Origin of the sequence: Xylocopilactobacillus apis (assembly GCF_033095965.1) — a bacterium.
GTDB classification, from domain to species: domain Bacteria; phylum Bacillota; class Bacilli; order Lactobacillales; family Lactobacillaceae; genus Xylocopilactobacillus; species Xylocopilactobacillus apis.
Genome location: NZ_AP026801.1, coordinates 2017672 through 2133014, shown reverse-complemented (window position 1 = coordinate 2133014; position 115343 = coordinate 2017672). Strand labels below are relative to the sequence as shown.

Sequence of the window (115343 nt, the reverse complement as noted above, 5' to 3'; positions counted from 1 at the left end):
TGCTTCGTAGGGCGTCTTGTTCTTATTGAGTTCAATTTTAAGCGAGTTGAACTCCTGGTCTGAGAGAGGTGTACCGTCCAATTTAGTGCGATTGTTGCGATTTAAAATGTCACGCCAGTGGTCGTACAATTTATCATCGGAGCAGCCGGAGAGGACTTCGTTGTATGTCCAGCCTTCGCTTTGGAGTTTGGTTAGGATCGCTTGTTCAAATTTTTCTTCTGCCATTTTTGGCCTTTCTAGGTGTTTTTAGTGGATGGTGCATGGATGTCAGCTGTAATTAGACAAACATTTTTTGGAGAAGTGCTTTTTTGAGTTCTTCAATTTTTTGGGATTTGTGTTCGCTCATGGCGATGAGCTCGTCGATTTTGGCGAATAGTTGGCCAATGCGAGTTTGTTCGGGGATAGAGGGGATGGAAATAATTTTATTTTCCATCTCAGCTTTTGTAACATGAATCATTGTTGAGCCATTTGTATTATTTAAAAGCTGGGATTTATCGGCTTCCAATATTTGTAATGTGAAATTTAGTTTGAGTTTTTCTGATAATTCTACTTTCCAAATATGGTAATGAAATATAACTTTTTTACCTTTCCAAATATGAGGACCAAAAGAGGCTGACCACGTATATAAAAGATCTCCATTATCAGCATAATTTTTTTCTGGTAATTCTAAATCAGAATAGTACCACTTTTCATTGGTATAAAAATTACCGACCCTTAGAACAGGATATTTTCCATTATCTAGTAGTTCATGTTGTTTATAAGCTCTACCGTTAATAAAGTTGACTACATCTCCCAAACGGTATTTATTCCACTCATCAATAAAACCTTCGAATCTAATGTCGGGGGTACTTTGCTTTTCACTAGGAAACATCTTCTGCAAAAGTGCTTTTTTAAGGGACTTTAGTTTTTCTGTCTTTTGTTTGGAGGTTGTGAGTAGGTTGTCAATGTTTGATAGGAAAGAACCGATTTTGGCTTGTTCAGAATCTTCAATAGACAAATATAGTTTTGTATCAAAAAAATCCAATGGAGATATATTGAGTAATCCATGGTTTCGTGCACCTTCAGTTGCGATTTTTGAAACTTCTCTATACCAACAATTAGAATCGTAATATGCAATTAGAAATTGAGATGAAATATTTGTGGCTTTGAAAACAATGTATAGCGTTGATAAAACACCTTTATTGTATTTATCCAATCGTTTTATAGTTCCCCAAGGGTATCCATGAGAGTAGCTTTTGTTATATGCAAATTCACCTTTTTTTATCAAAAAATATCCTGTTGTATCTTTGCTTGCAATTTGTTTATCGAAAAAAGTTTGTTGAGATATTAGGCCGTATTGAGCGGATATTGTTAAAGGCGGTAAAGGTTCATTATTTTTGTTTTTTCTAATAATTCTTTTTGCAACTTCTCCTAATTTCTTCTCAACCCACTCACCACTAAATCCCTCAAACCTAATTTCAGGAACATTTTTCTTGTTCGTCATTTGAGTACCTGCTTCAACAGATCAAGAGTTTCTTGAGCATCCGGGTTAGTACCGACGAGTTCTTCCATCATTTGATTGATTTCAGCGGTAAGTTTTGCTTCTTCTTTGTTAATCTCGCGCATATCGCTAAGAAGAGCCTTGGCATCGACGGGAACTTCCTCTTCAAAAGTGTCAACGTAACGAGGAATATTTAGATTATAGTCGTTGTCGATGATTTCTTGCATTGATGCTACATGCGCATATTTGTCGACATCTTGGCGCTCCAAAGCAGTGGTGATGATTTTGTCGATATCTTCTTGACGGAGCTTGTTGCTGTTTTTCTGCTTTTCAAAACCTTTCGAAGCATCAATAAATAATACGTCATCGGATTCACGATTTTTCTCCAAGACCATAATTATGGTCGGAATTCCCGTGTTGGTAAAAATCTTTTCAGGCAGTCCGATAATGGTTTTGATATGGCGTTCTTTTAATAGTAGTTCGCGAATTTTTCCTTCGGCAGCACCTCTAAATAGCACTCCGTGCGGCAAAACGATCGCCATCCGGCCGTTTTGCTTTAAATGATAGAGTCCATGCAGTAAAAACGCGTAGTCAGCTTTAGATTTGGGTGCAACACCAGCTCGAAAGCGAGGATCATCTTCGCGGCCAGTATTATCCCATTTTAGCGAATAGGGTGGATTTGCCATGACAGCGTCGAACATGCGGGGACTATCGATTCCATTGACAGATCCGTCCGGCCAATCGTCTTCTAGAGTGTCACCGTTTTTGATGTGGACGTTGTAGAAAGGCACGCCGTGCATCAAGAGGTTCATTCGGGCAAGGTTGAAAGTGGTGGTGATGACTTCTTGACCGTAATAGCTGACCTTACCGCTTTTAACGTAAGAAGCAGTTGTCAAAAGAAGAGATCCAGAACCTAGCGCTGGATCATAGAGTGAGTAGTCGTCTAGATTTTCGCGGCCTTCGGTCAAAATTCGAGCCATAATGTCAGAAACTTGGTGAGGCGTATAGAACTCGCCTGCCTTCGCACCCGAGTTGGCGGCAAACATTCCGATCAGATATTCGTATAGATCGCCAAGTACGTCAGTGGAGTCATCGTTTTCAATTTTGGAGATCATGTTGATCCAGTCCATCATGGTGGAGGTTCTTGTTGCCGCATTGCTTCCCAAACGACTTGAGGTGAGATCCATATCGTCAAAAATTCCACCGAAGACGCTTTTGGCATTTTCTGCGATGCTTTGGTTAAAGTGATTGATCGAATCTGAGACTTTCATGATGTTAAATTCACCGGTGTCGATCGCTTTTTGCCAATCTTCAAACATCTCGCCAGGTTTAATTGCGTAACCGAGCTCAGATTTCATTTCACTAGCAGCGCTTTCGGCATCGTCTGCCCAGACTTCAGTCCAGCTCTCATCAGCCCCCAGCATTCCATCAATCCATTTCTGCGCCTTTTCCGAAAGAAATTTGTAAAACATCACGCCAAAGACGTAATTTTTGTATTCGGAAGGTTCGATTTTTCCCCGCGTATCGTTGAGGGTTTGCCACACCGTCGCCTTATCTTTAGCACTTAAAGCCATATCCACACTCCAATTTTTGTTATGTATATAATGATATAACTTGGATGGAGGGTGCGTCTAGTAGTGTTATTAAAGAGTGTAAACGTCAATATATAACATTCAAAAAAACATTTTTTAAAAAATGACAGTATATATCAGTTAGGTAAGGCACATTCGACTATATATTTCTAACCAATACTACTATATATAGGTTACAGTCCTTGATTGAAAGCGAATTTTTAAGTATAATTTTATTGTTGCTAAAAAAATACATTCATTGTTGAGAATAAAGTTAATAAAAATTGATCTTAATTTGAATAACAAATTTATTTTTTAAACTAGATTATAAGAAAATTAATTATTTAGAATTGAGGCATATGGATCTATTATATTTATCTCGTGCGCAGCTGATATCAGATTTAATTGAAGCTGAAAAATTAATTTATAGAATAATAAACTTACCAAAGATGACGCAAAGTATATTATCTATATGTATCTTTCCGATTTTATCATTAATATGTGTTGGTGTTGATGATTTATTTAGTGAAAAAGATTTAAAACTTTCAAAAGATTTAGGATTAAATGATCAAATAGATTTTACCAAATTATTAGCGAAAAGTAGGTCAAGCCTGAAACTTTATACTGATAGTAAAGGTGGAAAAGCTATTAAAAAGGTAGAGAAACAACAAAAAAAATTCTATAAGGAATTACAAAAAGGTTATAGTGATTTACAAAAATCATATATATCATTGTTCGGTCAAGAAGATCTGGGAGTCTACTATTACAAAGGGCTTCCTTTAGCGAATACAAATCAAACGACTATTTATTTTGATGCTTTTGACAGTGAAATAAAAAAAGAAAATTCTATTGAGCGAGTAATTGAACAATTTAGCAAAAATCAATCTTACTATATTAATCTTGTTGTTAGAGAATTTGAAGACAGTCGAATAGAAAAGTTTGAATATGAGAAGTGCGAATCGAAAATATTAGATAGTGAAATTTCTAATCAAGACTTTTTTTTCTTGGATGAAGATAGAAGGAATATATTTACGAATTCAGATGATAAATTCTTTAGCTTATTTCTTTTTAATTTAAAATGTCAATTATCATTTTCATTAAATGTAATACCTTTAATAATCAGTGAGAATAGTTCTTTGAGATATAGATTAGAAATGTTAGTTTATTATCAAGCAATGAAAAAGCTGGAATTTATTGAGAAAGAAAATCCATTTATGGGTATAGAATTTGTTTCTGATTTGTTAGAAAAATTTGAGTGTATTTTTAGTAATAATAATTTGAGAAATAATATCTATCACTACAATCTCTCTAAAGATAACGATCAAATGGAAATAAAAGAAGATATTTTTATTTCTATGGTTGAATTTCAAACAGGGATAAAATTTAAGGACGTATTCGACTCCATAGAAAGAGATACGGCAAAACTAATTAAAATTCTAGAAAAAGAAACATGTTTGATTTGATAAAAGCTAATACAAGTAGATTTAAAATTAAAAATCTTAAAATTAAAATAAGAGGATAATTGATTGATAGTAAATGTTTTTTCTATAGGTGAAGTCGTTACAGAAGAGAACCTGGATGATATAGATAAACAAAATATAAATAAAATTTTTGAAAAAGTTTTTTCAAAAAAAAGCATAACCCATTTAAAAATTAATTGTTGTGCGAATGATACTTCTATCCTTAAAGACTATACCAAGGATCCGAATAATTTTGTGATGGTAGATTTCGCAAAGAAATTAGCAAAAGCTGAGCAAAAAAAAGATGGAACCAGGAACAAACAAATCTTAGAAGGAATCTTGCTTATCCAGAAAGAAAACAATCGTTTAACCTTGTTAAAACTGGAAAACCTGGAAATAATTGATAAGGAGCATCATTACGAAATGAGGACGACTTTTACAACCGAATCCAAGTATTATAAAGGATGTATTTTAGAAGATGATCTAAGTAACATAGTGATAATTGACAAAAATCAATCTATAGCAAAGTATTGGAGAGAAGATTTCTTAGATTTATCATTAAACAGAAATGATTACCAAAACTCTAAGGAATTAATTGAGCTACTAAATTGCGATGAATTATATGCTAAGGAAGTATCTCAACTTCCAAATTTCCAAAAAATAAAAGATGAAACTGAAGATTATATTTTTGATCATGAATCATTTGATAAAGTTGAATTAGCTAATCATTTAAGAAGAGATAATTTAATTGAAGAAATTGATTTAAGCAAAATTTATTCATATAAATTTGAACAAATTGACTCTGATTTTAGAATATCCAAAAAAGCGCTGAAAGAAAATTATAAAAAAACCATTGAAATATCTCCAGACACGCGCGTAACCACGAATAACTATAAAAAACTAATTAGAGAACAGGGTATAGAGTATAAAGATGGCAAACTACATCTTCGCATAAGTGGAGAATTTGTAAAAAAATTACCTAAAGAGTTGACAAATGGAAATTAAGGGAGCATTTGAAAATACAGCTTTTAAATTTGTCGGTAATGTTCCAGATATTTTGAGTAATTATGTTGAGGATGGGGAGTTATACAACACCCCCAGTTTATTGTTTTTAGAAGAACGTTACATAAATGAAACTGAGTTTTTTTCTCAAATAGTTGATAAATTTAAAATTAAAAAATTTGATAAAACGTTGCTCATCTTTAGAGACGAAAAAATAGTAGACGCAGGATGTTTTTCTAAAGAATTCAATATATATAGTGAGGTTATTTCTGAAAATAATATAAATGGCTTGAATAAAAAAGACTTATGTATATCAGTTAGTCACTTTTGCAAATATAAGATGAATGACAAAATTAGATTTGTACAGTCAATATATATAATGCTTTTTTTATCTAATGTTACAGAATATGATGATAATAATTTTGATTTTCAAGTAAAGTTGGATGATGAGTCGTATTTACAGCATATAGATTTTAAACAAGTTAAATCTTTTAATTTGCTTAATATTTACTCATGGATTGTTGATAGTAAAGAAAATGTACAGACTAGATTGGAAATAGTTCGAAAGCTTATTATAGAAAAACGATCGTTTAATTTAACTAAAGAAGATTTATACAAAGCAAAGTCTATTTTTAATAGAGTTATAAAAGAAAAGACTGATGATTATTTCAAACAAGTGAATATGTTGAAAGATGATTTTTTTAACTTTACTAAAAGTCAACGAGAAAGTTATCAATCGTTAAACTTAAAATTTATCGGTTGGAGTTCTTCCATTGCTCTTTTTATATATGGTGAAATTAAAGATAAACCTAGTGGCAATTTAATGAAAAAAATTCTTTTCTCAAAAACCGAAAAAAGTCTATTGTTTTTGCTTATTTTCTTTATTTCATTAATAGTTATTTGGATAATTTTTGTTAGGGAAATGAATGAACTCAAAGATGAGTACAAAAAAATAAAAATTTTTTATAACGATCATTTATTTTTTGAAGAAAATGATTTTTCTAATTATATGGAATATCCTAAGATTTCTAGATTATATATATGGTCGTTTATTGTATTGTTGGTTTTATTGATATCTAGGATAGTTTTGCCGTTCTTTATGTATTCATTTCTATAAATTATGTTAGATTAAAAGGCGGTTTTATTTGAAACAATTACTTGTTATTGGAAATGGGTTTGATTTACAGTGTGGATTAAAATCAAACTACAATGATTTTTTTAGTGAACGATTTAAAGAAGTATTTGATATTGATGATTTTAAAGATTGTAAAAGAGCAGCGTGTAAAATTACTAATTATATAGAAAAAAACGGTTTTATGTATGAAGGCTTAAATAAAAAAATAGATTACTTTCATGGCTATAAGCTTAAACGGAAAAAAGAAGGGATTGAAATAACTCGTTGGGATTGTTTCTTTTTGTTTTCGCAAGTTTTCTTAGAAGATACTAACAATCTTCAATGGCAAGGTGTAGAAAATATTATTTACAATGTTGTCTCAATTGCACTTGATCCTTCGTTTGAATCAAATCTAGAATTTAAACATAATTCGGAAAGTGATGATACCGAAAAAGAAAAATATTATAAGGCAATAAATTATCTATCTACTATTGGTGACAACTCTCCCGATACGATTGCAACTGAATTATTAAACGATCTCAATCAGTTTGAAGAAATATTTGCTGATTATATTGTTAAACAAGTTTTAAATAACCGTAATTTTCAGGATTTTTATCCAAATTTACTTTCACGGTTGATAAAAAATTTAGATCAAACAGAAGAAGAGAAACCCGTAAATGTTGATGTAATTTCATTTAATTATTCATTGACTCTCCCTTTCAAGGAAAAATTTAATAGAGATCATGGAGACAAAGTTCATATATTGAGCTGGAGCAACATTCATGGCGTAGCTTTTTTTAAAGATTCAGCTGCAGAGCAGGCTGTGTTGCAAAGTATATCCTACGTTAGTGGATTTCATCTCCCGGCTCCTATCTTTGGAATCGATAACCACGACATTTTATCTGACGGAAAACAAGATGATCCAAGAATTATATTTACCAAATCATTCAGATTGATTGATAACAACGTTAACATCATCAGAGATGATATGAGCTACGAAAATATCGATTTAATTACGATTTATGGGCATTCATTAGCGCGGGCAGACTATTCGTATTTTGAAACAATTTTTGACAATTGCGATATTTATTCTTCAAAAACAAAACTTGAATTCTATTATCACCCTGGGGATCATGCACAATTAGAAAAGAGAAAAGCTGTTCGAAAAGTTGTAAATTTATTAACGGACTATGGTAATACGCTCGATGGCAGACATGGAGAAAATATAGTTAATAAGATGATTTTAGAAAATCGATTACAAGTTATCGACAGTACTACTCTTTAGGAACAGAAATTTTAAAAGATTTATAAATCATCAGAAACTAAAAAACATTCTACGTTAGATGATTTTCTGCAACCGATCTAAATTAAAACTATAAACAAAAAAAGATAACCCCAGGCACATAGGAATGCTCAGTACGATTGTACCTACCCCTTTCTGGGACCCAGTGTTTATCCTTCACAAGTTATCTTATTAGGATACATTCTACCAGTTACACGGAAAGTTTCAAATTTAATAATGTATATTTTTTAAGATAATCCCAAATGGAGCCAGAGATGTTCGAAGTTAAGACAATAAAACGAGGTAATTCATTAGCATTATCTTTACCAAGTAGTGCGGGTTTTAAGCCAGGGCAGACATGGCTTTTGATTCCTAATGACGATGGAAATGGTTTTATTTTAGTTCCAAAACTTGAAAATTCTTATAAAGATGCTGAACCAATGTCTCTATATTCTGGAGAAGAGTGGACAGACATAGATTTTAAAAAGGTGGAATAGTTTTGTATCAACAAAAACAAGGTGATACGTCTAGATTAATTTTGATCCTTCAAAAGGTCGTGAAATTCAAAAAATGTATCCAGCTGTAGTAGTTAGCAGTAATGATTATAATAAAGCAACTGGTTTTGTTATGTTACACCAATTACGTCTAAAATTAGATCTAATCCCGTTTATGTTGATATTTTACGTCTCAAAAAACTAAAGGACAGGTAGTTACTACTCAAATTTATTCTCTTGACGTTAGTTCTTGCAGTAATCGTAGTATTGAATATATTGAAAAGTTACGACAAGATACATATTACAAAGTAGTTCAACTAATTCAAATGTCGTTTGATTTTGGGATTCAAAATTACTAAAAGTTCAGTAATACTACGGAAGTCCCAAAACGGGACTTCCGCTCGTAGCAAGGCCTCACCCTCTAAAACTAAAAAAGTGGTCAATCTCTCAAAGAGAAAATCGACCACTCCAAGTGCCCTCCGCAGAGGAACACCCCAATTCTGTAGCTATTTTAATGGACATAACTTATTAAAACAAGAGTTATTGTTAATTTGTTTGTGCATTTATTATCTTCAAAGAAACAGTAAGATTAAATAAATCTGATTTTGCCCAACAAAAAGTAGTATAGTTATTTTACAGATTATGAGAGGCAAAAATAAATGAGCAAACTGTGTGCAATTTGTAATACCGAAATTGGAATGATGACCAACAAAGTTCAGATCAATGGAATGTGGGTTTGCGAGTCCCATTTAAAGCAAGCGGGTTTCAAAAACGCGAACGATGCTTTGAAGAATATCGATCGATTTTCATTTGATGAATTACAAAGAGCTCTTTTAAGTAATGTCAATTTAAAAGAGGCGATTGAAGGGGATAAAAGTTCCCGGATGGACGAAATTAAGGCGCAGTTTGAAGCGGCTCAGGTTTCCGATTTGTTCGGAACTAAGAAGGAAGTAAAAGCTTTGCCTGACATTTTACAGTCAAACGAAGTTGTTAAATATGCGACGAGTGGAGTAATTGCAGGCGGAACGGTTTTAATGGTACTGACGGACAGCAGGATTCTATTTGTTGATAAAGGTCTAGTGTATGGATTTAAATCAACTGAAATTCCATTAAACATGGTTAATAGTGTTTCATATTCTACGGGTATGCTGCTTGGAAAAATCAGTATCACCAATGGTGCAATTACAACTAGTGTCGATGATGTCAGCAAATCTTCGGCTCCCATTATGGTTGATCGAATTAAGACCGAAATGGCTAAAGTACACCAACAAAGTCATGGTGCTGATAAAGATCTAGTCTCACAACTGAGAGAATTGAAATCTTTAGTAGACGAAGGGATTCTCACCGAGGAAGAATTCTCTGCGAAAAAGAAACAGATGTTAAATTTAAAATAGTCCATTGAAAAAGCGGTATTCCGTTCATTTCAATGGCTTTTTGATTGAATATAATATTAATTTTATAAGTTTGGGTCTAATCAGAGATTTTTTTTAATTTCTAAAAAGATGAATTTAACTGACGGGAGTTGATCTGAATCACAAATTTCTCTTAAAATCTCATCATTAACAGTTGCGACCCGAAATGCAGTCGAATCATTTTCAAAGAGGTTAAAACTTACAACATTAATTTGATAGATTGGGTAGAATTCGCCGTTTTCTTTTTGGGCACCATTATCTAAAATGTCTTTAACGGTCCTTATAAAATAGGTCGGGAGGTATCCTTCGTCTGGGATATTGTATTTAAAAATCGATTGAATCCTGATGAGGCATTTCTCCCCATTGTCGAGTTCGGCAATCGCCTGAATGTACTCATGTTTTAATGAAGGCTTGCTTTGATCGTAAGGATCTTCAAATTCAGCATTAACAACATTTAGGCCAGCCATGTCTTTTACAAATCCGGCAAAAATATTGGGATGTTCAGGGTTGGCAAAAACCTTTTTCATCATGTAGGGGTTGAGCATTGAATATTTTCGTTTAGTCATTTTTTAAAACTCCTTTTTATTTTTGGGAGCCTTTTTTAGCTCCTTATAATACATTACGCAAAAAAAAATTAAAATTTGATCATATCGGAGCTAAAAAATAATTTTAAAAATCAGGTTCTTCAAATGGCAATAGGGGAATCGCGGTCATCCATGTTAACTCATAACTATTTAAAAATGGAATCCTCCAAGTTTTATTAGATCGGTGAAAGAAATTTAGTTAAAGCCGAATCATGCTTTTTATTTAGGCCTCTTTTTGGGTTTCAAAAAATAAACGTCACTGGTTTGTTGCTTTTCAATTGCGCTTACTTCGGGTTTTATCCCGGACTAAAAGGTTTAAGATAAAGGGATGGCTGGACTTAATATAACCCCGATTTTTCTTTCGTGGTGGATAACCCGTGCTACTATTTTTATAAGCTTTGCGAATCAAGTCTTGTAGGACGGCATTGATCGCTGCTTTTTAATTTTCAATGAATAAACAGGATTAAAGGTTCTTCCTTAGAAGATTTCAATAATTTAGAATTTGCATTTATTCTTTTGTTTTTATATCTTGGTTGAAGATTTTGTCTAAAAACATTTATCTAGCAAAAGAAACAAAATTCCTACTTAATCTTCCTTTTTTGGTAATTGAAAAGTATTTTCTAATTTAAATTTCAATGATGGTTTGCTCATATCGATACACTCATCCCAATACTTAACGTGCATCTGGTCAATCGGATTTAAACTTTGTGCAACGTCGGGGCCAGTTTCCGTTTGATTGGAGTACCAACAGAGATAGAACTGTTTGTTAATGGTAATTGAAAAAATATGTTCTAGTTGCATATGTTCGGCGAATAAAGTTTGGTCGACCTCTGCTTGATGATTTTTCAAAAATTGCATCCATTCTTTGGCCTTTTCAATTTTAGAGGCATAGACAGGAAATCCTTCAAGTTCTACAATCATAATTATTTGCTCCTTTAGTTTAATGGTATAAAATTTGTTTCTTCTGCTTTAAAAACTCGTTTTTATTTTTGGGAGCCTTTTTTAGCCCCCTATAATAAGTTACGCCAAAAATTAAAATTTGATCACATCGGATCTAAAAAAATAATTTAAAAAAGAAGCTTCTTAAATTGACGAAAAACTATAATTATCCACGTTCCTTTATTTCATAATTTTATTTAAAAAATCGTTAAAGCCAGTATCGTTTTCCTCAGCCGCATCTTCCCAGTCTCTAGTGTCAGGCAATTTGCCGTTGTGTCACAAATTGAGAAACATTTGTTGGACTTTCGCTTCTTCAGCAAAGTCACCTAAGACTTGCAGGAGTCCACAGTTACTGGCTCATGGATCAGGAAAGGTGAGCGAATGGATGCTTCTTTCAATTAATTCGGTAGTGATTTGAGTGGACGGCCCAGGTGAGGGTAAAAGGAGTTTTCGTTTTAGTATTTTCCATTCTATCATTGTAAACATCTGAACACCGAAAAGCCGACTCAACGGTCAGCTTTTTAAATTATTTGTCTAATGACAAATGTAAAATTGTATATATTTTTTTATTAGTGTTTTGAGGTCGATTTTCAAAAAATGAGAAGGTTACGTATTTCCATTTATCTGGATTATAGATCGTTACTTGCCCAAGCAGATCATCATAGCTTTCAGACTTGAATTCAAATCCATTCAATGATGCAGCTTCTGTAATATCGTGATATTCTTCAAGAATATATTTGCTCTTAGGAAATGATTCGCTTAAATTAACCGTTTGAGTTACGCCAATTTCAATATTTTGCCAACCAAATGATCCGATGATGTTGTCGAAGAAGCCGTCAAAAATGAATTTAGTCATTCCCTCAGTCTGTTTCCAAACATATAGAGGTGAGTAGCTGTTTTCGAGATCTCCTGCAGATTTGTCATTTATTAAATATGCCTTGAAAAGCAGATCAGTAAATCCATCTGTCTTATTTCCATTGTTGCGGATGCGATTCCTGATAATTTCCATGTCGTAGTCAGCGGGTAATCCCACTTTATATTGCATTGCTTGCATTTGTTGTTCTCCTTTGTTTGGTATGAAGCTAGTATAGATTCGCGTGCACCTATAGCATAATCCTAGTTTGTGATATGCTTATCACTATTAATGATAAGGCAGGTCACAAATGAACTTTAACGATCTAATCGTCTTCAAGACTATTTATGAGAAAAAAACAATTAACAAAGCTGCAAAAGAATTGGGATATACCCAATCTAATTTAACTGCTCGGCTGCATGCCCTTGAAAATGAATGCAATACAAGCTTTTTTGTTCGCAGTTATAATGGCGTCTCGGCGACTGAAAATGGAGAGAAGTTTTACTCTTTTGTACGTCAAACCTTGTCCCAATTTGACGAATTAAAAAATTCTTTTTCCAAAAAAATACCAGAATTACTAACGTCAGAGCTTTTATTTAAGTGCCTCGTCGTTGATGACCAAGAATTCTCGATTGTTTCAACTAAAATTACCTGCAAAAAGACCAGCAAAATCGCCTCTGAATTAAATAAAAATCATTACGATTATGTTGTTACCTTCAACAAGTTAAATCGAAATGATTTTAAATTGGTTGCGACCGAAGACCTTCCTGTCAGTTTTCTTTCCAGAAAAGAAAACATTAATGACTTACCAGTCTTAATTAACAGCGATCATTTATGCCCACTTCGAAAACTCACGATTCAATTAATCGAGGACCCAGCACGCTTGGTCGAAATTGATTCTTTAGAGAACATCTCACAGTTAGTTTTAGATGGTCAAGCCACTGCTCTACTTCCATTGTATTTGACTAAAGATGGTTATCAAACAATTGATGATCGTTCGTTTAGCGTTAACTATTATCGGTACAAATATTGCACTTAATGCATTATACTACATTTTACTGACGAATTTCATTTAAAATGCAGTATAATACATTTTGAAGAAATATTCAGGAGAAAACAATGGCACAATTTGAAGTAATTGAGCGACCAGCACTTCTCAAACAGCTAATTGAATTTAAAGATCATGATTTAATCAAGATTATCACGGGTGTTCGTCGATCGGGTAAATCGGTTCTTTTAATGATGTATCGCGATTGGCTTATCAATCAAGGGATATCTGCTGATAACATCATTTATCTTAATTTTGAAGATTACGAGCTGCAGATGGTTCAAGATGAGGAGCAGTTAAGAGCGATTTTTGATCAAAAATTAAATGAACTTAAAGGTCGTTTTTACATTTTACTTGATGAAATTCAAAATGTAGCGGGTTGGCAGCGAGTAGTTAACGGCTTGCGGGTTAGCTTTGATTGCGATCTTACAATTACCGGATCAAACGCTCAAATGCTTTCAGGTGAGTTAGCGACTCTTTTGGCAGGTCGATATGTTGAAATTCCAATCTATCCTTTGTCGTTTAGTGAATTTTTAACCGCCAAAAAAATCAGCACAGATTCACGTCAAGTGGATCAAGCTTTTATTGAGTATGAAAAATATGGTGGATTTCCTGCAGTAGTAATTGCAAATGAGCAGGTTAAAGATCAAATTCTTAAAGGAATCTATGATACAGTTCTCCTTAATGACGTTTCGATGCGAGGAAATATTCGGGATCTGACCGTTTTAAGGGCGTTAACCGGATTTTTGAGTGATAATACCGGTCAGCTAATTCAACCAACACGAATTGCCAATACGATGAAATCAGAGGGGATTGATGTTAGTCCGCACACAATTACTCGTTATCTAACGTTGTTGGAAAATGCATTTTTGTTTTATCGATCGCGGCAATATGATCTGCGTGGGCGTGAGTATTTAAAAACAGCTGGTAAGTATTATGTTGTTGATCCTGGTTTAAGGCGCAATGCGGTAGATCGAAGACCGGGTAATTATTCGAATCAATTGGAAAATATCGTTTATGTGGAATTGTTGAGAAGAAAATATATCGTCGACGTTGGAAAATTTGATTCTAAAGAAATTGATTTTATTGCCCGCAAGTCTGATGAATTGATGTATGTTCAAGTAGCTTATGAATTGCCGGCGAATAAGCACGAAACAGACAATCTTCTAAAGATTAACGATAACTATCGAAAGATTGTGATTACTCAGCACTACTATGAATTTAAGGAAATCGATGGGATTCCGGTGATAAATGTTGTTGATTGGCTCACTAATGAAGATAAATAGGAAAATCAAAACTTCAAAACCACTTGAGCAAGTGATTCTGTCATTTAAATTGAGAGTGTGCAGAAGTGACGACTACGAGATATGTATATAAAAAATTAAAAAAGGGTAACTTGCGGTCAACACTTGCTAAAGAAACTATTTGGGTAGCCGTATGGGTTGTTAGATTTAAAAAATCAATTAAACTAGTATCTTTTTCATATAAAAAATATTCATTGTAGACAGTCTTATAAGCTTTTTGAGTTCTAAGGTCTTTGATGTTTTTAATAAAATTATCCTCTACTTTAGGCCAATCAATGACCTCACTGTACAGCTTGCTAAGTAATTTATTTTCAGTTTCTATGCCGATGTATTCGGCTATTTTTTTAATAATTAATTCAACAAATGTCCTTAGAGAAGAGACCAAAACATCATCAAATCGATTCATGCTTTTGATTGAATTAATATTTTTTTTGAAATTAATAATACTATGGTCGATTGATGCTGGTTCTGTTTCATTAAAAGGAATTATCCAATCATCACTAATGTTTTGAAGAGATTTATATTTAGAAATAATTTTCAATTGCGTATTAATTATTTTCTCTTTATTCGTTGTTTTATCAGTAATGGTAATACTAAAATTAATAGTTCCCGTTCTAGAAAACGTAACAGTATTGTTCTTAGTATTGACACAGACAGCGTTACTTGGTTCAAAAACTGGTCTTGAGGGCTTAATAGCATCATGACCTTTGGCATCTTTAAATTCAAACAACTCTTCAAATTTATATTCTTTTAGAACAATAATTTCTTTAACTAGCTGAGTGATCGTCGGATCGTCATTTTGGACAGTTTGTTTAATCGATTGTTTCGGATCATCTTCAAAAATACTGCTTTGCTGCCAAGGTGAATTATCATTTGATTCACTTTGGTTGTTAACATTTTTTTCACTGTCTAATATTTCACGAATTTGTTTCTGAGTGTTACTAGAGATGAATTTAGTAATCTCTTTAAGCATTGTGTAATTATAAGATTCAATAATTTGAGTTCGATCTGAATTGAATTTTATGATATCGGGTTCGTTTAGATAGAGTAAGATTTTTCCGATCTGTTGACGAAAAACATTTTTATTTTTTCCAGCAGCATTAACTTCTAAATTATAAAGATGTGAATTTTCAAATAGTGAATCATTAATATAAGTAAGGGGAGAGATTTTTCTTTTATCTTCAAAATAATAAATACTAGGTGCATCCTCTTTTTTAGTACCTTTGAGAGAATATACAGATAGATTAATAGCAAGAGTTAGCCCGGGAGTTTTTAAGAATTGTACAAATTCATCTGGAAGCCGAAGATCTTGTTCAATTCCTTGAACATTTAATTTCACGAAAGGGATAATTTCGTTATTTCTTTTAGATAAATATTGAATTGTGGCAATTTTTGCTTTTTGAAATTTTTGATTTTCGTTAGTATTATCTGCAGTTTTGATTCCATCAAGAAAGATGTTGATTTTAAAACCAGGATCATTAATAACATTGGATAATCTAGATGACTCGCCGTTTTTATTGAGTGCTTCTCTTAAATGATGAATCGAGTCGGAATCTAATCCCGTAATCTTAATTTCTGTACCTTTAAAATCATTACTAGGAGTGTGGTTAATTGGAACTTCAAATGATGAAACGTCTGACTGCTGTACTAGCTTTTTTAGATCAAGATTAAAATAATAAATAAAATTACTTCTTTGGGAATCGATCGTTTTAACGTTAATAAAAGAGCCAAATTTAAATACTGAAAAAAATCCAAGCCCTTTCTCGCCTGAAACGTATCTTCCATCAATTTTTGATCCGAAGATTTTTTCGCTATGGCTAATATTTAACAAAGTGTTGATGTCTTTTAAGGACATTCCAAGTCCATCATCTTTTATGATAATTTCATCATTGGACACTTTGATCGTAGAGGTATTAGCGCCAGCTTCGTATGCGTTTTTTATCAGCTCTATTAAAGCTAGTTGAGCCGTAGGGATGCTTTTCGATAATTCTTTTATTATTTGGCCTGCAACAAGGATTTTTGCCATCGCTATCTTCAACTCTTTCTGAAAACTAAAATATTTTCTTTATGCATTGACTTTACGGGTTTAGAATCATGAACTCTTGAAAGTTGAGACGGCATCTTCTTTGAGAAAATATTTCTCGTGTGTTGTTCAACTTCTTCAAGTCCGAGACTTTCAAACATTTCAACTGTAATTTTGTCTAAGGGTTGTCTAATGTCATCAACTTTGCGGTTCCCGACTGTATATAAAAGGACGCCTGAAGGTTTTAAAAGCCTTGCCAATTCCTTAGATATTAGCCAATAATCTGAAAAAAAGCGTCTTACTTTTCGCTGCTTTGAAACATTTATTGATGATAGAAAATCGTTTAATGCTTTAGAGGAATATTCGCTGTCACTGGCTGAATTTCCACCAAGACTTTTGGAATCAATTTTAGAAAAGTTCTCCAGCAAATTGTCGCTATCTTCAAGGTCACGCGGATCAATCCATTTTAGAAAAAGAATCGAGGCCTGTCCGTAAGTAACGGTTGTTGCATTTTCTCCATAAGGTGGGGAAGAGCAGATAATGTCAACTGATTCTGCGGGTAATTTAAAACATATTTTTTTTGCATCGCCAGAATAAATAGTACATTTGGGAAGGAATTCATTATTTAAATATTTTTGCTTTTTTGCTGCTAAGTTAAGAAAAGCTTCGGTTACGTTGTTTGAAATGCGTTCAATTTGAGGGGGTTCTTTTACATGAAGTTTAAAAGTAGATGTTCGGTCATTGCTGTGGGTATAGATGATATCTGACATGCAGATCCAGAGAAATTTTCTAACCCAGCGATCTTTTTCAGACGCTATAACATTTCTTACATGGCTTAGGGATTCAATTATATCTGGACGGAACCATTTTTCTATTTTTTCAAAGTTCCATAAAGGACGGGCGTACTCATCAGAATTTAATTTTTTAGTGATTCTTTTAATTACAGTTTTCCAAGAAATTTGTTGATAGTTATGGGTTTTAACTTGTGACAAAAGAACTGCATAGGGATTAATATCAATACCAATTGTTTGTAAACCGAGTTTTTGAGCCTCAATAAGGGCAGTGCCTGATCCCATAAATGGGTCCAGCATAATCTGTTCATCGTTTGTTTTCCATTTTTCTAACAGACGAAGTTGCATGGGAGCAACCATTGTTGCGGGGTAATGACCTAAGGTATGAACCCCTTCTTTTTTAATTCCTTTAAAATCCCATGAATAATCAATTGTAGGCGTGTTATTCAATTTATCCCTCTATTTATTGAACTTAATAGTAACTTTTTTGTATTAATACACTTTATCATAAAATAAATACTTTTAAGTGAGAAATAATGTTTTGGCCAATAAAAATGAATATTATTTATTTAAAAGCACAAAAAAGGGCTGGATATAAGCCGTAAAAAACTATTGAAGAGCGGTTAAAAAGTTAAATAGTTTTGATAATTCTAAATCTTGTAGATTAATAAAATTCAAATTGTTTTTGAAATTAACAATGTTCATTTTTTCAAATATATAATCAGGCAAAGTTAACGGATCAGACAACGTTAGCTTTTTCTTTTACCGTTAAACATAAGACCCATGTGGTTATACTTTAGAACGGTGTTCAATTTTTTTAAAAATTTTTGATAAATAGTTTGTTCTACTCAAAAATAAAAACGTTTTCTATACTAAAAATGAGGATGGGAGGTGAGAACTTGAAGGGCAAAATAAATCTATCTAATAAAGAGAGGAGGATTTTAATTCTTAACGATTTATTAACAGGGAAACATTTAAGCTACCAGCAATTATCTGATCAGTACTTCGTTTCGAGAAGCAGTATTGCTAACGATATCTCGTATATAAAAAATATCTTAGCTTCAGAGTGGTTACAGCTCAATTTTGATAATTCAGGAACTTACTTTACTGGAACTGAAATTGATGCTCAAAGAGTATTGAAAAGAATTCTGCTTACTGAAAGTTCAAAAAAAGGTAATAATCCCGTATTAGAAAATTTAATCAATTTGAACCTATTCTACAAAATCAGTGATGCAATTACTGCTGAATTGAAGAATAAACATATTATTATTCCTGAGAATAATTTAGAAGATATTATTGCAACAATTACGATTTTGATTCAACGCGGTTATGAGGGCAAACATGTAAAAAACGCGTTACATAACCAAATTGAAAATTTACTTTTTCAGTATGAAAAATATCCGATAGTTTTTGATTTATTGGAAACCCTTGAAAAAAAGAATTTTTATTCTTTTACAAAGAACGAGATCAATTATCTTTCATATGTAATTTTAGGAAATGGATTTAAATTTTTTATAAAAGATAATGTTATTCCCTCCTCAATAAAACTTCTAGTAAAAAAATTAATGAATCAAATTAGCGGTGATATTCAAATTGATTTTAGTAATGATCTAATATTAAAAAATGATTTATTAGTTCATATATATCAAATGATTTTACGGCTTCAGGGAGGGACAACTGTAGTTAATCCCCTCTTAAAAGATATTAAGAAACAATATTCTGCACTATATGGTGTAATTTGGTATAACTTGAATAATTTAGCTGCTGAAGAACACATTCATATTTCCGATGATGAAGTTGGTTTTGTAACAATTCATTTTCAAGCAGCAAAAGAAAGAATTCATAAATTAAATCGAATTTTATTTGTTTGTCCAAATGGGATTGGAATGAGTACATTTATTTCTGCTAAATTAAAACAAATTTTGCCTGAATCAGAAATAATTGAAGTGGTTTCAGCTAAAAATATTCCTTCAACAGATTTAAATAATGTCCAATTAATTATTACAACAGTCTCTTTACCAAAACTCAAAAACATTCCGGTAGTAAAAATATCTCCCATGATTACAAATAACGATATGCATAATGTTATTAATCAATATTTAAATATTTCTATAGATAAAAATAATGAATTTGAAGATCGAAACAAAGATCTAAGCAAAGCTTTAAAATTCTTAAACAAGAATGTTTATTTTAAATCTATTAACAATCAGGAGGAGAGCATTAACTTTTTATTAGATCAGTACAATTGGTCTAATTTTGAAGTAAAGAAAAACTATCAAAGCTCTGTATTTGAAAGAGAAGAAATGCAAACGACATATTTAGATAACGGGTTTGCGATCCCTCATGGAGATTCAAAATATTAGATAGAACAAGTATTTCCGTCTTAATACTAAAACATCCAGTTCAATGGGGAATGTATAAGGCAGACGTCATTATTATGCTAATGATTGCACAAAAAGATCGCCCTTCTATTGAACCCTTTATGAATTTTGTAATGCAGGGAATCGAACATAAGCAGTGGTTTATTTCTAAGATATCGGAGGAAATTAAATAAAGTATGGGTTCTGTTTTACCAAAAGAAAATATTCAAATTATTAATAATATCAGTGATTGGCAGTCAGCAATAAAAAAAGCAAGTGAACCATTATTAGATCAAGGTGCAATTACTGAACAATATGTAAAAAACATGATTGAAAGTGTATATAAAAATGGTCTTTATATGGTTTTGACTGATAAATTTGCTTTAATGCATGCTAAACCTGGAGAAGGTGTAATTAAACAGGCAATGAGTATGTTGGTCAGTGAGCAAGATATTGATTTAGCAGGAAAACCAGTAAAAATTTTTTTGGTTCTTGCTGCTAAGGCTAGTAATAGCCATATAAAAGCTTTACAAGAAATTGTAGATATTTTAATGGATAGTAGAAAATTTTCAATTATTTTGAGTGGAAATAGAGAGAAAATAATTTCTCTTTTTAATAAAAAGTTGGAGGATTAGTGATGAAATTACTTGCTGTTTGCGGATTCGGGGTAGGAAGTTCGATGGTATTGAAAATGACATTACAGAAAGTAGTTAAACAAATTGGGCTTGATGCAGAAATTGAGAATACAGATTTATCAACGGCTAAAGCAACACCGGCAGATGCTTATTTTACAAGCGAAGAATTGTATTCTGATTTGTCACATTCAGTTAAAGGACCGGTTTTTACTGTAAAAAAATATATGGATACAGAAGAAGTTAAAAATCAATTAGAAAAATTTTTAGCAGAAAAGGAGGTATAAATTGTGGATTTTATTACAAATTATATTTTAAAAAATCCGCCAGTTTTACTTGGTTTAATTGCCATGTTAGGCATGATCCTGCAGAAAAAATCTTTTTCTGATGTTGTTAAAGGAACTTTAACTGCTGCATTTGGGATGACAATTCTTACGGCTGGAGTCAATATGTTAACTGGAACGATCTCTCCAATTAACACTGCAATGCAAACTCATATGGGAATTAAGGTTGCAAAAGGATTGTCAGATGCGACTTTCACAGCTAATTATGGTGGTGCTGTAGGTTTAGCAATGTTTTTTGGTTTAATTATTCACCTTTTAATTGCTAGATTTACACCGGTTAAAACAATATTTTTAACAGGGCATATGCTTTGGTGGTTTCCATTTGTAATTGTTGCTGGCGGAGTCGAGGCTGGTTTGAAAGGTCCAATTTTAATTGGATTTAGTGCAATATTATCTGCCAGTTATTGGTCTTTTGCACCATGGGTTATGCGAAAATATGTATGGGCAGCTACAGAAGACGAATCGTTTTTAATAGGACATCCAACGGGAGTTTTATCACTACTATCTGGTTTTGTGGCTAAACATTTGGGTAATAAGAAACATTCAACTGAGGATATTAAAGTTCCAGAAGGATTATCATTTTTTAAGGAGATTTCAATAACAGGTGCATTAGTGATGTTTATTGTTAACTTAATGGTTGGTTTAATTGCTCCTGAATTAGTTCCAGCAGGAGGGAATCTATTCATGTTTTCTGTAACTGCAGGGTTAAACTTTGGTGCAGGTCTATTGATATTACTTTATGGGGTAAGATTATTAATTAATCAAATAGTTCCAGCGTTTCAAGGAATTTCCGAAAAGGTAGTGCCAGGAGCTAAGCCAGCTTTTGATGTTCCAATCTTATTTAATTATCGACCTAACGCGGTTATTATTGGATTTTTGGTTGCAATGATCACTTCAACAATATTGGTTATTATTGCTAATATGACGAATCTTTTTGGAGTTTTATTAGTTCCAATGGTTATCACTTCATTTTTTGAATGTGGAGGGGCTGCAGTTATTGGAGAAGGTCAAGGAGGTATGCGGGGAGCAATAATTGGAACTTCCGTTGCTTCTATTTTAATGATAGTTCTAGTTGGCTTTTCAGCAGCATTATTTAATCATACGATTCAAAGTTGGATTTTGGTATTTGGTGGTAATGATTTGTCCCTTTGGGGAATGATTAGTAGATTTCTTGGAAATTTGTTAGGAGGATTATGATGCTGGAATATATGGAACATATTAAAAATATTATGTCCAAAGTAAACGATCAGGAAAAAGATTCAATCAATAGGGCCGTTGATTTATTAACCAAAACCACCATTAATAAAAAATCTATATACGTTTTTGGTGCCAGCCATGCAGGGATCCTTGCACAAGAAATGTATTACCGTGCTGGAGGTTTGATGAATATCAATGCAATTTTTGGTCGTGAAGTTATGTTAGATCGAGAACCGATTACTTTTACGAGTAAGATGGAACGGTTGGAGGGGTATGGTAAAGAATTGGCTGCCGCGGAGCCTTTTACAAAAGACGATGTTTTAATTTTACATTCAGTGTCTGGTAGAAATCCGGTTATTATTGACTTGGCCATCTCTGCTAAAAAACAAGGGGTTAAAATTATATCATTAACTAATCTTTCATATTCGAAAAGTGTTTCTAGCAGACATTCAACAGGAAAAAGATTATTTGAGGTTTCAGATATTGTAATTGATAATCACGGGGATATAGGAGATGCAACTTGCAATATTCCCAATCTTAATCAAAAAGTTGGACCAACATCGACAGTTGTTGGAGCTGCTATTTTGAATTCAATTGTTGTAGAAGTATGTAAGGAATTAATAAAAAACGGAGTTGAATATCCACCCATTTTTTATTCTGCTAATCTTGACGGAGGGGATAAGAAAAATCAGGAACTATATGTTAAGTACAAAAATACCATCCATTATTCATATTAGAAAATAACCAGAAAAACCAAAAGCATCGCAAAAAAATATGCGATGTTTTATTTTGTCAAAAAATATTTAAAATTAATCATCAAAATACAGTCCAATACGCAACAAACTTTATAGAAGTGATGAAACAAAAGTCGAACTGAAAGCGCGTTCATTAAAACTAATTTGTAGTTATACTAAAATTAGGATGAGAGGTGAGCAAGTGGATGACATCTAAGCGTGAATTACAAATTGTGAGCGAAATCATTCGAAATCCAAAAGTAAAAAGTGGTGATTTACAGAAAAAATTATCTTTGAGTAAGAGACAGATTGATTATTCAATTAACAAAATCAATGAAGAATTACACGAATCTAATTTAAGTTTGATTCAAAGGAACAAAAACGGAACTTTTAATTTAGATCAAAAATCTTTGCAATATTTTGTTTCGCGAGAAAAATATGATAAAGATATCGTCTATAAGAGTAATGGTACTTATTCATATCACAATCAGAATGAACGAATTCCTTTATTGGTACTTTATATCCTAACATCGACTGAAATTTTGTCATTAGTCCATATTTATGATTATTTGAACGTTAGTCGTAATACAGCCATCAGTGATTTAAAAAAGGTAACATCTTTGCTTTCATCCTATAATTTACGCTTAGAATATACCAGATCTGATGGATACCAAATTAATGGTTCAGAATTACAAATTAGAATTTTGATTAATGATTTAGTAAAAAGGGTTTTACACTTTCCCAATGGACTTAATGAAATTGATCAGTTAGCTCAAATTTCGATTGAACCGATAATTCATTTTGTACACAAAGTAGAAAAGAAATTAAAAATAGTATATTCAGATAATGCGTTTAATTTTTTGGTACGTGATTTGCAGTTAATTATCAGTAGAAATTTCAGTAGAAGTTACGAGATTAATCCTTATTTTTTAGGTGATGTATCTGACACTAAAGAATATGAAATTATAAAAGATAATATTTATCCTAAGTGGTTAAAACAATCCGATGATTTAAGCTGGATTACCCTTATATTTTTATCTTCAAACATTTTACGAGGAATGAGCCAAGATACTAATGAACAATTAAAAACTGCAGTTAGCCAAATGGTCGACATATTTCAAGATCTTACTTATGTGAAAATTAGTGATCGTAAATCTTTTGAAGCAAGACTTTTCGCCCATATTAGACCAGCTTATTTTCGAATGAAATATGATTTATCACTTGGAAGCATTGGAATTGAACAAGTTGTAAGTGATGATCAAGAACATCGAGAACTGCTGGCAACAATGAAAAAAGTAATCGACCCTTTGGAATCATTAGTAGGGAGTCAAATTTCCCTTGATGAATTAGAGTTAATATCGTTTTATTTTGGATTTGAGTTTAGTAATCGAAAAAATTCTATTTTTAACAAAAAAAAGCGAGCAGCAGTAGTTTGTTCAAATGGTCAAATAGTTTCCAAGTTAATGTTAAACACACTATGCGAATTGTTTCCGGAAATAAATTTTATTTCTTCATCATCTGTCAGAGAGTTTGAAAACTTTCAACAGGATTATGATTTAGTTTTTACCACAATCCCTTTAAAAACAGAGATTAAACAATACGTAATTAACCCAATTATGGATAACGAAGAAAAATTAACCCTTAGGTCTAATGTTTTATGTGATATAGGAATTCATAAAATTGATACTACTTTGGGTAATTTACTTACAGCAGTTAAGCAGCATGCAGTAATAACTAATGAAAAAGATTTACGAAATAAAATGCGAAAATATCTTTTGGAATCTAGTGATAATGGGGATGTTGAATCGACATCTAAATTACCTGATTTAAGTCATTATTTAAAGCAAAGCAATGTAAAACTTACTAGTAAGTCTATCAATTGGAAGCAAGCAATTATTTTATCATCTCAATCATTAGTAGATGACGGAACGATTAGCGAAAATTATGTTTCTCAGATGATTGCACAAAATGACACTCCAATTGGTTATAGCTTTTTAGGTAAATCGATGGCAATACCTCACGCCTCTTTTGATGATGGTGTACACGCTGATGGTTTTGGCCTTTTAATTAGTAAAGAGTCAATTGCTTTTCCCGGGAATCATTTTGTTCATTTTATTGTTCCAATTGCTGTGTTTGATGAAACTAAACACCTAAAAGCAATTAATCAATTATCTAGAATTGCTGAAAATCCAACGTTACTTCAAAGATTGTTATATATGAATGATTCTAACTCAATTATTAAAACAATTTATTCAGAAATTAAAGGTAAAGAGTAGATAAATGAAAGTTAATGAATATCCACCGTTTACGGTGATTATGCGTAATTATTCGTTCGAGCAAGTCATTGCAATTGCTCAAGCGATAGAAGGATTTGAAAAATACTTTGCAATTGAAGTCACTTTAAATACAACCGGGGCAACTAAAATGATTCATGATTTAGTTGAGCAACATGGGACAGATTTAAAAGTGGGAGCAGGGACAGTTATCACATTAGATGATGCTAAAGAAGCTATTAAAAATGGAGCTCAATTTTTATTGGGCCCGAAAGAATTTACGTCCGACATTTTTTCATTAGCAAAGGAACATCATGTTGTAACAGTTCCAGCCGGTATGACGCCAACGGAAATAGTAAGACAAATAGGTCTTGGAGCTGATATTGTTAAAGTGTTTCCAGCGACTACCGTTAGGCCAGATTTTTTTAAAGCTGTTCAAGCACCTTTAGGAAAACTTAGATTGATGGCAGTTGGTGGTGTTTCAGCTTCTAATGCAAAAGATTTTTTAAATTCGGGCGCTGACTATTTAGGAATTGGATCTTCAATGTTTACTTCCAATGATCTCAATAGTTTAAATAAGATGGGGTTAAGAACGTCGCTGGAACAATATATTAAATTAATTCACTAGAAATGAGAAATTAAGAAAATTATGGATTTAATACTTGATCAAAGTTTATTTTTTGCAAAATTAGATTGTAGAGACTCAATAGAAACAATCAAGTTTCTGAGCAATGAGTTAACAAAAAATGGGTATGTAAAATCAGGTTACTCTGAAGCAATTGTTAAACGAGAAAGAGAATATCCTACTGGATTGCCTTCACGGGAACCTGGTGTTGCGATTCCTCATGCTGATTATCAATTAGTAAACAAAACAACGATTGCAGTTGCAACACTTAAAGAACCGGTAATGTTTTATAACATGGAAGCAGTTAAAAAAACTGTTCCTGTCCAAATTGTCATAATGATGGCAATCAAAGAACCACACGGACAAGTAGAAATGCTGCAGAAAATTGTTGGAATTATCCAGGATGATAACTTAAGAAATAAAATTTTTAAGGCAAGTAAATCAACAGAATTGTTGTCTTTAATTCAAGATGTAATAAATAAATAAAGGAGTTAACGATGAAAAGAATATTAGTGGCTTGTGGTAATGGGATCGCAACATCAACAGTTGTTGCAACAAAAATTAGAAATTACATGGAAGAAAAAGGAGAACAAGTCGAAACAACTCAGACTAAATTAATGGAAGTTCCCGGTAAAGTTCAAGATTATGATCTTTTAGTTACTACAGGTGAATTTGATGGACAAACTAATGGGGTCCCATACGTAAAGGGAATGCCTCTATTAACTGGGATTGGTGCTGATGAGACGCTCGAAGAAATTTATCGAGTCATCACTAATTAAATGTTTTTTATACGAGGAGAGTACTAATGAATTTTATAATGGATATTTTTAAATGGTTAATCGCCGCTGGTCCAACTGTTATGCTTCCCGTTATTATTACAGTTATCGGATTAATTTTTGGCTTAAATATTGGGCGAGGTTTTAAATCAGGTTTAACTTTAGGAATAGGTTTTGCTGGAATTAAATTGATTCTTGACTTTATGACAACTAATGTTGGACCCGCAGCCAAAGCAATGGTTGAACGAACAGGAGTTCATTTAACAGCACTAGACGTTGGATGGGGTTCAATTGCCGCAGTTACGTGGGCTTCCCCGATAATTGCAATCTTAATCTTTGCTATTTTGATTGTAAATATTGTTCTATTAGTTCTTAAGAGAACTAATACACTTGATGTGGATATTTGGAATTATCACCATATTGCTATAGTTGGAGTTATGGTTTATTTTGTCACTCACAATATGTGGCTTGGTTTAGGAGCTACTGTTGTAATGGCTGTTATAACATTCAAACTAGCCGATTGGTCTCAACCAGTTGTTGAGAAGTTTTTCAAGATTCCTGGCGTTTCTTTGCCAACAGTTTCGGCACTGTCTTCATTAGTAATTGCATGGCCGCTAAATTGGTTATTAAATAAGATTCCGCTTTTTAGAAAGTCAAAATTTTCAATTCGAGATGCCCAAAAATATTTAGGATTTTTTGGTGATTCAATGATTATGGGATTAATAATTGGAATGGCAATCGGTGCTTTAGCTGGTTATGATTTCGTTAAAATTCTTCAACTAGGTGTTAGTATGTCAGCCGTCTTAGTTTTAATTCCAAAGATGACTTCTCTATTTATGGAAGGTTTAATGCCAATTTCTGATGCTGCACAAAAATGGTCTCAGAAGAAATTTAAAGGTCGTAAATTATTTATCGGTCTTGATGCTGCAGTTGTTGTTGGTAATCAGGATGTAATTACAACTGCTTTAATTATCATTCCATTAACAATTGCAATGGCATTGGTATTACCAGGCAATAGTGTTTTGCCTTTCGCAGATTTAGCTGTTGTACCTTTTAGAGTTGCGATGGTTGTTGCATTAACAAATGGGAATTTACTTAAAAATATTATTATTGGTTTAGTCGTTACGGCCTCTCTTTTATGGTGTGGTACTGCAACAGCACCAGTTTTAACTGCAATCGCTAAATCAGTAGGCATTAAACTTGGGGCAAATTCGTTATTGATTTCATCATTTGCTGCTACATCAATGATTCAAAGCTTTATCGTTTACTTAGCATTTACTTGGAATCAGGTAATCTTAATTCCAGTCTTATTAATTGTCTTTGGTTTAATTTGGTATTACTTTGATGGAGTAAAGAAGATTAATGGATCAAGTTCAGAAGAAGTATCAGCGGAAGCTTAATATTCAAAAAGGAGTAATTAATAAAATTGAAGATTTCTAACATTACTATATATAAAGTAAAACCACGATGGATTTTTGTTAAAGTTTCTACTGATGAGGGGATCGATGGCTGGGGAGAAATGATTTCTGGTACAAAGACTGAAACAGTTGTCAGCGGTGCTAATGAAGTTGGAAAAAAACTTATTGGCAGAGATCCAAGAAATATTGAACAACTATGGCAAGAGATGCACCGTTCTTTCTTTAGAGGAGGACCTATTAATGGGACAATTATTTCGGGATTAGAAATGGCTTTATGGGATATTAAAGGTAAAGCATTGGGAGTACCTGTTTATCAATTGTTGGGTGGTCCAGCAAGAGATAGAATTCGCGTGTATTCATGGATCGGTGGAGATCGTCCTAGTGACGTAGCTGAGCAAGCTCAGAAAAGATTAGATCTAGGTTTTTCAGCAATAAAAATGAATGCAACTTCTGAATTACATTATATTGATTCTTATCAAAAGGTAGCTGAAGTGGTAGAGAGAGTAGATTCTATTCGTGAAGCAGTTGGTAATAATTTAGAGATTGGAATTGATTTTCATGGTCGAGTTCATCGTCCAATGGCAAAGGTATTAGCTAAAGCATTAGAACCTTATCATCCAATGTTTTTAGAAGAAGTTGTCTTACCTGAAAATTATGACTCTTTTGATGATATTGCTAGAGAAGTGGCAGTTCCTCTTGCAACAGGTGAAAGACTATATTCTCGTTGGGAATTTAAACAATTATTTACACAAGGTGCTGTTGATATAGTTCAGCCGGATGTTGCAATGTGTGGTGGTATTTTAGAGTCTCGTAAGATTGCAGCAATGGCGGAAGCATTTGATTTAGCTGTAGCACCCCATGCACCTTATGGTCCAGTTGCCTTAGCAGCAACTCTTCAGTTAGACGTTTGTACCCCGAATGTCTTTATCCAGGAACAAAGTTTAGGGATTCACTATAATCAAGGATTTGATCTTTTAGATTTTGTATCTAATAAAGAAATTTTTGATTATGAAGAAGGTTATGTTGAGATTCCAACTAAACCAGGTCTAGGTATTGAAATGGACGAAGATAAAATTAAAGAAGTTGCTCAACAAGGCCTAGTTTGGACAAATCCAAAATGGAAGAATTATGATGGAACGATTGCTGAATGGTGATAGTTAGGTGATCAGCACAATAATTGTAATTTCTTTAATTTTAGTTTTGCTGGTACTAGAATTTGAACAACAGAAAAAAATTAAAATTTATGCTCGTCAGAAGATTTCTAGAATTATTATAGCTGTTGTAATTGGAATGGCTCTAATTATTTTAATGTGGCCTAAAACTTTTGTGCAACAAGTAAATGTTATTTTAGTAGCTTTCCTTTTGATTGGTGTGTCATTTTTTAAAGAGGGGCTATCGGTTGATCGATTAATAACATTTTCATCGATCGGTTCTGGAAGCGAGTACAAGAGATTTAGTAAGGTTATTATTTATAAAAAGCCTAGTAAGAGTGGATTTATTAATGTAAGGTTTGAAAAGGGGGAGAATTCATATATAGATTTTGAATTCGTTACTTCTTTTGATGAAGTATACACATTTTTATCTAAACACTTTAAGGGATCTCTTAAAATAGTCTAAAAATCAAGGGTACAAAATTGGGTTAATGAGTTATAGTCATTAGTCTTTTTTTGATATGAGATTATTATAAAACAATACAATTAGTATTAAAAAAAGCTCAAGATTTATGAATGATAAATAAAAAAATCTAATAATGTTTTTGTCAGAAATATTAAAAATTTAGTAATTATCTAATTGATGCCGACAAAATATATAAAGTGTTTTTGTTGAACAAAACATGATGAGACTGATAGTTTCGTGATTACTCAGCACTACTATGAATTTAAGGAAATCGATGGGATTCCGGTGATAAATGTTGTTGATTGGCTCTTAAACAAAAATTAGTCACACTCCCTTATATTTATTAAGTCAAAAAAAAAGAAGCAACTAGCAGGTTGCCTCTTTTAGTTAAATACATCCAAAGCAGGAATTCAATCCATAATTTTAAAGGGTTTATTTTAATTCTACATTTATGATAACTAAAATAATTTCTGTACATTCGTTTTTATTAGGGGAGAAATTGAAAGATTGAAGAGAATTACGAATTAGTAATGAATTCCTGCTTTTTGATTATATATAATAGTAGATTTATATTTTTTAAACTCAGATTTTATTCCATTTTCTAAAACAACTAGAAGTGACGGCTTCATCTTGTTTCATAAGCGGAAATGTGTTGATCGTGGGGAGGGTTCAACGGGCTAATAAGTATGAAAATTATCTGGATTAAATAAAAATTAACTAACTATCTGAAATATGCTCCGTCAACCCATTGGTTTCCACTAAGGTTGTACATAGTTTTATTAGCTTTTTTAGCAATTTTGAAATATTTCCATGAAGTACCATGGTTTATTCTTTTGGTAAAAGTAGATCCATCCGGGTTCGTCCAAACATTAATCCCATATCCCGGTGTGTAGTAAACTCTACCCACACCTTTTTTGTCAGTAATCGTCCAGCTATCAGGAGTGCTAGGAGTACTTGGCACACTAGGGGTGGTTGGATTACTTGGAGTAGTTGGCTCGCTTGGGGTAGTAGGATTGGTTGGAGTAGTAGGAGTGGTTGGAGTAGTAGGATTACTTGGTGCATTTCCAATCATTTTATTATGGAGCTGGTTAATCTGTTCAGTAGTTTGACCAATTCCTACGAAATTCATGTTAAAGCGGATTGCAACACGGTTCATAGTTCCATAAACTGAGTTAATGGCAAGAGTTTGATCTGAGTCTGAACTTTGAACGATCATATATAAATCACGGTTTGCCAGATCATTATTAATTTGTAAATGATCAATAAATGTTTTAAGGTAACCAGACATGTTAGACCAATAAACAGGCGTCCCAATTACAATTACATCAGCATCCTTTAGTTGATCCCATACTTTGCTGAAATCACCGTCGCCTTGACCTACTTGGGGAATGTTATAACTAGCTAGATTTACTTGTTTATATGTTAAATTACCAAATAAATTTTTAGCTAAAGCAGAAGTATTTCCGTTTACGTTTTGACTTGCGTTAAGAAAAACTCGTCTGTCACTTGCATTAGTGTGGTGTGGTTCAGCAAATGTTTGAGGTGCAGCTGAAACAGTTCTGGCATTTGCCGCCCAGCTGCCAGAAATTCCAATTAAAATTCCTAGTACTAGAGTTAAAGTAATTAACTTTTTTTCATTTTATAATTCTCCTAAAGATTTTTTTCGTAAAATTCGATTAATTTGTCAGCTTCTTGATCGACATAAGGGTGCTTCCAATAAGTATCAATATGTTTTGCACCTTTGATTAAAAACAGTTCTTTGTTATCAGTTCCAGTGGCTTTATCATAAACTGCTTCTGTCATATAAAGAGTATCAGCCTGATCACCTGCCATCATTAATAAAGGCTGGTCAATTAAATCGGCGTGATCTTCAGCATCAAATTCAGCTAAATAAATTAAATTACTGACCGGATAACGGCCCGTTGAATTTGGGTGTTTATGAGTTACTTGATAGTAGTCATAACCATCACGATAAAGATCAAACGGTAGAGCAGCTAGCTCTTCGTCAGTCATTTTTGCCATTTCACCGGTATATTGAACATCGTTTCCTAATATTTCCTGGATTCTAGCATCAGCTGCTTGTCTAAGCCGTTCTTGTACTGAATCAAGCTGTGAATCTTTAAAGCCGTTGCGGCGAACTCTTCCAGAATTGAACATACTGATTGTTGCAACAGCTTTTAGTCGTTTATCGGTTTTTGCTGCTTCAATGGTATAACCACCTCCTCCGCAGATCCCTAAAGTACCGATTCGTTTAGGGTCAACGCCAGGGAATGTATCTAAAAAGTCAGCCATTGCTCTAATGTCTTCGATTCGATTACTAGGACGATCGGTATTACGAGGTAATCCGTCGCTAGCTCCTTGATAAGAAGCATCTGCAGCAATAGCAATATAGCCGTTTTCTGCCAACTTTTGAGCGAAAAGTCCGGCTACTTGTTCTTTAACTCCACCATTTGGGTGGGCAACGGTAACAGCTGGATATAATTTTTCTGATGATTCATCGTAATCTGCTGGAGTATAAACGTTTGCTGCAGCTTTTACTCCATTAGCAAGATAATTAACGGGATGAATGTTAACTTTACCGGGTTTGTTTTCAGTTATTGCATCTTCATAGACTAAACCAAATTTATTTGTGGTCATAGTTAAAAATCCTCCATTGCATCAACAAATTCCATTCTTGCAGAATTTGCAAATCTTTTAATAATGTTTGTAACAGGTTTAATCGTATCGCTTGGATCGCTTCCTTGAATTAACACTGAAATGCGTTTACCGCTTAAATCATCAAAATGAGAGTCTTGTGAAAGTCGTTCTAAAAGTGTCTTTAGGTAAGCACTCATATCATGCCAATAAACTGGCGTTCCAAGAACAATCCAGTCTGCTTTGTTTAGTTGTGAAAAAGCTTGTTCGAATTGATCGTCGGAATAATTTTGATTAAGTTGATAGATTTTGTAATCAACCAGATTCATCTGTTCGTAAGCTTTGCCTTGGAGGTATTTTTCTCCCATCCGGCTAGTATTACCAGATTTATTCTGACTGGCATTAACAAATATAATTTCTATTTTTATCACCCTCTTGTCTATTATTTTTCCTTCCAAAAAAATAATAAGCGCTAGAGTTTAGTCTAGCGCAAGGGATTATTTTAAATTTTTATTTATTTTTGCAGGAAATCAGTTCTTTGGCGAAATTACTTCGCTCTTCTTGACAGACATCTAGGGTTCCTTTTTTGATGACCTCCGTATAGTAGTTAATCTTCATATTAATTGTTTTGAGCGAGTTTTCTAAGTCTTTAATTTTTTCAGTAACTTTTTATTTTTGGTCAACAAACATTTGAAGTCGTTCATCGGCTGAGCTTATTCCATCATCGATTAAATTAAGATAGTTTTTGATATCTTTTAACGGCATATCAGTTTTTTTCAGACATTCAATAGTGTTTAAGGTGACTAAATCACGAGGTTCAAATTCTCTTACTCCGTTTTCGTCACGTTTAACAAATGATAGAACGCCAATCTTCTCATAATATCGTAAGGTATAGACACTGATTCCCATAGTTTCACTAACGTCTTTAATGTGGTATTTTGTCATTTCAGATCCTTTCTATTTACAAAAAATGTAAAAAAATTGACAAGCCATTTTTGTCGCTAAGCATAAGGGAAAAATATTAAATGATCAAATAATCATTAATCCTTTTTTAATATAAGGTTATTTTAAACAACACAAAAAAACCGAAGACTTATGCATCTTCGGTTTTTCGTTAAAATAGATTTTTGACAATGTAGTGATAAGTACGAGGAAAGTGACGGACAAAAGATACTACTGCGTGATCGCTAAAATGGGTATAATAGCGATATTTTGGTCTTGGATCAGTTGCAGCGTGATAGAACACATGAGCTACATCTTCAGCGGTTGCTTGTGTTAAATTGATGAATTTATCAAAAACTTTCTGAACTCTTTTTCCTATCGGACTATAAGGCGAGTCCTTTTGTAAATTATCAAATCCGTTTTGAAAAGCAATTGTCGACCACTGCGAACGAGTAGTTCCTGGCTGGATAACGATACTGCGAATGCCGAAACGCTCAGATTCACTATCTAGAACATCACTCCACTGATTAAGAGCGGCTTTTGAACTATAGTACCAACCGCCAAAAGGAGAATAGACATCGGCAGCGATCGAAGAAACGTTAATGATTCTGCCAGCGTGCTGACGTCGCATGATTGGCAGCACAAAGTGGGTAAGTTGAGCAAGACCGAATAAATTGACATCAAATTGACTTTGAGCTTTTTCGATCGACACATCTTCAATGGGTCCAAACTCGCCATATCCTGCATTATTGATTAAAACATCAATGCGCTGCTGCTCAGTTTTGGCGGTGTTAACGAATATCCGAGCTGATTCTTTATTAGTAACGTCAAGAGCCATCACATTAATTCCGAAATCTTCTAATTCTTGCATTCTTTCAACGCGGCGCGCACCCGCATAGACGATCCAGCCTTTTTTGGCAAAAAGTTTGGCAGCAGCTAAGCCCATCCCAGAAGATGCGCCAGTGATTAAAACGACTTTTTTAGTCATATTAATCACTCATTGAGAATTTGTTGATCATTTGGTTGCTGGCAGTAAAGATCAATTGATCTAACAGTTTGTGAGATTCGTCCATGACCTGATCAGCTATTTTTTGATTAGCCGAAGCCAAAAACTCTTGCAGATCATCTTGATGTTCGCTTGCTTTTTGATCAGTAGAATTGATCATCTGATGACCTAAGCCAACTGTTTTTTCTTGGTAATTAGCAATATCTTGGCTAGTTTCTTTAAAATGTGGATCAGCAATTACAGCCATAATCCGATTAATCCAGTAGAAATTCTCAGTCGTAGGTGTTTCAGTTGTATTTGCGAGACTTTCTGGTTGAGTTGTGACATTAGTGTAGAGAGGGATCATTGTATTAAACGGCATTGAACCAAATGAGAGCCACTGAATTGAACGATATTCTTCGTCGACATCCGGGCGAATCTGCAAAATACTCATCTCGTTGGTCCGGTTAATTCCAATTGGTCGAAATTCATGTTTTAAATCAGAAGCGCCAAAAGTGCCGTAAGGATCGTAAGCAGTGTCTTGGTAATGACTGCTTAAAACATACTTAATATCTTCAACGGTAATTTTACGAAATGGCTTATTGCAAAAAGGAATCGTATCACTCATTGGATATTGCTGCATACTTGGTGTTAAAAATCGCTGAATAAACCAAGCACGCGGTGTATTGTAATGATGATCTGAATCAGAGTGAGAGCCAAATGCTAAACGAGCATTTAACTGATCATCATGACCTAAATTTAAGTGATTTTCTTCAATCCATTCAGGCAAGTCCTTGCTATACATAAAGTTATCTGGATCATCAAATTTAATCACTTGAATGCCTAATTGGTTAGGAACTGTTGCATAAGCATCATCCGGCACACGTTGAGCGATCCAATGGTGACCGCCGACAGTTTCTAAGAACCAAACTTCATCAACGTCTGAAAATGCTATTCCATTATGTTCATAAGTACCGAATTCTTCTAAAAGTTTGCCAGTTCGTTCAACACCTTCGCGCGCAGAATGAATATAAGGTAGAACAATCGTTAAGAGGTCTTCTTCCCCAATTCCATCTTCAACCATTGGATCAGCACCAAGGACGCGCTCATTAGTTGTAATAGTCTCAGTTGCACTCATTGCAACATTATCTGAATTGACGCCTGCTTCACCCCAGATCCCTTCAATTTCTGGATCGGCATTAGGCACGGAAGTATAACGCATTGGATCGTCTGGCAGATCAATCTTAACTTTAGAATTTTTTGCAGTGTAGTGACGAGGCTGATCTTCGGGATTTACAACTACAAATTTTTTGTGAGTGTAACTGCCCGGTCCGCTGTCTTCAGTGCGGGCAATCATGGTTGATCCGTCATAACTAGCTTTTTTTCCGACTAAAATTGTTGTACAAGATGTATGTTGTTTCATAAAATCCTCCCTTAATTTCTTTTTCATTTTACTATATCGGTATTTACTTTGGTTTAAATTCAATAATATTATTAGGTTGTGGTTTTCTGATTTTACGACAAATTGTCATTTTAGCTTCTCGCTTTTCATCAGTGATTGCATGGTCATCAAAAATTTGATGCTTTTGAGCATAAAATAAAATTTCAATAATCGAGTCCATTGATTCATCGTCTGTTTTCATCAGATATTCAATGCCTCTTTTTTTACACTGTTCAAGAGCTTCGATTGAAGAAATATCACGCTCTATTTCATAGAAAATATCTTCATCAATTAAATTATAAAAACGATTTTTAACTACAATATAAAAGGCGGTGTAATCATTAAGAACTTTGACAATGTCTTTAGATAAAAATTGGATCACAACTTTATTTCTAGTCGTAATTTCTTTAGCATTAATTCTCAGCGTTTAAAATAAATTTCTCAAAAGCCTGGGCAATTCCGTCATGATCATTGTCAGAAGTCACATAAGTCGCATGTTCTTTTAAATCTGGGTTAGCATTTCCCATTGCGACTGCAGTTCCCGCAAATTTAAACATCGGCAGATCGTTTAACTCATCTCCGATTACCATTACTTCTTCAGGCGCTAAATTTAAGTAATCAGTTAGGTCTGATACGGCAGTTCCTTTGTTTGCATTAGGGTTGGCGATTTCTAAAAATGGTCTCATTGATCTAACGATATAATAACCGTTTGAAAATTCTTTTCTTAAATCAACTTCGACTTGGTCCAAGAGATCAGGAACACCCGTCATGACAACTTTAACTAAAGTAAAGTTAATTGGCAGATCTTTCTCGTCTAGAATTACAATTCCGTCTTTATTCTCATCTGCTTGAGTTATGGTGTACCAATTGATTTGATGGTTGGTTGTATAAAGCATACTTTGGTCATCAAGTGCATTGTAGTTGACGTGATGGTTATCACAAAATGATCTGATTTTGTCAAAATCGCTAGTTTGTAAAACGTGTTTACTAATTATTTCACCGGCTAAGTTCATAATAATTCCACCGTTGCACGTAGCGACCAGCTGATCTGGCTTAGTTAAGCCAAGTTCTTTTAAAAATGGCATCACACCTGCTAAGGCGCGTCCTGAACATAAAACAACCTTCACCCCAAGTCCGGCTGCTTTTTTAACTGCTTCTTTGGTTGAAGCCAAAACATGATGTTTAGAATTTAATAAAGTGTCATCAATATCAATTGCGACTAGCTTGATTTTTGTCATTAGTAGTACCATATTCCTATCAAATTAATATAGCAATCATAAGGAAAAATAGAATTTTATGCAACGAATTAATGCATCTTTTTTTAAGGGCCGCCCAACGACAAAAATTACGAAAGAACTTTTGGGCAAAAAATTGGTTTATAATTCTCCAACCGGAGTTATTTCAGGCTGGATTGTGGAGGCAGAAAGTTATTTGGGAGAAAATGATTCAGCTGCTCACGCCTATCAAGGAAGAAGAAGTTCTTTTAATGAGCCGCTTTATCATGAAGCGGGCGTAATTTACATTTATCAAAGACGTCAACACTTTCTCTTTGATGTTGTCACTCAAGACAAGGAGGAGCCAGAAGGGATTTTGGTGCGGGCCGTTGAACCTGCTGAGGGAATTGAATTAATGAAGATGAACCGGCCGATTAAAAATGAGTTTGAACTAACCAACGGTCCAGCTAAATTGATGCAGGCATATGGCATTCAAGATCGGAGTCGAAATTTCGAACTAATTTCAAAATGTTCAGATCTTACTATTGATCTTGAAGATGCACGGATTCCTTTAAATATTATTTCAACTCCTCGCATTGGGGTTAATCTAAACGGTTCAAGCGGGAGCAGGGAATGGCGTTTTTATGTTGCAGGCAACCCTTATGTTGGGAAAATAAAAAAAGGAGAGATTGATTTTCAAAACTGGGGCTGGCAAAAGTAAATTTCATTATTTAAAAAACTTTTTTCTAAATCTCACTATTACTATTTGGTTACAAATAAGGAATTTTTTTTGAAAATTGATAGAATTAAGTTAAATGTTTAATTTGGATAGGGAAAAAGGAGTTATATTTTTAATGCACAAAAAGATTATTACCAAGACAACCGCTGTTTTTTCTGCGCTGATCATCATGGCAACAATTTTGTTTCCAGTTGCTAATAAGAGTGAAGAGCGGACTCAGGCAGCCGGAGTTGATATCAACACATACATCATGCAGCACAATTTTTCTAATCCAACAATCCAAACTCGTAAAACTCCATTTTGGGGCGTTGGCTCTGCTTACCGCAAAGGGGTTGGTAAGCCAGAAGGAATCGTAGTTCATGAAACAGCTAATAATAATTCTACGATTCTAAATGAAATTGCTTATGAATCGAATAATTGGAATGTTCCTGGTCGAGAAGCATATGTTCATGCTTTCGTTGATCATTCACAAATCATAAATACAGCGAGCACTGATTTAACTTGCTGGGGAGCAGGACCAGTTGCCAATGCACGTTATATTTCAATTGAATTATGCCGTGAGAAAACACTGGATAATTTTGCTCGTTCAGTTAACAACGACGCATATTATGTAGCTTATTTACTTAAAAAATATAACCTACCTGTTACTAATGCAACCCATACTGGATCAGGAACTGTTTGGTCACATAATGCGGTTTCTAACCTTTTAGGTGGAACTAATCATAGTGATCCGACTGGATACTTTAGCTCTTGGGGCTATTCAATGGATCAGTTCTTCCAATTAGTTCAACACAAATATAATAATTTGGGTGCTAACAAAGGTCAGACTGCTGAAAAAGTTGCTAGTCAAGCAAGTATTTCAGAAACAGACACTGTAACAGCTAAAGCAAGCAACCAACAATTTTATTACAAAACTAACGCAGGAATCGTACCTGGCGGCAGTGCTAATCAGTACGTAGGAAATACTTATCAGGCAACTTCAATTGTGAAGACAGCTAATAATGGTATTTATACTTTATTAAGCAACAATGGCAGCGCAATGGCTTGGGTTAAGGCCGGTCAGTTGTCATTAGCGGGAAATGATTCGGTGGCAATTCAAACTCCTGTTCAAAACATTGCTTATCTTAATGACAATGCACCTTTATACTACTTAATGAATAATGGGTTTAAAGCCAGCGATATTAGTGGACCTTATTCATACAGCATCAGAACAATTGCTAAAACAACAAGTGGTCGGATTTTCTATTTACTTAATGATAATAAGAACGGTAAGCCGTTCATGTGGGTTGAAAATACACACGCTTCCTTAAAAAACAGCCTCGATGCTCAACAGATTTCCACCATTAAAGGCAGACCAGCTGTCCCTGATAAAAAAGGAGAACAAATTCCGGCATCAGTAACGGTTAATGAATCTTCTCCAACCTCTTGGCTTTTGGAATCAGGTTTAACGAAAAATGGCAACTTTACTCGTGAGGGATCAGTAGTTTACTGCTTAGGAACTAAAGCAATCAAAGGTGAATTGTATGCTAATCTAAGTGTTAATGGGTTTGATACGATTGGCTATGTTCCTAGTTCAACAATTCATTTTATTGGTGGCATTTACACAAAAGAAATGTCTAAACAGGCAGGCGTTGTTGTAGTTAACAATCCAAAAGGTGCTCCATTGTATGCTTATCCAGATGGAAATAACGTTAATGTTAACAGTCCAAAAGTTTTACCAAGGAAGAGTGCTTGGAAATATAAGACAATTGTAACTACAGTTGACGGTAATAAATGGTATAGCGTTGGCAATTATCAGTGGGTAAAAGGAACTGATGTTGCAATCAAATACTAAAACTAATTTTTAAGACTTCTCAAAGACACTATATTGTTAGTGTCTTTTTTCTTATAATTAAATAAAAAAGGAGTGGTAATTTAGATGAAATTTTTGATGTTTGGTACAAGACAAGATGAAATAGAATGGGCTGAAAAGTGGGGAAAAGAAAATCAAGTTGAAATTACTACCCGTCCAGAACTTCTAACTGAAAACACCGTTGATGATGTCAAAGGTTATGATGGAATCAGCGTCTTACAGCAGGCACCAATTGATTCAGAAGTAATCTATCAGAAACTGGCAGATTTTGGGATTAAAATTATCTCTCTTCGATCAACCGGATATGACACAGTGAACCTTGCTTTAGCAAAGAAATATCATCTGGCAGTATCAAACGTGCCCGGATATTCCACCCGTTCAATTGGCGAGTTAGTTTTAACTCAAGCAATGCACTTACTAAGACATATTGGAATTGTTGAAGATCGTGAAAGCCGGGGAGATTTCTCATTTGAAGGTCTTGAATCTAAAGAGATTCACCAGCTGACAGTTGGCGTAATTGGTGTTGGTAGAATTGGAATGACCGTTGCGAGTTTATTTAAAGCTTTGGGTTCAGAAGTAATTGGCTATGACCCGTATAAAAAGCCTAATCCTGAAGATCCTGTTAAGTATGTCAGTTATGATGAATTAATTAAAAATGCCGATATTATAACAGTGCATATGCAGTTGACCGATGATACTAAACATATGATTGATCAAAATACTTTTAAACAAATGAAAAATTCAGCATTATTCCTAAATATGGCTCGTGGGGGCATTGTTAATACTAAAGATTTAATTGAAGCATTAAAAAATCATGAAATTGCCGGAGCTGCAATCGATACGATTGAAGATGAAGCAGGAATATTTGGCGTTGATCGCCAAAATGGTTATGATAATCCGATGCTTAAAGAGCTTATTGAAATGCCTAATGTTTCAGTAACTCCCCACATTGCCTTTTATACTGAACCGGCAGTTCAAAATATGGTTGAGTATTGCTTAGAGGATAGCTATAAATTCTTAAAAGGCGAGGGTGTTGATCATTTAGTTAATTTAGATTAAAAAAATAGCCGCTCACTAAGCGGTTTTATTTTTATCTTTAAAGATCCATTTGGAAAGTGAATAATTAATAATGACAATGACTACTTGACTAATCAGTTTCACTAAAAGCTTGTTTTGTCCCATTAAATCAATTCCGAGATAAACAATCACATCGTCGACGATTAGAGAAAAAAGCCGCGCTACAAAAAACCACCAGAATTCAATTAAATTGTCTTTCAATCCAACAGCTTTAGTATGGAAAACCCACCGGCGGTTAGTGAAGTAGGCAAATAAAAAGGCAACAATCCAAGCTAGCGTATTAGCTGTCACTGCCTTCATTGAAGGAATAATCAGTAATAGTATAAAAAAGACGATATAATTAACTGCAGTGGTTAATACTCCGAAAACTAAGTAGTCAATTAACTCTTTTCTTTTTTTGTATAAACGTTTTAATTTATCCATAATAATATTCTAGCTATTTAATCTAGCAGTGGACTTAAATTTTAGAAAAAAATAATCAAAATGAATAATAAAAAAATTAAATTATCCCGCAAAGAAATTTTTGAACTGATCATTGAAGGCTTTATTACTGTCGGCATTATGCTGTTAGTGAATTTTGCTTTATTGATTATTATGCTTTTGTTTAACGAAGAAGATGAGATTCTTCATCGAGGACTTTATTCGCTTTTTCATGGTTTTTTGGCACCTTCGTTTGGTGCGAATCTTTTAAGCTTTCCTAATTTTTTTTATCTCTTTTTTGGAGTTTTTGATGTTTTGGTTGTCGTTTGGCGGTTACTTAGACGATATCATCTAATGGAAATGCGCCATGTAATTACTGCAATGCAGGAAATTGCCGATGGACATTTAGAAAAAAGGATTGATTATCAGGTTAACCGTGAACTTCAGGGAGTTGTCGATTCAATCAATGCCTTGGTTGATAGTGCAGTTCATTCGATGAAAGAAGAACGGCGGATTGAAAAAAGTAAAGATGAATTAATCACCAATGTTTCTCACGATTTAAGAACGCCGCTTACAAGCATCATTGGCTATCTTAATTTAATTGAAGATGATCCCAATTTAGATTTAGCAACGATTCGTAAATATGTTCATGTTGCTTTTGTCAAGGCAGGGCAGATGAAGTATTTAACAGATGATTTATTTGCTTACACAAAATTGACTACTCGCGAGATTAACTATAATTACACCACTTTTAATATGAATGATTTAATTGAACAATTAACTGCTGATTTTGAATTAGAAGCTGAAAAAGCTGGTTTAGAGCTAATTAATGACGTTCCTAGTGAACCGACAATGGTCAAACTGGATTCAGAAAAGATTGGCCGGGCCTTGTCTAATTTAGTAAGTAATGCTTTAAAGTATGGAAAAAAGGGAACTTTTATTCGAGTTGTTTTAGAAGATGAAGGAGATAATGTTGATATTAAAGTTCAAAATGATGGGCCAAAAATTCCGGCCGCTTCGTTAAACAAAATTTTTGAACGTTTCTACCGAGTTGATGAATCAAGGTCTGGTACGAGCGGAAGTGGGTTAGGTCTAGCTATTGTCAGGAATCTTATTGAAGGGCAAGGGGGAGAAGTTAGAGCTGTCTCAACTCATGATCTGACGTCTTTTGAAGTGATTTTGCCTAAAGGGAAAACAGGTGCTGCATAAATGGTAAGAAGACCCGTCAGAAGGCGTTCACAACACCGATTTTTTTCCCATTTTATTAACATTGTAGGTGTATTTTTAATTCCAATTCTATTGATCACTTTTGAAATTCAGCCTACTAGTGATCTGAACCTGCAGTTTAAGCAGACTAAAAAAGAAATTCCAGTTTTAACTAAAAATATTGAGCTTGAGGCAAAAGCATTTTTGGTTGCTGATAGTCAGACCGGGCAAATAATTTATCAAAAAAATTCTCACCAAAGTTTACCGATTGCCTCAATTTCCAAAATAATTCCCACCTATTTTGCTTTTGAAGCTCTAAAAAAAGGTCAGATTCACATGGATGATCAAGTTAAGGTTGATCCGAAGGTCGCCGCCTTAAGCACTCAAGCAGGCCTTTCTAATGTTAAATTAAGTGCCAGTTCCACTTATTCGGTGCAGGATTTAATATACGCAACTCTTTTAAGTTCAGCTAATGCTGGAATAATGGCGTTATCTGAGCATCTTGCGCCGCTTCCAGAGATTAATCAGCGCGAGCAAAGCTTTTTGAAAAATTTAGGGATTAATGATTTTGTGATTGTTAACGTAAATGGACTTCCTAATGACATGCTGGGAAGTCTTCAAAATCCTGAAACTGACATGAAGGCGGATAATCAAATGTCGGCAGCTTCTGTAGCAACCGTCGCTGCTAAATTAGTCAATGATTTTCCAGAGGTGTTAAAAGTCTCAGAACAATATAATTACACTTTTAAAAGCGGTACAGCTGAAGAACAAAAGTTAGAAAACACCAATCTGCTGGTAAAAGGGGGAGCGCTAGCCGATCCCAATTTAGAAATCGTGGGTTTAAAGACGGGAACTAATGATCAAGGATATAGTTTTGTTGGGACGATGAAAGAAGGAGACAATTTAATTACTTCAGTAGTTCTTAATTCAAATTCTAACGAATCGCGATTTCAGCAGACAAAGGATTATTTACAGCAATTTAAGCAGAATTATCATTTAGTTAGGATTGATCCGAATACAAATAAAAACGTAAAAAGGGCCTGTTTAACTTTCAAAAATCAGTATGATCGATCTAATGTAATCACAAATAAAATAAATCTATGGGTTCCAAAAGATTTAACGGCTGATGATTTTCATTTTAAAGTTGATTTTGATCGGGATTATTTTGCCAAAACAAAAAAGCCAGGTTTAGTCCTGACTTTAGATTTAAAAGCTAAAACAGTTCAATTTTTAAAAACTCAAGATTTAAAATTGTATTTACGCTGATTCTTCTTGATTTGAAAGACTTAAGAATTTGTTATATGACTTTTTAAACATTAGGTTCACTGTGCCAAGAGCGCCAGCACGGTTTTTACTGATGATAACTTCGGTTTTAACGACGTCCTGCTGATTAAAAACGACGTTATCAGGATTGTTATCGTTATCCTCTCCCTCTCCATGATCATAGTAATCATCACGGTAGAGAAAAGCGACAATATCAGCATCTTGTTCAATTGAGCCAGATTCACGAATATCAGAAAGAATTGGGCGTTTATCCTGTCTTTGTTCGACACTACGAGATAGCTGGGATAAGGCAATAACCGGCACACTTAACTCTTTAGAAAGTTTTTTAAGCTGGCGGGAAATCTGGGAAATTTCCTGTTGCCGGTTTTCAGCACGGCCTTCAATTAACTGCAGATAATCTACAACAATTAAACCAATCTCGCCGACTTCTTGGGCGAGTTTTTTACATTTGCTGCGGATTTCGGCGATTCGATTGCCGGCTGTATCATCGATATAAATGTTAGTTTGGCTTAATGTGTTCATCGCAATCGAAAGTTTGTCCCATTCGTCTTTTGTTAAATTACCAGTCTGCAGATTGCTGGCACTGATATTTCCTTCAGCACAAAGCATGCGGTTAACTAAGGATTCAGCTGACATTTCCAAACTGAAAATTGCAACGTTAACTTTTGACTGAACTGCAACATTTTGGGCAATGTTAAGAACAAATGCAGTCTTACCCATACTAGGGCGGGCAGCAATGATGATTAATTGATCGGGGTGCAGTCCATTGGTAAGTTGATCAAGATAGTGATACCCAGTGGCAAGGCCAGTGACACTATTCTTATTTTGTGACATTTCTTCAATTTCACGCAGCGAGGTTTCCAAAATATCACTAATCTTTTTGAAACCAGCACCATTACGATTGGAGCCAATTTCTAAAATGTTGTTTTGCGCGGTTTCAATTACTTCTTGAACTTGATCACTATCTTGATAGGCTTGAGAAATGATGTCACGAGCAGTTTTGATCAAATTTCTTAAGCGTGACTTATCAGCAACGATTCCGGCATAATACTGGACGTTTCTAGCAATTGGTGTTTTTTCAGCCAATTGAGCTAAGTAAGCAGGACCTCCAATAGCATCAAGCTGATGAAGAGAATTCAGTCGATCACTTATTACTAAAACATCAATTGTCTTATCTTCTTGAACCAGATCAATCATTGTTTGGAAAATAATCTGATTTTTTCGATCATAAAAGTCGGCCGGTTCTAAAATGGAAATAACATCGCCAAGGCGGTTAGGATCAATAAAAATACCACCTAAGACCCCTTGTTCAGCCTCTAGGCTATTTGGTAAAGTTGTAAGTTTGTTATCCATTACAGTTTGTAAATTTGTACTCGAACACGTGATTTAACTCCAGGAAATAGTTCGATTGGGACATTGTGAAATCCTAAAGTCCTTAAAGCATCAGTCATTTCTAGTTTTCGACGGTCAATCTTAATTTTAAATTGTTCGTTTAAAGCATCGCCAATTTGTTTACTGGTAACGGAGCCAAAAAGACGTGAATCAGTTCCCGCTTTTGATCCAATTTTGACAATTGTGTCATCAGCTTCTAATTGCGCCTTTAGTTTTTCAGCTTCAGCTTTTAGCTCTGCTTTTTGAGCTTCGAGATTCTTTTTTCGAAGTTCTTCTTGTTTCAAAGCTTGAGGTGTTGCCTGTTTAGCAAGATTATTTTTGATCAAATAGTTTTGAGCGTAACCATCGGCAACATTCTTAACTTCGCCTATTTTTCCTTTTCCGGGGACGTTTTGCGTAAAAATTACTTTCATTTTTGATCCTTTCGTTTACTTTTTTCAGCTTCATCAAGGGTATCGATTAATTGCTTTTCAACCTCAGCAATTGTAGAGTTTTTAAATTGAGTTGCAGCATTTCCTAAATGACCGCCGCCGCCTAATTTTTCCATGATAAGCTGAACATTAAAGTCGCCCATGCTTCGGGCAGATATTCCTATTGTACCATCTTCTCTTTTGATAATTACAAAAGAAGCAGAAATACCATCAAGGGTCATCATCGTATCGGCAGCCTGTGCGCCGATTACGGGGTCATAGCTTTCATTTTCTTCCCCATGGGCAATAGCGAGACCATCGGGTCGCAGATCCATCGTTCCAATTAATTTAGTCATCGCCAAATAATTATTGACGTCTTCTTTTAATAAATTATGGATTAATTTTTCATCAGCTCCGTTTGAACGTAGGTAGCTCGCTGCATCGAAAGTTCTAGTTCCCGTATGGAATTTAAACGACTGGGTATCAACAGAAATACCAGCCAGCATTGCCGTTGCATCTAATTTACTGATTGTAGCAAGATTAGTTGGCTGATATTCGAAAAGTTCAGCCACTAATTCACAAGTCGAAGAAGCATAAGGTTCAATGTAGACCAAAATTGGGTCAGCCGGGAAATCTTCGCCTTGACGATGATGATCAATAATAATGACGTTTTGACTAAGTTTATCGTATAGCTTTGTACTGACACTCATACTTGGTTTAGAATGGTCAACCAGGAATAAAAGATCATCCTCTTCAGCAATACTGAGTGCTTTTTGCGGTGTAATGATATCATCTTTAATTTCTTCATAGCCGTCTGCAACGTTTAAAAGCCGTTTAACGTCAGTATGGACTTTATCAGCATCAACAACAATATAACAGCGAACTCCGTTCATGGCTGCAATTTTTCTAATCCCAAGAGAAGCCCCAAGGACATCTAAATCAGGTCGTGCATGCCCCATTACAAAAATATTGCGATGGCGGGTCATTTGTTCTTGAATTGCAAAAGAAATTGAGCGAGCTCGCACGTGGGTCCTTTTACCAAGCGGATCAGTTTTACCGCCAAAGTATTCAATTGGATCTTGATCACCTTTTAAGACAACTTGATCGCCACCTCTGTTTTGGGCTAGATCAAGATTACTTTGGGCTTGTTTGGCTAAAACATTGATTGGCTCATTGCTGTAATAAATTCCCATACTAAGAGTTAAAGGAGCATTAAGCTGGGAACTCTGGACCCGAATCAAATCTAAGATTTTAAAATTATTCTTTTTAGCTTCAACAATATCGCGGGCAAAGCACATAAATATATAGTGATCTTCTGAAGTCTTTTTAACATAAATATTATATTTATTGGCCCAAGTATTTAATTCACGGGTTAAAAGATTGTTAATATTAGAAAGTGTCAGATCATCCATTGAATCACTGATTTCGTCATAATTATTGACCGCAATATGTCCAAAGACTAATTCACGATCGCTGGCATTAATTTCAATTTTGGCGTAACGGGTAACTTCTAACATGTAAAAAGCGTTCAGGCTTTTTTGGTTAACGACTTCGAAATAATGATCACTCCATTTAATATAGGGGAGAGAAGAGACATCTTTTTTGCCCGAAATGATGTCTTCAATCACATTGGATATTTCAGTTACCGGATGGCCTAAAATATTAGGATCTTTAAGATAATGAGCTAAATAAGGATTAATCCATTCAATTTTGTGTTCATCCGTGTAAAGCAAAATTCCGATTGGCATTTTGAGTAAAGCTTCCTGCTCGGTGTCACCAATTCGGTCGCTAAGATCTGAAATATATTCATGAGAATCGGAGCTTAAAATTAAAAAGATATATAAAATGATTCCTAAAATTACTGCTAAAATGATTGTTAACGTAATCCCAAGATAGATATCAGACAAAAAAGCAATGATTATGCCGATTATTGAAATTAAAAAAGCCATAATCAAAGAAGTTCTAATTCTTAGGTCTCGCCATAGAGCACTTCTTATAAAATAGTTAGCTAAAGATTTCATTTTTTAAATTTAATTTATCTCCTTTAGTTAAGTGCAATTATGCGCAAGTTTACAAAAATATGCAAATTAATTGAACAAAATTGTCTTGATTCTCTTAGTTGTTAAATAACTTTCTAAAATTTTAATTTCATCAAGCTGTGCTCGTTTAACAAAATTATTTTTAGCTGGGAGTTTTTGAAAATTTTCTGCATCAAGAGACTGACCATTTAAAATAACTGCAGTTTTTTCGAGTTTACCCTGATTAATATAATAGGCTTTGTCTTTTTTTGAATTTAAAGGGATAACAGCAATTAAACGCTTTTGAAGAAACGATTGAAAGCGTTGATTTATTTTGGTAAATTCGATTAGTTTATTGATTTCTTCCTGCCAATGCTGGGCTGGTTCAAAATTTTCATGTTGAGAAGCATAATCGCGGTTTTCAATCATTCGATTGAGACATCCTTCACCATCACCGTTAAAAAAATCTATTAGTTCTTTTTGGGCAGCAGATGGAGGAATTCTAATATTACTAGGATTAAAAACTCTAATTTGATAATACCATGAATTGAGATCTTTAAAATATAAGTTGTTGAGAATATTGAGTACTTTTTCTACCAACCCATGTCGATTGTAAGGCCCAAAAAGCAGTTTTTGATCAAGATCAGTTGTTAAATGCAGTCGTTCTTTAATTGTAAAATAACAATATTTTTCAAAATGGTTTAATAATACATTATAAAAGGGTCGGTGTTTATGGATCATCTGACACTCTAACAATAAAGCATCCAGCTCAGTGTCGACATTTTCAATTTCAAAATTATGAATTTGATAAACTAAGGCTTTTTTTCGAGGTTCGCGATCAGCAAGATTCAAAAAGTAACTGGTCACCCGTCGTTTAAGATTGACCGCTTTGCCTATATAAATGATCTCACGGTTTTGGTTGTACATTTTATAAATACCTGGTGTTTCAGGTAATGAATGAGCTTTATTTTTTAAAAATTCTTGTTGGTTGTTTTTCATAAGACTAGGAAACAAAAAACGTTCCTCCCAAGAGAAACGTTTTTAGTAAATTTATTCATCTTTATTGACGAATGGCAAAATTGCCATGATACGAGCTCGCTTGATTGCACGAGTTAACTTACGCTGATTTAAAGCACTAGTACCCGTAACTCGACGAGGCAAAATCTTACCACGTTCAGAAATGAATCGGCGAAGTAATTCTTCGTCCTTGTAATCGATGTATTTAATATGGTTAGCCGCAATATAGTCAACTTTACGACGACGACGGAAACCACCACGTTGATTTTGCATGGACTCTCCTTTCAATAATTATTATTTAAAATGGTAAATCATCATCAGATATATCTAATGGGGTATCTGGATCAAATCCATTCTTATCATCATTTGAGGCAAATGGATTTTCACTTTTATCAGTGACATCGGTGCCTTTAAAAGGCATTTCGCCAGCCTCTGAATCCTGATTGCCTGAATTGGCGCTGGAAGGAGGGTTATTATAACTCCCACCTCCAGAACCTTTTGCTTCCAAGAATGAGAAATTATTAACCATTACTTCAGTAACATAAACTCTTTTGCCATCATTACCTTCGTAGTTACGAGTTTGAATTCGTCCCTCGATCCCGACAAGAGAACCTTTATGCATATAGTTACTAAAAGTTTCAGCCTGTTTACGCCACACAACGCAGTTAATAAAATCTGCTTCTCTAGCACCTTGTGCATTAGTAAAGTTTCGATCCACCGCAACGGTGAATGAAGCTACAGCAGTTCCATTACTGGTATAACGTAAATCAGGATCTTTGGTTAAACGACCAACTAAAACGACGTTATTGATCATTTAAACCCCCTTATTCTTCACTCTGAGCGGATTCACTGTGATTTTCAGTGTTAGCCGCTGCTCGAGATTCAGCTTCGCGTTTAGCTCTAGCTTCAGCTTTAGCCTTAGCTGCTGCTTCAGCAAGGTGACTAGGGAAATCAGTCTTATCATCCATGCGAATTACCATTGAACGTAAGATTCCATCATTAATTCTTGCGAGACGCTCGAACTCGTCAACTGCTTCAGAAGATGCGTTAACGTTAATAATGTGATATACGCCTTCAAGATAACCGCTGATCTCATAAGCTAAACGACGCTTTTTCCAATCTTTGGAATCAATGATTTCACCACCGTTGTCTTTAAGAATTGCATCGAAACGTTCGATTAATTCAGATTTAGCTGATTCTTCTAAATCAGGACGGATGATATAAGTAATTTCATACTTACTTAAGCTCATTTATTTACCTCCTTTTGGTCTTGAGGCTCTATTTTGAAAATCATAGAGCAAGGAGCCAGTTTACTTTTTGACTCGAGTAATAATTCTAACATAAAAACTCCTTTTGTTCTAATTTTTTATACCAAAAATCCTGGTACATAAATACATTACGCAAATAAATTATTTAACGTCCACTTTAAAATCATCAGGTCTCATAAAATGAAGAATATCGATAAAAACAATTTTACTGACAATTCCTAAAATCAATGGGAGAACTATAAAAACTAAGAGCAAAATAAGGATTGAAGTGATACCTGGGGTCATAAATTTATAAGCTGCTAAAAAACTAACTCCACCGGAAACTCCAAAACCAGCAGAAACAGGAGTTCCTTTAATATTAAGTAAAGATGCGACAAAACCCATAATTGCAGCATTAATGCAAGGAGGAATTAAAAGTTTGGGTTTTGACATCATATTAGCCATTTGAAATTTAGGTGATCCAAGAAAATGAGCAAGACTAGTGCCAACGCCATTTACCTTCCAACCATAGAAACAAAGAGCAAATCCTAAACTGGTAATTCCCACACCGGCAGCACCTGCACCAAGACCAGCTAAGCCAATGGCAGTAGATATTCCGACTGTTGAAATTGGTGTAACGATCATGGCAGCAAAGATAACGGCAAGTAAAATTGCCATTGGAATTGGCTGTAACTTAGTAATCGCATTAACTCCTTCTCCGATCAATGTTGTTACGTAATGTACGTAAGGAAGGATTAAGTATCCAATTCCTCCAGGAATCAATACTGAAAGTGATGGCAGTAATAAAATTGTGAAGCTTCCCAGGTGTGATCCAATAAAATGGACAAATAAAACGGCTATCGCAATAACGATTAGAAGGTTAATAACGTCTCCAACACCTTTAACAATGAATGCTCCATTTTTGAAGCTCCAATTACCGGCTCCGACGGCAGCGGCTAAAGCGACCGAAGAACTTTGAATTGGCGTAAATTCAAACATATGTCCAACAATGTAACCGGAAACGGCTGGCATTAAAATCATTACGAAATTTGTCATTTCATAAATTGTTTTGAAAAATGGGATATTCATAAAAAGGCTAGAAAATGTTCCTAGAATTGCTGAAGGAATTAACATTGCAACAATTCCAATGCTGACTCCGTTTAAAATATTTAAAAGAAAATCTTTTACTGGTGTACTTTCTGAATATTTCATAATTTTTCTCCCCCTCGAGTTCCCACTATCTTACCAGATCTTAATTAAATATTATACAAAAAATGGAATAAATATTTTTTTGGGCAACAAAAAAGCCAGGTATTTAACCTGACTTTGATCTCAAAGTAATTTTATTTATCTTTAGCTGCTAGTTCTGCTAAAGTTGCATGTACTTTATCAATGTTTTTTTGACTTTTTTTGAGATTTGTCTGATTGACCGGACGACGGTTATCATTAACTGATTTATGAATATTGTGAGACATAATTACTCCTCTTTGAATTTATAATATCTTTGAGATTATATCACATTATGGGGAAAAAAGTGAAGTTCCTCTAATTTATGTTGTATAATTAAACACAAATTTGAAAAGGGGTGATTTTATGACAAATCCACTATTAGGGAAAATGAATCGAAGACTAGCAGATATTAAACCATCAGATATTAGAGCTTTTGATGAAAAAGTATCGCCAGTTCCTGGCATGCTTAAACTAACTTTAGGGGAACCAGATTTTAATACGCCAGAACACATAAAAGAAGCAGGTATTAAAGCAATTAAAAATAATATGTCTCATTATGCACCATCTAATGGAACACAAGGATTAAAAGAAGCAGCGGCTGATTTTATTAATAAGCATTATAACTTACACTATACGCCGGATGAAACTATCATTACGGTCGGTGCTACTGAATCTCTTTATACGGTTTTTGCTTCAATTATTAATGAAGGAGACGAAGTTTTAGTTCCAACTCCAACTTTTCCGCTTTATTTTGCTGATATTTCTGTCAGTGGCGGAAAGCCGATTTTTATTGATACATCTCATAATGGATTTGTTGTAACTCCTGAATTATTAGATCAAGCCTTTAAAAGCCATTCCAATGTTAAAGCAATAATGCTTAATTATCCCAGTAATCCGACCGGGGTCACTTATACCCGTGAAGAAGTTAAAGAAATCGCCGATTATCTTAAGGATAAAGATATCTTTGTGATCGCTGATGAAATTTACGCTGAAATTACTTACGGGGAAGCACATACGTCGATTGCGGAATTCCTCCCGGAAAAGACAATTTTAATTAATGGGGTGTCAAAGTCTCATGCAATGACAGGTTGGCGGATTGGAACCATTAATGCACCCGCTGAAATTACCCGTGAATTAGGAAAAATTCATCAATTTACAGTTACAGCTGCTGGAACCATGAATATGGCAGCCGCTGAAGAAGCTTTTAAAAATGGCTATGATGATGGCGCTGAGATGAAAAAAGAATACGAAAAACGCCGGGATTATTTAGTTGATTCAATGGCTCAGCTAGGATTTGAGTGTGCAAAACCATCCGGGGCTTTCTATCTATTTGTTAAAATTCCTGATGGGATGGAACAAGATAGCTTTAAGTTATGTTATGACATGGCAGATCGCGTGAAGTTAGCTTTAATTCCAGGCGCTTCGTTTGGCCCTGGTGGTGAAGGATATGTGAGACTTAGTTATGCTGCGAGCATGGAAGATTTAAAAGAAGCAGTGAAACGGTTAACTGAATATAAAAAAATGATTTTAGGATAACAAAAAAAGGAACCTTTTAGGGTTTCTTTTTATTTAAACTTCTTTTAACGCTTCATCGATCGGAGTCGATCCATCATGCATTGAAATAATTTTCTTGTTTGTATTTTTATGTTCCGGAATCGCTGCTAAAACTGCAGCAACATCTTTAATTGAGTTTTCTCCTGCCTCTGAGGTATTTAATGAAACTTTACCAGTTAGTGGTTTTTCGGTTAAGGTTCCAGGCTGCAGGATCGTGTAGTCAAGGTTCGTATTAGAAATTAACCAGTTGTCGGCAAAATATTTTGCCGTGTAATATTCTTTTAACGAGGTTTGTTCCCAAAAACTTGGAGTTAAAGAACCGTAGCCGCTAAGCATCACAAAACGTTTAATGTGATTAATTTCAGCAGCCTGCATGGATTTTACTGCACCATAAGTGTCGATATTTAGTAAATCATTTCCGCGGGAACCAGCAACAAAGTAGATGACATCGGGATTTGCTGTCATTGTTTTGGCAATTGCTTGGGCGTTGTCATTTAGGTCCAGCTTAACTTTTGTAAGTCCTTTGAGATCATCAAGCTGTTCAAAGTGACGAGCAGCGGCAGTTACAACGTGCCCTTTTTCGAGTAAATCGTTACATAGTTCTTTGCCGATTCTTCCATTAGCTCCAATGATAAAAAATTTCATAAAAACCTCCTTTTGACTATCGTCAAATCAGTCAATTTACATTACTATTATAATAGCAATAAATAGATGAGGAAGAAATGGTAAAAGACGTAGATAAAATTATTGTTCTTGATTTCGGCAGTCAGTACAATCAATTGATTACTCGCCGAATTCGGGAAATGGGAATTTATTCAGAGTTACTAGATCATACAGTTTCGGTTGATCAAATCCGCGAGTTATCCCCGAAAGGGATTATTTTTTCTGGCGGCCCAATGAGCGTTTATGACGAAGGAGCATATAAGGTTGACCGTGAAATTTATGAAATGGGTATTCCAATCCTGGGGATCTGTTACGGAATGCAATTAATGGTTTATAATCTTGGCGGTTCAGTGATTCCAAGTGAAGACCGAGAATATGGACATGCTGATATCAAGGTTTTAAATTCGGAGTCGCTCCTCTTTAAAGATTTACCTGAAGAAGAGCCAGTTTGGATGAGTCATGGCGATTTGGTTCGGGAGCTTCCAGCAGGTTTTACCAAATTGGCAGAAAGTCCCAATACTCCGTTTGCTGCAATGGAAAATCCTCGTAAGAAGTTTTATGGGGTTCAGTTCCACGCAGAAGTTCGTCATACTAAATACGGGATGGACATGCTGCGTCACTTTGCTTTTGATGTTTGTCAGGCAAAAGCCAATTGGACGATGGAAGATTTTATCGATACACAGGTAGAAAAAATTCGCCAAGAGGTAGGCAGTGAAAAAGTTCTCTTAGGATTATCGGGGGGTGTTGATTCAAGTGTAGTTGCAATGCTTTTGCACCGAGCAATTGGGGATCAGCTAACTTGTATTTTCGTCGATCACGGTCTTTTAAGACAAGGTGAAGCAGATCAAGTAATGGCAAGTTTGAGTGATCGATTTGGGCTTAACATTATCAAGGTTGACGCATCTCAATCCTTTTTAAATAAATTAAAAGGGGTCACTGATCCCGAACAAAAACGTAAAATTATCGGAAAAGAATTTATTGATACTTTTGATGCAGAAGCTTCAAAACTTAAAGGCATCAAATTCTTGGCGCAAGGGACGCTTTACACTGACGTGATTGAATCGGGCACAAGTAATGCGCAGACGATTAAGTCACATCATAATGTCGGTGGCTTACCAGAGGATATGCAGTTTAAGTTAATCGAACCATTGCGGACACTGTTTAAAGACGAAGCCCGTGAGCTGGGCGAAAAGTTAGGCTTACCGCATGATCTTGTTTGGCGTCAGCCATTTCCAGGTCCCGGACTCGCAATTCGCATTTTAGGTGAGATCACCGCTGAAAAGCTTGAAATTGTTCGAGTTAGCGACGCTATTTTAAGAGAAGAAGTAAAAAATGCAGGATTAGAAAGTGAAATCTGGCAATACTTCACTGTTTTAACAGGTGTGCGCAGTGTTGGGGTCATGGGAGACGGTAGAACGTTTGATTACACGATTGCAATTCGGGCAATTACATCAATTGACGGCATGACCGCTGATTTTTACCGCATGGATTGGGATCTAATGCAAAAGATTTCAACTAGAATTGTTAATGAAACACCACACGTCAATCGTGTAGTTTACGATGTAACGAGTAAACCGCCTGCGACAATTGAATGGGAATAAATTTAAATAGCTAAAAATCCTCTCACTGAATGAAGTGATATCGGTGGGAGGATTTATTTTGTCCAAAATATTCAATGATATAATTGACGAGATATCGGGATAGGAGATAAACATAATGGCTAATATTGAACCGGCGATTTTTGATGAATTAAAAAATGTGCTTTCTTCTTTTGGTGAAAAATATTTTATCGGTGAAGAATTGAATCGTCCTAAGCTCACAGATGATTTACGTAATTATGACGAAGCCCTTTTGAACAAAATGTTTGAGATGGATTTTATCAAGGAACATTTTATCAAGAAAGCTGCAGGTCAAACAATCTTTCAAATTGAGCAGTTCGAGGAAGCGGTACTTTATAATTCCTACTGGGATACCAGCTACACGAAATATGAAAATCGTGTGGGCCTGAGTTCAGGGGGAAAATTTCTTCAAGACAGTCAAGATGTTGTTCTAGATTTTCCCTTTAAAGATTGTGTCCTCACTGCTTCTATGACCAAAGAGGATAATGATGATGGATATGATGAAGCGTTTTTGAATGAAGTTATTGAAAAGGACGAAATTGATCGATTATTTGATAAAAAAATATTCGTAAATACAGAACGTTTTGACAATAGTAAAATTACACAGAGCAGCGAAGCGAAAGATAATAGGATTGTTTCTTTTGATAAGGAGAAAGATAATCTGATTATTAAAGGAAATAATTTGCTGGCACTTCATACACTTAAAGAGAATTATAAAGACCAAGTAAAACTTATTTATATCGATCCACCTTACAATACGGGTAAAGACTCTTTTTTGTATAATGATAAATTTAGCCGCTCAACATGGTTAACTTTCATGAAAAATCGATTAGAAACTGCTCGTGAACTTTTGAGCGATGACGGCTCAATTTTTATCTCGATTGATGATAAACAGTACGCTTATCTTCGAGTACTGTGCGATAACATATTTGGAGAAAGCAATCATTTAGAGACTTTCCATTTCCAAGTCCGCTATACAAATAAATCATTGAACGAGCGTGATAATTTTCAACCGGTAATTGAGTATTGTCTTGCTTATGCAAAAGATAAAAATAATTTTAAGCCAAATAAACCAACTGTTGCTTATGATACGACGAAATTCAATCTAGACATTAAGGAATTGAAGTCTCCTGATAAGACGATCGAAGTAAATGGCAGAAAGGTTGATATTTTTTTGCCCTCAAGTTATGAGATTAAAAAAGTATCTGATGAAGAGACCAACTCTCTTTCTTACTTTAAAGAAACTTGGGTAACTGGATCCATTTATTCCGGAACTGGACACGGTCAAATGTATCAAAAAGTAGTTGAACCTAGATTGAATGAAGACGGTTATGGCGTTCTATATAAAATAGATGGACTTGGAGAAGACGGGCTGGGTTATAGATATATGACAGGCCCTAAAAAAATAGGGGCAGCAAAAGGAAAAATGTACAATAAAATTCCGACGGCTAAACTTGAAGGCATTAAATCGGGAACATATTACAAAGAAGTTCCGATCGTAAACTATTATGATTTTAGCCCCCAAGTCGGTAATATTAGGCATGAGGGTGGAACAGCATTTAACTCTGGTAAAAAGCCAGAGAAAATGCTCAAAATGATTATCGATATGGCTACTAATGAAAATGATTTAGTTTTAGATTTTCATTTAGGAAGCGGCAGTACAGCTGCAGCAGCAATGAAACTTCATCGTAGATTTATTGGTATTGAGCAAATGGATTACATTAAAAATCTAGTTGTAAAACGTCTTAATAATGTGATTAATGGAGATAAGACTGGCATTTCAAGTGATGTTAATTGGCAGGGTGGAGGCTCGTTTGTTTATGCAGAGCTTTTTCCTAAAAACATGGAATACTTGCAGGATATCATCAATGCCAATGAAATTGAAGAATTAAAGTTAGTCTATGAACGAATGATTCAAGGTACTGCCGATATTTCATTTCGTGCTGATTTGAATAAGATTGATTGGGATGAAGGATTTGATGAAAATAAACGGCTGCTTGTAAAACTGCTTGATAAAAATGGACTTTACTATAATTATTCAGAAATTGATGATGCCAATGTCCGTGATATGATCTCTGATAAAGATTACACCTTCAACAAATATTTTTATGCGAAAGGAGAATAGGATGTCTAAAGTAAATAAAATTTCTGCTAACGTCCGTCAATTTCCCCTCGTAGACCAAGCTGAACAAGCAGAAGTTGATTTATTTAGTCAGCATCAAGGATATGTCATTCCAGAATATATTGATGCAAACCTTATTCACACTTTGCGCAATTATCAAAACCAGGCAATTGGAAATTACCATTATACTCAAACACATCTTAAACCAAGTCCCCAGCATGTTCTTTTTAATATGGCCACCGGTTCAGGAAAAACAGACTTGATGGCAGGACTTATTCTCTATCTCTATCAAGAACATAACTATCGGAATTTTTTATTCACCGTCAACACTAACTCGGTTTTAATGAAAACAAAAGATAATTTAGTCAGCAAAAGTAGTGATAAGTATCTTTTTCAAGATAAGATTGAAATTGATGGAAAACGGATCTTTATCAAAGAAGTTGAACGGTTTCCGCGGATTCAAGAAGCAAATACTATTTATATCAAACTTTCTTCTGTTCAGAAAGTTTCAGATGATTTATTTGTTTTGAAAGAGAATACGATGGGCTTGGCTGATTATGAAAACCAGCCTGTGGCAGTTCTGGCAGATGAAGCGCACCATTATTCAGCAAGCACAAAGTCAGAAAAGGAAGCTGAGAATACATGGGAGTCAGCAATCAATAAGATTCTCAGAGCACGAGATGATAAGGAACAAAAAAATCTCCTTCTTGAATTTACGGCTACTGTGGATTTTGATAAAGAAACAATTTATAACAAGTACCGAGATAAAGTTGTCTATCTCTATCCGCTTAATAAGTTTATGTACGATGGCTACTCTAAGCAAGTGAAACGAATTGAAACGTCAGCAAATGATAAAGATAAAATGTTGAACGTGATTCTTTTATCTCAGTATCGAAAATATTTTGCCTATGCTCAGGGAGTTACTGGAGTATTCAAACCCGTAATTATGTTTAAGTCTCCAAAAGTTGCAGTGTCTTTAGAAGCTAACAAGACATTTAATGAACTTATTTTGAATCTTAACGTTGGGGATTTAATATCATTTATCAAACATCAGCAGTTGTTAGACAGCAACGATAGTTCAGCTTTGCAATTAGCATATAACTATTATTTACAAAATGAAGATAAACTTGCAAATATCGTTCGTGAAATAAAGCATGATTTCGATCCGAGAAACGTATTAAACGCAAATGATACAAGCGGAAATATTCTTGAAAAAGGACAATATAAAGCATTGAATACGCTTGAGAGTCCAAATAGTTTGTATCGTGTAGTATTTGCTGTAGCTAAATTGACTGAGGGTTGGGATGTTTTAAATCTTTATGATATTGTACGCATTGAGCAAGAAGCGCTTGCAAATAAAAAAGCTACGATGATAGAAGCTCAGTTGATTGGACGTGGTGCAAGGTACTATCCATTTGAATTGAATGGGCAAAAAAGTTACAAACGAAGATTTGATGGTGAAACTTCGAATAAGCAGCTGCTCTTAGAAACTTTGCATTATCATACAATGAATGAACCCCAATACTTGAAACAGCTGGTGGGGGCATTGAAACAAATGGACTTGCCGACAGGTCAGGATAAGAAGAATCCGCCTATTGAAATTAAGGTTAAATCCGCTTTTAAGAAAACAGATGTTTATAAAACCGGCAAAATTTATTATAACGAAGCCGAGGACGTTGCAGATGAGTGGTTTGACTCTATTGAAAAATATGGCATTAATCATAAAACTGATATTTATAGAAGTTTGAATTACGGCAGCCGTGAAGTATCCTATCAAGCAAGTGTTGAAACTGTAGAAACTAAAACTATCGGAATTGAGCAGTTTAATGATCGGTATATTAAGAAAGCAATCCAACGATTAGAGTTTTATCAATTCGATAATTTAAAAAAATATCTTCCACTTCTAAGGTCGATGAAAGATTTTATTTATGGAAAAAATTGGCTGAATGCTGGAAATCTGAAACTTTTTTTGACCATACCAAAAGAATATAAGTCAAGGGATATAACAGCTGATGAAATCTTGAAAGTTACGATTGATCTCTTGAAAGAATATGAGGTGAAATTTAAATCTGGATATGTTAAGAAACGCGGCACAAACAAGTTTGTTGGTTATCCAATTAGTGAATATTTGTCGAATTATAATAAGCGGATACCAGAATATGACACTGCAGCTTTGTCGAATGAATCAACTCAAAAAGTAGCCGTGTATGATATGGCAGAAGATTTTTATGTTTATGACCGTGCAATTGTTAACAAGCTAGAATTTGAACTTATTGAGCGAATAAAAGCCCATGTGAGTGAACTTAAACATAAATATAATAAAGCCGTTTATTTGTTTCGTATGGATGAGAACATGCACCGCGAATCGATAAAGAGCGAAAAACTTAAACTCCATCAGTATGGTTTGCGAATCAATCGTGCTGGTGAAAAAGTTGATGTACATTTACAAGGATTTCAGCCTGATTTTATTTTATTTCTTGAGGATAGTGAATTTTATTTTCAAATTTTTATTGAGCCTAAGGGTATGAGCGGTGAAAGATTTGTGAGTGAATTATGGAAGCAAGACTTATTGCTTTATTTAACAGATAATCAAGATAAAATGGAATTTCAGGACGATGAAAAGAACGTTAGAATCAGCGGCTTAAAGTTTTACACTAAAGATGATAGTCAAAAGACTTTAGAGCAACTTTTTAAAATGACTGAAATTAAGGGAATAAACGATGAACCTGACGGCTTATTCTAATTGTACAGCTTAAACAATCACCAATTTTAAACATAGGAATGAATGAACATCTTGTTAAGAACATTGGATTTCCTATTATATGCTTAATGTAGGTATATCAATTTGGTGTTGGATACGCCAAGATGAATGGCTTTTTGTTGTGCACTTAAGATAGGATTAAGCTAATACAATCAAATAAAATATCAAAATTACTTGACTAATCGTAGAAAAAAAGCCAATAACAAGAATGTATTTCCGAGTCATTGGCTCTCTTATGAGAGTTATTTTGTTTTACATGAACTGATTCCAAACAATTTATAAAGTAGACACCGTCTCGTTAAGCCAGTAATCAGCGGAAAGAATCCAATAAGTGCAATAAACCGTAGATTCCCTTTTAAAAAGTAGAATAAACTAAGTAGAGCTAGTCCAATAATTATTCGTATTATAGAATCAATAGTTCCAACATTTTTTTTCATGAGTAACCCCCTTCCCGTTAGTTGATTTTAGCAAACTAAAAAAGAGGATTTCCGTGACTTTTGTCACACTAGGTGTTGTTTAATTTGTCATAATCAAGAATAGTAATCCGCTTGCGTGCTAGCTTAATGATACCTTGCTGTTCAATTTTTTTGAGTAGACGACTGACGACTTCACGTGCTGTTCCTAGTTCTGCGGCGAGCTCATTGTGGGTCATCTCCAATATTAATGTTTTGGAATTTACATTTTCCTTCAGGTAAAGAAGCAGTCTTTGCTCGTTATTTTTAAATAAATGATTCTCAACTAAATCAAATAAAAGCAATATTTTATCTGCCATTTCGCTTAAAATAAATTCCTTCCAAGCGTTCTCTGTATTAAACAATTCACGGAAAATTTCTTCTGGAATTGCAACAACATGAGCTTCTTGTTCTAAATTTAGGAAAGCAGGAAAAGCCTTTCCTTTAAGAATACTTTCGGCACTTAAAACGCAAACTTCACCAGGGTATAACCGATATAGAAGGTATTCTTTTCCTTCTTCTGTAACCTGAAAAATTTTTGCGGAGCCAGATAATAAGAAATACATATAATGATTGATTTCGCCAGGTGCGATAGTTTTAGCAGTTTCAAGCGTGACTTTATGAAGGTTTAAATTCTTGGAAAGTAGTTCTTGAGCGCTCTTGCTCAGTTGATAAAAAACTGGGAAGCTAGATCCAAACTGGTCGATATTGCTGTTTTGATTTTTCATTGTTAAGGTCTCTTTATTCTGAAGTATCACTGTCCGGCATATCAAAAAATAAGTGTATTTATAAAATTTCAATTGGTATGTATGGCTCTTGACTTGATGTCTGTGAAATAACTATTTGTTACAAGTGTGAACATACCCTGAGGGTCAGATTCTTAGTCTTTCATTTAATTGACAAAATATATTCTATATCAAATGTTCTCTAATTCCACGAATACTTAATTTTTATAGGAATATTATTGATGTTGTCGTGGATGTATATTATCAATTTGAGGAAATTAAAACAAATCATTTTCCTCAACTACACCGTCAGTATTCGATGAATTCATCATTATTTATTTGGTCGCACCTTATAACCTGCTTCAGTTACCCAATCGTCAGGATTAGAGCTTTGAGCCGGCGAAACGTGAAAAATATTAATCATTGGACCTGAAATTGAATAGCCATTATTTTCAGTCCATAAAGCAAGAGCCGTCGTAACTTGCGGCATTTGTTCATAACTGCCACTAAAAGTCACTGTCGGCATCATAAAACTAGAGATTGTTTTAAAGTCGGAAGAATTTCCGATGACGTTCATTTGAACTTCAAGGTCAACATCAGTTTGGCGATATTCTGGGTCGTGATAAATAGTCATGGCTTGAGGAGAATCAGTTATTTTGTCATTTTGTTTTTCAATCTTGCTCATTAACTCATTCCACAGTTGAAATTCTTGATCTTCAGATGCAACAATTTTTCTAATTGAAACTACTTTTCTTTCAGGAATCTCTTTTAATTCAATATGATATTCTGCTGTCAGCGGGTTTTGCTGCAATAAATTCAGCATCGCCTGCTTTTTTTTGACCTTTTCTCGTTCAGCCTTCAACTCCATTTCCAGCGTTGAGTAGTAATCTTCCATTAAGTCTGGATTCTCAAGCATCTTTTTGATTTCTTTTAGCGAAAAACCTACTTGTTGAAATGCCTTGATCTGATTTGCTGTTATAATCTGGCGAGCTGAGTAGTAACGATAATTGGTTAGCGGATCGGTTGTTTCAGGCGTTAAAAGTCCCAGCTTCTCATAATGATGAAGGGCTCGAACCGTCAAATTTGTCAGCTTAGAAAAATCACCAATTTTAAACATAAATTCCCCTGTACTCTCACCTAAGGTTAGTCTATATAATAATATAAAAAAGGAGGCCTAACAAATGGCAAGACCAACAACAAAAGAAGATTTAATTGCAGCCAGCACTGAAAATTTTGAAAAATTAATCAAATTACTCGATTCTTTAACTGAAGAAGAAAAGAATGGCAAATTTCATTTTGATCTTGAGAAAGAAAAGGGGGCACACTGGAAAAGAGATCAAAATATCAGAGATGTCCTAATTCACTTGTATGAGTGGCAAGTTCTATTGCTAAATTGGGTGAAGAATAATCAAAAAGGCGTTGCAAAAGATTTCTTGCCCGACGGATACAATTGGCGCAACTATGGTGAAATGAATCTTGAATTATGGAGGAAGCACCAAAATACTCCTTACGATGAAGCTCTTGAAGATCTAAAAGATACCCACCAGAAAGTAATGAAGCTGATTGATTCGTTTAGCAATGAAGAACTTTTTTCTAAAGGTGTTTTCCCATGGACTGGCAATAACACTCTTGGAGCCTACATTGTATCGAGTACTTCCAGTCACTATGACTGGGCGTTAAAGAAAATAAGAAAGTATTTGAAATCTCAAAAATAGAGGCTGTGATATAAGCCTCTTTTTAGTTTTTGCTTTAGAATTTAATATAACCTTGCTTAATGTTGTGATATCTTAAAATTATAGGAAAAAGCAATTATGAAAAAGCAAAAATATTGGATATTACTCGGGCTGTTTTTGGCATTGGTTTTTGGAGCTCAAAAAGTGTTTGCCGCGGAATCTCTGCCGGATGCACCGAGAACTTTTTATTATGATGAAACGGGTACGCTGGATCAAGATATCGAAAGCCTAGTTGAACAAAAAAATCTTTACTATATGAAGAAGAAAAATTCACCGCAAGTAATAGTTGCTGCAGTTAATTCTACTGGTGATGAAGGAATTGATGTTTATGCGTCTTATTTATTTCAAAAGTGGAAGATTGGCAGTAAAGCTAAGAATAACGGAGTATTGATTTTGTATGCCGTCAATCAGGGGAAGCGCAATGTCCGAATTGAAGTTGGTTATGGCTTAGAAGGCGATTTAACTGATGCCTTGGCGGGTAAAATTCTAAAAGATAATAAGTCTGATTTAAAATCGAGTTCTCAAGAAAAAGTCAATCGCGGTCTGCAGCATGTTTTTAATGCTGTTTCTGGGGTTGTTGATTATTCTAGTGGGTATCAGACCTCAGATCGAAAGACTGGTGAAACATACCTTAAGCAGATGAAATTTAAAAAAGATCTGAACAAGTTTAAGAAAAATGCTGTTAAAGTTTCAATCATCATCTACATCATTTTGGCATTTTTGATATTCCGAGATTATCATCACAAAGTTCAGCTGGAGCGAAAAAAACAAAAGTGGCATCCAGGCCAAGTTGTTTCAGTCGATCAAAAAACACAAAACAGATACAGCTGGTTTTTGTTTTTTTCATATCTATACATGCTTTTTTTAATGCTGCAAGCGATAAAAATCAGTATCGTTTTGTTGATTTATCTTGTGTTTGAATTTGATTTCAATCAAAAACCCATTAGAAGAAGAGGCAGATCTTCTAACGGAGGAGGATATTCTGGCGGCAGCAGTTCTTCTGGTGGAGGTTTCTCAGGTGGCGGAGGATCGTCTGGTGGCGGCGGAGCTAGTATATAGAGTGAATAAATGAGAACAGATAGATATAAAAAGTACCTGACCGTCTTGTTGATCGTATTTACTAGTTTATTTTTTGGAAGCAATCAAGTTGTAGCGATAGTTAATTTTCCTGATGTTCCCGATACTTTTTACTATGACCAAATTAATGTTCTAAGTACAACCACAAAGGGATTAGTGGAGCAAAAGAATTCTTATTACCAGAATAAGAAAAATGCTCCTCAAATTGTTGTCGCAGTGATTTCCTCTACCGAGGATGAAGATATTGATAGTTATGCTTCAGACTTGTTTCAAAAATGGAAAATTGGAAGCAAAAGTAAAGATAACGGGGTTTTGATTTTATATGCCCTTAACAACGGAAAACGCAATGTCAGAATTGAGGTTGGTTACGGATTAGAAGGAGATCTGACAGATAATCTTGCCGCCCAAATTCTTAATGAAAATAAAGGCAATCTAAAATCAGAAAATGATGAAAAAGTTAATCAAGGACTACAGAAGGTTTTTAAGGCTGTTGCTGGTGTAGTAGACCGATCTAATGGCTATCAGACAGCTGATAGTAAGGTGATAACGAGACCCAGAAATAGGATTAATTCAAAGGCTATTTTGCTGATAATTTTACTACTAGTTTATCTAATTCTGATAGCCTTTGATAAGTTTAAATATGACCGTAAACGTCACGTAGTTCTTATTTTGATTTCGATTTTGTTTTTGATTCTGTCAATGAGAATTTCTAAAATTCTCTGGTTAATTCCTTTGATTTATTTATGGTTTAATCAAAGCAGCGGCGGTAGCGGTTATTCGGGAGGCAGTTCTTCTGGCGGTTTCTTTGGCGGTGGCTCGTCGGGGGGAAGTTCTTCTGGTGGAGGCTTCTCAGGCGGCGGAGGATCGTCTGGTGGTGGTGGCGCTAGTATTTAGAGTGAAAAAATTTTACCACTTGTCTCTGTTCATCGACCGTTTATCGGTAGAACTTTATTTTAACTTCCAACTCCTTTAAATTAGATTTAAAGGAGGTAAGATGTTAGTCAAAACTGAAATTAATGAGGCCTACCAAGAGGCTTTTATTAGTGTGAATGCTCAAAAAGATAGCGTTGAACTGCATGTGCTCGCAGATGCAATCCGGGAGTTTGTCAACGAACAAAATCTAGCTGGATCAGACCGAGGAGCGCAAAAAATTATTCCGATTTATCAGATTATCAGAGTTCATACTCTCGGTAAACATGTTGTCTGTGAAACGATTAGCGGAACTTTTCAAGTAAAAGAGCGGATCTATGAATTGCGTCATTTACTGTCTGAGCGCTTGTTTCTGCAGATTTCAAGCAGTGAAATTGTCAACATCAGTCAAATTGCAAATTTTTCGCTGACCAAGAATGGGATTTATCAGGTTAATTTTAAAAATGGCAAAATTACCTACGCTTCAAGACGTTATATGCAAAAAATAAAAAAGGAGTACTTCTCATGAAAAAAATACTTAAATATTCTTTCATTGGATCAATTGTTGGAGTAGCTGCCGGATTTTTAATTGCACTTTTGTTTTCTTGGGTAAATTCAGGTGGTAAATTTTTACCATCGAAACCCCAATTCAATGCAAGATTTTCTTCAAATTTAATAGCAGTTACTGTCTCAGCAGGTATTTGGGCGTTAATGGGTGCCTTATTTGGAGCCAGCTATTTAATTTTTGAGCAAGAAAATTGGAGCATTACTCGTCAAACGTTCACTCATTTCTTAGTTACGATCGTTTTTTTCTTGCCTCTGGCAATTTTTGCCGATTGGTTTTCCTTCACAGCAGGCGGAATTATTAGCGCAGTCATTGAATTCGTTATTATTTATGCCTTGATCTGGTGGTGGCAAATGGAGCGTGCCAAACGTCAGATCAAAATGTTAAACGATGTTATTTCAGCTTCTTAAGATCGACTTTAATTTCATGAATTTCTCTAGAAAGCCGCACAATCTGGGTGATGATTGAAAAAGAGCCAATAGTTAGCGCAGCCAAAAATAAGACGACAAAGGATCCCGCAAAGGGATTTTTTAAAAAATGATTTTGAAAATTATGAACATCAATATGAACGATAAATATCACACAGAGGATCAAAACAAATAATGCGGGGAGTAACTTAAAAAAGGTGTCGTTACGTTTTGAGCGAGTCAATTTTAATTTCTCTTTATATTTAGGCGGAGTTTCAATTTTGCTGAACTTGAGATAGTCGCCTTTTTGATAATCAATCGAAACCACCCCAAAACGAGCGATGCATTCATCAAGATTGTGAGGCTCACTATGTGGTTCTTCAAAGCCAAAGTCGATGATTTGATTCAAAAGATCAAGATTACTAAGTTTACCTGAATATGCCTCGTCTCCTGCAATGTTGTCGCCAATATCATATCTTTGTTCATAAAACATTGTTTTAAGTCCTAAAATTTTAATATTGACTGGAAATTTACGGAGCCAGATCAGAAAATCTTGAAATCCAGCATCACTGAACTCGTTTTTTTCTAAAATGTAGTCAACGTCACTAACTTCTATCGCAGCAGCTAAAGAATCTTCAGCAGATGTAAAATCAAAATCTCCTGCTTTTAAAATCATTTCCCAATATAGCGGCAAGAAATTTTCGGCATAAGCCAAAGTCTTGCCAGTCACTTGTAAATTAATAATAATTCCTGAACGCATGGATGTTATTATAGCAAAATTAAAAAATACTAAAATTGCTTTGAAAAACTGGAGAAATGAAATTTTTCGTCTTATGATGAATTAAGAAAAGAGGCAGATTATGACGATAGATTATTTAGCAAAGTATCGACGGATGTTAGCACTAGCTGAAAGTGGGCTGGCGTATGCAAAAGATCCGTTTGATATTGAACGTTATGAAGAAATAAAAAAGATTGTAGAGCTGCTAATGAGCGCTAACACAGAAGTACCACTTGCGACAATTGAGAAATATGTCGCACTTGATCAAGGTTATGCAACTCCAAAAGCTGAGGTACGTGCCTTTATTCGGCGGGGTCAAGAAGTATTACTGGTTCAAGATCACGCTACTCAACTGTGGTCACTGCCAGGCGGGTTTGCAGATATCGGTTATAGTCCGAGTGAAAATGCAGCGAAAGAGGTCTTTGAAGAAACCGGCTTAAAAGTAAAAGTTGATGGATTGATTGCGCTGTACGATACGGAAAAAAGACCAGATATTCCTCAGATTTATCAGTTTTATAAGATGATTTTTGCTTGTACGCCAGAGTCCGGCAGTTTTAAAGAAAATAATGAAACCGATCAGGTGAAATATTTTACTTTGGATAATTTACCGCCATTGTCTTTGAATCGAACCACTTCAGAGCAGTTAAAATACTTGTTTAATGTTAAAATAAAACCGTTAGTTATCGATTAGGAGGAAAAGATGAGTTTATTAGTTTTAGGTGGTGCCGGATACATTGGCTCTCATATGGTTGATCTATTAGTTCAAAAAAATGAAAGAGTTGTCGTTGTTGATAATTTAAGCCGTGGTCATCGAGCAGCAGTTAATGAAAATGCGGTGTTCTATCAGGGAGATGTGCGCGATGAAGAGTTTATGAATCGCGTGTTTTCAGAAGAAGATGTCGAAGCAGTTTTCCATTTTTGTGCTTATATTCAGATTCCTGAATCGCTGAAAAAACCAAACGATTATTTTGATAATAATGTAGGTGGCCTCATTACTTTAATTAAGGTCATGGCAAAGCACCACACTAATAAATTAATCTTTTCTTCTTCCGCAGCTGTTTATGGAAATCCTGAAGAGGTTCCGATTAAGGAAGATTCAGCGAAAAATCCAATCAATCCATATGGTTTAACCAAACTTATGATGGAACAGATGATGGCTTGGAATGGACCTGCTTATGATATCAATTGGATTGCTTTTCGATATTTCAACGTTGCTGGAGCAAAAGCAGACGGAAGCATTGGTGAAGATCATCGACCAGAATCCCATTTAATTCCACTCGTTTTGCAGGCAGCAACTGGTGAACGAGATCATGTTGATATTTGTGGAGAAGATTACAATACGCCGGATGGGACTAATATTAGAGATTACGTTCACGTTGTCGATTTAGTTGAAGCTCATTATTTAGGATTGGAATATCTTAGAAACGGCGGCAAGAGTGATGCGTTTAATTTAGGATCGAAAAAAGGATACTCAGTTAAAGAGATTGTTGAGGCAACGAGAGAAGTAACTGGTAAGCCGATTCCTGCTGTTTCTGCTCCAAGACGTGGTGGAGATCCAGATTCATTAGTTGCTGACAGCAGCAAGGTTAGAAGCGTTTTGCATTGGGCTCCTCAATATGATGATATTAATGAAATTATTGCGAGTGCTTGGAATTGGGTGCAAAAACATCCAGAAGGCTACAAAGACTAAAAGAGACACCTTTAGGGGTGCCTTTTATTTTGCAGATTGAATCGTAAATTGGTTTTCCTCAACTAGAATTACCTGCTGATTGGTAATTGCTCTGAGGTTAATCTTTGAAGAGTATTCGTTCACAATATTTTTTGTAACTTTCTTGAACGGGCTGCTTTCATAGTGCGGTAAGGGATAAATATCGATTAAATTCAAAGCGTCGAAATTAGTTAATTCGGGCGCTTTTTTGACGCTGTCCATTAAGCTGATGTATTCAATGTTGGGGATGTAATTACTGATCCAGCTGATTCCCCAATGTAAAGTTTCCCTGAATTTACGGCATCGATGATAATCTGATCGGCGCCAGTGCGTTTAAGTTCCTGCAGTAAATAAAATGTGTTGCCGCCACTGATATAAATCAAATCATTATTGTTAATTTTTGTTCTAATTTCTTCAGTTGAGGATTTTGCGAGGTCTAATTCGTCAACGATGAGTCCGATTTTTTTGAAAGTACGCTTTTCTAATCCGACTAAAAAGCCAATAAATTCAGCCTTGCTGGCAGTCGGAATAAAAGTAACTTTTTTGCCAACAAGATTTGGCTCAAAGTCAGGCAGAAGTGCTGCAACATCGCTAAAAGCTGATGCAAGAAACATTTTTTTGTTCATCTAATTATCTCCATTTTCAGTTCATTATACGGGAAAGGATATTTTAAAACAAAATTGACTATTAAGCTAGTTTAAGTTTATAATTAAATTAACTTAAATATGCTTAAAGAGGAAATTATGCAGCAAATCCAACGACTAGAATTAATGATGGAAAAACTTAAAGATCATCATTCGTTAACCTTGAAAGAAATCATGGAGTTGACGGGAGCATCTCGTGATACAGCACGCCGTGATATTGTAAAACTTGCGGAAAATGATCAAGTAGAACGAAATTATGGAGGAATTAGTCTTCCGCATACATTTAAAAGATTAGATGATTTTTTGACTAGAGAAAAAGAGTCAGCGCCGTTAAAAAGAAGATTAGGAAAAAAGGCAGCAAGTTTGCTGAAAAATGCTGATCAAATATACCTAGATATTTCGACAACTATAGAAGCAATTCCAGAGTATCTTAAACTAAAACCAGAAACTACAGTTGTTACAAATTCGATTGATATTGCTGATCAACTTTTAAGAAAAACTAAAGCTCAGGTGCGACTATTGGGAGGTTATTATCTTCGTGATAGAAGAGCAACCACTGATTCGGCTGCATTAAAAGATATGTTTGGCTTTAATTTTAATATGTCTTTTATTAGTGCTCCCGGAATAACTGCTGATGGAGTTTATTACGCATACCCGGAAGATATCACTTTTAAACAGCAAATTCGCAGACAATCAGAAAAGATTGCACTAGTCATTGATCATTCTAGGATTGGTCTTAAGCATAATTATATCGGGCTAAAACTAGATCAAATTGACTATTGTATAACGGATGAAAGTTTACCAGCAGACTTATCGACAGAATTAAAAGAACAAAATGTTGAGATTATTGAAGGGGATTAAGATGTTAAAAGCAATTTTTTTTGACCTAGACGGCACGATTATTGATACTGAAAAAGTAATTACTGAAACTTTACAACAAGTTTTAAAGGAAGTTTTGAATTTGACAGTGAAAACTGAAGATTTAACTTTTGTGTTAGGGATTCCTGGCGAAAGAGCGTTAGATAAATTTACTAAAGATCCTAAAATTAAAGCTAAAATTGCTGATAACTGGACGAAAAAAACGATAAAGCGGCAAAATGAATACCAAATTTTTCCAGGAATTTTAAAAATGTTAAATGAATTGATCCCTTTAAAAATAAGAACTGGAATTGTTACTTCTCAGACGAAACATGAGTTTGAGCATGAATTTACTCCGTTTGGGCTAAACGATCATTTTGAATTAGTTGTGACGGCTTCAGATACGACTAAACATAAGCCTGATCCAGCTCCGATTAAATTTGCACTTTCTAAATTGGACATTTCACCAGATCAATTTCTTTACGTCGGGGATACAGCTTATGATCTTAAATCAGCTCATCAAGCAGGAGCAAAATTTGCCTTAGCTGGCTGGGGAGCGCACGAACAATTACAAGAATCAGATTATCTGCTGACAAAACCCCAAGATTTATTAGAAATAAAATAAAACCTACTTAATTACTTGTTATTTTATCAATCACACTTGACCTTGGACTTGACTTTAATGTTATTCTTAGCAAAACCGAGAAAGGTCTGAAAAATGAATATTAATCAGTGTTCTAAAGTTACGAATTGCTCAAAAGATACACTTCGTTACTATGACAAAAAAGGTTTAGTTTCGCCGACTCGCAGCAATAACGGGTATCGTGATTATGACAAAGAAGATCTAAAAAAGATTCAAATAATTCAAACACTTAAGTATGCAGGTTTAGACCTTAACGAAATCCAATTGGTTCTTAATTTACTTAATTCACCAATATCAGAAGCTTGTTACAAAGATTCAATTTCTTTTTTAAATAAGAAAAACGGTCAGTTCAAAGAACTAATCAAGTTTTATCAAAATCTAAACGACATAACTGAACAGATTATGTCGGCGGTTGAAAATAAGGAATTTAGTAAAGCAAATAATTTAATCTGGAATATAAATGGAGGTGAGCAGGCATGAGAATTTTAATTATTTATAGTTATCCAAATCATAAATCATTAAATTATAGTATTTTAAAAACTGCACGTGATAATTTAAAACTTAATAACGATGTTAAAGTCCTTGATCTTTACCAGGATAATTTTGATCCGGCTTTAAAATTTGATCAAGAGCATCCGCGTCATTTATTGAATGATGATCCATCTACCAAAAAATATCGTGATTTAGTAACTTGGGCTGACGAAATTGTTTTTATTTTTCCAATTTGGTGGGCTGGTGTTCCTGCTATTCTTAAAGGATTTATCGATCGAGTATTTGTTCAAGGTTTTGCTTACCAATATGAAGGGAAGCGGATGGTAGGTCTTCTTAAAAATAAAAAAGCATGGATTATCACAACTTGTGATGCGCCAGCTTTTTCACGCCCGTTTTTACAGGATTATGGGAAATCACTTCAATGGTTTGTTTTAAAAGCTTGTGGATTTAAAAATGTACGACGAGATATTTTGTACTCTACCAAAAATAAACCTCGGGCTCGGGAAAAGTTTATTAAGAAAATAGCTAATAAATCAAAGGCGATAGTTTAAGTGGGGGTTAGATATGGAACAATGTATTTTCTGCCAAATCGCAAACCATGAATCTCCAGCCAAAATCGTTTATGAAAATGATTCGTCGATGATAATCATGGCTAAAGAGCAAGATGTTTCAGGACATTTACTGGCTTTCTCAAAGACGCATGCCACTGACGTTACATCGATTGATCCAGAGAATTGGCTAGAGTTACAGAATACTATTAAAAAAGTTAGTGATCATGTTATTAATGATTGCGGATATGCGGGGGTTAATCTCCTTTGTGCCAGCGGTAAAGCAGCGGGTCAATCGGTAAATCATCTGCATTTTCATTTAATCTTGCGCCAAGATCATGACGGAATTGATGCGTGGCCGCACTTAGAAGAGAAGAATCAACTTGATCGAGATGAAGTATATAGAAAAATAAAAAACTGGAGCAATTTTTAACTCCAGTTTTTTATTTTTAATATTTACCGCCAAAAACAGGGTACTTGCTAGATGCACCATAATCGATCGATTTAATGCTTTCTAAAGTATTCATATCTTCATCAGAGATCACAAAGTCGATTTCAGCGTTTGATTTCATATGTTTAGGATTAGCGGCTTTTGGCAAAACGACAGTATTTAACTGCCAGTCATAGCGGATTGCAAGTTGTGGAACACTAACGTTGTATTTGTCAGCCATTTGTTTAATTCGCTCGTCTTGCATCATGGCACCATGTGCGATTGGTGAGAAAGCCTCGACCACAATCCCTTGATCTTGGGAATACTTGATTAAATCCATCGGAGTAGCGCCAATATGACAAAGAATTTGGTTTACTGCCGGTTTGGTACTGCTGTTGTTCATAATGTTTTCAAGGTCAATTTTTTGGAAACTTGAAACTCCGATTGCCCGAAGTTTACCTTCCTTCATTGCATCTTCAAGCGCTCTCCAAGCTTCAAGGTTGCCCTCAAAGTGACGATCATCGGACTGATTAACTTCTTTCCAAGGCTGAGGATTATGGATAATCATCATATCAAGATAATCTAAATCCAACTTACTTAGGGATTCGTCAATTGATTTTTTGGCCTCATCGTAGGTTTTTAGTTCTGCTTCAACCTTAGAATTAACGAAAATTTGATCACGGGGAATGCTAGAATTTTTCAGTCCCTCTCCCACGCCACGTTCATTTCCATAAGCTTGCGCTGTATCAATATGACGGTAACCAAGATCTATTGCACTCTCGACCGCTTTAGCGACTTCTCCGTCAGGGATTTCCCATACCCCGAGAGCAAAACGAGGGATTTTAACCCCATTATTTAAAGTATCTGTTTCATCAAAAATAGTCATAGTATACCTCCGTAGTTATTTTATTACTTAAAGTTAACTTTAAGTCAAATGGGGAATTAGAAAAATAGCACCCCGGTTAGGAGTGCTAATTCTTTAAGCTTGGAATTTCTTGAAAAAATAACTAAGAGGTTTCAGAGCTTGTGCTTGGTATTTTTCAACGAATTCGTCGACTTTATCTTTTGGCTGAGTTTCAGGATCTAAGAACATATGAATTGTTGTAAAAGGCATTTCATGCGTATATTTAACGTCAATAACGACCGGTCCGCTGGCTTCTTTGGCTGCTGCCATTGAGGCCTTTAGATCATCTAATGTTTTAACAGTATAAGCCTCAGCTCCCATTCCACGAGCGATTGCAGCCCAATCCGTTGACATAATATCAATGCCAGAAAGTGGCTGATTGGAGTCATCACGTTGTTCAGCTTCAATAAATCCCAAAGTTTCGTTGCTAAAAACAATATTAATAATATGAAGATTGTATTTAACTTGCGTTAAAATTTCTTCGATTAACATCGCAAAAGCACCATCACCACTTAAGCTGAAAACATCTCGGTGCGGATAGGTGATTTTAGCAGCAATTGCAGCTGGTAATCCATATCCCATCGTGGCGTATTGCGCGGAAGTAGTCCACTTTTGTTCATCATGAAGGCTGATTAAACGTTCAAAATCGATATTAACGTTTCCAACGTCAACTGCAAATATTGCTTTGTCACTAGCGGTTTGATTAATGATATTAAATACTGGCTCCGGACGCAATGGTACTTCGGGGTCGTTTTTAAAACTCTCCTGCCATTCACGCCAGTTTTCTCTGTCAGCTAACGCTGCTTGATAAAACGGTGTGGGTGCTAATTCTTCCCCTTTTGCAGCAAGGGCTGCGAGAGTTTTCTTTGCATCAGCAAGAATTGGTACTTCAACCTGATGACGTTTGCCAATTTTTTCAGAATCGACATCAATTTGAATTGATTTAGCCATTGGATTGAAAAGGTCTCGGGAGAATGGAGAATCACTGCCGACCCAAAGAATTAAATCAGCATTAAACCCGACTTCAACAGCAGGCTTATTAGCAACTCTTCCGGTAACACCTAAGTAAGAAGGATAATTATCTTCTAAAACACCTTTGCCTAAATACGTTGAAATTAACGGCATCTTAAATTTTTCTGAAACAGCTTTTAATTCGGCAGCTGCTTTTTTTGTTCCACGTCCAAAATAAATAAGTGGCCGTTTTGCCTCTTTAATTAATTGGATCGCTTCATCGATTTTTGTAGGATCAGGGTCGGGATAAATAGGGGGATTATAATCGGCAGCACTTGAAACATAAGTGTCGTCAATTTCCGCCCAGCCTAAATCTTTTGGCAATACTAAAACAGAAACGCCATGATATTTATAGGCATGTCTGATTCCTTCATCGACAAGTTCAGGGAGATTTTGCGCATTGACGGCAGTTTTAGTCCAAGCAGCGACATCTAAAAATGCAGGCTCTTCATCCATTGCTTGAAACATATCCCGGTTCATACTAGCTAATGGGACTTGACCAACGATGGCAAAGACTGGTGCATGGTCATGACGGGCATCGTATAGTCCATTTAAAAGATGAATTGCCCCAGGACCAGCGGAACCGAAACAAACACCAATTTTACCAGTTAATTTTGCTTCGGCTGAAGCAGCCAAGGCACCTGCCTCTTCGTGTCGTACTTGAATGAATTTAATTTTATTGCTTTGGTTATATAAGGCATTCATTGTTGAATCAAAAGATCCGCCGGGATATCCAAAAATATGATCGACACCCCATGATTCAATTACCTTTAACATTGCATCTGAGCCACTAATTTTATTAACCATTTTGTAACCTCTTTTTCTTTGAAACGTTTTCACAGGGTAAGCCTAACATTACCAATAATCATTGTCAAAATCCTTAAATCAAAAAAACTCACCTTTAATTTAAGATGAGTTTTTAATGTTTTATGGTTTAGTTTCAGAATTTCCAAGGATATCACGATGGGTGGTCCAAAATCCATCTTTAGGCCGATAGAATCCTTCAGGATTAGGTTCACCTGCCTCTTTTAAGAAATGACTAAATGGTTTTAAATCTTGTGCTTGATATTTCTTGACAAAAGCATCAACTTTCTCTTTTGGTTGAGTTTCTGGATCAAGGAACATGTAAACCGTGGTAAATGGCATTTCATGAGTATATTTAACATCAATCACGACAGGGCCATTATCATTTTTAGCAGCAGCCATTGCATCTTTAAATTCTTGTGGGGTATGAGCAGTATAAGCCTTTGCTCCTAAGCCCTTACAAGCCATTGCCCAATCAGTTGGGATAATATCAATTCCAGATAATGCTTGATTAGTATCGTCACGCTGTTCGGCTTCGATGAATCCAAGAGTTTCGTTACTGAAAATTATATTAACAATATGAAGATTATATTTAACCTGAGTTAAAATTTCTTCCATTAACATGGCAAATGCGCCATCTCCGTTTAAGCTATAAACGTCGCGGTCAGGATAAGCAACCTTGGCGGCAATTGCTGCTGGAAGTCCATAACCCATTGTTGCGTACTGACCAGAAGTTGTCCACTTTTGATCGCCATGAAGATTAGCTAATCGTTCAAAATCAATATTAACGTTACCAACATCCACAGCAAAAATTGCTTTATCGCTAGCCGTTTTATTAAGCGTATCAAAAACTGGCTCTGGTCTAATTGGGGTACTTTGATCGTCTTTAAAGCTGTCTTCCCAATCACGCCAGTTCTTATTATCTGCCAGAGCAGCTTTATAAAATGGAGTTGGTTCTAAGTCTTCACCGTAATTAGCAAGTGCTGCAAGAGTTTTTTTAGCATCAGCTAAAATTGAAACTTCAACCGGATGACGTTTACCAATTTTCTCTGAATCAATATCTACTTGAATCACTTTGGCTTCAGGATTAAACAAAGCTCTTGAAAATGGAGAGTCATTTCCGACCCAAAGAAGTAAATCAGCGCCAAAAGCAACATCAAAAGCTGATTTATTAGCAACTCTTCCCGTTGTTCCCATGTATGCAGGGTATGAATCCTCAAGAATTCCTTTACCTAAATATGAAGATACTAAAGGTAACTTATATTTTTCAGAAACTGCTTTTAATTCATCAGCTGCATGTCCAGCTCCCCGTCCAAAGTAAATAATCGGTGATTTTGCTTTGGAAATTAGCTGAGCAATTTCAGCAATTTTCTTTGGTTCTGGATCAGGATAAATAGGTGCCATGTGATCACGTGCACTTGAAATATAAGTATCATCGATTTCGTCCCAGCCTAAATCTTTTGGCAATACTAAAACGGAAACCCCATGATATTTATAAGCATGTCTGATTCCTTCATCAACTAATTCAGGAAGATTTTGCGCATTTACTGCAGTTTTAGCCCATGCAGCAACATCTAAAAATGCTGGTTCTTCGTCCATTGCTTGAAACATATCACGATTCATACTAGCTAATGGAACTTGGCCAACAATAGCGAGGACTGGTGCGTGATCATGACGAGCATCGTATAATCCATTTAATAAATGAATTGCACCAGGTCCAGCAGATCCGAAGCACACGCCAATTTTGCCAGTTAATTTTGCTTCTGCTGAAGCAGCTAATGCACCTGCTTCTTCATGTCTTACTTGAATAAACTTAATCTTATTCTGTTGATTATGTAATGCATTCATTGTTGAGTCAAAAGAACCGCCAGGATAACCATAGGCATGGTCGACACCCCACGACTCGATCACTTTCAACATTGCATCTGCACCGCTTATTTTATTAGCCATTTTTTACCTCTTAAATTTAGAACTATTATAAGTAATCGCTTACAATAAGTAAGATAACATTGTTTTATTTATTTGTCAAAATATTTTTTCGGTATAACAGGATCTATCTAAAATGAATTTCAAAATAAAAAAACAGCTAAATTACCTAGCTGTTTTAATTGCTTCAATAACTGATTCCTTCTCGCTTTCAATCAACTGTACCTTGGAATCAATTAAATTAAGATCCATCTTAATTTCTCTAGTGAGACCAGGAGTGTTAATTTTAGGCTCAAAGAATTCTTTAAATTCTTTGAGTCTCTTTGAAGTGTGAAAGATGGAGGCGACGACTGTAATATAAGTTGTAAACTCCATATCACCGCCAACAGTATCTTCTAACCACTGCCAGTTATCTCTAAGCCAGCCCCAGGCAGCTTGTTCTCCTTTGGGATTATTTAAAACATTTCTAAACCAGCCGCGTAAATCTTGGGGTTTGATAACATCAGCGTTTTTAAATTCGTCAATGATTTTTGTAATCAATGCTGAGTCTTTGGTACTGGTAATTGCTAGTTGAAGAGCAGTTTTGTAACTAGCATCAGAAGTTTTTTGATAAAGTTTAAAAAATTGTTCAAAAAGTTCTGCGGAGCCATAATTATCCATTTCACTCATTAAAACTAAAGGACGAATTGCAGCTGATATCTTTGAAAGATCACTGAGCTGATTGGTATATATCTGATGAGCATCAGTAATCGTTTGAGGATTTTTAGCATACAAGGAAGCATTTAAAACTCCTGGACGCATTAGCTGATCATCAATTGTTTCGTTATCTTTTGGCTGCCAGCCCAATCGTTTAACTTGGTCGAAACTAAGACGATTGATAAAAGTTTTAAAATATTTCTCTTCAGGTGAATCGGGCACTAAAAATTCTTCTAATTTGTCAGCAATTCGATACATAGTAGCGCTTACAATTTGTGAATTGCTTTTAGCAAAACGAGGTAATAGTGGAACAATTTTGGCATATGAAATCTGTTTTCCTTCAGCTAAGAGGCGCAGATCTTGTAGGATTTGTAATTGCGAGATGGAATCGAGTTTATTATCTTCATCTAAAATATCATTTAACAATTGATCGTCATAATTAACAATAAAGTGAGAGTTATTGCCAACATTTAATCTAAAAGGAATACCTGCACTTTTGCGCAGTTCTTTATAGTTACCAAGAACCATCTTTTCTTCAGTAAAAATTTTAGGAGCTGCATTATAGTTGCTGTTTAATGGAATCTGCCATTTTCGACCAATATCATTACCATTACCCACAAAGAATTGCTTTTGGGAAATAGTAAGTTGTCCATCAATTACGCTTGCGCTAACCACAGGGTATCCTGGCTGCTCTAACCATGAGTTCATTATTTTTCCAACATCAAGACCAGAAGCATCGCCTAAAGCACTCCAGAGATTAGTACCGGTGGCGTTATGGTATTTATGAGCATCAAAATATTGTTTAAGACCACTTCTAAGTGCATCGTCTCCTAAAAGAGAACGCACCATTACTAATAGACGGGCTCCTTTTGCATAGACAATAGCACTGTCAAAAATTGAATCAATTTCTGCCGGATCTTCAACTTGAACATGGACTGATTGAACTCCATCGATTGCGTCACGTTGAAGTGCAGCTGGAGCTTCTGAAATTTGAAATAGTTCCCAAATGTGCCAGTCAGGCTCAATTGCATCAATACAAACGTACTCCATCATATTTGCGAAACTTTCGTTAAGCCAAAGATCATCCCACCACTTCATTGTCACTAAATCACCAAACCACTGATGAGCTAACTCGTGAGCAATGACGGTTGCAGCTTGTTGTTTGGTACTTAAAGACGTGTTGTCAGGATCTAATAGTAAGTATGCTTCTCGGTAAGTCACAAGACCCCAGTTTTCCATTGCACCGGCTGAAAAATCAGGTAAAGCTAACTGCCATGAATGAGGTAGTGGATACGGTGTTTGATAAAAGTCTTCATAAAATTCAATTGAACGTTTAGCAATATCAAGGGCAAAGTCCAATTCTTTTGCTTGATGAGCTTTAGTAGCAAAAACGCCAATTTTGACCCCACTTTTTGTTGTAGTCTGTTTATTTTGCATTTCGCCAAATGCAAACGCAACTAAATAAGTAGACATTCTAAGGGTTTCGTCGAAATAGTGAACGCCATTTTCTACGTGGTTTTCCGGCATATTGGCAATGATTGTTTCACCTGGCTGTTCGTCAAATTTAATAGCAAGAGAAAAAGTTGCCTTGGCTTCAGGTTCGTCGACGCATGGAAAAGCTTGGCGGGCAGCAGTAGTTTCAAATTGAGTACCAATCAACTGCTTTTTTTCACCGTTAATTTGAAAATAAGACGGATAAATTCCCATCATTGTATCGGTTAAAGGTGCAGTGTAATCAATCTTGATAACGGTTTGACCTGTTTGAAAAAGTTCAATTTGGATTGCTTCATTTGCATTATCAAGTGAAAAGTTTACTACCTTGCCGTTTGCTTCGACAGAGGAAACTTTTAAATATTTTTGATGAATTGCAATTTTATTTTCCTTTGCATCCCCTGTAATCGTGCTAGTCCCTTTGATAGTCTTGTTTTGTCGATTAATATCAATAAAAACATCGTAATGGGATGGTTGAAATAGTTCATAAAAATGTTTTGATTCGCTCATGAATACTCCTTTGAATTTTGGTTTAGTTTTATCATACCGCTAATTAACTCTTTTATGATTATAATTTTAAATGTATAAATGCATTTATTTATCGTTATTTTTGAATAAATTTTAAAAAAACAAGTTTTTACTTGACAGAGGATGTATAATTATACCAATAAAATTCACCGCATTGAAAATGTGGTACCGAGTGGATAATCTGATTCGGTAGAAAGGGTTGAAAATGAAAAGAATATTTAGTCGGCTAATCTTGGGGTTAAGTTTTTTACTTTTAATTTTAGGCGGGACCTTTACTTCAGTTCATGCAGCTGATAATAGTCTAGATAAGATTAAATCTAAGGGAGTTTTAATTATGGGGACTAGCCCAGATTATCCACCTTACGAATTTTTAGTTAATCAGCACGGTAAAGAGCAAGTTGTTGGGATGGATGTTGAAATTGCTAAAAAAATTGCCAAAGATCTTGGGGTAAAACTACAAATCAAGAAAATGGATTTTGATTCTCTTTTAGTGGGGCTTGAAACTGGGAAAATTGACATGGTTCTTTCAGCAATGAGTCCGACAGCTGAGCGGGAAAAATCAGTTGAATTTTCAAATATTTACTATAAATCAGGACAAGGCATTATTGTTAATAAAGCAGATGAGCATTTATATCATGATAAAGATTCATTTGCTAATAAAACTGTCGGAGCTCAAAGTGGAAGTTTACAGTCTGATCTAATAAAAAAACAAATGAAAAAGAGTAAAGGACGTTATTTAACAAAAGTAACAGATTTAGTCCTTGCTTTAAAATCTCATAAAATTGAAGGAATTGTCGCAGAATCGGCAGTATCAACAGCTTACGTGAAAAATGACCCTTCACTTGCTTATATTAAGGGAGGTTTTGATCTAGGTAGTGATCAAGCGGGAACAGCAATCGCTTTTCCAAAGGGAGCAAAAACTTTAGCTCAGGCTGTCAATAAAAGCCTTTCAGAAATTAAAAAAGATAAATTGATTGATAAATATTTGAGTGATGCTGGGAAATTAATGGCAGGCAATACTAGTAACACTTCAATGCTTCATTATTGGAAATATTTTGCCAATGGGGTGTACTATACATTACTTATTTCTGTAGTTTCAGCAATTTTCGGAGTTTTAATTGGGATGCTTTTCGCATTGATGCGATTAAGCAGAAATAAAGTTCTACATGATATTGCGGTTGCTTATATTGAATTTATCAGAGGGTCACCTTTAATGGTTCAGATTATGTTTGTTTATTTTGGTTTAGGATTATTTATCAACATCCCGGCACTTCTTTCCGGTATTATCGCGGTATCTCTAAATTCAGCTGCTTATGTTGCAGAAATTATTAGAGGAGGCATTAATAGTATTCCAAAAGGACAGACCGAAGCTGCCAGAAGTTTAGGGTTATCACGTCTTCAAACAATGCAGAGTGTTATTTTGCCTCAGGCGATTAAAAATATTTGGCCGTCTTTGGGAAATGAATTTATTTCATTAATTAAGGAAAGTTCGATTGTTTCCATTATCGGAGTTACAGATCTTATTTACCAATTGAGGGCAGTTCAGACAGCAACTTATAAAGGAGTAGCGCCGATTGTTGTTGCGATGATCTTGTACTTTATTATGACGTTTGGATTATCTAAAGTATTATTACACTTCGAAAGGAAAATGAAACATGACAGTTGAATCAAAAGAATTATTAAAAATTGAACATTTAACCAAAAAATTTGGAGATAATTTAGTGCTTGATGATATTTCAGAAACTATCAATCAAGGGGATGTAATTGTAGTTATTGGAGCTTCTGGTGGTGGAAAAAGTACTTTTTTGCGTTCGCTTAACCTATTGAATGAACCGACTGATGGAAAAATTATTTTTGAAGGAACTGATCTAACTGCTCTAAAAGATAAGGAACTTGATCAGATTCGAGAAAAAATGGGAATGGTATTTCAAAGTTATAATGTTTTTCCTCATTTAACTGTTAAGGAAAACCTTAAATTAGCACCGTTAAAAGTTAAACAAATGAGTGAAAACGAAGCTGAACAAATTGCGGTTAAATTATTATCGCAAGTTGGTTTATCTGAAAAAGCTGACGTTTATCCGGCAAGCCTTTCTGGCGGTCAGCAGCAGCGGGTTGCGATAGCGCGTGCTTTAGCCATGCAGCCGGATGTAATGCTTTTTGATGAACCAACCAGTGCGCTTGATCCTGAAATGGTAGGAGAAGTTCTTAAGGTAATGCAGGATTTAGCCCAAAGTGGAATGACGATGGTTGTAGTTACTCATGAAATGAGTTTTGCTAAAGAAGTGGCAGATCAAGTATGGTTTATGGATGGTGGTAAAATATTAGAGAAAGGGAGTCCAGAGCAGATATTTAACCATCCGAATGAAGATCGGACTAAAGATTTCTTGGCGCGGGTTTTAAGATCAGCTTAGGTATAATATGAAGGAAGTTCAATTAGTTTTAACTGATTTAGATAGTACACTTTTGACAAGCGACAATGAAGTTCCAAAGCAATTTTATGAATTGATACCTCAATTAGAGGATTTAGGAGTTACCATCGCAATTGCCAGTGGAAGGCCATTGATAACACTTAAAAACTTATTTCCCGATCCCAAAATGGTTCTGATTTGTGATAACGGGGGCTTAATTTATTATAACGGGAAAATTAGATTTAAATCTTTAATTCCTGTCAACGAATATCAATCAATGATCTCTTTAGTGAATCGAAAGACTAAAGCAGTGCCAATCGTTTGTGGATTAGATGCAGGCTACATTCCGGTTAATTTTCCGCGGGTTGCTGAACGGTTAACATCATTTTTTAAAGAGCTGCGGTTAGTTGATGATATGTCTAAATTAAATGTTGAAGCTGATAAATTCACTGCATTTTCGATCGATCAACAAAGTCGTAAAACGTATCAGCAAGTGATGGAGCCAGCTCTTAGCACAAAATATTCAGTTGTTGTGGGCTCAGATGAGGCGGTTGATGTGATGAATAAAGGAATTAACAAAGGAAGTGCAGTCAAATTTTTGGGTGAGCAGTTAAAAATTGAACCGCAAAAAATGATGGCCTTTGGAGATGCCGAAAACGATGCTTCAATGTTAAAAAGAGTTAAGTACAGCTATTTAGTTTCCAATCATGCCATTGGAATGGAAAAGTGGGCTAAATACCGAACTAGTTCAAACGATGATCTGGGGGTAATTAAAGTTTTAAATCAATTAATGACAGAAAAAAATTAATGATAACAAAAAACCAGTGCGACGATTGCACTGGTTTTCAAGTATTAGGGGAGAAAATTACGAAAAGTTATTACTTACTTTAGGGGGAAAATTCAAATGAATGTAGGGAAAATATGAATTTTAATGTTTGGGAGTAAATCACTTTACTTAACCTACAAGTTAATGATATCCAATAATTGTGAAATTATTATGAATAATTATCGATCATTTGTTGCTTCTTAGAAAACTAAAAAACAGAACGACGATTGTTCTGCTTTTTTGGGGGGATATTAAAATGTTGTTTAGTTTGTTATAAGGGAGAAATTTATTTTATAATCTATAAGGAGAAATAAATATAGTACATTTTCAGGTATTAAAATATTTCTTTAATACCTTGATAATTATCATAGATAAAAAATATGAAAAAAGCATGAAAGAAGTTTGATATTTATTTTAGATTTTATTTCTCAAAATGCAAAAACCAGAACGACGTTTGTTCTGGTTTCTTATTAGGGGAGAAATTATGAAAAAAATCATTTTATTGGGGAGAAATTATGAGATCTTACTCTCTGATTTTACTGTTAGCAGTCACCTTCCTTTTTGTTGATGATTTAATCATAAACAATAAATGTGATGATAATTTGAACTAATCTTGACAATTACTTTTAGTAAGTGTGAAGATTATAGATAAGTTAAAGATTTCAAGCAAATTGAATTGTCGGCTTGACTTTGGATGAGTTCAGGGTAACAATTGAATATTGCAAAAAGTAAGTAATTTGGAGGAATTTTTTGATTCAAAAAAATAAACTTAGAAAATGTGCAGTAGTTTTAGCAATGTTTTCAATATTTGCCACCCCCAGCAATGAAATTTTTGCTAAAACCAAAATTCCTTCGACTGTAAAGACGAAGGCCAAAAATAAAAATATTAAATTATCAGATAATGATACCGCAGTTTCACTTGCTGCTTCAAATGCTGTCATTACAGTTCACTATTTACCGGGATATAAGATTGCAGTACGTAATACTTATAGCGCAGAAAGACAAAATACGGGTAATTATTTACCGCATAATACAGCGTGGAAAGTTTTTAAAGCAGTGTATTACCAAGGACATGTTTGGTATAACCTAGGCGGTAATCAGTGGGTAAGTGATGAGTATACAACAGTAACCAGCGGGACAGTAGAAACTCCCAATATTGTTAGTAATACACCGTTAAATTTTACAGGAAATGATCAGCTTTTATCACTTAATGGGATTGTTTCCATCCATTATGTACCAAATTATGGCATTATGATTTGGGACGGCTATACTGATTCCCGCAAACCGTTAAATCGGTATTTGCCGCATGATTCTAATTGGCGGGTATTTTCGGCTATTCAACATGGTGGACATGTTTGGTTTAATTTAGGCGGTAACCAATGGATTGATGGAGATTACGCTTATTACACAGCCGACGAAGATAGTAAGAACATGGGGATCCCATATATCAATCAATATACCAATAATGCTCCTTACGGCTGTGAGGCAGCTTCAGCGCTAGAAGCAATGCACTATAAAGGAAAGTTGACTGATTGGAATTTACCGCAGTTTCTTAAAACAATGCCGATTTCTTCGGATGATAACCCATATCACGGATTTGCCGGAACACCTTATAAGTCAGTTTCAGGTGTATTTCAGACAATTTTTCCTTCGTCTTTTGTACCATGGGTTTCTAAGTATACTGATGTGACGGATATCAGCGGTGCTTCAGTTGACGATATTGCGGATCAGGTTAAAAAGGGTAATCCAGTAGTAGCATGGATTACGGTTGGCTTTCAAAAACCAAAATTTTCTAGTTATTTCTGGGGAGCGGCAGTAGACAACCTTCATGTTTTAACGGTCGATGGATATAATAATGCACAATTTCACGTTTCTGATCCAATGAAAGGTGGTTATTGGATCTCAAAAACTCAATTTTATGAAGCATATGCACCTTATCATTACGCAGTTGCATTTAATTAAAAAAGTAGCCAGCTTAGTTTTAAGCTGGTTTTTTAGAATTCAAAATGAAAAGTGAACAATTAATTAAATTAGAAATAGAAAGTTTAAGGCGTGACGGTTGGAATCGTCGGGCGTTAAAAACTTTGATTAATGTTATTAATTCCGATAATCTAAAAGATCAGTTAATTCAGGCTCATCTTATTGGTTCGGAGATTTTTTCTCTATTAATAGAAGCACAGTTTAAAAAAAGTTCCAATTATCGGCAAGTATTGTCTTTTATCATGGGACTTGTCACAAATACAAACGGTGAAATAGATTTTAGTTTACAGGCACCTTATCACTTTGATCCTAAAATGGGACCAGACAACCCTTTTTTAAGTGACTTTGCTAAATGGGTTAGACAGGCATATTTCGAATCTCAAAGAGATCAAGGTCCCGAATATGTAGGACTTAATGACCAATTAGGTTGTCAGCTGCAAATTTTTCGTCAGCTCATTGACCAGCAGAACGTGCGGTTTTTAATTAATTATTCTCAAAATGAACGAACTAATATGTATCAAGGACTTTTGCGCTATTTAAAAAATAAAAATATCAAACCGAAATTTTCAGTAGAAGCTAATTTTCACTCCAAGTATCTTAAAGAACAGGGATTTTCGAGACAGAAAAACTTTAAAATCGAAGTAGAAAACCAAATGTCAGAGTTTATTTTCAGTTTGGACTTAGGGCATTCAATCGTTAGTCAGTGGGTTAGAGGGACGAGGCTTTTACCCGATGGCACGATGGATTTAACCTATAACTATACTGATTTAGAGCAAGAAAATATTTTAGATGGAGAATCATTTAATTACGGTTACGGGGGTACAAAATTTCAACACCGCTATCTTGATGTTAATCAGCCAGTCGTTAATGATGTAAGAACCAAATTAAAGGCAGAACACCGCTGGACCTCAGAAAATGATTGGTATGCAGTTAATGCTGGTGATTATGCTGATATTGTTCGTCAAGATTCAGAAACTGATATTTTAGCCTGGGATGATTACCAGCTTTATGTTAAGCAGGATGAGTCACAACTCCTGCAAAAATATCGTGATTTTGTTGATTTTTGCCGGATGCAAAACGTGAACAAAGGTTTTGCTGATTATTATAAAAAGTATGGTCGCGATCGTCTCTACAATAAAAAGCTCGCTTAATTTGCGAGCTTTAAAGTTGTTCTAAAATTTGCTTGTGCGTCGGTTTTGGATAAGCTTGATCGAGTAACAACAAGTCATCTGAATCTAAAGTTATTTCACCGGCTGCAAGATTTATTTTCATATGTTCAGGGTTACTGGTTTGCGGGATAGCAATCGTTTCCCCGTTACGAATGACCCAAGCTAACATAATTTGATAACTGGTAGCATTGTGTTTCTCTGCCACCCGTAATACGTTGGGATTTTGTTTGATTTCAAGTCCGTGATTTTCTACTCCAGCGCCAACAGGACTATAAGCAATGAGCGGAAGATGATGTTCTTTTTGCCACGGGATCAAATCATATTCAATTCCTCGACTGGCGAGGTTATAAAGAACTTCATTTGTTTGAGCATTTTCTCCATTTGGCAGTTCCCAAAGTTCTTTGAGATCATTAGTATCAAAATTAGAGATTCCCCAATTATGGATTTTTCCTGTATCTTTTAGACGTTCAAGTTCGTTAACGGTTTCCGCTAAAGGAGTCATTCCGCGCCAATGATAAAGATAAAGGTCAAGATAGTCAGTTTGTAATCTTTTAAGGGAATCATCGAGACTTTTTTCAATTCTTTTTGAACTTGCATTACTAGGTAGAAATTTAGAAATTAAAAAAAGGTCTGCTCTTTCGTAAAATTTAATTGCTTCGCCAACAAGAACCTCGCTGTCGCCCGATCCATACATTTCTGCAGTATCAATGACTTTTGCTCCTAAATCAAGTCCAGCCTGTAAGGCTTTAAGCTGGATATCGTGAGTATCACGGGAACTTCCCATATGCCAGGTCCCAATCCCGATAGCGGGAACTTTTTTGCCTGCTAAAATTACTGTTTTCATTTTTACCTCTTAAATTAATTATAGACCAAGATTTTGAAATAATGATGCTTGACTTTTAAATCTACGGACGTAGACTAGGAATCGACTATAATCACGAAAGGAGATTTTGATGGAGGAACAGGTTGATATAAGCCAAGCTGAATGGGAAATTATGAGAATTATCTGGACTCTTGGCCCGACAAGGACAAATACCTTAGTAAAAATATTAAAAGATAAGATGAAATGGAAAGATTCCACTACAAAAACACTTCTTGCCCGCCTAACGAAAAAAGAATTTCTTACACCGACAAAAGAAGGCCGCGAATTTTGTTATGCATCTAATATTACAGAGGATGAAGCAATCGATAAAGCGGCAAAAAATCTTTTTAGCAATATTTGTGCAATGAAAGTCGGATCTTCACTAAACAGACTCATTAAAAATACACCTCTTTCAAAATCAGATATTTCAAGCTTAGAACAATTGCTTGAAAATAAATATCAAACGGCTCCCGAAACAATTAGTTGTAACTGTGTACCGCTTGAATACCAAATGGATTGTTGTGCGGTAGTAAAGGATGAAAGTCATGAATTATAATTTTGATGAAATTATTGATCGAAGACAAACAAATTCTAGTAAATGGGATGTTAAAGAAAATGAACTGCCATTAACTACGGCGGATATGGATTTTAAAACAGCACCCGAAATTATCAGTGAGCTTAAAGATAAGGTTGCAGCTGGAATTTTTGGTTATGAAAATCCCTCAGAAGATTATTTTGCAGCGGTTAAATCTTGGTTTCATAGTGAACATCAGACCGAAATTCAGCGAGACTGGATGTTGTTTTCCACGGGAGTAATCCCAGCCCTCTCTTCGATCGTCAGACGTTTAACTCACCCGGCAGAAAATGTTGTTGTTCAAAGCCCTGTCTATAATATCTTTTTTAATTCAATCGAGAATAATGGACGTAGAGCTTTAGAAAATAAGTTAATTTATAATCCTGAAACTAGAGAATATCAGATTGATTTTGTTGATCTGAAAAAGAAATTGCAAGAACCTCAGACGACAATGATGATTCTTTGTAACCCGCATAATCCAACTGGAAATGTTTGGTCAAAATCAGAGTTAGAAAAAATTGCAGCTTATTGTAATGAAAATCAGGTTATTTTGGTTAGTGACGAAATTCATGGTGATTTAGTGCTTGAAGGAAATGGTTATACACCGCTTTTTTCAATAGATCCGAGCCTGACTAATCAGGCAATTTCTTTAACTTCTCCAAGTAAGACTTTCAATTTGGCAGCTATTCATGCGGCAACGGTAATTGTTAAAAATCCATTTTTGCGCTATCAGATTGATCGAGGACTTAACAATGACGAGATTGCAGAGCCAAACTTAACGGCGATTCCAGGAACAATTGCAGCCTATCGCTATGGAGCTCCTTGGCTGAAAGAGTTAAAAAGTTATTTGCGAGATAATCGACAATTAGTCGAAGACACTTTAGATAATAAAATAAATGGAATTAAGCTGGTCAATGGTCAAGCAACCTATCTTCTGTGGCTTGACTGCAGCTTAATTAATAAAAGTTCAATCGAAATTGTTGAAGAGATTCGTAATCAAACAGGTTTAATATTGTCACCCGGCAAAATTTATCGAGGCAACGGGGATCACTTTCTTCGGATCAGTATCGCATATCCTCGTAAAGTGTTAAAAGATGCACTAAGTCGGTTAATCCAAGCTATCTAAAAGGTAAGCACCCCTTGGTGCTTATTTTTTTGTATTGTGAAATCGTGTACAATTAAGCTGAAAGCTGGCTGAAAGGAGCCATAGATTAATGATGATATTAGTAGTTTTAGGAATCATTGGATTTCCAATTTTAGTTCTGGTCGAAACAATTTTTGTTACTAACCATTATCGAACCCGGATGGCAAAAGATGATTTAAAAAGGAGAGATTTTGATCATTATTGGTTAGGACGATCGGGCGCAGGGTATATTGGCGTTAAAGGTACTAAGATGATGATTTTTAAAACGCGGGAAAATATAAAGCACTTTAACACAAAAAAACTTTTTGTTTTTACTCAAAAAACAAGAGTTGATTTTAATAATGTTTATCTTCCGCCAACAAAGGTTCAAAGGTATTGGGGAGTGATTCTTCCGCCAGAAGAATTTGATGATTTTACAAACTGGCTTAAAGAAAATCAGATTCCTAATTTTCCAATTGAGCAAGTTCTAAATGACGTGAGAATAGCGTTATCTCAAGCCCAAGCTGGTGAGAAAAATGATAGCGAAAATAAGGACTAGGATCAAACGGATTTAGTTTTAATGCGTAAATAAAAGGTTGACATTTAGTGTAAGCGCATTTATATTTAAGACGTGGTTGGTACCAGAGAACCAGTGAGGTCATCCAAATGCGACAATATAAGATGTCACTATATGAACAGATCATTGATTTATTACAAGATAAAATTACTCGTAAAATGCAGCCTGATGACAAATTGCCGTCAGAGCGCGAGCTTAGTAAAACTTACGGAGTAAGTCGTAATACGATTAGGCTTGCTTTAGATAAACTTTTACGAAGCGGCTACATTTACCGTAAACGCGGGCAGGGGACCTTCGTAGCCAACCAGAAGGAACATTTAGCTGATTTATCAAGTTCTTATAGCTTTACGGAGCAAATGAAATCATTAGGTCGAGTTCCAAATACAGAATTAATCTATTTAGCCTCAATGGAAGCGTCAAAAGTCTTAACAGAAAGTATGAATCTTTCTTTAGGTGCCCCATTGTATAAGTTAAAAAGATTACGTTGTGCAGATGGAATTCCAATGTTGATTGAAAGAACTTTTCTACCGGCGGAGATCTTTCAAGGACTGACTAGTGAACGTCTTGCCAACCATTCTCTGTACAGTGTTATGAAACGCGATTATCAGATTGAGATTGAACGAGCGGATGAATCTTTTTATGCCAGCTTAATTAATCGAAAAGATGCTAAGCGGTTAAATGTACCAAAAGGTTCACCGTGTTTAAATGTTCAACGAATAACTTATGATCGGCAGCATCGAATTGTGGAGTATACAATGAGTGTTGCTCGTGGAGATCAATTCATCTATGAAGTTCATCATGTTAATTCTTAAATGTGATCAACTTTTATGGCATGAATAGTAGTTTGTATTTTGATTCGTTTAACTGAGAAGGAGGTTAAAAGTTTTTAAAATGAACTAATGTTATCGGTGAATAATGAGTTTTTATCTTGTAATAATTTGTTTTTGAAAGTAAATTCTAATTTTTAATGGGGGATAATTAAATGACAATAATTGGTGTTCGAATTGATGGACGTCTAATCCATGGTCAAGTTGCAAATTTGTGGGCCAATAAGTTAAATGTCGGTCGCTTTTTAGTCGTTGACGACGAAGTTGCGGGAAATCAGATTGAAAAAAGCGGCTTGAAACTTGCTACGCCAGCAGGTGTAAGATTAAGTGTTTTACCAGTTGATAAAGCAGCAGATCATATTTTGGCTGGTAAGTATGATGCTCAGCGTTTGTTTATTATTGCGCGCAGACCTCAACCTTTATTACAGTTGATTGAAAAAGGTGTTCCGGTTGAAACTATCAACGTAGGAAATATGTCACAAACTGATGAGACTCGTTCAATAACGAGATCAATTAATGTGGTTGATGATGATGTCGATACCTTTAATAAGATTGCTGAAAAAGGGGTTAAGTTAACCGCTCAAATGGTACCGAGTGACGATTCTCAAGACTTTATGTCTTTGCTTAAGAAAGGGGAGAATAAATAATGCAATGGTGGCAGGTTTTACTTCTTAGTTTATATGCAGGATATGAAATTCTCGATGAATTACAAATTTATTCATCATTAAGTGCTCCAGTTGCTGCCGGTCTTGTATCAGGTCTAGTAATGGGAGATTTAAAGACCGGTCTTTATATCGGTGGTCAAATGCAATTAACCGTTTTAGGTGTTGGTACTTTTGGAGGTGCATCAAGAATTGATGCAACTACCGGAACGGTTTTAGCAACAGCCTTCTCAGTTTCTGTTGCCGGAATGAAACCAGAACAGGCAATTGCGGCAATTGCAGTTCCAGTTGCAAGTTTAATGGTTCAATTGGATGTCCTTGCACGTTTTGCAAATACTTACTTTGAACATCGAATTGATAAGAATATTGAAGATTTTGATTATAAAGCAATTGAAAGAAACTTCTTGTTTGGAGCAGGTCCTTGGGCTCTTTCAAGAATGATTCCAGTATTCTTAGCATTAGCTTTCGGTGGAAAGTTAGTAACTCAGATTGTTGCTTGGTTAAATGGACCTGTTAAATGGTTAGGTGATGGTCTTGCCGTTGCAGGTGCTGCATTACCTGCAGTTGGTTTTGCAATTTTACTTCGTTACTTACCAGTTAAAAAGCATCTTCCTTATTTGATTCTTGGATTTGTACTTACATCGCTTCTTTCAACCGTATTTACTAATATTCAAACATTAGGCGGTGGTGTTCTAGCAGTCAACAAGAAATTTGTAGGAACATTTAATGCATTACCAATGTTAGCAATTGCTATGATTGGCTTAGCGTTAGCTTTGATTAGTTATAGCCGGAATCGTAATAGCGGCGGCGGAGGAACACAATCAACCTCCAATAACTCAGATTCTAGTTCTAATAACACTTCAGACGGGGAGGAAATAGAAGATGACGAACTATAAATTAACCGATGCGGATTTTAAACAGATTAATAAACGAAGCTTGTTTGGTTTCCAGTTAGGCTGGAATTATGAAAGAATGCAGGCTTCAGGTTATCTCTATACAATTCTTCCTCAGTTACGGAAAATTTATGGTGATGGAACTCCGGAACTGAAAGAAATGATGAAGACTCATACACAGTTCTTCAACACTTCTAACTTCTTTAACACGATTATTACTGGTATTGATCTTGCTATTGAAGAAAAAGATGGCATTAGCGGGAAAGATGCTGTTGGTGGTATTAAAGTTGGTTTGATGGGACCATTTGCAGCAATTGGGGATTCAATCTTTGCTTCATTAATTCCAACAATCTTTGGTTCTTTAGCAGCTACTATGGCTAGTAATGGTAACCCGGTTGGTATTTTTATCTGGATCATTGCCCAGATTGCAGTTATGGTTTTCCGTTGGAAACAATTGAGATTTGCTTATAATCGAGGGGTTGAACTTGTTACAACAATGCAAGATCAACTAAATGCAGTTACAGATGCAGCATCTCTACTTGGAGTTTTCATGGTTGGAGCATTGGTTGCAACAATGGTTAATGTGAAAATTGCTCTTGTACCAAAAATTGGGGATGTGCCAACAAATATCCAGAACATTTTAGATACAATTATGCCTGGTATTGTACCGGCAGCTCTTGTAGGATTTATCTATTGGATCCTTGGTAAGAAGGGAATGACTTCAACTAAGGCAATCTGGTTAGTGCTGGTTTTATGTGTTGCTTTATCAGCATTTGGTATCATTTCAAAAGCTCACTAATTTCTAAAATGTAAAGGATTAAATTTTAATGAAACAACTTATTTTAATTAGCCATGGAAACTTTTGTGTTGAATTAAAGAAAAGTGCCGAAATGATCATGGGACCGCAAGAAAATATTCATGCGGTTCCTCTACTGCCTGAAGATGGTCAAGGAGACTTTTTAAATAAATTTAATGAGACTGTTAAAGATATGGATGATTATGTAGTATTTGCTGATTTAATGGGTGGAACACCAGCTAATACGGTCTCAAAAGAAATTATGCGAGGCAAAAAAATTCAGCTTTATGCCGGTGTTAATTTACCAATGGTAATTGAGTTTGTAAACAGTACGATGATTAATCAATCTTCTACGTACGTTGATGTTGCCAAAGATGGCATTGTGAATGTTAACGATGTTATTGCTGGTAATGACGACGATGAAGATGAATAAGTTTTAATTTAGTTAAGGGGCCTGCATTTATTGCAGGTCTTTTTTTAGGAGGAAATATGAAAAAATTTAAAAGTATAACTAAGTCATTGGTCATTACAATGATTCTTGCAATGGGAATAACAGCGGCTCCTACAAATATTTTAGCCAAAGATAATGCAGCTATCAATTATCCTAAATATACAGTTAAGGCTACTGAGAAAAAGGTTCAAAAAACTTTTGGTACAGAAGATCGACTTAATGTAATTGATCGATCAATTTTGTTTAATTACTGGCATAAACCAGATTTTGCACAAACTCAAAAGGCAGGAATTACTGAAAAAAGTAATATTCCTTTAATGGAAAAATTGTATCGGTTAGCTTTAAAAGTTGATCCATTAAATCCTAAATATCTTGATGGTTTGGGATCGGTCTTGATGATGCAGGATGGTAAATCTAATCAAGCAATGCACGCATGGAATTCTGCAGTAGCATCAAAGCCAGGTGATTATTATGCAAAAGCTGCACTTGCTGGTTATTTTCAATATATGATAGATGATCCTGCTTTTAATAATTCGATAAATGATATCGCAAAAGGTGATAGTCAACGCGCATCTCGCTTAAAATATTCATTTGATACATTAACTCATGCTAGAACAATGAAGCTAAATACGAAGAATAGTGAGTTAAAATTAGCTAAAAATGATCCAACTCATTTTATCGTTTTATTAGGTTTCGTTTTAGATGATAAAGGTAAAATTCAGCCGACGTTAAAGCAAAGGCTTAATACAACTTTGAAATTGGCTCAATCTTATCCAAAAGCAAGAATTTTAGTAGCAGGAGGACAATTACCACAAGAACCAAAAGTAGAATCAACGGTTATGAAGAAATGGCTTGTTAAAAAAGGAATTAAATCTTCGCGAATTACCCAAGAAGATCGATCATTAGATACAGTAGAAAATTCATTAAATTCTTCGGCCATTTTAAAAGAAAAAAATGCAAAAACCGTAACATTGGTTACGAGTGCATCTCACATGAGAAGGGCTTGGACTTTGTTTGAAATTGGAGAAAAGATGGCATATTCTGATCAAGACTATCAATACTCAATTGAAAATCTAGTGTCTATTGATGATAAGAAGTTTTTACAGCCAATAACAAAAGCTACTGATGCTAAAAAAATTGTCACTGATTTATTGAGAATTAATGGATATTGGGTTTTACCTGAGATTCAACGTTAACTTCAAAAAAGCTTGTTTTTTAATACATTTTTAGACAATAAAATAGGCCCTGAATAAATTTCAGAGTCTATTTATTTTTAAATCTTATTTGCCTGAATGCTGAATACTTTGAGTTTTAAGAGCTCGTTTTCTTCTAGTATTAAGCCACATTGCGGCAGTTCCAGCAGTTGCAGCTCCTAAGAGACTTAGGGCCGCGGCTTGTGCTTTGTCTTCACCAGTTTGCGGTAATGATGCTTGTTTACTGCTTGAGCCTGGATCATAACTGCTTGATTTTTTATTGCTTGAAGGATCATAAGATGCGCTGCTGCCATTGTTGACACCTGTTTTACCAGGAGCTTTATTAGCTGCAGCATTACTGATACTAGGATCAGTTGCACTTGGATCAGCACTCTTAATCTTACGAAGAGCAATTCGATGAATTGTACCATTTGCTTCAAAGAGCTCTACAGCACTTGGATCAACTAGTTCATAACCAGCTGGGATCCAAGGAGAAACATCAAGGACATCGCCAATCTTACCGGTTCTTTCAATTCTAACACTGTAATCTTTACCATTAATTGTAAATTGGATGTAGTTTTCTACAGTTGTTGCAGCAGTTGTAGATTTCTTGATTTCAACTCGGTAGATTGCTCCATCGCTTGTGAAATTGAAAGCCGCTGATGGATTAACTAATTCATACCCAGCAGGGATAAGTGATGAAAGATTAATTTTATTACCATTTGTACCAGTAACTTTAATTGGTGAACCGAAATTAGTTCCATTAACACTCAGTTGAATCCAATTACTAACGGTTGTTGGAGCAACAGATTTCTTAATTGCAACTCGATGAGTTGTTCCATTAGCTTCAAAACGAATTGTGGTACTCTTGTCAACTAATTCATATCCGGTAGGAATCCAAGAACTAATATCAATTACATCACCTAATTTACCAGATCTTTCAATTCTGACACTATAATCTTGACCATCAATCGTAAATTGAACGTAGTTGCTGACGGTTGCTGGAGTAGTTTTTTGCAGTTCAACACGATAAGTTGCACCTTCTAATCCAAATTTAAGTGAAGTAGATTTGTTAACTAATTCATAACCGCTTGGAATTAACGAGGTTAAGTTAATTACATCATTGATATTACCAGTAACTTTTTGAGGGCTTCCTAGTTCTACTCCGTTAACGGTAAATTGAACGTAGTTATTTACTGATGTTGTAGAGTTAATTTTCTTAATTGCAACTTTATAAACTGTTCCTTCACTGCCCATTGTTAGTGCAGTATTTTTATCAACTAATTCATATCCTGCAGGGATCTTGTCATTAAGAGGAATAGAAACGCCAAGATTGCCGGATAACGTGATTTGGCTGCCAAAGTTATAACCATCAACCGTAAATTGAATGTAGTTAGTAACAGCAGTTGAAGGAGCCGATTTAGCAAGAGTAATATTTTGAACTGCATTATCAGCACCAAATTTAGCTGTTGGAGCGTTATAGCCATTTGGTAAAAGGATTCCTAATTTAATTGGGTCGCCAGTTTTACCGTAAACATCAACTGGAGCACCAAGGTTGCTGCCATCTGGAGCTTTTAATTGAATCGTATTCTTGATTAATGAAGGATCGTTCTTCTTTTGGATGGCAACAGTTTGAACAGTACCATCGGCATTAAATTTAGGAGTTGAGGTAACTTCATAACCACTTGGCAAGTAAGAACTAAGGTCGATATTATCAAATCGATTACCAGAAACACTAACAGAACCGACTTTTTGACCATTAATAGTAATATCTACCGTATTTTTAACGCTGACACCTTTAATTGCAATTTTAACAATTTTGCCATTCGTTGGATCAATCTTGATTGAAGTTGTTTTATCAACTAATTCATATCCAGCAGGAATCTTAGATGATAACTCAACGCTAGAGTTTGGTTCACCATTAACTTTAACCATGCTGCCAAAATCAGTTCCATTAACTGTAAATTGAATGTAGTTATCAACGGCAGTAGAAATCTTTTGGACTGTTATTGTGATAGTAGCGTCAGCCGCACCAATCTTGTGAACTGCGTTTTTATCAGTTAATTCATAACCAGTTGGAATCATAGTTGCTAGGTTAATAACATCATTAGTTTGTCCAGTAACTGTAACAGGTGTGCCAATAACGGTTCCGTCAGCAGTTTGGAATTTAATAGTATTTGTAACATCACCTACTGAAGCAGTCTTTTTCTTTAAAGCAACCTTCTGAATAGTTCCTTCAGCGGCAAATGTAAGAGTAGTATTAGAAACAAGTTCATATCCGTTAGGAATCAGTGAAGTCAAACTAATTGGATCATTAAGTTTTCCTTGAACACTGACAGCAGTTCCAAAATCAGTACCATCAACCGTAAATTGAATCTTATTAGTTACTTGAGTTGCATCTTTAACAACCGAAATTTTTAATTCTGCATCTTGAACGCCAATTCTAACCCCACTTGCGCTGAATAAAACTGAAACTTTCAGTTTATAACCAGCTGGAATTTGTAAGACACTAGTGTCAATCATTGTATTGTAACGATCAGTAATGTCTTGTTGTCCGACAATCGCTTGAGTTGCGTCATCAACAAATTTGATTACATTATGATATTGTTTTCCTTGAACTACAACATTAATTGTTTGACCATTATCAGTCAATTTAACAGTTTTATCAGTTGCTTGAATCCATTCATAGTTTTCTGGTAAAAGGCTGCTGATATCTTGGTTATCATCTTTGTTTCCAGTGAAATCTTTGTGATTTAAGATATTTCCTTCAGAGTCCTTGATATTAACCGTATTAGTTACAACAACAGCCGTTTTCTTAATAGCAATTTTAACAATCTTGCCGTTTGCTGGATCAACTTTTACAACAGCTGTTGGATTAACTAATTCATATCCAGCTGGGACATGAGAAGCAACATTAATATTATCTCCCGGTTCACCATTAACTTTAACCATAGTGCCAAAATCAGTTCCGTTAACTGTAAATTGGATATAGTTATCAACGGCAGTAGAAATCTTTTTGACTTCAATTGTAATCGTTGCATCAGCAGCACCGATCTTATGAGTTGCATTTTTATCAGCTAATTCATAACCAGCAGGAATCATTGTGGCAAGATTGATTACGTCATCAGTTTTACCAGTGACTGTAACAGGTTGACCGATTACTGTACCATCTGAAGTTTGGAACTTAATCGTGTTAGTAACAGTATCAGGCTTAGGAGCACTTTGCTTAATAGCGACCTTTTGGATCGTGCCATCAGCAGCAAAGGTAAGAGCAGTATTAGAAACAAGTTCATAACCATTAGGAATTAAGGAAGTTAAACTAATTGGATCATTAAGTTTACCTTGAACAGGGACAGCTGCTCCAAAATCAGTACCATTAACTGTGAATTGAATCTTATTAGTTACTTGAGTTTCATCTTTAATAACAGCAACTTTAATCTCAGCATTGTCAGCACCAATCTTTAACGTATTGACAATTCCAGCATCTTTAAGCTTATAGCCTGCAGGAATCTGTAAAGCGTCGGTAATCTTAGTGTTATAACGGCCATTGACGTTTTGGGATCCAAGATTAATATTATTATCTTCATCAACAAATGAGATTTTGTTGACATATTGTTTACCTTGAACGGTAATGGTAACAGGTTGGCCGTCATCTGTTAGAGTTACATCTTTGTCAGAAGCCGTGACAAATTCATAATTATCAGGTAAGACGCTAGTGACATCTTTTACAGAATCTTTAGCACCAGTTACACTAGTTTCTTTGATCAAATTACCACTAGGATCATTGAATTTGATGAATTTAGTAACTTGAACTGGATTTGGAGTAGTTACATCAAGTCCAGTATTAATATCTATTTTACGATCATTTTTAGTAGTATCAATGTGAAGGTCTGGTCCAGCATAGCTTCCCTTAAAGATTCCAAGCTTAATTACGTCACCATTTTGACCATAAACATCAAAAGCAGAACCGACATTAGCACCGTTATTTACAAATTGAATTGTATTTTTAGGCGCAGTTGGATCGATTACTTGAAGATCAACACTGACATCACTTCCATCAGCACCAATAGTTGGAGTAGTTGCTATCTTATAACCACTTGGAATGTAATCAGTAAGAACCATATTGTCGCCCTGATTACCAGAAATGTTGACAGGTGTTCCGACATTAGCGCCATTTAACTTGAATTGAACGTGGTTAGTTACATTTGTAATTGGCGCTCCACCCTTAAGTTTAATTGCAACATTGCGCTGAGTGTTAGAAGCATCAACTTTTTGAACTGGATCAACAAGTTCATAACCTTTAGGCATGAAAATACCAAAGTTAATGCTTTCTTGATCAGTACCATAAATATCAACCGGATCACCAATTGAAGCTCTGGTTAATGTTACAAATTGAATCGTGTTCTTAATCAGAGATGGATTATTTTTCTTTTGTAAAACAGCTGATTGAGCTGCTCCTTCGTTACCGAAAGTGAGAGCTGTCTGTAATTCATAACCAGTAGGGATCCAATCAGTAAGGTTAATTGCATCTCCTTTATTACCGGCAACATCAATTGGATCGTTAATTGATTTACCATCAAGAACAAACTGAACCGTATTATTAACATGAACTGGACTTGGCACTGCAACTTTCAGTTTTACTTCATGTTCAGTAGTCGTATCACTAAACTTAATAGCAGTTGAATCAATTAATTCATAACCTGATGGGACAAAAATTTTATAGTTAATATCTGCATCTTTTGCTCCATAAACTTCAATAGCTGTACCGATAACTTGACCGTTAGCCGTGAATTTAATGGTATTAGTAATGTAAGAAGGATCATTAATCTTTTGAAGTTCTACATTTTGGACACTGTTGTTATCACCATATTTTGGTGTTGCAGAAGCCTTATAACCACTTGGCATCCAATCTTTAAGATCAATGTCATCTCCTTTATTACCACTAACTTCAATTGGATCACCAAGATTTACACCGTTAAGTTTAAATTGAATTTTATTTGTTACTTGTACAGGTGTCTGGTTAACATCTTGTCCAGTATTAACGTCAATTTTACGTTCAGTCTTTGAAGCATCAAAGTTGAAAATTGGGACGGTAATACCTGTTGGAGCAAAAATTCCTAGTTGAATTGGAGCACCATCAGTTGCGTACACATCAAAAGCAGAACCTAAATTACTGCCATTTTGGACAAATTGAATTGTGTTTTTAGCTGCATTAGGGTTGATTGCTTCGAGAACTGCGTCAACGTTACTTCCATCAGCACCAATATTTGGAACAGTCGCTACTTTATAACCGCTTGGGATATAGCTGCTTAGGTTCATGGCATCGCCCTGATTACCAGAAATATTAACAGGTGATCCGACATTAGCACCATTTAATTTAAATTGAACGAGGTTGGTAACAGAATTGTTGTTTGTAATATCAAGACCTGATGTAACATCGATTTTACGGTTAGTTTTACTGCTGTCAATGTGAAGATCAGGACCGTTATAAGTACCTTTAAAGATCCCCAACTTAATTACTTCACCGTTTTGGCCGTACACATCAAAAGCAGATCCAACATTGCTGCCATTTTCAACAAATTGAATTGTATTCTTTGGTGCCGCTACATCATTTACTGTGAGTTCTACGTCAACACTGCTGTTATTAGCACCTAATGTAGGCGTAACAGCAACTTTGTAACCACTTGGAATGTAATCAGTAAGATTCATACTGTCGCCCTGATTACCAGAAATGTCAACAGGAGCACCAACATTATTGCCAGCAATCTTGAATTGAACGTGATTCACAACGCTAACAGGACTTTCAGTGATTCTTTGAATTTGAACTTTAACAACTGCTCCGTTATTTGCATCAATTTTTGGTTTTGAATTTTTGTTAACTAATTCATAGCCTGTTGGCAAAATTGAATTTAAACTGATTTCAGAACCCGGGACGCCGCTAACTTCATGAAGTTCACCTTGATCGATAATGTTTCCATTTCCGTCATCAATTGTAAATTGAACATAATTGGTGACGGAAGTAGGGGTGGTTAGTTTGACATTAACACTATGACTAGTAACAGAATCGTCAAAAGTTGGAGCTGCGCCAACCAACTCGTAACCAGCAGGAATTAAACTGTTAAGGTCAATGGGAGCACCTTTTTGACCGCTTACAGTGTATGGACCGCCGACTGTATTTCCGCCTTCATCTTTAAACTCAATTGTATTTTCAATGTTACCAGCAACTGAGGTTTTCTTTAGATTTACGTTAACTGTAGAGCCGTCAGCTGCAAAAACAGGTGCATCTCCATCAATTTCATAGCCGCTTGGAATACTTGCAGTTAATGGAATTTGATCGCCAACTTTACCTGTAACTTTTACTTTGCTGCCAAAATCACTGCCAGAAACTTTAAATTGAACGAAGTTATCAACATGGTTTGTGTCTTTTACAACTGGAACCGAAATAGAAGATCCATCTACTCCAACATTATATTTAGCACCTTCGTTTTTAAGGACATAATTAGTCGGTAAAGTTAGGGTAATTTCTGAGTTGTATCTTGCATTATTTACATCTTGAGTCCCGATAACGGCATTACTTACATCATCAATGAACATTACTTTATTATTTGGAATAACTTTTCCTTGAATATTTAAAGTAATATTTGGCGTTGTATCATTGAAAGTGATAATTTTATCAGCATCGTTAACAAGCTCATAATTTTCAGGAATGAATCGTGAAACGTCTAGGGTTGTACCCTTTTCTCCAGAAACGGGGATTGTTGAGATAACCTTATTTCCAGCTTTAAAACTTACAAAATTGGTAATCTGTTGATTATTAGTTAATGCAACATCACGAGTTGTGGTTGAATTGTCAAAAACAGTATTTGGAACTGCATAACCTTCTGGCATAAAAATTCCAAATTTAATTGGGGCGCCCACTGTTCCATAAACATCAAAAGCAGATCCGACATTGTTGCCGCCGTCTTTAAGTTGAATCGTGTTTTTAACAAGAGACGGGTCATTTATTTTTTCAAGTGCAATTGTCTGGGGCGTTGTTCCATCATTGAATGTTGGTGTCGTTGCAGTTTTATAGCCGCTTGGAATCCAATCAGCTAGATTCATTTCTTTGTTGATTCGTCCAGTTACTTCAACTGGATTGCCAACATTAGCTCCATTAATTGTGAATTGAACTTGATTATTTACTCTTTGAGCATTTGGATCTGAACTAACAGCAACTTTTACTTCCCGTACTTCTTGAGAATAGTTAAAGACGGTGCTGTTATCAACTGGATCATATCCGCTTTGAATGAAGATGCCGTAATTAATTTTTTGACCAACAACTCCGTATACGTCAAAAGCAGCACCGATGGGGGTGTTGTTATTGTCTTTAAATTGAATTGTATTTTTGACAAACGAAGGATCATCAACGGTCACTAATTCAACAGTTTGATTAGCATTGTCTGCTTTAAATGTATAATCATCTGCAAGGGCGTAACCACTTGGAATCCAAGAATCAAGATTAATTGGATCTCCTTCATTACCTGATACGGTAATTTTTCCAAGTTCGGTCCCGTTTAAAGTAAAAGTAATCTTATTGCTGACAACGGCTCGTGGTGTCAATTTATTATGACTTTGAACCTTGTTAGCCGATTTAATAGGAGCAGTCTTTGAAGATTGGTTTTGAGCAGATCGACTCTCGGCTGCTGAAATCGATTTACTACTTTCAACTTTAGAGTTATCTTTTCTTGGAGCTTCCTGATTAGGCTTGCTCTTTGCTTCATTTTGAACAGGATTTTCGTTGTTGGTTTGAACAACATTAGGCTGTTTAAGCTGAACAATAATTGGGGTAGCGTCAGAAGCAGGAGCCGTTATTGTTTGAGTTGGATCAGCAAGCTGCCAATTACCAACTAACTGAGAAACATCATTAGCGATTACTTTGCTAATATCGTTTCCTGGATACGACTTAAAATCATCATTAGTGCTGATAATTTTACCGGCCTCATCTTTATAAATAATAGTATAAGTAACGGTATCAACATTTTTTGATTGTTCAGTATTGACAGATTCTGGCTTTTTTTCAGGATTAGAAACTTGCTGAGAGCTTTCATCACTTAATTGAGAATTTGAATTTTCAGGATTGGCTAAAGCATTATTTGATTTAGTACTTTGGTCTTCTTGTTTTTTAGGAGTTTGAGATTCTGCAAAAACTTGCGCAGCTGGCAATACATTGGTACTTGCCACAGTCAGCATTGTTGCGGAATATAATAAAACCTTAGGTACTTGGTGTTTACGTCTTTTTCTTTTTGGTACGTTGTACATAATATTCTCCTCGAAATAATCTATATAAATCCTTAATCGAATTTAGGATTTCGTCTTAGTTAGCCGTGAGCTAATGAAGATTTTTCTTATACCCATTTAGTATAATCTCAAAATGAAAAAATTTAGTGCATATTTTTATAATAATTTTTATATATTTATCGAAAATTAGAATAAAAAAATCTCTTTAAGCTTAAAAAATACAGCTAAAGAGATTTTAGTTTATTTACGATAAGGAGTTAAAACTCTTTGATTCTTTCTAACTCTTCTTTTCTTTGAAGACATCCAGGCTGCGGCAGCGCTAGCACTAGTAACGCTTATTAAACCTAAAGCAACAGTATTTGACTTTTTGTCCCCTAATTGCGGTAAGGTCCCGTATTTTGTAGCAGTACCAACTTTTGAAACAGGTTTTGCAGTATGAACTTTTGTTGTCGCACCGGGGTCTAAAGGATCACTGGCAATTTGCTTTAATTCTACTTCATGAGTAGCATTATCAATTCCAAAAGTAATAACAGCTGTTTTGTCAGTTAATTCATAGCCCGATGGAATGTAAGGCGTAATATTGATTTTAGAACCAGTATTACCGCTGAATTTGATTGGTTTTCCTAAAGCAGTTCCGTTTAGAGTAAATTGAACACTATTAGTAACTGTTGTGGGTGCAGTAACTTTAGCAGCAGTTTTAACAATTGCAATCTTATGAACAGTTCCATCAGCACTAAATAAAGTATGTGCTGCTTTATTGGCAATTTCATAACCTTCAGGAATCCAAGGCGTAATATCGATTGGATCACCAATTTTTCCAGTTCGTTCAATTTTAACACTGTAGTTTTTGCCGTTAATTGTGAATTGAATGTAATTATTTACGGTTACAGGTGCAGTTTTAATTTTTTGAATAGCGATCCGATGGGTAGTTCCATCAAGTCCAAATTTAGCTCCATTATTGTTGTCTACTAACTCGTAACCAGCAGGAATTAAGGATTTAAGATTGATCATATCACCAATAAATCCATTAATATTTTTAGCAGAACCGAAATTTAAGCCGTTAACTGTAAATTGAATATAGTTGGTAATTGGTTTTGCAGATTCAATCTTCTTAAGAGCAATTTTGTGGATCGTACCGTCAGATTCAAAATTAGCAGCAGTGTTTTTATCTGCTAGTTCATATCCCGATGGGATCAGAGAAGAAATATTAATATTGGTTCCAAAGTTACCAGTAACTTTATTTTTTTCACCAAAGTTTGTTCCATTAATAGTAAATTGAATGTAGTTGGTAAGAACGGCTGAAACAACTTTTTTCTTAAGTTTAACTGAACGTAAAGTGCCGTCTAAATCAATTGCAACAATTGGATTAACACCATCATCAAGTTCATATCCATCTGGCAAAATAGAACGTAAATCAATAGTGTTCCCAATTAAACCGCTGATTTTTACTTTACTTCCAATATTAATTCCATCAACTGTAAATTGGAAATAATTATTAACAGGACTTGGGTTTGGAGTCGGTATAGGTGTAGGACTTGGAGTAGGAGTAGGGACAGGGCTTGGATTTGGAGTCGGTGAAGGAATTGGAGATGGATTTGGCGTCGGGCTAGGTTGAGGACTTGAATTTTTAACAACAAGTACTTCAAGAGTGCTAGTATCTTTGAATTTTAAAGTTGTTTTTACTGAAGAATCTTTTAAAGAATAATTTGCAGGTAAATTACTAGTAATCGCATTACCAACAAGGCGTCCATAACGGCCTTTTAAAGGATCAATAGTTTTAACAATTGAACCGTTAGTGTCATCTTTATAGTTAAGAACGTAATTTTTCTCTTTACCTCTTAATTTAATGTTAAAGGCAGAATTGTCTGCACCCATTAATAAGGCAGCTTGAGAAGGATCTAATTCATAGTTAGAGTTAGGGATCTTACTAGTTAAAGTTGCAGTAGTAATAGGGTCGCCAAGAGCGCCTTCAACAAAAATACTATTGTGTGTTCCGACAGCGTTATTGTCTTCGTCAACATAATTAAGATAGTTTTTGATATTTAACGGGGTATTCTTTTTAACCTCAACTTCAATTGTACTGTTACCTAAGAACTTCAAAGTCGTAGTAACTGAAGGGTCATTTAAAGAATAATCTGCAGGCATATTATCAGTAATTGCATTACCAATAAGACGACCATAACGGCCCGTTAAAGGATTAACAGTTTTCACGACTGAATTATCAGAAATATCTTTATATTGTAGAGTATAAGTTTTCGGTTTACCTATTAATTTAACATTAAGAGAAGAACCATCTGCTCCCATTAATAAGGCAGCTTGAGAAGGATCTAATTCATAATTAGAGTTAGGGATCTTACTAGTTAAAGTTGCAGTAGTAATAGGGTCGCCAAGAGCGCCTTCAACAAAAATACTATTGTGTGTTCCGACAGCGTTATTGTCTTCGTCAACATAATTAAGATAGTTTTTGATATTTAACGGGGTATTCTTTTTAACCTCAACTTCAATTGTACTGTTACCTAAGAACTTCAAAGTCGTAGTAACTGAAGGGTCATTTAAAGAATAATCTGCAGGCATATTATCAGTAATTGCATTACCAACAAGACGACCATAACGGCCCACTAAAGGATTAACAGTTTTAACGATTGAATTATCAGAAATATCTTTGTATTTAAGAACGTAATTGGATTCCTTACCCTTTAATTTAACAGTTAGAGCAGAACCATCCGCACCTATAAAGAAGGGAGGTTGGGAAAGATCTAATTCATAGTGAGAATCAGGAATTTTACTTCTTAATGTTGTGGTAGTGATAGCGTCTCCAGCAGTACCTTCAACAAAAATACTATTATGTGTTCCAACTGCGTTATTGTCTTCATCTACGTAGTTAAGATAGTTTTTGACATTTGAAAGTGGTGTTTTTTCAAGAGTCACTTGAAAAATGTGCCCATCAGTTGCTGCTATATTTAAAGTAGGATTAGGAGTAGGCAATTGATAACCTGTTGGGGGTGTAATAGTAATTGGACTATTCGGATAGCCGGTTATACTTTGAGTGGAAGGACTCCCGTTTTGATCAAGAATAGGACTTCCGTTAAAATAAAATTCTATCGTATTATCGAATTTTCTTGTTATGTTTACAACGTGGCTAGTAACCGTTTTGTTAAATGACAAAGCAGGAGCATTTTGTATCAATTCCCAATCATGAACTTGCCCAATATCTTTTGGAAGACTGCTTAAGAGAGGATTAACATTAATGTTGGTTCCAGCTTTACCAGAAACTTCAACATTAGAAGCTATCATCCGGTTATTAAAATCAAAAGACAGATAATTTTTAATATTTTTTTCTTTGACGTAGATTGTAAGAGGATTAGTGTCAGTCGTATTGTCATTGTTAAAATTCGGTAAAGTACCATCCAGATCATAGCCTGTTGGCAGAGTAATTAAGCTACTAGAAATCTGTGTACCAAATAACCCACTAACTGATTGAGGTGAACCAAAATTTTTACTTGGATCGTCACTATCAACAAATTTAATGTAGTTAGTTACGTTTTTAGGCTTTACATTGATATATTTGTCAGCGTTGTTTTCACCGAATTGAAGAAAAGGAAAAGTTCCATCTAATTCATATCCGTTAGGTATTTGGAGATCAGTTTGCTTAATTGTATTACCTTTACCGCCCTCAAGATTTTGAGTCCCAACTTCTTGACCAGCATTTCTATAATGAATTTTGTTAGTTACTTTATTGGTTATATAAACAGTTTGGGGTGCATTTTCAACGGAGTTAATTGTGACATTACCGTGATTGCTGCCAAATATTACGTAGTCTGACGGAATAAAACTTAAGATATTTTGTGCAGGATCATCATCCCAGCCCCAAATGTCATGGGTAGAAATTAAAGTATTGTCAATCAATTTAAATTGAAGAATGTTTTTGTATTCAGTTCGAAGTTTAAGAATTTGAGTAGTACCAGAAACAGTATCATTGTAGGTAAAACCAGTATCACCAAGGAATCGAAAACGTCCGCTATAGATCCCTGGAATATCAGCATTAGTTAGCGATTGGTTAGGTCCCAGTTCTTTATCAAACTCCATAGTAAGATCATTGCCATTGCGGTCTTTTAGAGGATTTCCATTAAGATCTTTGCCGATAAAATGAAATTTCATAACAGTTTTTCTCAGCTGAACTCTTAATGTTCCTCCTTCAGCGGGTAATGTCACATTGCCTAAATTGGTTTTTAATGCGTAACCGGCTGGAACAATTGAATTTAGATCACTAGATAGAATAGTACTTCCAGGACCAGAATCGCTTGAAAAGGGTTTTGTGTCAACGTGACTGCCATCAAGAAAGTTAACGAATTCGATAAAGTAAGAATGAGCACCCTGAGGGCTAATATTTCCTCTAGGTTTAATTGAATTTGGTAGTTTATTGTTATTTTGGGCAGATTTATTTTGTTGTATCTGTGGCTTTATTTGAGTTTTAGGATTGTTGGCAGCAACTTGAGTTTTGTTTTTATCATCTACGGTAATATTTTTTGCTGATTGACTTGCTGCGGTATTTTGAGATAAATTTCCGTTATCTTTATTTTCACTGTTATTTTGCTCAGGCACTTGCGTGTCAGCAAAAACATTAACAGCTGGTGCGGCGTAACTGCCGACAACTGATAATAAAGTTGAGGAATATAAGAATACTTTTGGTAAACCATGCAACCTTCTTCTTCTCTTTGGTATATAAATCATTAATATTTCTCCTCTAATAAATAAATTACATCAAATCTTCTCTTTACAATCCTTGCATTGCTTTAATTTGCCATTAACATTATTTACTAAGTTATGGTAATTTTTAGAAGACAATTCACTAATATAAATTATAATTAATTGTAAACCAAATCAAGTTCAAAAAATAAAAAATTAAAACTAATTTTTGAATTTACTTAATCTTAAATTTTTTGGCATGCTGAGCAAGGTATTTAGTAGTTAGACTTTCTGGTTTTTTAATTAAGTCGAGCGGATTACCGCAAGCAACAATTTTCCCTCCGTCATCTCCGCCTTTTGGACCGAGGTCAATCATATAATCAGCATTAATCATTAAATCTAAGTCGTGAGTAATGATAATAATTGTGGCACCATTGCAGCGCAGGCGGTCAATGATTGTCAGTAGAGTTTGAACATCGAGCGGATGAAGACCGATGGTTGGTTCATCAAAAACGAATAACGTTTCGCGTTGCTTCTTACTTAAATGCTTTACTAACTTTAATCTTTGAGCTTCACCGCCTGAAAGAGTGGGAGTACTTTCTCCAAGATGAAGATATGATAGACCAACTTGTTGTAGTAAATGAAGTTCCCGCTCAATATTTGGAATTTCTTTAAACACATTTAAAGCTTCATAAACTGACATATTTAATAAATCTACAATAGAATATCCATGCCATTTAATTGCTTGAATTTCTGGTTTGAAGCGATCACCGTGACAAGTAGGGCAGATTTCCTGCATATCAGCTAAGAATTGGATATCAAGATTAATAGTACCGACTCCTCCGCATTGCGGGCAAGCGCCAGCTTTATTATTATAAGAAAAATTACTAATTGTGTACTTGCGCTTTTTAGATTCAGGCAGCCTTGCAAAAAGTTGGCGGAGATTATCCATGATTTTGGTATAAGTTGCAACAGTCGAGCGGGTATTCTTGCCGACTGGACTAGCATCAACGCTAACAACATCTTTTAAACTGGTTGTTAAATTGGCAATCTGTGAAGGCATTTTCTGTTTTTGTTTTTTTGCTTTAATTGCTGGGACCAAAGAATCGATAATGAGGCTGGTTTTGCCGGCACCAGAAAATCCAGTAACGGCAGTAACTTGTTCGTTGGGAATTTTGATCGAAACGTGGTGAAGATTATAATAGTTGTTAATTTTTAAAGTAGTAAATTCATTGGTCGGATTTTTAACAGGATGCTTTTTGGCAACGATATTTGCAGTTCCTGAAATAAATGGTCCGATTTTTGACTGAGCATTATTTGTTAATTGTTTTGGAGTTCCAGCAGCAATAATTTGTCCGCCGTTTTCTCCTGATCCCGGTCCAATCTCAATTACCCAGTCAGCTGCAGCTATGATATCCACCTCATGATCAACCACAACTAAAGAATTTCCTTGAGCGATTAATTCTTTAAACACATTTAAGAGACCTCTAATGTTGTCTGGATGTAAACCAATTGAAGGCTCATCTAGGACGTAAAGGACACCGGTGGTTTCAGTCCTAAGAGTTCTTGCTAATTGAATTCGCTGAAGTTCTCCGGTGGATAAGCTATTTCCATTACGGTTTAAATTTAGGTAATCAAGACCCAATTCCAAAAGCGGACTCAAATCATCATTAAATTCAGTGAAAAGGTTATTTGCCAATTTCTTCATGTTTTCAGGCAGTTCTTTTTTTACTTTATCTTCCCAATCTCTTAATTGTGCTAATTCAAGGTTGGCAACTTGAGCAATATTAAGACCTGCTGCTTGAGTTGATAAGAGTTCAGGATTTAGGCGAGAGCCATGACAGACTGGACAGGTTGAAAAGTGAAAAAATTTATTAATTCTGGCAATGGAACGTTCATTTGTTAAAGTTTTTAATGAATCGTAGACCGCATTATAAGCGCTTTCATAGAGGGCATTATCCATATGAAACACTCTGCCGTTAGCACTAGGGATATCTACGGGAAGATGTTTTCTTTCTCCATGCATGACGATATTTTTCTCTTTAGCGCTTAGGTCTTTGTAGGGAATATCAATTTTAACACCCATTGCAGCAGCAACTGTTGGCATGAAATTTCGTCCTGGTAGGTGCCAAGAACCAACCGCACCATCTTTAATTGAAAGATTTTCGTCGGTGATTAGTAAATCTTCATTTAAAGTTCTAACAACACCTAACCCGTGACATTCGGGACAGGCACCCGCAGAATTAAAGGCATAATCTTCAGCACCTTTAGCCATGAATTTGACCTTACAGGTAGGACAAACGATTAAACCCATCTCATCACCTTGGACATCCATGGCTTGAGAAATTTTTAGGGTTGGTTTTAATCGATGACCATTGGGACAAACAACGGAACCTAGACGCGAAAAAATCAAACGGACTAGATTAAACACTTCAGTTAAAGAACCAACCGTTGATCTTTCGGAGGGAATAGTCGGTCTTTGCCGCAAAGCTAAAGCAGAAGGAATATGTTTAACCGATTCAACATCAGAGTGACGGCTTTGACCGATTCTTCTGCGGGTATACGTTGAAAGTGCTTCTAAATAACGACGTGATCCTTCATTATATAAGATCCCCATTGCAAGGGAACTTTTTCCCGAACCAGAAAGTCCAGAAATTGCAACGAATTGGTTTAAAGGAATATTGACGTCAATATCTTTTAAGTTATTGACCTTTGCACCAACGACTTCAATTTGATCAATCTTGGGATTCATTTTCTGCCTCGTAAAGATCTTTTTGAGCTTGCCAGTAAGCACGATCATCTTCAGTGATTGGACGCAGCACATGACATGGATTACCAACTGCAATTACGTTATCAGGGATATTTTTGGTCACAACCGAACCTGATCCGATTACTACATTATTGCCAATCGCGACACCCGGATTGACGACAGTATTACCACCAATCCAAACATCATTGCCGATTGTAATTGGATATCCATATTCAAGACCTTCGCTGCGAATTGCAGCATCAAGGGGGTGACCGGCGGTATAGAGTCCAACTCGAGGTCCCAAGAGGACATTATCACCAATCGTGATGGGGGCGATATCTAAGAAAATACAGTCGTAATTAGCATAGAAGTTAGCACCAATTGTGGTGTGAGCTCCATAATCGGTGTGAAAAGGCGGACGGATATATGCGTGCTCACCGTAGGATTTAAAAAGTTTTTGTAGTAATTGAGTTTGAAACTCACGGTCAAACTCAGTTGATTCATTAAACTGTCGAGTAAGCACTTTTGCCCGGTCTGAACGTTCACAAGCAATTGGATCAATTCCAGCCCGGTATAATTTGCCATTTAACATATTTTCTAATTCTTTTCCCAAAATAAGACTCCTAAAATTTAATGTTTTAATATATTATGAACTATATTAGAACGTGAGTAAAAGTTTATTCTTAATCCATATAATGGAAGAAAGCGGGAAAAATGTTAAAAACTAAATCATATCTTGATGGCAACTCTGTGATGGTGGAATTACCAAAAGTAAATGGACAGCAACCCCCAGTAGATCAGGAATATAAGGTAATTTATTTTGAGGATGGGTCGATAGTTTTACAGCCAAAATTAAAAGACCCTTTTAAGGATCTTCATGATGGCGAGTATTATGAAGCAGATGAGTGGGAAGAAATTAATCCTTTAGGAAATGAGTTATTGTAATGAGTGAAGAAAAAAATTATATTCCTGAAAAAGGTGACATTGTGTGGATTAATTTCGACCCTTCTACGGGCAAAGAAATTGAAAAAAGAAGACCAGGATTAGTTGTTTCTCGTTATGAATTTAATCGAACGACTCTTTTTGCAATTATTTGTCCAATTACGACAACGATTAAAGATCAGGCCAACCGTTATTTGCTGCCGGATGAAATTCAAACTGCCGGACAGGTGATAATTTCACAGCTTAAGTCGTTAGATTTTCAAAAAAGGGAATTACAGTATATTGAAAAGCTGCCAGACTATGATGTTTCTCAAATTGAAGAAGTAATTGAATATATTTTCTAAAGGAGCAGTAAATGTGTGAAATTTGTCACCGCATCGATCAGATCAAATCAGGAACGAATAAATATTTAGTGCGGGAGCTAAACACGGGTTATGTAGTGATTGGAGATCACCAATATTTTAAAGGCTATACTTTATTTTTGTTTAAAGAACATCAAACCGAACTTTTTCATTTGCCAAAAGCTCAAAAGTTAGAGTTTCTAAATGAGATGTCATTAGTTGCTGAGGCTTGCAGCAAAGCTTTTAATGCCGATAAAATTAATTATGAACTTTTAGGCAATGGGGACACTCATCTGCATTGGCATTTATTTGCGCGGCGTAAAGGAGATCTATCACTTTCAAATTCAGATGTTTGGCCTTTTTTTAAGCAAGTTGAAAGAAATAATCCAGCTTCTTCGGGGCCAGTGTGGTGGCTAAATCCAGAGATAATGTATGCTGAAGATAATGAACCCAATGATGATGAATTATCAGAGATGAAAAATCAGCTTAATTTAGCACTCGATGAAGTTTTAAAGCAAGAAAAAACTCTCAGTTAAGCTTGAGAGTTTAGTAATTCGTTTAAAGTTTTTTGATCAATCATGCCGGTTGTTGCACCAAGGCTTTCAGTATTTTTACCGCCAGTAATATTACCACACATGACACATTTTGAAATTGGATAATCATTGGCGAGCCCGTAAACGAAGCCTCCGACAAAAGCATCTCCGGCACCGGTCGTATCGACAACGTTAAGACCATGAAGAGCAGGAACCAGATATTGTTTATTGTCTTTTGTGTAAGAAGCACCGAGGCTGCCTTGAGTTGTAATAATTTTATTTAAATCTAGATTTTGATTTTCTTTTAAAATCAAAGCAGCTTCTGTTTCATTAGGCAAGAGATAATCGACATAAGGTAAAATGCGAGTTTCAAATTTATCAACGGGAGCTGGATTAAGAATTACAGTTTTGCCGTGCTCGTGCCCCCATTTAGCAACTGCAAAGTTAAGACTGGGGGCAATTTCACATTGTAAAAGAATTAAATCAAACTCAGCTAATTGGTTTTGAATTTGCTGCTCGTATTCTGGAGTTGATTCCATGTTACAGCCGGAAAAAACCATAATTCGATTGTCTTGTTGGAAATTAATAATTGTGGCAAAGCCAGAGTGAAGATTGGAATGAGCGATTACAACGGGCAGGTTTTCTTTTTTGAAATTATTTTCCATTTTCTGTCCGTTGTCATCTTTTCCTAAACGAGCAAAAAATTTAACATCCCCACCCAGTCTTTTGACAGCAACTGCTTGATTGGCTCCTTTACCGCCGAAAGTATATTGGTAATTTTTACCGAGAACGGTTTCGCCAACCTCTGGGAAGCGGTCTAACGTGAGCATTAAATCCATATTGGCACTGCCGACCACTGCAATTTTTTTCATTTTAAGTGCTCCTATTCGTTATTTAAGATCAATATAACAAACAAGGTTATGCGAAACAACTTCAAAAATTTAACTTAACTATTTAGTAACTATTTGATTACGCAAAAGAATAATGAACAAGGTTATTACAAGGACGCCAACTCCTCCATAAGGTAAAGTTCCAACTCCCCATTTTCCCAGTAAGATTCCGCCTATTGTGGTACCGAGGGTTGTTCCGACATTTCCTAAAGAAATAAAGAGCCCATTAGCTAGGTTTAAGGCTTCAGGAATGGCTGAAGAAATTAAATATTGTTGAATGTTGTTGCCAATGCCATAAACGGCGCCCCATACTAAAACCAGAATCAGCATTAAAATCCAATTTTTGCTTAAAAGCGGGTCAAGCACATAAATTGTCCCTAATACAAAAGGGAAAAGGATCATAAATTTCTGTGGAAAATTTCCAAGACCAAATCCAGCAATTAAATTACCGAGAACACTTGTAATACCAAAAGCAAAAAGCGCAGTACTTAACTGATTAGCATTAAAATGAGCCACTTGGCTTAGATAATCAGAGATGTAGCTATAAACCAGGGCAAGTGAAGTTTCAACAGCAATAGTTCCAGCACCTGAAAGCCAAAGAGATCGTTTTTTAATTACTGATTTTAAAGATATTCTTTTTCCTGATGAGCGCTTAATAGTTTTCTTTGGTAAAACTATGGTGTTTAAAATTACGGCTAAAAGACTTACTAGCGCGAAAAAATACATTGCAGCGCTATAAGATAGATGATTAGCAATGATCGTGGCGATAGGAGTTCCAAGGACCATGCCGGAAGATACGCCAATCATAACGCGAGATACAGCTTTAGGTGAATCTTTAGGAGCAACGGAACTGCTTGCTAAAGTTAAAGCATAGGAACAATATACCGGATGAAAAACTGCTGGAATTAGACGGGCAATAATAGCAATTGTGAAATTACTAGCAATTGCTGATAAACAATTTGCCAAAACAAAAATCCAGAGAGTTAACAGAAGAATTTTTTTGGTTTCAAATCTGCTAAGAATAACGGGCATAATTGGACCAGAAATTGCAATTACGATTGCAAATAAACTTACGAGTAATCCTGCATCCGAAATGCTAACGCCAAAATGGTGTGCAATAACGGGTAAAATTCCAACAATTCCGACTTCAGTATTTAAAATACTAAAAGTTCCAAAGGCTAAAGTGAAAATTAACAACTTTTTTGGCTTCAAAATAATCTAAGACTCCTTATGTTTTTGTTGTTAACATCTTAGCTAACGATTTCTTCAATGTTAAATGCTTATAAGTAGTTGAAAACGATACTTATTTGGCATAATATGTTGCTGTGAAGGAAAGGATTTTTAATGGAGACAAGGATTTTAGAATATTTTTTAAAGGTGGCACAACTAGGTAATGTTTCAAAAGCAGCCCGTGAGTTACATGTAACTCAGCCCAATCTAAGCCGGCAAATTCAAAAATTAGAAGAAGAATTGAAAGTGCAGCTTTTTGATCGGCAAAATAGAATGATGATTTTGACGAGTGCAGGTATAATTTTTCAAGAAAGAGCCAAGCAGATTGTTGATTTAACAAAAAAGGCAGCTCATGATGTGCTGCCAGAAGATGATTTACGGGGAGAAATTGCAATTGGTTGTGTTGAGTCAAAGATCGACAGTTTCTTAAGCAAAGCGATGATGTCCTTTAGGGATAAAGCTCCGCATGTGCAATTTGCATTATATGATGCAGATTGTGACGATATTAGAGAAAAAATTGATCGCGGAATCCTTGATTTAGGATTTTTGTTAGCACCCGTCGAAGTTGCAAAGTATGAATTTATTAATTTAGAAATTGAAGATTATTGGGGCATCGTAGTTCCTAGCTCAAACCCGTTGACTCAGAAAAAGGAAATTAATTTAACCGAACTAAGTTATCTGCCTTTAATTGTCCCAAGACGAACAATAGTCAAAGATGAAATTATGTCTTGGCTGCAGGAGCCTGAGCGTGAATTAAATATTGTAGGATCTCAGAATTTGGTTAGCAATTCTTTGCCGCTTGTAAAGTTGGGCTGGGGCTTTGTAATGTGTTCTGCCGGATCTTATCTTGCTCGGCCAGTGGATGGTCTAACTTTTATTCCTATTACTCCGCGAAAAGAAATTGAGCATCTTTTGGCTTGGCGGAAAAATTTTGTAATGACACCAATAGTTAGAGCCTTTGTAGATTTTATTAAACAAAATTATAAATCTTTAAAACAAGATTGAAAGCCTTTTCTTTTTGCGTTTTAATTAAAGTATCATAGGAGGTAGGTAAGATGTTAGATTATACAAAAGATTATGAACAGGCTGATGAAGAATCAGCAGTTTTACAAGCTGCATCACCAGAAGAAATGGCGAAATTTGGTGAATTAGTCCATACTACGATGAAGCCAGGAGCATTAGATACCAAAACAAAAGAAATGGTTGCATTAGGCATTGCCGTGGCAGTTCGCTGTGAAGGCTGTATCAGAGGACATGTAAAAAACAGTTTAGAAAACGGCGCTACAATTGAAGAATTAGCAGATGTGGTTAACGTTGCAATTCTGATGGGTGGTGGTCCTTCAACAGTATACGGTGCTAAGGCATTATCAATTGCTAAATATTTACAAGATCAAAAATAAAGAACGTTTTACTCTAAGCGTTCTTTTTCTTTAAGACTTAACCCTTTAAGAGCGGGAATTGAAAACATCACACAAAGACTAGCAATGTAAAGGATTGAAAGAAATCCCATCGTAACCGTCAGATTCGAGTGGTCCATTAGAAATCCGATGACTACTGAAGAAAATCCGCCGATTGCGCGGCCAACATTGACGATTAAATTATTAGCAGTCGCTCTAATATGAGTAGGATATAGTTGAGAAATGATTGCACCGTAGCCGCCAAACATTCCGTTTGAGAAAAATCCTAAAACAGCACCCGCTAAAATTAAGGTGATTTCATTATTTGCCAGCGTGATTAAAAATACTGATAATGCAGAACCGATTAAGAAAATGCTGTATGCCATTCTTGGACCAATCCGATCGAGAATAGTTCCAAAAACCATCATCCCGATTGACATTCCAATGATGGTAGAAATCATCCAAATCGAAGAACCAGAGACATTAATATGCAGCTGTTTTTGCATAATTGAAGGAAGCCAGTTCATTAAGCCGAAATATCCAGCAATCTGAACGATTACCATAAACATGAGGGCAATAGTTTGATAAGCTTGTCTGCCGGTGGTAAACAATTCGCTCAGACTAATTTTTTCTTTACCTTCGTCCGATTCTTTACTTGCTAGAAACTCGGGACTCTCCTGTAAGTTATGACGAACCATAAAGGCAAGAACTACTGGCAGCAATCCAACTAAGAATAGAGCATTCCAGCCAAATCTAGGAATAATAATTGCAGCCATGACTGCGGCAAAAATTGCACCGACTTGGCCGCCAATCGCAGCAACACTAGTAATTCGTCCCACTTTATTTTGCGGAAAGTTCTCAGCAATTAAAGCAATTCCGACTCCATACTCACCGCCAGCACCGATTCCTGCAATAAAACGAAGAATATAAATTACCCAAATGTTTTTTGCAAAATACATTCCAGCGGTCGCGAAGGCAAAAATAAAGATCGTATGGGAAAAGGTTTTGACCCTTCCAATACGATCTCCAATTAAACCAAAAATAACGCCGCCAACCAACATTCCTAGGTTGGTGATTGATGAGATAAGACCTGCTGCAGCACCACTGATCCCGAGCGTTGCGATGATAGGCGTAAGAGCAAATGACAAAAACATGATATCCATATTTTCTAAAGCAAAGCCCGCACTAGTTGACAGAACTGTCTGCCGTTGGTTGCGGGAAGTTTGTTGATGATCCATATCAACCCTCCAAATATTTTAAGTTTAATTGGCATCCTGCGCAGATTGCACTGCGAAAAATTTTACCACAAAAAAATTACGGCGCAAGTATTTTTTTTACTTGACCAAGCTTAATTAGTAGCGTAACCTTGATAAAAATAAAAACACTTTTGGAAGAACCCGTGTGGTCAAAAGTGTTATTAACTTGTTAAGAACTTGACACGGGCGGTCATAGTTCTTTTTTTGTGCGG

103 protein-coding genes and 2 pseudogenes (1 of these 105 running past the window's edge) are annotated in these 115343 nt (G+C 35.2%); 61 read left to right on the top strand and 44 right to left on the bottom strand.

Going from position 1 to position 115343, the window contains the following annotated elements:
• The 3 genes in view from R8749_RS10180 to R8749_RS10170 are tightly spaced (at most 52 nt apart) and all read right to left on the bottom strand, a layout consistent with a single transcriptional unit that may run on beyond the window.
• A protein-coding gene (locus R8749_RS10180) for a DEAD/DEAH box helicase family protein (protein ID WP_317696557.1) crosses the window boundary here: on the bottom strand, positions 1 to 225 show its start. Its footprint begins 2763 nt before the window's first position; 225 of the gene's 2988 nt are visible here — the first part of the coding sequence; it begins with the start codon at positions 223 to 225; its stop codon lies beyond the left edge, outside the window.
• 52 nt (positions 226 to 277) lie between these two features.
• Positions 278 to 1483: a restriction endonuclease subunit S gene (locus R8749_RS10175; RefSeq protein WP_317696556.1), complete on the bottom strand. Its 1206-nt coding sequence runs from the start codon at positions 1481 to 1483 to the stop codon at positions 278 to 280.
• Positions 1480 to 3054, bottom strand: coding sequence for a type I restriction-modification system subunit M (locus R8749_RS10170; RefSeq protein ID WP_317696555.1), 1575 nt, complete (start codon positions 3052 to 3054; stop codon positions 1480 to 1482). Before R8749_RS10170 ends, R8749_RS10175 begins: the two co-directional genes overlap by 4 nt.
• A 356-nt stretch (positions 3055 to 3410) precedes the next feature.
• On the opposite strand from R8749_RS10170, the gene R8749_RS10165 reads away from it, so the two are divergent.
• From R8749_RS10165 to R8749_RS10135, 7 genes are all read left to right on the top strand, one after another.
• Complete coding sequence (locus R8749_RS10165) at positions 3411 to 4514, top strand: hypothetical protein (RefSeq protein WP_317696553.1); 1104 nt, start codon at positions 3411 to 3413, stop codon at positions 4512 to 4514.
• Between the two features lie 63 nt (positions 4515 to 4577).
• Positions 4578 to 5516: a hypothetical protein gene (locus R8749_RS10160; RefSeq protein ID WP_317696552.1), complete on the top strand. Its 939-nt coding sequence runs from the start codon at positions 4578 to 4580 to the stop codon at positions 5514 to 5516.
• Positions 5506 to 6630 (top strand): hypothetical protein, encoded by a 1125-nt coding sequence (locus R8749_RS10155; RefSeq protein WP_317696550.1) that lies wholly within the window; start codon positions 5506 to 5508, stop codon positions 6628 to 6630. Before R8749_RS10160 ends, R8749_RS10155 begins: the two co-directional genes overlap by 11 nt.
• A 28-nt stretch (positions 6631 to 6658) precedes the next feature.
• Positions 6659 to 7912, top strand: a complete 1254-nt coding sequence (locus R8749_RS10150; protein WP_317696548.1) for an AbiH family protein — start codon at positions 6659 to 6661, stop codon at positions 7910 to 7912.
• Positions 7913 to 8184: 272 nt separating this feature from the next.
• Positions 8185 to 8406 (top strand): type II toxin-antitoxin system PemI/MazE family antitoxin, encoded by a 222-nt coding sequence (gene mazE / locus R8749_RS10145; protein WP_317696546.1) that lies wholly within the window; start codon positions 8185 to 8187, stop codon positions 8404 to 8406.
• A gap of 73 nt (positions 8407 to 8479) precedes the next feature.
• Positions 8480 to 8608, top strand: coding sequence for a hypothetical protein (locus tag R8749_RS10140; protein ID WP_317696545.1), 129 nt, complete (start codon positions 8480 to 8482; stop codon positions 8606 to 8608).
• A 454-nt stretch (positions 8609 to 9062) separates the two neighbouring features.
• Complete coding sequence (locus R8749_RS10135) at positions 9063 to 9797, top strand: PH domain-containing protein (protein ID WP_317696544.1); 735 nt, start codon at positions 9063 to 9065, stop codon at positions 9795 to 9797.
• 80 nt (positions 9798 to 9877) lie between these two features.
• Here R8749_RS10135 and R8749_RS10130 read toward each other — a convergent pair whose 3' ends face one another.
• From R8749_RS10130 to R8749_RS10120, 3 genes are all read right to left on the bottom strand, one after another.
• The gene (locus R8749_RS10130; RefSeq protein ID WP_317696542.1) at positions 9878 to 10381 is read right to left on the bottom strand and encodes a hypothetical protein; all 504 of its coding nucleotides are present in this window, start codon (positions 10379 to 10381) and stop codon (positions 9878 to 9880) included.
• Positions 10382 to 10984: 603 nt separating this feature from the next.
• Complete coding sequence (locus R8749_RS10125; protein ID WP_317696539.1) at positions 10985 to 11320, bottom strand: DUF6176 family protein; 336 nt, start codon at positions 11318 to 11320, stop codon at positions 10985 to 10987.
• Between the two features lie 544 nt (positions 11321 to 11864).
• Entirely contained in the window at positions 11865 to 12392 is a 528-nt protein-coding gene (locus R8749_RS10120) for a DUF4865 family protein (RefSeq protein WP_317696537.1), read from the bottom strand.
• 109 nt (positions 12393 to 12501) lie between these two features.
• Between R8749_RS10120 and R8749_RS10115 the strand changes: the two genes are divergently transcribed.
• Positions 12502 to 13230 carry a LysR family transcriptional regulator gene (locus R8749_RS10115; protein ID WP_317696535.1) on the top strand — a complete coding sequence of 243 codons (729 nt, stop codon included), beginning with the start codon at positions 12502 to 12504 and terminating at the stop codon, positions 13228 to 13230.
• 80 nt (positions 13231 to 13310) lie between these two features.
• Positions 13311 to 14525 carry an ATP-binding protein gene (locus R8749_RS10110; protein ID WP_317696533.1) on the top strand — a complete coding sequence of 405 codons (1215 nt, stop codon included), beginning with the start codon at positions 13311 to 13313 and terminating at the stop codon, positions 14523 to 14525.
• Positions 14526 to 14565: 40 nt separating this feature from the next.
• Here the strand turns inward: R8749_RS10110 and R8749_RS10105 are convergent, their stop codons facing one another.
• Positions 14566 to 16569, bottom strand: coding sequence for an ATP-binding protein (locus R8749_RS10105; RefSeq protein ID WP_317696532.1), 2004 nt, complete (start codon positions 16567 to 16569; stop codon positions 14566 to 14568).
• Between the two features lie 8 nt (positions 16570 to 16577).
• A complete protein-coding gene (locus R8749_RS10100) occupies positions 16578 to 17807 on the bottom strand; it encodes a DNA methyltransferase (RefSeq protein WP_317696530.1) in 1230 nt (409 codons plus the stop codon).
• Between the two features lie 449 nt (positions 17808 to 18256).
• Here R8749_RS10100 and R8749_RS10095 point away from each other — a divergent pair, with 449 nt between their 5' ends.
• The 12 genes from R8749_RS10095 (at position 18257) to R8749_RS10040 (ending at position 29333) form a co-directional block, all read left to right on the top strand.
• On the top strand, positions 18257 to 19720 hold the full coding sequence (locus R8749_RS10095) for a BglG family transcription antiterminator (protein WP_317696528.1): 1464 nt from the start codon (positions 18257 to 18259) through the stop codon (positions 19718 to 19720).
• Positions 19721 to 19914: 194 nt separating this feature from the next.
• Positions 19915 to 20352: a PTS sugar transporter subunit IIA gene (locus R8749_RS10090; protein WP_317696526.1), complete on the top strand. Its 438-nt coding sequence runs from the start codon at positions 19915 to 19917 to the stop codon at positions 20350 to 20352.
• A gap of 2 nt (positions 20353 to 20354) precedes the next feature.
• Complete coding sequence (locus tag R8749_RS10085; RefSeq protein WP_317696525.1) at positions 20355 to 20636, top strand: PTS sugar transporter subunit IIB; 282 nt, start codon at positions 20355 to 20357, stop codon at positions 20634 to 20636.
• 3 nt (positions 20637 to 20639) lie between these two features.
• Entirely contained in the window at positions 20640 to 21890 is a 1251-nt protein-coding gene (ulaA, locus tag R8749_RS10080; protein ID WP_317696524.1) for a PTS ascorbate transporter subunit IIC, read from the top strand.
• Complete coding sequence (locus tag R8749_RS10075) at positions 21890 to 22627, top strand: sugar isomerase domain-containing protein (protein ID WP_317696523.1); 738 nt, start codon at positions 21890 to 21892, stop codon at positions 22625 to 22627. The genes ulaA and R8749_RS10075 overlap by 1 nt, the downstream gene beginning before the upstream one ends.
• A 203-nt stretch (positions 22628 to 22830) precedes the next feature.
• Positions 22831 to 24900 (top strand): BglG family transcription antiterminator, encoded by a 2070-nt coding sequence (locus R8749_RS10070; protein ID WP_317696521.1) that lies wholly within the window; start codon positions 22831 to 22833, stop codon positions 24898 to 24900.
• Between the two features lie 4 nt (positions 24901 to 24904).
• The gene (locus R8749_RS10065) at positions 24905 to 25525 is read left to right on the top strand and encodes a bifunctional 4-hydroxy-2-oxoglutarate aldolase/2-dehydro-3-deoxy-phosphogluconate aldolase (protein WP_317696518.1); all 621 of its coding nucleotides are present in this window, start codon (positions 24905 to 24907) and stop codon (positions 25523 to 25525) included.
• Positions 25526 to 25546: 21 nt separating this feature from the next.
• Positions 25547 to 26008, top strand: a complete 462-nt coding sequence (locus R8749_RS10060; RefSeq protein WP_317696516.1) for a PTS sugar transporter subunit IIA — start codon at positions 25547 to 25549, stop codon at positions 26006 to 26008.
• A gap of 11 nt (positions 26009 to 26019) precedes the next feature.
• Entirely contained in the window at positions 26020 to 26301 is a 282-nt protein-coding gene (locus tag R8749_RS10055) for a PTS sugar transporter subunit IIB (RefSeq protein WP_317696514.1), read from the top strand.
• A 26-nt stretch (positions 26302 to 26327) separates the two neighbouring features.
• A complete protein-coding gene (locus R8749_RS10050) occupies positions 26328 to 27698 on the top strand; it encodes a PTS galactitol transporter subunit IIC (RefSeq protein ID WP_317696513.1) in 1371 nt (456 codons plus the stop codon).
• 26 nt (positions 27699 to 27724) lie between these two features.
• A complete protein-coding gene (dgoD, locus tag R8749_RS10045; RefSeq protein ID WP_317696510.1) occupies positions 27725 to 28870 on the top strand; it encodes a galactonate dehydratase in 1146 nt (381 codons plus the stop codon).
• Between the two features lie 7 nt (positions 28871 to 28877).
• Positions 28878 to 29333, top strand: coding sequence for a hypothetical protein (locus tag R8749_RS10040; RefSeq protein ID WP_317696507.1), 456 nt, complete (start codon positions 28878 to 28880; stop codon positions 29331 to 29333).
• A 721-nt stretch (positions 29334 to 30054) separates the two neighbouring features.
• Here R8749_RS10040 and R8749_RS10035 read toward each other — a convergent pair.
• The 8 genes from R8749_RS10035 to R8749_RS10000 all read right to left on the bottom strand — a co-directional run bounded on the left by R8749_RS10035 (position 30055) and on the right by R8749_RS10000 (position 36573).
• On the bottom strand, positions 30055 to 30921 hold the full coding sequence (locus R8749_RS10035) for a flavodoxin family protein (protein WP_317698561.1): 867 nt from the start codon (positions 30919 to 30921) through the stop codon (positions 30055 to 30057).
• A gap of 62 nt (positions 30922 to 30983) precedes the next feature.
• Complete coding sequence (locus tag R8749_RS10030) at positions 30984 to 31970, bottom strand: alpha/beta hydrolase (RefSeq protein ID WP_317696505.1); 987 nt, start codon at positions 31968 to 31970, stop codon at positions 30984 to 30986.
• A gap of 2 nt (positions 31971 to 31972) precedes the next feature.
• A complete protein-coding gene (locus R8749_RS10025; RefSeq protein ID WP_317696504.1) occupies positions 31973 to 32398 on the bottom strand; it encodes a flavodoxin family protein in 426 nt (141 codons plus the stop codon).
• A gap of 238 nt (positions 32399 to 32636) precedes the next feature.
• Positions 32637 to 32912: a MerR family transcriptional regulator gene (locus tag R8749_RS10020; RefSeq protein ID WP_317696503.1), complete on the bottom strand. Its 276-nt coding sequence runs from the start codon at positions 32910 to 32912 to the stop codon at positions 32637 to 32639.
• Between the two features lie 169 nt (positions 32913 to 33081).
• Positions 33082 to 33897, bottom strand: a complete 816-nt coding sequence (locus R8749_RS10015) for an SDR family NAD(P)-dependent oxidoreductase (protein WP_317696501.1) — start codon at positions 33895 to 33897, stop codon at positions 33082 to 33084.
• Position 33898: 1 nt separating this feature from the next.
• Positions 33899 to 35317, bottom strand: a complete 1419-nt coding sequence (locus tag R8749_RS10010) for a C69 family dipeptidase (protein WP_317696499.1) — start codon at positions 35315 to 35317, stop codon at positions 33899 to 33901.
• Positions 35318 to 35360: 43 nt separating this feature from the next.
• Positions 35361 to 35717, bottom strand: a complete 357-nt coding sequence (locus R8749_RS10005) for a hypothetical protein (RefSeq protein WP_317696497.1) — start codon at positions 35715 to 35717, stop codon at positions 35361 to 35363.
• A 31-nt stretch (positions 35718 to 35748) separates the two neighbouring features.
• Positions 35749 to 36573 (bottom strand): Cof-type HAD-IIB family hydrolase, encoded by an 825-nt coding sequence (locus tag R8749_RS10000; protein WP_317696495.1) that lies wholly within the window; start codon positions 36571 to 36573, stop codon positions 35749 to 35751.
• 58 nt (positions 36574 to 36631) lie between these two features.
• Between R8749_RS10000 and R8749_RS09995 the strand changes: the two genes are divergently transcribed.
• The 3 genes from R8749_RS09995 (at position 36632) to R8749_RS09985 (ending at position 40199) form a co-directional block, all read left to right on the top strand.
• A complete protein-coding gene (locus tag R8749_RS09995) occupies positions 36632 to 37270 on the top strand; it encodes a DNA-3-methyladenine glycosylase (protein WP_317696494.1) in 639 nt (212 codons plus the stop codon).
• Positions 37271 to 37403: 133 nt separating this feature from the next.
• Complete coding sequence (locus tag R8749_RS09990) at positions 37404 to 39122, top strand: peptidoglycan recognition protein family protein (protein ID WP_317696492.1); 1719 nt, start codon at positions 37404 to 37406, stop codon at positions 39120 to 39122.
• A gap of 84 nt (positions 39123 to 39206) precedes the next feature.
• A complete protein-coding gene (locus R8749_RS09985) occupies positions 39207 to 40199 on the top strand; it encodes a D-2-hydroxyacid dehydrogenase (protein WP_317696490.1) in 993 nt (330 codons plus the stop codon).
• Between the two features lie 15 nt (positions 40200 to 40214).
• Here R8749_RS09985 and R8749_RS09980 read toward each other — a convergent pair whose 3' ends face one another.
• Positions 40215 to 40640, bottom strand: coding sequence for a GtrA family protein (locus R8749_RS09980; protein WP_317696488.1), 426 nt, complete (start codon positions 40638 to 40640; stop codon positions 40215 to 40217).
• A 60-nt stretch (positions 40641 to 40700) separates the two neighbouring features.
• Here R8749_RS09980 and R8749_RS09975 point away from each other — a divergent pair, with 60 nt between their 5' ends.
• On the top strand, positions 40701 to 41846 hold the full coding sequence (locus tag R8749_RS09975) for a sensor histidine kinase (protein ID WP_317696486.1): 1146 nt from the start codon (positions 40701 to 40703) through the stop codon (positions 41844 to 41846).
• The gene (locus tag R8749_RS09970; RefSeq protein WP_317696484.1) at positions 41847 to 43109 is read left to right on the top strand and encodes a D-alanyl-D-alanine carboxypeptidase family protein; all 1263 of its coding nucleotides are present in this window, start codon (positions 41847 to 41849) and stop codon (positions 43107 to 43109) included.
• Here the strand turns inward: R8749_RS09970 and dnaB are convergent.
• From dnaB to R8749_RS09925, 9 genes and pseudogenes are all read right to left on the bottom strand, one after another.
• Complete coding sequence (dnaB, locus tag R8749_RS09965) at positions 43101 to 44480, bottom strand: replicative DNA helicase (RefSeq protein ID WP_317696482.1); 1380 nt, start codon at positions 44478 to 44480, stop codon at positions 43101 to 43103. The genes R8749_RS09970 and dnaB overlap by 9 nt on opposite strands.
• On the bottom strand, positions 44480 to 44932 hold the full coding sequence (gene rplI / locus R8749_RS09960; protein WP_317696480.1) for a 50S ribosomal protein L9: 453 nt from the start codon (positions 44930 to 44932) through the stop codon (positions 44480 to 44482). Before rplI ends, dnaB begins: the two co-directional genes overlap by 1 nt.
• Positions 44929 to 46878 (bottom strand): DHH family phosphoesterase, encoded by a 1950-nt coding sequence (locus R8749_RS09955; RefSeq protein WP_317696478.1) that lies wholly within the window; start codon positions 46876 to 46878, stop codon positions 44929 to 44931. The genes rplI and R8749_RS09955 overlap by 4 nt, the downstream gene beginning before the upstream one ends.
• Positions 46879 to 47016: 138 nt before the next feature.
• Positions 47017 to 47961 (bottom strand): GIY-YIG nuclease family protein, encoded by a 945-nt coding sequence (locus R8749_RS09950; protein ID WP_317696476.1) that lies wholly within the window; start codon positions 47959 to 47961, stop codon positions 47017 to 47019.
• Positions 47962 to 47997: 36 nt separating this feature from the next.
• Positions 47998 to 48237 carry a 30S ribosomal protein S18 gene (gene rpsR / locus R8749_RS09945; protein ID WP_317696474.1) on the bottom strand — a complete coding sequence of 80 codons (240 nt, stop codon included), beginning with the start codon at positions 48235 to 48237 and terminating at the stop codon, positions 47998 to 48000.
• A gap of 25 nt (positions 48238 to 48262) precedes the next feature.
• Positions 48263 to 48778, bottom strand: a complete 516-nt coding sequence (gene ssb, locus R8749_RS09940) for a single-stranded DNA-binding protein (protein ID WP_317696473.1) — start codon at positions 48776 to 48778, stop codon at positions 48263 to 48265.
• Between the two features lie 145 nt (positions 48779 to 48923).
• Positions 48924 to 49214: pseudogene (rpsF, locus tag R8749_RS09935) on the bottom strand (30S ribosomal protein S6); the annotation flags it as partial.
• A gap of 159 nt (positions 49215 to 49373) precedes the next feature.
• The gene (locus R8749_RS09930) at positions 49374 to 50423 is read right to left on the bottom strand and encodes a PTS sugar transporter subunit IIC (RefSeq protein ID WP_317696471.1); all 1050 of its coding nucleotides are present in this window, start codon (positions 50421 to 50423) and stop codon (positions 49374 to 49376) included.
• Between the two features lie 131 nt (positions 50424 to 50554).
• On the bottom strand, positions 50555 to 50686 hold the full coding sequence (locus R8749_RS09925) for a hypothetical protein (RefSeq protein WP_317696469.1): 132 nt from the start codon (positions 50684 to 50686) through the stop codon (positions 50555 to 50557).
• A gap of 118 nt (positions 50687 to 50804) precedes the next feature.
• On the opposite strand from R8749_RS09925, the gene R8749_RS09920 reads away from it, so the two are divergent.
• Positions 50805 to 51977, top strand: coding sequence for an aminotransferase class I/II-fold pyridoxal phosphate-dependent enzyme (locus R8749_RS09920; RefSeq protein WP_317696466.1), 1173 nt, complete (start codon positions 50805 to 50807; stop codon positions 51975 to 51977).
• Between the two features lie 33 nt (positions 51978 to 52010).
• Here the strand turns inward: R8749_RS09920 and R8749_RS09915 are convergent, their stop codons facing one another.
• On the bottom strand, positions 52011 to 52640 hold the full coding sequence (locus tag R8749_RS09915; RefSeq protein WP_317696463.1) for an SDR family oxidoreductase: 630 nt from the start codon (positions 52638 to 52640) through the stop codon (positions 52011 to 52013).
• A 77-nt stretch (positions 52641 to 52717) separates the two neighbouring features.
• Between R8749_RS09915 and guaA the strand changes: the two genes are divergently transcribed.
• The 3 genes from guaA (at position 52718) to R8749_RS09900 (ending at position 59142) form a co-directional block, all read left to right on the top strand.
• Complete coding sequence (gene guaA / locus R8749_RS09910) at positions 52718 to 54259, top strand: glutamine-hydrolyzing GMP synthase (RefSeq protein ID WP_317696462.1); 1542 nt, start codon at positions 52718 to 52720, stop codon at positions 54257 to 54259.
• Between the two features lie 115 nt (positions 54260 to 54374).
• Positions 54375 to 56402: a DNA methyltransferase gene (locus R8749_RS09905; RefSeq protein WP_317696461.1), complete on the top strand. Its 2028-nt coding sequence runs from the start codon at positions 54375 to 54377 to the stop codon at positions 56400 to 56402.
• Position 56403: 1 nt separating this feature from the next.
• A complete protein-coding gene (locus R8749_RS09900) occupies positions 56404 to 59142 on the top strand; it encodes a DEAD/DEAH box helicase family protein (RefSeq protein WP_317696459.1) in 2739 nt (912 codons plus the stop codon).
• 260 nt (positions 59143 to 59402) lie between these two features.
• Here the strand turns inward: R8749_RS09900 and R8749_RS10740 are convergent, their stop codons facing one another.
• The 3 genes from R8749_RS10740 to R8749_RS09890 all read right to left on the bottom strand — a co-directional run bounded on the left by R8749_RS10740 (position 59403) and on the right by R8749_RS09890 (position 61454).
• Complete coding sequence (locus tag R8749_RS10740; protein WP_345784985.1) at positions 59403 to 59597, bottom strand: YgaP family membrane protein; 195 nt, start codon at positions 59595 to 59597, stop codon at positions 59403 to 59405.
• Positions 59598 to 59665: 68 nt separating this feature from the next.
• The gene (locus R8749_RS09895) at positions 59666 to 60340 is read right to left on the bottom strand and encodes a Crp/Fnr family transcriptional regulator (RefSeq protein ID WP_317696457.1); all 675 of its coding nucleotides are present in this window, start codon (positions 60338 to 60340) and stop codon (positions 59666 to 59668) included.
• A 328-nt stretch (positions 60341 to 60668) separates the two neighbouring features.
• Positions 60669 to 61454: a MerR family transcriptional regulator gene (locus tag R8749_RS09890; protein WP_317696455.1), complete on the bottom strand. Its 786-nt coding sequence runs from the start codon at positions 61452 to 61454 to the stop codon at positions 60669 to 60671.
• 64 nt (positions 61455 to 61518) lie between these two features.
• Between R8749_RS09890 and R8749_RS09885 the strand changes: the two genes are divergently transcribed.
• The 5 genes from R8749_RS09885 (at position 61519) to R8749_RS09865 (ending at position 65031) form a co-directional block, all read left to right on the top strand.
• Positions 61519 to 62052, top strand: coding sequence for a ClbS/DfsB family four-helix bundle protein (locus R8749_RS09885; protein ID WP_317696452.1), 534 nt, complete (start codon positions 61519 to 61521; stop codon positions 62050 to 62052).
• A gap of 96 nt (positions 62053 to 62148) precedes the next feature.
• Positions 62149 to 63129: a TPM domain-containing protein gene (locus R8749_RS09880; protein WP_317696451.1), complete on the top strand. Its 981-nt coding sequence runs from the start codon at positions 62149 to 62151 to the stop codon at positions 63127 to 63129.
• A 9-nt stretch (positions 63130 to 63138) separates the two neighbouring features.
• Complete coding sequence (locus R8749_RS09875; protein ID WP_317696449.1) at positions 63139 to 64041, top strand: TPM domain-containing protein; 903 nt, start codon at positions 63139 to 63141, stop codon at positions 64039 to 64041.
• Positions 64042 to 64141: 100 nt separating this feature from the next.
• A complete protein-coding gene (locus tag R8749_RS09870; RefSeq protein ID WP_317696447.1) occupies positions 64142 to 64585 on the top strand; it encodes a LytTR family DNA-binding domain-containing protein in 444 nt (147 codons plus the stop codon).
• Positions 64582 to 65031, top strand: coding sequence for a DUF3021 domain-containing protein (locus tag R8749_RS09865; RefSeq protein WP_317696445.1), 450 nt, complete (start codon positions 64582 to 64584; stop codon positions 65029 to 65031). The genes R8749_RS09870 and R8749_RS09865 overlap by 4 nt, the downstream gene beginning before the upstream one ends.
• Here R8749_RS09865 and R8749_RS09860 read toward each other — a convergent pair.
• Positions 65015 to 65788: a hypothetical protein gene (locus tag R8749_RS09860; RefSeq protein ID WP_317696442.1), complete on the bottom strand. Its 774-nt coding sequence runs from the start codon at positions 65786 to 65788 to the stop codon at positions 65015 to 65017. The genes R8749_RS09865 and R8749_RS09860 overlap by 17 nt on opposite strands.
• 100 nt (positions 65789 to 65888) lie before the next feature.
• Here R8749_RS09860 and R8749_RS09855 point away from each other — a divergent pair, with 100 nt between their 5' ends.
• Complete coding sequence (locus R8749_RS09855; RefSeq protein WP_317696440.1) at positions 65889 to 66497, top strand: NUDIX hydrolase; 609 nt, start codon at positions 65889 to 65891, stop codon at positions 66495 to 66497.
• A 9-nt stretch (positions 66498 to 66506) separates the two neighbouring features.
• Entirely contained in the window at positions 66507 to 67496 is a 990-nt protein-coding gene (gene galE, locus R8749_RS09850) for a UDP-glucose 4-epimerase GalE (protein ID WP_317696438.1), read from the top strand.
• A gap of 24 nt (positions 67497 to 67520) precedes the next feature.
• Here galE and R8749_RS09845 read toward each other — a convergent pair.
• Positions 67521 to 68128 (bottom strand): annotated as a pseudogene (locus R8749_RS09845) (Type 1 glutamine amidotransferase-like domain-containing protein).
• A 129-nt stretch (positions 68129 to 68257) separates the two neighbouring features.
• Here R8749_RS09845 and R8749_RS09840 point away from each other — a divergent pair.
• The 5 genes from R8749_RS09840 to R8749_RS09820 all read left to right on the top strand — a co-directional run bounded on the left by R8749_RS09840 (position 68258) and on the right by R8749_RS09820 (position 71132).
• A complete protein-coding gene (locus R8749_RS09840) occupies positions 68258 to 69019 on the top strand; it encodes a DeoR/GlpR family DNA-binding transcription regulator (protein WP_317696436.1) in 762 nt (253 codons plus the stop codon).
• 1 nt (position 69020) lies between these two features.
• The gene (locus R8749_RS09835) at positions 69021 to 69641 is read left to right on the top strand and encodes an HAD family hydrolase (protein WP_317696435.1); all 621 of its coding nucleotides are present in this window, start codon (positions 69021 to 69023) and stop codon (positions 69639 to 69641) included.
• Positions 69642 to 69734: 93 nt separating this feature from the next.
• Positions 69735 to 70139: a MerR family transcriptional regulator gene (locus R8749_RS09830; protein ID WP_317696434.1), complete on the top strand. Its 405-nt coding sequence runs from the start codon at positions 69735 to 69737 to the stop codon at positions 70137 to 70139.
• On the top strand, positions 70136 to 70702 hold the full coding sequence (locus tag R8749_RS09825) for an NAD(P)H-dependent oxidoreductase (RefSeq protein ID WP_317696432.1): 567 nt from the start codon (positions 70136 to 70138) through the stop codon (positions 70700 to 70702). The genes R8749_RS09830 and R8749_RS09825 overlap by 4 nt, the downstream gene beginning before the upstream one ends.
• A gap of 13 nt (positions 70703 to 70715) precedes the next feature.
• Positions 70716 to 71132 carry an HIT family protein gene (locus tag R8749_RS09820; protein ID WP_317696431.1) on the top strand — a complete coding sequence of 139 codons (417 nt, stop codon included), beginning with the start codon at positions 70716 to 70718 and terminating at the stop codon, positions 71130 to 71132.
• Positions 71133 to 71148: 16 nt separating this feature from the next.
• Here R8749_RS09820 and R8749_RS09815 read toward each other — a convergent pair whose 3' ends face one another.
• From R8749_RS09815 to R8749_RS09800, 4 genes are all read right to left on the bottom strand, one after another.
• On the bottom strand, positions 71149 to 72015 hold the full coding sequence (locus R8749_RS09815; RefSeq protein WP_317696429.1) for an aldo/keto reductase: 867 nt from the start codon (positions 72013 to 72015) through the stop codon (positions 71149 to 71151).
• Positions 72016 to 72108: 93 nt separating this feature from the next.
• Positions 72109 to 73851 (bottom strand): pyruvate oxidase, encoded by a 1743-nt coding sequence (gene spxB, locus R8749_RS09810; RefSeq protein ID WP_317696427.1) that lies wholly within the window; start codon positions 73849 to 73851, stop codon positions 72109 to 72111.
• Between the two features lie 120 nt (positions 73852 to 73971).
• Entirely contained in the window at positions 73972 to 75798 is a 1827-nt protein-coding gene (gene spxB, locus R8749_RS09805) for a pyruvate oxidase (RefSeq protein ID WP_317696425.1), read from the bottom strand.
• A 141-nt stretch (positions 75799 to 75939) separates the two neighbouring features.
• Positions 75940 to 78471 (bottom strand): M1 family metallopeptidase, encoded by a 2532-nt coding sequence (locus R8749_RS09800; RefSeq protein ID WP_317696424.1) that lies wholly within the window; start codon positions 78469 to 78471, stop codon positions 75940 to 75942.
• A 223-nt stretch (positions 78472 to 78694) separates the two neighbouring features.
• Between R8749_RS09800 and R8749_RS09795 the strand changes: the two genes are divergently transcribed.
• The 5 genes from R8749_RS09795 (at position 78695) to R8749_RS09775 (ending at position 84854) form a co-directional block, all read left to right on the top strand.
• Entirely contained in the window at positions 78695 to 80155 is a 1461-nt protein-coding gene (locus R8749_RS09795; RefSeq protein WP_317696421.1) for an ABC transporter substrate-binding protein/permease, read from the top strand.
• On the top strand, positions 80145 to 80900 hold the full coding sequence (locus R8749_RS09790; protein ID WP_317696420.1) for an amino acid ABC transporter ATP-binding protein: 756 nt from the start codon (positions 80145 to 80147) through the stop codon (positions 80898 to 80900). The genes R8749_RS09795 and R8749_RS09790 overlap by 11 nt, the downstream gene beginning before the upstream one ends.
• Positions 80901 to 80907: 7 nt before the next feature.
• The gene (locus tag R8749_RS09785; RefSeq protein ID WP_317696417.1) at positions 80908 to 81705 is read left to right on the top strand and encodes a Cof-type HAD-IIB family hydrolase; all 798 of its coding nucleotides are present in this window, start codon (positions 80908 to 80910) and stop codon (positions 81703 to 81705) included.
• Between the two features lie 768 nt (positions 81706 to 82473).
• A complete protein-coding gene (locus tag R8749_RS09780; RefSeq protein ID WP_317696416.1) occupies positions 82474 to 83685 on the top strand; it encodes a C39 family peptidase in 1212 nt (403 codons plus the stop codon).
• Between the two features lie 44 nt (positions 83686 to 83729).
• On the top strand, positions 83730 to 84854 hold the full coding sequence (locus R8749_RS09775) for a DUF3114 domain-containing protein (RefSeq protein WP_317696415.1): 1125 nt from the start codon (positions 83730 to 83732) through the stop codon (positions 84852 to 84854).
• Between the two features lie 10 nt (positions 84855 to 84864).
• Here the strand turns inward: R8749_RS09775 and R8749_RS09770 are convergent, their stop codons facing one another.
• On the bottom strand, positions 84865 to 85716 hold the full coding sequence (locus tag R8749_RS09770; RefSeq protein WP_317696412.1) for an aldo/keto reductase: 852 nt from the start codon (positions 85714 to 85716) through the stop codon (positions 84865 to 84867).
• A gap of 109 nt (positions 85717 to 85825) precedes the next feature.
• Here R8749_RS09770 and R8749_RS09765 point away from each other — a divergent pair, with 109 nt between their 5' ends.
• The 9 genes from R8749_RS09765 to R8749_RS09725 all read left to right on the top strand — a co-directional run bounded on the left by R8749_RS09765 (position 85826) and on the right by R8749_RS09725 (position 92833).
• On the top strand, positions 85826 to 86290 hold the full coding sequence (locus tag R8749_RS09765; RefSeq protein WP_425613194.1) for a CopY/TcrY family copper transport repressor: 465 nt from the start codon (positions 85826 to 85828) through the stop codon (positions 86288 to 86290).
• A complete protein-coding gene (locus R8749_RS09760; RefSeq protein WP_317696407.1) occupies positions 86280 to 87434 on the top strand; it encodes a MalY/PatB family protein in 1155 nt (384 codons plus the stop codon). Before R8749_RS09765 ends, R8749_RS09760 begins: the two co-directional genes overlap by 11 nt.
• Positions 87435 to 87522: 88 nt before the next feature.
• Positions 87523 to 87990 (top strand): hypothetical protein, encoded by a 468-nt coding sequence (locus tag R8749_RS09755; protein WP_317696405.1) that lies wholly within the window; start codon positions 87523 to 87525, stop codon positions 87988 to 87990.
• 107 nt (positions 87991 to 88097) lie between these two features.
• Positions 88098 to 88820, top strand: a complete 723-nt coding sequence (locus R8749_RS09750; RefSeq protein WP_317696403.1) for a GntR family transcriptional regulator — start codon at positions 88098 to 88100, stop codon at positions 88818 to 88820.
• Positions 88821 to 88990: 170 nt separating this feature from the next.
• Positions 88991 to 89482, top strand: coding sequence for a PTS sugar transporter subunit IIB (locus R8749_RS09745; RefSeq protein WP_317696400.1), 492 nt, complete (start codon positions 88991 to 88993; stop codon positions 89480 to 89482).
• Entirely contained in the window at positions 89482 to 90393 is a 912-nt protein-coding gene (locus tag R8749_RS09740; protein ID WP_317696397.1) for a PTS mannose/fructose/sorbose/N-acetylgalactosamine transporter subunit IIC, read from the top strand. The genes R8749_RS09745 and R8749_RS09740 overlap by 1 nt, the downstream gene beginning before the upstream one ends.
• Positions 90380 to 91189 carry a PTS system mannose/fructose/sorbose family transporter subunit IID gene (locus R8749_RS09735; RefSeq protein ID WP_317696395.1) on the top strand — a complete coding sequence of 270 codons (810 nt, stop codon included), beginning with the start codon at positions 90380 to 90382 and terminating at the stop codon, positions 91187 to 91189. Before R8749_RS09740 ends, R8749_RS09735 begins: the two co-directional genes overlap by 14 nt.
• 28 nt (positions 91190 to 91217) lie before the next feature.
• Positions 91218 to 91619 (top strand): PTS sugar transporter subunit IIA, encoded by a 402-nt coding sequence (locus tag R8749_RS09730; RefSeq protein ID WP_317696392.1) that lies wholly within the window; start codon positions 91218 to 91220, stop codon positions 91617 to 91619.
• 56 nt (positions 91620 to 91675) lie between these two features.
• A complete protein-coding gene (locus R8749_RS09725) occupies positions 91676 to 92833 on the top strand; it encodes a YdcF family protein (protein ID WP_317696389.1) in 1158 nt (385 codons plus the stop codon).
• Between the two features lie 84 nt (positions 92834 to 92917).
• On the opposite strand, the gene R8749_RS09720 is transcribed toward R8749_RS09725, so the two are convergent.
• The 4 genes from R8749_RS09720 to R8749_RS09705 form a co-directional block, all read right to left on the bottom strand.
• Positions 92918 to 101128, bottom strand: coding sequence for a MucBP domain-containing protein (locus R8749_RS09720; protein WP_317696387.1), 8211 nt, complete (start codon positions 101126 to 101128; stop codon positions 92918 to 92920).
• Between the two features lie 219 nt (positions 101129 to 101347).
• Positions 101348 to 105838, bottom strand: a complete 4491-nt coding sequence (locus R8749_RS09715; RefSeq protein ID WP_317696386.1) for a MucBP domain-containing protein — start codon at positions 105836 to 105838, stop codon at positions 101348 to 101350.
• Between the two features lie 190 nt (positions 105839 to 106028).
• The gene (locus R8749_RS09710) at positions 106029 to 108545 is read right to left on the bottom strand and encodes an excinuclease ABC subunit UvrA (protein WP_317696385.1); all 2517 of its coding nucleotides are present in this window, start codon (positions 108543 to 108545) and stop codon (positions 106029 to 106031) included.
• Positions 108529 to 109134, bottom strand: a complete 606-nt coding sequence (locus R8749_RS09705) for a sugar O-acetyltransferase (RefSeq protein WP_317698560.1) — start codon at positions 109132 to 109134, stop codon at positions 108529 to 108531. Before R8749_RS09705 ends, R8749_RS09710 begins: the two co-directional genes overlap by 17 nt.
• Before the next feature lie 122 nt (positions 109135 to 109256).
• Here R8749_RS09705 and mazE (R8749_RS09700) point away from each other — a divergent pair, with 122 nt between their 5' ends.
• The 3 genes from mazE (R8749_RS09700) to R8749_RS09690 are packed head-to-tail and all read left to right on the top strand — an operon-like array spanning position 109257 to position 110361.
• Positions 109257 to 109487: a type II toxin-antitoxin system PemI/MazE family antitoxin gene (mazE, locus tag R8749_RS09700; RefSeq protein WP_317696383.1), complete on the top strand. Its 231-nt coding sequence runs from the start codon at positions 109257 to 109259 to the stop codon at positions 109485 to 109487.
• Positions 109487 to 109828, top strand: coding sequence for a type II toxin-antitoxin system PemK/MazF family toxin (locus R8749_RS09695; protein WP_317696381.1), 342 nt, complete (start codon positions 109487 to 109489; stop codon positions 109826 to 109828). Before mazE (R8749_RS09700) ends, R8749_RS09695 begins: the two co-directional genes overlap by 1 nt.
• 11 nt (positions 109829 to 109839) lie before the next feature.
• Positions 109840 to 110361 (top strand): HIT family protein, encoded by a 522-nt coding sequence (locus tag R8749_RS09690; RefSeq protein ID WP_317696379.1) that lies wholly within the window; start codon positions 109840 to 109842, stop codon positions 110359 to 110361.
• Here R8749_RS09690 and R8749_RS09685 read toward each other — a convergent pair.
• A complete protein-coding gene (locus R8749_RS09685; RefSeq protein WP_317696377.1) occupies positions 110358 to 111230 on the bottom strand; it encodes a ribokinase in 873 nt (290 codons plus the stop codon). The two genes, R8749_RS09690 and R8749_RS09685, sit on opposite strands and share 4 nt — an antisense overlap.
• Before the next feature lie 78 nt (positions 111231 to 111308).
• A complete protein-coding gene (locus R8749_RS09680) occupies positions 111309 to 112460 on the bottom strand; it encodes an MFS transporter (protein ID WP_317696375.1) in 1152 nt (383 codons plus the stop codon).
• Between the two features lie 132 nt (positions 112461 to 112592).
• Here R8749_RS09680 and R8749_RS09675 point away from each other — a divergent pair, with 132 nt between their 5' ends.
• Together R8749_RS09675 and R8749_RS09670 are read left to right on the top strand one after the other, a co-directional pair.
• On the top strand, positions 112593 to 113483 hold the full coding sequence (locus R8749_RS09675; protein ID WP_317696373.1) for a LysR family transcriptional regulator: 891 nt from the start codon (positions 112593 to 112595) through the stop codon (positions 113481 to 113483).
• Between the two features lie 50 nt (positions 113484 to 113533).
• Complete coding sequence (locus R8749_RS09670) at positions 113534 to 113878, top strand: carboxymuconolactone decarboxylase family protein (protein WP_317696371.1); 345 nt, start codon at positions 113534 to 113536, stop codon at positions 113876 to 113878.
• Positions 113879 to 113886: 8 nt separating this feature from the next.
• Here R8749_RS09670 and R8749_RS09665 read toward each other — a convergent pair whose 3' ends face one another.
• The gene (locus tag R8749_RS09665; RefSeq protein ID WP_317696368.1) at positions 113887 to 115113 is read right to left on the bottom strand and encodes an MFS transporter; all 1227 of its coding nucleotides are present in this window, start codon (positions 115111 to 115113) and stop codon (positions 113887 to 113889) included.
• Positions 115114 to 115343 lie beyond the last annotated feature (230 nt).

What these genes read in the sequence shown, in the direction of transcription:
- R8749_RS10030 (WP_317696505.1), bottom strand. Translation starts at nt 31,970, where the DNA reads ATGACCACAAATAAATTTGGTTTAGTCTATGAAGATGCAATAACTGAA.
- R8749_RS10125 (WP_317696539.1), bottom strand. Translation starts at nt 11,320, where the DNA reads ATGATTGTAGAACTTGAAGGATTTCCTGTCTATGCCTCTAAAATTGAA.
- R8749_RS09860 (WP_317696442.1), bottom strand. Translation starts at nt 65,788, where the DNA reads ATGCGTTCAGGAATTATTATTAATTTACAAGTGACTGGCAAGACTTTG.
- R8749_RS10740 (WP_345784985.1), bottom strand. Translation starts at nt 59,597, where the DNA reads ATGAAAAAAAATGTTGGAACTATTGATTCTATAATACGAATAATTATT.
- R8749_RS09675 (WP_317696373.1), top strand. Translation starts at nt 112,593, where the DNA reads ATGGAGACAAGGATTTTAGAATATTTTTTAAAGGTGGCACAACTAGGT.
- R8749_RS09855 (WP_317696440.1), top strand. Translation starts at nt 65,889, where the DNA reads ATGACGATAGATTATTTAGCAAAGTATCGACGGATGTTAGCACTAGCT.
- R8749_RS09750 (WP_317696403.1), top strand. Translation starts at nt 88,098, where the DNA reads ATGCGACAATATAAGATGTCACTATATGAACAGATCATTGATTTATTA.
- R8749_RS10175 (WP_317696556.1), bottom strand. Translation starts at nt 1,483, where the DNA reads ATGACGAACAAGAAAAATGTTCCTGAAATTAGGTTTGAGGGATTTAGT.
- R8749_RS09745 (WP_317696400.1), top strand. Translation starts at nt 88,991, where the DNA reads ATGACAATAATTGGTGTTCGAATTGATGGACGTCTAATCCATGGTCAA.
- spxB (WP_317696425.1), bottom strand. Translation starts at nt 75,798, where the DNA reads ATGGCTAATAAAATAAGCGGTGCAGATGCAATGTTGAAAGTGATCGAG.
- R8749_RS09830 (WP_317696434.1), top strand. Translation starts at nt 69,735, where the DNA reads ATGAATATTAATCAGTGTTCTAAAGTTACGAATTGCTCAAAAGATACA.
- R8749_RS09870 (WP_317696447.1), top strand. Translation starts at nt 64,142, where the DNA reads ATGTTAGTCAAAACTGAAATTAATGAGGCCTACCAAGAGGCTTTTATT.
- R8749_RS10020 (WP_317696503.1), bottom strand. Translation starts at nt 32,912, where the DNA reads ATGACAAAATACCACATTAAAGACGTTAGTGAAACTATGGGAATCAGT.
- R8749_RS10130 (WP_317696542.1), bottom strand. Translation starts at nt 10,381, where the DNA reads ATGACTAAACGAAAATATTCAATGCTCAACCCCTACATGATGAAAAAG.
- R8749_RS10060 (WP_317696516.1), top strand. Translation starts at nt 25,547, where the DNA reads ATGGATTTAATACTTGATCAAAGTTTATTTTTTGCAAAATTAGATTGT.
- R8749_RS10010 (WP_317696499.1), bottom strand. Translation starts at nt 35,317, where the DNA reads ATGAAACAACATACATCTTGTACAACAATTTTAGTCGGAAAAAAAGCT.
- R8749_RS09895 (WP_317696457.1), bottom strand. Translation starts at nt 60,340, where the DNA reads ATGAAAAATCAAAACAGCAATATCGACCAGTTTGGATCTAGCTTCCCA.
- R8749_RS10085 (WP_317696525.1), top strand. Translation starts at nt 20,355, where the DNA reads ATGAAATTACTTGCTGTTTGCGGATTCGGGGTAGGAAGTTCGATGGTA.
- R8749_RS10050 (WP_317696513.1), top strand. Translation starts at nt 26,328, where the DNA reads ATGAATTTTATAATGGATATTTTTAAATGGTTAATCGCCGCTGGTCCA.
- R8749_RS09920 (WP_317696466.1), top strand. Translation starts at nt 50,805, where the DNA reads ATGACAAATCCACTATTAGGGAAAATGAATCGAAGACTAGCAGATATT.
- R8749_RS09815 (WP_317696429.1), bottom strand. Translation starts at nt 72,015, where the DNA reads ATGACTATTTTTGATGAAACAGATACTTTAAATAATGGGGTTAAAATC.
- rplI (WP_317696480.1), bottom strand. Translation starts at nt 44,932, where the DNA reads ATGAAAGTAATTTTTACGCAAAACGTCCCCGGAAAAGGAAAAATAGGC.
- rpsR (WP_317696474.1), bottom strand. Translation starts at nt 48,237, where the DNA reads ATGCAAAATCAACGTGGTGGTTTCCGTCGTCGTCGTAAAGTTGACTAT.
- R8749_RS10070 (WP_317696521.1), top strand. Translation starts at nt 22,831, where the DNA reads ATGACATCTAAGCGTGAATTACAAATTGTGAGCGAAATCATTCGAAAT.
- ssb (WP_317696473.1), bottom strand. Translation starts at nt 48,778, where the DNA reads ATGATCAATAACGTCGTTTTAGTTGGTCGTTTAACCAAAGATCCTGAT.
- R8749_RS10015 (WP_317696501.1), bottom strand. Translation starts at nt 33,897, where the DNA reads ATGACTAAAAAAGTCGTTTTAATCACTGGCGCATCTTCTGGGATGGGC.
- R8749_RS09690 (WP_317696379.1), top strand. Translation starts at nt 109,840, where the DNA reads ATGTGTGAAATTTGTCACCGCATCGATCAGATCAAATCAGGAACGAAT.
- R8749_RS09790 (WP_317696420.1), top strand. Translation starts at nt 80,145, where the DNA reads ATGACAGTTGAATCAAAAGAATTATTAAAAATTGAACATTTAACCAAA.
- R8749_RS10000 (WP_317696495.1), bottom strand. Translation starts at nt 36,573, where the DNA reads ATGACAAAAATCAAGCTAGTCGCAATTGATATTGATGACACTTTATTA.
- R8749_RS09715 (WP_317696386.1), bottom strand. Translation starts at nt 105,838, where the DNA reads ATGATTTATATACCAAAGAGAAGAAGAAGGTTGCATGGTTTACCAAAA.
- R8749_RS09775 (WP_317696415.1), top strand. Translation starts at nt 83,730, where the DNA reads ATGAAAAGTGAACAATTAATTAAATTAGAAATAGAAAGTTTAAGGCGT.
- R8749_RS09970 (WP_317696484.1), top strand. Translation starts at nt 41,847, where the DNA reads ATGGTAAGAAGACCCGTCAGAAGGCGTTCACAACACCGATTTTTTTCC.
- R8749_RS10105 (WP_317696532.1), bottom strand. Translation starts at nt 16,569, where the DNA reads ATGGCAAAAATCCTTGTTGCAGGCCAAATAATAAAAGAATTATCGAAA.
- R8749_RS09840 (WP_317696436.1), top strand. Translation starts at nt 68,258, where the DNA reads ATGCAGCAAATCCAACGACTAGAATTAATGATGGAAAAACTTAAAGAT.
- R8749_RS09725 (WP_317696389.1), top strand. Translation starts at nt 91,676, where the DNA reads ATGAAAAAATTTAAAAGTATAACTAAGTCATTGGTCATTACAATGATT.
- R8749_RS09735 (WP_317696395.1), top strand. Translation starts at nt 90,380, where the DNA reads ATGACGAACTATAAATTAACCGATGCGGATTTTAAACAGATTAATAAA.
- R8749_RS09880 (WP_317696451.1), top strand. Translation starts at nt 62,149, where the DNA reads ATGAAAAAGCAAAAATATTGGATATTACTCGGGCTGTTTTTGGCATTG.
- spxB (WP_317696427.1), bottom strand. Translation starts at nt 73,851, where the DNA reads ATGGTTAATAAAATTAGTGGCTCAGATGCAATGTTAAAGGTAATTGAA.
- R8749_RS10065 (WP_317696518.1), top strand. Translation starts at nt 24,905, where the DNA reads ATGAAAGTTAATGAATATCCACCGTTTACGGTGATTATGCGTAATTAT.
- R8749_RS09875 (WP_317696449.1), top strand. Translation starts at nt 63,139, where the DNA reads ATGAGAACAGATAGATATAAAAAGTACCTGACCGTCTTGTTGATCGTA.
- R8749_RS09865 (WP_317696445.1), top strand. Translation starts at nt 64,582, where the DNA reads ATGAAAAAAATACTTAAATATTCTTTCATTGGATCAATTGTTGGAGTA.
- R8749_RS09770 (WP_317696412.1), bottom strand. Translation starts at nt 85,716, where the DNA reads ATGAAAACAGTAATTTTAGCAGGCAAAAAAGTTCCCGCTATCGGGATT.
- R8749_RS09740 (WP_317696397.1), top strand. Translation starts at nt 89,482, where the DNA reads ATGCAATGGTGGCAGGTTTTACTTCTTAGTTTATATGCAGGATATGAA.
- R8749_RS09825 (WP_317696432.1), top strand. Translation starts at nt 70,136, where the DNA reads ATGAGAATTTTAATTATTTATAGTTATCCAAATCATAAATCATTAAAT.
- R8749_RS09915 (WP_317696463.1), bottom strand. Translation starts at nt 52,640, where the DNA reads ATGAAATTTTTTATCATTGGAGCTAATGGAAGAATCGGCAAAGAACTA.
- R8749_RS09685 (WP_317696377.1), bottom strand. Translation starts at nt 111,230, where the DNA reads ATGAAAAAAATTGCAGTGGTCGGCAGTGCCAATATGGATTTAATGCTC.
- R8749_RS09820 (WP_317696431.1), top strand. Translation starts at nt 70,716, where the DNA reads ATGGAACAATGTATTTTCTGCCAAATCGCAAACCATGAATCTCCAGCC.
- R8749_RS09765 (WP_425613194.1), top strand. Translation starts at nt 85,826, where the DNA reads ATGGAGGAACAGGTTGATATAAGCCAAGCTGAATGGGAAATTATGAGA.
- R8749_RS09990 (WP_317696492.1), top strand. Translation starts at nt 37,404, where the DNA reads ATGCACAAAAAGATTATTACCAAGACAACCGCTGTTTTTTCTGCGCTG.
- R8749_RS09720 (WP_317696387.1), bottom strand. Translation starts at nt 101,128, where the DNA reads ATGTACAACGTACCAAAAAGAAAAAGACGTAAACACCAAGTACCTAAG.
- R8749_RS09730 (WP_317696392.1), top strand. Translation starts at nt 91,218, where the DNA reads ATGAAACAACTTATTTTAATTAGCCATGGAAACTTTTGTGTTGAATTA.
- R8749_RS09890 (WP_317696455.1), bottom strand. Translation starts at nt 61,454, where the DNA reads ATGTTTAAAATTGGTGATTTTTCTAAGCTGACAAATTTGACGGTTCGA.
- R8749_RS10140 (WP_317696545.1), top strand. Translation starts at nt 8,480, where the DNA reads ATGTATCCAGCTGTAGTAGTTAGCAGTAATGATTATAATAAAGCAACT.
- R8749_RS09985 (WP_317696490.1), top strand. Translation starts at nt 39,207, where the DNA reads ATGAAATTTTTGATGTTTGGTACAAGACAAGATGAAATAGAATGGGCT.
- R8749_RS09980 (WP_317696488.1), bottom strand. Translation starts at nt 40,640, where the DNA reads ATGGATAAATTAAAACGTTTATACAAAAAAAGAAAAGAGTTAATTGAC.
- R8749_RS09785 (WP_317696417.1), top strand. Translation starts at nt 80,908, where the DNA reads ATGAAGGAAGTTCAATTAGTTTTAACTGATTTAGATAGTACACTTTTG.
- R8749_RS09955 (WP_317696478.1), bottom strand. Translation starts at nt 46,878, where the DNA reads ATGGCTTTTTTAATTTCAATAATCGGCATAATCATTGCTTTTTTGTCT.
- R8749_RS09900 (WP_317696459.1), top strand. Translation starts at nt 56,404, where the DNA reads ATGTCTAAAGTAAATAAAATTTCTGCTAACGTCCGTCAATTTCCCCTC.
- R8749_RS09925 (WP_317696469.1), bottom strand. Translation starts at nt 50,686, where the DNA reads ATGTCTCACAATATTCATAAATCAGTTAATGATAACCGTCGTCCGGTC.
- R8749_RS10110 (WP_317696533.1), top strand. Translation starts at nt 13,311, where the DNA reads ATGGCACAATTTGAAGTAATTGAGCGACCAGCACTTCTCAAACAGCTA.
- R8749_RS09760 (WP_317696407.1), top strand. Translation starts at nt 86,280, where the DNA reads ATGAATTATAATTTTGATGAAATTATTGATCGAAGACAAACAAATTCT.
- R8749_RS09795 (WP_317696421.1), top strand. Translation starts at nt 78,695, where the DNA reads ATGAAAAGAATATTTAGTCGGCTAATCTTGGGGTTAAGTTTTTTACTT.
- R8749_RS10075 (WP_317696523.1), top strand. Translation starts at nt 21,890, where the DNA reads ATGCTGGAATATATGGAACATATTAAAAATATTATGTCCAAAGTAAAC.
- R8749_RS09710 (WP_317696385.1), bottom strand. Translation starts at nt 108,545, where the DNA reads ATGAATCCCAAGATTGATCAAATTGAAGTCGTTGGTGCAAAGGTCAAT.
- R8749_RS10165 (WP_317696553.1), top strand. Translation starts at nt 3,411, where the DNA reads ATGGATCTATTATATTTATCTCGTGCGCAGCTGATATCAGATTTAATT.
- R8749_RS09695 (WP_317696381.1), top strand. Translation starts at nt 109,487, where the DNA reads ATGAGTGAAGAAAAAAATTATATTCCTGAAAAAGGTGACATTGTGTGG.
- guaA (WP_317696462.1), top strand. Translation starts at nt 52,718, where the DNA reads ATGGTAAAAGACGTAGATAAAATTATTGTTCTTGATTTCGGCAGTCAG.
- R8749_RS09665 (WP_317696368.1), bottom strand. Translation starts at nt 115,113, where the DNA reads ATGGATCATCAACAAACTTCCCGCAACCAACGGCAGACAGTTCTGTCA.
- R8749_RS09905 (WP_317696461.1), top strand. Translation starts at nt 54,375, where the DNA reads ATGGCTAATATTGAACCGGCGATTTTTGATGAATTAAAAAATGTGCTT.
- R8749_RS09885 (WP_317696452.1), top strand. Translation starts at nt 61,519, where the DNA reads ATGGCAAGACCAACAACAAAAGAAGATTTAATTGCAGCCAGCACTGAA.
- mazE (WP_317696546.1), top strand. Translation starts at nt 8,185, where the DNA reads ATGTTCGAAGTTAAGACAATAAAACGAGGTAATTCATTAGCATTATCT.
- R8749_RS09705 (WP_317698560.1), bottom strand. Translation starts at nt 109,134, where the DNA reads ATGTTAAATGGCAAATTATACCGGGCTGGAATTGATCCAATTGCTTGT.
- R8749_RS10090 (WP_317696526.1), top strand. Translation starts at nt 19,915, where the DNA reads ATGGGTTCTGTTTTACCAAAAGAAAATATTCAAATTATTAATAATATC.
- R8749_RS09975 (WP_317696486.1), top strand. Translation starts at nt 40,701, where the DNA reads ATGAATAATAAAAAAATTAAATTATCCCGCAAAGAAATTTTTGAACTG.
- R8749_RS09670 (WP_317696371.1), top strand. Translation starts at nt 113,534, where the DNA reads ATGTTAGATTATACAAAAGATTATGAACAGGCTGATGAAGAATCAGCA.
- R8749_RS10135 (WP_317696544.1), top strand. Translation starts at nt 9,063, where the DNA reads ATGAGCAAACTGTGTGCAATTTGTAATACCGAAATTGGAATGATGACC.
- R8749_RS09800 (WP_317696424.1), bottom strand. Translation starts at nt 78,471, where the DNA reads ATGAGCGAATCAAAACATTTTTATGAACTATTTCAACCATCCCATTAC.
- R8749_RS09835 (WP_317696435.1), top strand. Translation starts at nt 69,021, where the DNA reads ATGTTAAAAGCAATTTTTTTTGACCTAGACGGCACGATTATTGATACT.
- R8749_RS10155 (WP_317696550.1), top strand. Translation starts at nt 5,506, where the DNA reads ATGGAAATTAAGGGAGCATTTGAAAATACAGCTTTTAAATTTGTCGGT.
- R8749_RS09755 (WP_317696405.1), top strand. Translation starts at nt 87,523, where the DNA reads ATGATGATATTAGTAGTTTTAGGAATCATTGGATTTCCAATTTTAGTT.
- mazE (WP_317696383.1), top strand. Translation starts at nt 109,257, where the DNA reads ATGTTAAAAACTAAATCATATCTTGATGGCAACTCTGTGATGGTGGAA.
- R8749_RS09995 (WP_317696494.1), top strand. Translation starts at nt 36,632, where the DNA reads ATGCAACGAATTAATGCATCTTTTTTTAAGGGCCGCCCAACGACAAAA.
- dnaB (WP_317696482.1), bottom strand. Translation starts at nt 44,480, where the DNA reads ATGGATAACAAACTTACAACTTTACCAAATAGCCTAGAGGCTGAACAA.
- R8749_RS10055 (WP_317696514.1), top strand. Translation starts at nt 26,020, where the DNA reads ATGAAAAGAATATTAGTGGCTTGTGGTAATGGGATCGCAACATCAACA.
- R8749_RS10115 (WP_317696535.1), top strand. Translation starts at nt 12,502, where the DNA reads ATGAACTTTAACGATCTAATCGTCTTCAAGACTATTTATGAGAAAAAA.
- R8749_RS10120 (WP_317696537.1), bottom strand. Translation starts at nt 12,392, where the DNA reads ATGCAAGCAATGCAATATAAAGTGGGATTACCCGCTGACTACGACATG.
- R8749_RS09930 (WP_317696471.1), bottom strand. Translation starts at nt 50,423, where the DNA reads ATGAAATATTCAGAAAGTACACCAGTAAAAGATTTTCTTTTAAATATT.
- galE (WP_317696438.1), top strand. Translation starts at nt 66,507, where the DNA reads ATGAGTTTATTAGTTTTAGGTGGTGCCGGATACATTGGCTCTCATATG.
- R8749_RS10170 (WP_317696555.1), bottom strand. Translation starts at nt 3,054, where the DNA reads ATGGCTTTAAGTGCTAAAGATAAGGCGACGGTGTGGCAAACCCTCAAC.